The sequence below is a fragment of the Flavitalea plasmicola genome (assembly GCF_030546645.1).
In the GTDB taxonomy this organism is placed as follows: domain Bacteria; phylum Bacteroidota; class Bacteroidia; order Chitinophagales; family Chitinophagaceae; genus Puia.
In genome coordinates, this window is sequence record NZ_JAUOTO010000005.1 from 749,112 (window position 1) to 864,454 (window position 115,343).

Here is a 115,343-nt window from a genome sequence, read left to right on the forward strand (position 1 = left end):
CGTTATCCGCCATAGCGCGGGAACAGAATTGAATTGCCTGGTATTCGCGCCGGATGGGGAGGTAGTCTTCTCGGACACCCAGCTGAAATATACGCCCTATGTGAAGTCGGAAGAGATCAGGACGCCCCTATAACCGCAACGAAGTGGGCGTGTTCAGCCCCCGCTTGTAAGCCTCCCAGTCGAAGCCGATCAAAAAGTCAGAGGCGGCCTGCGCTCCGTAAATGAATAGCTCCAGTTTCTCTTCGTCCGACAGGAAATAGCCGGTGGAGCCGATCTTCTTTATCCCGATGTTACAGATGGCTTTTTCCATCGCCTTTCCCCGGGTGACCTGGTCCCTGTCGAGATTGTATTTGGTCGTGTCCAATAAACGCATGATATAGGTCCCCCAGCTAAGTCGCCGGATAGGTGTCGCGCCGATCTTTTCCGGAAAACGTTTTGTATCCACCCCGAAGGTCGGCATGGGAGCGTTCTCGCCGCTGCCCTGGAATAAGGTGATCGGAAAGAGGGAGAAGACCCCGCCATCCGCAAAGGCGGCGCCGCCGGGAGGGTCATATTCGCCCAAAAGATCGATCCAGGCCTGTTTGATCTCCGGCGCCTTGACGGGAATGTTATCAAGGGTATAGGCATCGAAAACGAACGGCGCGCTGACGGCTGCCCGCACGAAAATGGCCGGGTCCAGCTGCGCCAATTGTTCCTTAGTCCAGAAGAGAGAAGACATCTGCGGGAACAGGATGCGGTTTTGACTGATGATGTCGGCGCAAAGAAAGGTGACATTACCCTTCAGCAAAAGGGTGTTATAGTTAGTACCCTGCCTGGCTTCCAGGGCCGGAGCTGTTTCGGTCCTCTGGATCATTTCCTCCACGGACCGGATCCCCGCGTCGCTGAATAATTTTTTTATCCAGGCGAAGAGCGTACGACCCGGGTTTAACCCGGCGCCAAAGCGGGCAAGACGGGCGAAATGAACAGCGATATATAAAATCAGGAAGCCGACTATCAGGTTGACTGCCACAAAAGCCGCCATCAGATAGGGGCTGCTCCTGACCTTGTGTCCCTGCGAAGCAACCGTCAGGATATCGAGCACATAGACGCCAATCAATAAAGCGAAAATGACCGTGATCCATTGTAAGAACCTTGCGGCATGACCGGGGCTCGTACCCAGGCTTTTCATGATCCGGGCGATGAAAGGCGGGCCGTCCATCAGCGCCCGAAGATCCAGGCGGCACAGGTGCTCCAGGGTCTTTGTCGTTTTCTCTTCGTTCTTCGGCCCGCCGATGCCGAACAAGGCGGTGATGATGGCTGCGGTATTGCTTCCCGCCAGCTTTAAGAACCGGATGCCCATCTGCTCCAGAATATAGGTATACCCCAGCACGGCAAAAAGCTGGACGCCATAACTCCGCTGTACCAGGTTGACATATTGATGCCCTTCCCCGTCCAGCACATCGGAGACGATCAACCGGCGCTTATTTTCTCCCGCAAATGTCTTTTCCAGCTTTTCCAGGCAGTACTTCACTTCGGCCATGCTGATATAGTCGTCCGGCGTGAGGACATTTCTTTTTCCACGGAAATCCACGGGGGAAGACAGTTTTTCCAGGACCAGCTCCCGGCCGTCCCTGGGCAGCGCTTCGGCAAAAAGAAGAAAATCGAACAGGGAAACATCCAGGCTCCCGGGTAAAGAGATATCCTTCAGGTATACCTTATATAAGCGCCGGGCATATCTTTCCAATTCGGCGGTGGTCTTGATATGCTCTTTTAGAAAGGCATAGTTATGAATGAACTCGTCCTGGGTCATGTACATCTTCGGCAGGTTATTGTCATCGAGATAATCTTTCAGGATGGTACTTAGGGCCTGCCGGTATATAGATGTGGGATGGAGAGGCGTGTACAGGTTGGCGTTGGGGAACCGGCGGACATACCATTCCCGCACCGGCAGGATATAGGGCTTGGGAAAAAGCCCGAACACTTCAGAGAGGGCCATCGGATCCGCGTCGGGCATGAGCATGACCTGGTTTTGGATGGCCTCCAGTAACATCGACGCATACGTTGAATAATGTTCTCTTAGCCTGGCGGTGGTCCTTGTTACAGTGAGGTACTGATCGATCAACAGCCGCAGATTTTCTTTTGAGAACGGCCAATGCATGAAGCCCTGCTTCCTGATCGTCAGATTCACCCGCGCTTTGAGATACCCCTGGTAAAACTCGTGTCTATAGCTGACGAGTGCATCGAAGCGACCGGTGATGGGCGCCTCACCGTCCACAGGCGCGCCGGGTATCGATACGTTGGGCTGCTGTTCGAATCGCAGCAGCCGGGTCCTGGCCAGCTCTTCGTAATACAGGAACTCCGGGTTGCCGCTGCGGTCCTTCCTTGTCGCAAGTTTTTCCCGCAGAGCGATCAACTGCTGTTCGTCGCCAAAATCGAGGGCCTTCTTTATCTGTGCCAGCCAGTATTCCTCCCAAAGCGACAGGCTTGCCTGATCCAGTCCTTCTTTGCTCGTCCCGACACCCATCAGTGCGGAAAGCCTCACCCTTGCTTCGGCCGGTAGTTCGGATAGCGCCGTCTCCAGGTAGGGTTTCATCTCCGGCCGGTAAATTTGGTCGAGGTCATCCATCTTGTCACCCCGTTTGAGGCGATGAAAGAGATATTCCGCCTGGTCCGGAGGGCTTTTCCGGGGGCGGTAGTAATCGACGGCGGCATCATGCACCGCCAGGGCTTTGTATTTGGGATCCTTCAGGATCAGGTCGTATAAAGACACCCGCAGGTCCTTCCGGAACTCCACTTCCTCTCCCGTGAATTTGAGCAGGAAGGTCTCCTTCTTAAGAGCTTCGAACAGGGACTGCGCTTTCTGTTCATCGATATCCGATAACCCACAGACATTTGCCAGCACATGCCGGATGAGGTCGGGGGTTATCTTACGCAGCAGCATGCCGGGTACGGCGATGCCGGCCAATGCCTTGTTGTGAACATGGTCCAGGTTCCTCGCCACGAGCTGTTGCTGTATGAGCTCTTTGTCTATTGCGCCAAACAACCCGGCCTTGCTTACTTCTTCCACCGAACGTTTGTCCGGCGGAAGCTCACCCACGATCAAATTGGCTGCCAGCTGTAATGTCAGCGGGTTGCCCCCGAACTTTTCGAAGATGTCGCGACTTAATGCTTCATCCCTGATGCCCAGCGAATGTAGAAACGTCCGGGCCGATGCGTCATCGAAGTTTTCCAGTGGCAGGTCCACTCCCCTGGCTTTTTCTTCCATTATTTCTGCCCGGCCGATGAAGATGACCTTCAGGGTGGGCACTATCCTGCGGATGCCTTTCAGCGTGCGGAAAAGATTCTCTATCTGCGCCGGCGCCGCCCGGTATTGCAGTTCTTCGAAGGAATCGAATACGATCAGGACAGGGGAGCGGAAGTTGTGAAGGGCGACCTGCTCCTCTTCATGGAGCGCTTCCATGTAGAAGCTCTGGCGGTCGGATTCCCGGCTGCTGCTGCCAGTATAGGCAGTGGGCTCATATTCGCTGTGGATACGCTCGATCAATTGGTTATAGCGCTCCGCGTATTTTTCGTTCTGCAAGCACAGCTGTGACAAAGCCTCCTTCATAAGGGAGGTAATATCCGACAGGGAAAAACCGGGGTCGTCGAAATCGATGCGAACGAACAGCAGCGTATCAGCGTGCGCACCTTCCAGGTCGTCGAGGATGAATTTAGATACCAGTGTCGACTTGCCGATGCCGCCCACCCCCGTGATAAACATAAAATCACTGCTATCCTGCTGTTGTCCGACGGCCGGACGCACGAATGCGGCGATCCGGGCAAGTTGTGTCTCGCGGCCGCTGAAATTGGCCGTCAGCCTCCGCAGCGGCGCCTTCTGCGCCTCTTTACGTATGGCCGCCAGCAGCGAAGCCTGGGAGGGCAGGGCGATGTCGGGATGTTTGATCCATCGCAACATCGTGTAGGCCTGCACGTATTCCTCCGGCGACAAGGCAGCCAGGTCGGGGATCTCGCCGCTGATCAGCCGGTTCAGCAGCCGTTGCCGCCAGTCAGCTTTGTCGAATGCCATGCCCGCGATCATTTCCTTAATCTCCGGCGGCGACATGCGGCTCAATAGCTGGGTACGGACAGGCTCGTTGAGGGCATAGGCGTCCCGCATGGGAATAAAGCTGCAATATTCTTTCAGGGTCTCTTCGTTGTTGGCGCTGAGGCTGTAATTGAACAGCCGGCTCAGCTCTCTCGTGAGGGTGCCAAAATCGAATTCAAGGTGCAGGGTGGCCAGCTTGAACGCAGCCTCACCGGAGGGGTCTACATGGCTCTCCTCGACCTTCTTCTTCATCCTTTCGATGAATTGAAGATCGATGGATTGATCCCCGGCGGATGATTGGCCTTCGTTCATGGTGTTAATTCTTTTTTTACTTCCCTGTACCATATTTTCAGCTCGCGGCTGACAACGGGGACATTCGACCCATGGGTCGTGTCATAATGCTCGGGCTTTATGCATGCCAGGCCTGACTGAATAAAGGTCGGCTTGTTCAGATGGGGAGGTACCTTCAGCTTGTGGTACAGCCTGTCCAGGTACTGCTCTATCTCCACCTCAGTAAAGGATTTAAATGGTATTATCTCCGTCTGGAGAACGTCATCTTCCTCCCACTCCTTCTCCCATTTGTCATAAGGGGTGAAGATGAGGTAGATCCTGGAATAGCGAAGGATGATCTTTGCGAATCTTTTTACAAAACCCTTAACGTCCGGGTCATTGGGATAGTCGAATTGATCGATGAAGAACAGCAGGGTATCCCCCTTGCTTTCCAATTCATCGAAATAATATTCCAACGCGGGGATAAAATGACTGTATTTAAAGTCCTTGATCCCTGGCCAGGGCAGTCCCAGCCGCCGGGATATGACCTCGGCCAGGTGCGCAACGGTGAGCGTCTCCGTCGGATACAATTCTCCGATGAGCATCAGGTTCAGATAGATGGACTTGAAACACCGGAGCTTTTCGCTGATCTCCGTCAGGTAATTATCCACATAGCTTAGGCCCGACTTGGGTTCCCCTGTTACATTCATCAGGTTGGGAATTTTCTTGTTGACCATGCGGGCCATTCCCTCAGAAAAAGGTTCCCTGCAGATGAACAGCAGGGACTGGTTCTTCAGGATCTCCCTGAAGAAGAGCTGTATGTTTAATTTTATTTCACCATTGTCCTCGAAAAAGAGGGATTGATAAGCTGTATGGGCGCTGGTGATATCATCGTCATCCTTTCTTTCCTCCAGGAGCGCCTTCATGAGCCCGGGAAGCTTACCCCGCTGCCAGACGGCGTCGATGTATTTCCCCAGCCCCACCGGGTAGGCATCATTCATCGAGCGTATTTCCGAATACTTCACCCCAATGTCATGGCCTTTCGTCATATCCTCGAATGCCGATTCCGGATCGAAAGAGGCTAAGATGGCGTTTACCAGCAGTGTTCGGAAGTCCGGGGGTATGTTCATATCGATCAGGTTCCAGTTAATGAATATCCTTTTTTGGCCAGGTCTTCTACGATGCGGCCGGCGACGACGCCCTGGTTGTATTTCGCGTAATAGTTAGGGTCACCGGTGTTGTGCAACGCGATCCAGTTGAACCCTTCATCGAAACAGGGTGAGCCCGAAGATCCTTCCATCGTATTCACCGAGTAACGCAGCCGCCGTTTATGGGCATCGGAACCGATGATGCGGTTGAACCCTATGGCTACTTTCATCGGCTGTTTGTCCGGGTGCTGTATCACGATGATATTGCCTTTATCCAATGCGGGATCGGCTGCGATCCGGGTGATCCATCCCCGGGCGGCGGCTTTTTCGGAAGTGGAGTTGGCGCCGTTGATCCCATAACGGAGTGAACCCACTTTTTCGGCAAGTCTTACAAGAGCATAGTCGAGACAGCCGGACGGCCATTCGACATCCAGCTGTTGGCTGCCCCACTTATCCAGCTCGGAAGGAGGGCTGCTGGCCAGGATAGGAGCGTGTTCGGCCAGGCCATGATCCACGCCTGGATTGATCGTTTTGCCGGCATCGTCCACTTCATAATCGAACTTACAAACGACCTGGCCGGCGAGGGTCTCGTCTAATATGGCGGCTTCCAGCACATGATAATTGGTCAACAGCAGGTCCTCACCCACCAAAAAACCCGTCCCATAGTTGGATACCCCCTTCGCATCGGTGGCTTTTATGCGGCAGACACACCTGCCTGCATCGGCCAGGTTCTTCAGGAATACGCGGATGTCCACCATCGGCTCCTCATTGACTAGTTTTTCCAGCATGCTCCGGGAAAGCGGATTGGCCGGCGCCCCGGCATAAAAACCGGCGCCCAGCCCCCATTCGAAGGACATTTGACTGAAGCTGTCCTCATCCGACCGCTCGGCGGTGAGGGCCGATAACAGCCGGGGTATCCAGCTGCGTTGGTTGAACCAGTCGATCATGCCGCTGACCTGATTTTCGAAGTTCCCCTGTTGCGGGGCGACAACGGCCATTTTTATATCCAATCTTTCCAGCAGGGAGGTAGCGAGATCGGGAGGTGAGAAGCTGTCCAGGATCGCTTCTTTCAACTTTTTATGTTGTGCGCCCTTGATTTTCATTTGAAATGGAATGGAACGCTAAATTTACAATCTGTTATGCCAAGTACGTACCCGTGAAAACACCCATTTTTGCTTATGTCAACGACATGGGCGTTTTCACTCTTTCTTTTGGCTGCCGGGTAACGTAGCTTTGGGTATAACCCCTTTTTATGAAAAAGCATTACTCCCCAGGCATTTTGCCGGCAATGGCATTCATCCTGCTTCTATTGCCCGGCTGTAAAAAGTCCACCGATTACCTGAAAGACAATCCTGCCGCTGAATTTTGCCCCTGCCGGATCCGGCAGATCAACCTGGTGCAATCCGACGACCAGCAGAAGGATACGTTGCGCTTCTCCTATAATGCTTCGGGGGATCCTGTGTCCATCGTCGGCTTGCATGGATCCACCGGTCATCCGAACTGGCTGCTGAGGTACGACCCGCATGGCCGCCTCACCGATCTCATTGGAGCGTATCGCATCGATGATCTGGGAAGCGTCGAACGGTGGAACAGGTATTTTTATGATGCGCAGGGCAGGATCGTTAAAGATTCCCTTTATGACTTTCCGGGCGTCGTCGATGGCCGGCCTGTGATCGATCCCAAATATTTCACCGGAGTAGACATCATCCTGTACGAATACGATGACAAAGGCAGGGTAAGCAAGGAAACCTTTATTGCCGGCAATTTCACCCTGGTGACGAGCTATGCGTATGATGCACATGGCAATCGGATGGAGCCCACCCTCACACAGACATCCGGAACGCATACCAGCGCTGCAGTAAGGACGTATGACAACAAGATCAATTACCATCGCACCAGCAAGGTCTGGATGTTCATCGATAAAGATTACAGCGTCGACAATCCCCTCGTCGCCGACTATACATACAATGCCTTTGGTCTTCCTGTCAGCATAGTGCCCTTTGCCGGCACGACACAAAATTTCTTCACGGTGGCGCATACGACCTATCAATTCGACAGCGCTACGATCGGGTATGATTGCCAGGGAGGGTTATAGCGCCGGTCGCTATCTTGGCTTTCTTTTCCCCGCCCAGACGAACAACGAGGAGAAGAGGACAAAGGCCAGGAGCATGAAGATGCAGTTGATCACCACCTGTCCATACAGGTATTGAAGGACATCCAGGAAAGGGTAAGGATACCAGCTGCCAAAATGCCCCCGGATCAGTATGAGCAGCGCGTATACGGCAGGATAGATCAGCCAGAAAGGGATATTACCATATTTCAGCCGACGCGTCTCCACCCATTTCCACCAGTAGAACAGGATCATCACCGGCACGATCGTGTGCAATATATCGTCGACCACGGCCTGCAGGCCTTTGGGGCTCCATAGTTGCCGGAGCACCAGCGTATAGGTGAGGCCCACGATGGTGATGTACAATGTAATGGCGGTCTCGACGGAAGGCCTGAAAAAGAAGCCGGTGCGTTTGGCCGGCGGCGTGAAGCAATGAACGCCGGCATAGACGCCAACGATGATATTGGTGAGTATAGTGAAGTAGCTGAAATAACGGGTGAGCGCCTCGGCCAGGGGGGTACGGGCTGCCTGCAGCAGCAGTACCAGCTGCGCGATGAGGGCAAACAGTTCCATGAGCACGATGATCAGCAGATATAGTTTGTTTGTTTTCATTCCCGTCTGTTGGAAAGATACGAAGAATAGAGTTAAGTGTAAACACTTGCTTGGGGTGCCGGGAAGAAGGACTTCTGAGTACAATCAAAGACGGGTATGACGGCGATCAGGCTTTTTGGCTATCCCGTGTTTTACCTTCGAAGACAAACCTTCGTGTGAGAAAGACCATCGCCTTTATTGCCTGCTGCATTATTTGCCTGGGTGTATCCGGGCAGACCATTGGAATTGGTTTTTACGAACCTTATGGCTACCATACCACGCCGATCGTCGATAGTCTGCTGAAGGTGGACGTCTCAGTTAGCAGCACGCTTCCCCTGGCCAGCGTTACGGCGAAGGTGGCCGACAGGGAGATGGTATTGACGAGTCCATATCCCCCGCGTGCGCACTATGTTGGGAGGATCTCTTTACTTGGCCTGCCGCAGCTGACACTATTGTATGTGTATGTCACTGCTGTCGATACCGCAGGCAATCGGGCAGTGGACAGTCAGGTATTTATCTACGACCATTCCCCCCTCCTTACTATTGAATCGCCGCTAAGCTGGAGTGTAGCAAGGCCCTTCCTGCCCATTAAGGCGCGGTGTACGGCCACCATGGGATCATGCAGTTTGAGTATACGATGGAACAATGGGAACAATCAATTCCTTGCCGTTGACAGTGTAGATACGCTGATCGATCTTTCTGCCTATCAGGGAAGCCTGGGTACTTTGAAGATCGTTGCCACCGATAATTTATTTCAGGCATATGCTGTTCCAGCACAAATTTATGTGGAGAGCAGTCCTTACCTTAAAGAGGTGTTTGCTGCCGGCGACCAGATCCGGGATTTCAACTATCACCAACTGTTGGTCACGAATATCGTTGATATTCGAACGGGGGATACGACGCACGTCCCCTACCAGGGAGTATTGGGGACCGGCTATTACGGCAATCGCCTGACGCCTTACGGAGCTTTGTTCAGCCAGCAAGACAGCTTGGCAAGATTTTCTTTGTACGATTGGAATGGAGGGAACTTGTATTCCCTGGGCCCCCTGAATAGCAGCATATCCCTTCAGACGGCGGGGGATTTTGCCCTTTGGTCGGATGACGACAGTCTTCATCTCCGGGATCTCCGGATCCTCCGGGACACGGTCGTCTCCAATACGGCAGGCAATGACGATAATGATGTGGCTGCCAATGGGGTGGTAGTCTATTGGGATAGGAGTTATAATATCCACCGGTATGCAGGAGGGACCTCTACCGTATTGACGAATACGGATGATGGCAAATGGAATACAGCGCCGGTGACCGACGGATACAACACGCTCTACAGGAAGACCGATCCCTGTTGCACTAATCAGCATTGTTCCATTCATCTCAACAACGGACAGTCGGATACGACGCTCAGTGACATGGGCACCCGGGAAGCGAGGCCCGGAGATGATTACCAGGCGAACAACAAGTATACGGCATACACCCGGCCTGATAGCGCGGGTATTTTGCAGGTATGGCTACGGGATACCCTGGGCTTCTGCGAACAGATGACATTTGCATCCAGTGACCGGTATATAGACCGGTTGGGGGCCAACGGGGATATGATCGTTGCCAGTCAGCGAGCTCATGTCACGCTCCCAGGGAGGCGTTTTTTTGTCAATAAGGACACCCGCCAGGTGACGGATCTCTGTTCCACGCTGGGCGTTACGTATTACAGGGATGCCGATTGGTACCTTGTACTGGGGCGCATGTTATACAGGTTGAATGTCGGCGCCATCCCCCATCCCCCTGCATCCCCTGTCCTGGCGGACATGGCCGACAGTTTTTGCAGCACGGCGGGTATCCAAAGGGTCAGGCTCCTCAACCTGCCGGATACGACGGGTGGCACTGTAAGCGCTGCCGCGTTGGATGATGCGGCCCTGGTGATCGGAGCCGACAGCACGCTGTCCTTTGATGTCGGTAGTCTGGCTCCCGGAGCACATGTGTTGTCAGTGACGTATGCAAATGCCCTCGGCAGCCGCAGTTGGTCAGATACTTTCACCGTCATTACCGCCGACACGCCGGAGGTAAGGCTGTCTTCCAATATTTCATTAGTGGTCAACCTGGTCGACCCCGTGATCCTTACCGCTGTTGACGCAGGCGGGGGAGGAGCTGCACCGCTGTATACTTTCAGCAGCGACAGGGAATTCAGCCATTTGCTACAGGCCGAAGGTGCGAGCTCCGTCCTCACGTTGGATCCTTCCACGCTGGCGGTGGGGGTGAATTGGATCTATGTCCGGATGCGGACCAGTGACAGCTGCTATACGCGGCTGACGGATGTGGATAGTGTGAAGGTGGAACGCAGTCCTGTCACCGGGATCATCGACCCTGAATTCCCCGACGTACCCATCAGCTTTTCTCCCAATCCTTTCGGAAGTTCCTTCCTGGTGAGCGGACTTCATCCGGGTAAATCGTATTGGCTGGTGATTCGGAATGCATTGGGGCAGAAGGTCTTTCAGCAGGAGCTGCAGGATGCGCCCGTCACTACGGTGCGACCGGCGTTATTGGGCAGAGGCGGCTATTGGATCAGCTTGTATGATCGTAAGAAGGAAAGGATCATCGGGACGAAGATGATGGTGAGGAAGTGATTTAGTACCTTTACACTATGACCGCGCCGCGCACCATTGCCCATTTCGACCTGGACTCATTCTTTGTCAGTGTCGAGCGCCTGCTGGATCCTTCACTCAACGGCATACCCCTGTTGGTAGGGGGCCACAGTGAGCGGGGCGTCGTGGCTGCCTGCAGCTATGAAGCGCGGAAGTTCGGGATCCATTCGGCCATGCCGATGAAGCGGGCCCTGCAGCTCTGCCCCCATGCGACGGTGGTGGGGAATGCACGGGGAGAATATTCGAAATATTCCCGGATGGTGACGGATATCATCGCGGCAAAGGCCCCCCTCTTCGAGAAAGCGAGCATCGACGAATTTTACCTGGACCTGACGGGCATGCACCGTTTCTTCGACCCCTATCAATGGACCATCCAGCTGCGGGAAGAGATCATGAGCGCCACGGGGCTGCCCATCTCCTTTGCGGTAGCAGCCAATAAGATGGTGTCCAAGATCGCCACCAACGAAGCCAAGCCCAACGGCTATCTCCACATCCCCGCCGGCGCCGAAAGAGAATATCTTGCGCCCCTGGCCGTCAATAAGATCCCCGGCGTGGGCGAACATACTTACCAGACGATGCTGCAAATGGGGATCCGGACGATCCGGGACCTGAGCGAGCGACCGGCAGCAGCGCTGGAACGTGCATTCGGTAAATACGGTCTGGAGCTGTACAACAAGTCGCGGGGCATCCATGAAGGGGAGGTAGTACCTTATTACGAGGCCAAGTCGATCTCCACGGAAAACACCTTCGAAGAGAACAAGACGGACATGGACTTCCTGATGGCGGAGCTGGTGCGGATGACGGAAAGGGTGGCGTATGAGCTGCGGCAGGACAATAAGACGGCGGGCTGTGTTGCCGTCAAGATCCGGTATCCCGACTTTGAGACCACGTCGCGGCAAATGGCCATCCCTTATACTTTTTATGACGACGAGCTGATAGCGAAGGCTAAAGAGCTGTTTCATAAGTTGTACCGGGCGGGACAGCCGATCAGGTTGCTGGGGGTACGGCTGAGCGAGCTGACAGGCGAGGCGGTGCAGACGAATCTTTTCCAGGATACGGAGAAGAAGAACCAGCTGTACAGGGCGATCGACGATGTGAAAAATAAATATGGAAAGTATTCCATCGTAAAGGCGGGCGGGCTCGAGGCGGACAGCACGCCGGAAGCGACGTTGGGAGGGATTGAGGGGAAGGCGAGGAAAGATGGTAACCGAGGAAAAAGTGACTAAACGTCACTTTGACGAAGGTTACGAACGAGGAACGAGGTTCCGAGGTTCCGGAAAGGCAGGCCCGAAAATGGTACGGCGCAATCCGCTCACCCCAACGAATAATGAAAGACCACAAAAAGATCCATCAACTCTTCAGGGTCGGTGTCGATCTGGTTGTAGGTCTGTGGAACAGACACATCCGTCGTGTGACGGAACTTCATGGTGATCTTTTGCAGGCAGTCCAGGTCTTCGATATTCGCGCCAGGGGTTGCCGACGACAGCGTACATCGCTGCATATTAGCAAAGGCGGGGTTTTCAGGCATCGTAACTTCCGCCGAGGTCAGAGCGCTGGCGTCTTTGGCAATGCCGGTGAACACCACTTTATAATCTCCCGTTCTATTGGCTTTCATAATGATCTCGATGGTACTCATCATGATCTCGCGATCCCTGGACAGGAAGGAGAAATTGTCCTTGCGCAGGGTCACCGCCAGCACCTGGTCTGCGCCGGCAACGGCAGGGAATAAGAATTTATGCCATTCAGTTGGGAAATCATGTTTCATGCTGAACATCCGTACCAGGGGCTGTTGGGTCAGGGCAGCAGCATTGGAGAGGAAGTCCTTCAGATAAGTGACCACGCTGTCCCTGAACAGACCCGCATCTTCCCGCGCCGTATAATTGATATGCAGGATGACATCCGAAATGGTGGCGTAATCGAATTGGCGGAGGGCCGGGTCTTCGGTCAGGCCAATGACCCAGTCGCTGACGGCGCCGGCGCCTTCAAAGGGCAGGTACCGCTCGTCCCGGAAATTCAGCTCAAACATACCCGTATCCCTTTGCCCCGTGCTGGCGGCGATGGACTTCACGGGCACATTGCTTTCTCTGAAACGCACGTCATCCGTGGGTACGCCTTCGTCATTGTTGTGTTCATAGGTCCCGCTGTCATTCATGCTGGTATTGACCCGCACCGAATTCCTTAGCAGGCGGAGTGTGCAGCTGACCGTGGTATACGGGCCGGCGATACAGGGAATGGAGAGCGATACGGATTTGATCCGGCGGAAATAATGTCCCTGGTAGTCCAGGTCGAAGAGCTCTTCCGGCAGGGTGACAAAACATTTGCCTGTCGCCCGCAATTGCTCCAGCGCCAGGGGGTTCAGCAAAGCCAGGGAAATGTTCTTGTTCAATTCAAGCTCCCTTTGATTGTTCCCGATATAGGAGACCTCCATCTGCCGGATGGCCTGCTGCAGCCGTTCGCCCGAACAGAGACCCTGCATGCTGTTGTCCCAGTACCCGTATTGGATGAAGGAAGTGATGTCGACGCCCAATTCGTACTGGTAGCATTTTTCGACTTTCTTCGCCATGTCATAAGCCATATTGAAGCTTTGTTTATAGACGGAGAACAATTGTTCTTTCATCCACTGGTACAATTCCTGCCCCGTGAATTTTGTATGCAGGAAGTCTTCCACCGCTTGCGCGTTCTCTATCTGGCGCTGGTGATTGGACAATTCTTTTTGTGCTATCTGGATCCTGATATCGGCGGAAGTGATCTGCCGGTCCAGCTGTTTAATCTCTTTTGCTGCCAGGTTGGCTTGCAAGACCCAGTCCTGCTCTCTGCGGACATAGCCTGCTATCCTTGCTGCCTGCGTCGATTCTGCAGCGATGAACTGACCGATGGTCCGGAGTCCCGATGCCACGGCCGCAGAAGCGTTGCCCAGGTTGATGCCGCCCCAGGCCACGCCTGCGCCCACGCCCAGGGGCTTGCCGTCCACCTCGCCCTGGACGATCATATTGAGGATGCCTGCCAATGTATCCGCGGCGCCCGCGGCTGTCATCCAGTTCCTGGCCTCGGTGGCCTTGTCGAATTCCTCTTTTTCCTTCGATATGATCTTCAGCCCGCTGTTGTCACTATCGACCAGCGATTCATCCACACCCGTCGCCAGGAGCTTCAGGTCCGTGTCAGGCGGCAATTGCGTGTCTCCATTTACGTCCGCATCGATGGTGGGGGGTGCGGGGAGGGTGACGCCCTCGTCGGAGAACAGCGCCTTGAAATGCGCCAGGCGGAAAGCAGCAGTATCCCTTGACCGGAGCAACCCTTCTCTGTCGGATCTCGCCTGGAGGATCTGCCGTTCCTTAATGCCTGTCATCAGCTGCAGCATCGACGTCTCCTGGGTCGCATGGAGCCTGGCCAGTTCTTCGCCGTCCTTTTTTTCCAGCGCCGTCAGCAGTGCATTGCCCAGGGACCGCACTTCGGAGCAGAACTCGTTGGCCCGTTGCAGCAGGTGATTGAAGCGGTAGATCGGTGGCGGACTGCTGAGGTCCGACAGGATGCTGCCCAGGCTGATGCCCTGTGCGGCCGCATTGATCAGCATGCCCGGATCGATGGGGGGAGCAAAGAGCGCCAGCTGTCGCTGTACGCCATCAATATCCATACAATGACGGATCTTGTACAGGCGGTCTGCCACGGTGTCCCAATGTTCCATCAGCTTGTCGTTGGAAGGTATGCAGAAATACAGGGAGGGACCGATACCCAGCAGGCTGGGGCTGGTGCTGCCACTGCCGGAAGGGACGGAGCTGCTGTAGGGGAAAATATTCTCCAGCTCCACCAGGGCATTGCCGAGGTCATCCCATTTGTTCTTGAGGGAATCATAGGTCTCCGCCTTGATATTGCCCCGCTTGGGCACGAACTCGGGACGGGGCCCCAGGATATGGCTGGCCATCACATAGAGCTGCAGCGCTTCATTCACGGACTCGCGGGTGAACTGCCGGAACAGCGAGTCCCCCCATTCGCGGAGCGTCTCCACGTATTTGATCACCACATTCTTCATAAAGGCGATGGGCCTGTTGCGCGCCACTACGAAAGGCTTGAAGGGATTCTGACGCCATTCGGCCACGATGGAGTTCTCCGCCGCAGGATTGGTATTGGGTCCCAGTCCGATGGTCTTAAACCAGTCTTCCAGGCTCTGGGAAGGGGTGGTTTTAAAGGGCAGCACTTTCCAGTACCGCGAGGTCTCAGACTGGCCGGGGGCCGGTAACTCATCAGTTGTAGGGTCAAAAATGTATTGGAACCATTTCAAAGCTTCTTCGTATTTGCCGTTGCGGCTCAGGCGGGTGGCGATGTACAACGGGGCGTGAAAGAATAATTCCCAGTTGTACATGTTGTTGGCGCCGAAAAGGTCGAAACAAATGTTCTCCTTGTAATAGGTATAAGGGGCGCCGGCTACATAATCATTGGAAAGGGGCGCTTGTTTTACCAGGCCCTGGGAGAAGTTGGGGTTATAGTTGCCCGTGAAGACCGTACCGTAGTCGTTGAAGAAAGGTTGCCCGAGAATATTGAGGAAGGTATCCGTATTCATCAGCCCGTCGATGCCGAAGTTGTTCAGGTTGGTGACATACTGGCTGGAGAAGGGATGGTAGAAAGTGTGAAACTCCAGTCCCTTGGTCAGTCGCAGGTACCAGTATTCATAGCTATTCACGTTGTAGGCAAAGGAAGGGGCCGTCTCCACACCCTGGTATAGCTGCATCTGCGTATGAACGCTGGGTGCGGGCAGCTGTTGGGCCGGCATGTTGGGCAGCATCTTCCCGTAGGTTTTGATGCCTGAGCCCTGCAGATCATGAGCGAAAGTATTCCTGTCCCGGAGTCCCTGTTCGACGGGCCGCCTGTCGTCGGGCCCGATGGGAGGAATATTTTGGGGCTGGTAGAGTTTATCCGCCAGCTTGCCTACCATGATGGGCCTGTATTGCTGCGGGTACTTCAGGTATTCCCAGATCGTTACATCGAAGGTCCGGACGAAATAGGTACGGTTGTAGGCGGAAAAGAAGAAGGGGTAGGTGAAGCGGCTTTCGAAGTCGAAGACCTCGGTAGAGAGGAGGAGCTTGTGAAAGGTGACATTCTGCAGGTAGATGTTGTCCTTAAATTTCAACACATCGTAGTTTTCATATGACATGAAGAAATTGGCATAGTTCCCCAGTTTCGGAGTGCCGGAGCCGTTGTAGGACCAGGCATACATCTGAGCCTGGATATCCGTGAGCCCGAAGTTACCGAACTGACGATTGCGGTCCTGCAGCCAGATGATCAGTGCGTCGCCTCCTACGATATCCATCAGGACGGAGATCTGGGACAGTTGTCCGGGGTAAGAAACAGGGGAGGTAATAAATTCCTTTGTCAGCTGCTTGGTCGACCATTTGCCGTCAACATACTCCGACCAGGCCAGCCGGCATTCATAATATTCAATGGGCTTGATATTGCCTGGAGAACTGTCCCCGATCTCTTTGAAGCTGGAATTATTGCCATCGGAATTCTTCGCGGTATTTTCCACCTGCCGGCGGAGGAACTCCGGCCAGAAGATAAAGAGGCGGTTCTTCCAGATAATGGGAGCCAGCTGCACGCCGCTGTTGTCCCCTTCTTCCGTCACTTTGATGTCCACCTGTACTTTTTCCCAGGCGCTCCATTTAAAGAACTGGTCACACGTGCGGTAAAAGAACTGGTAGGGAGCGCTGTGCGTGCGGCCGAAGACGTGCAGGTAGCGCATGGGACCAAAGAAATAATTCTCCTGGTGCAGGCCGCAGACGTCGAGGTTCGCCACTGTATTCAGCTTGTTGAGATAGTTGCGGAACGCGGTCTCCACATTGGGAAGGGTGATGTCATTTTGCGTCAGCTCCGACTCCAGCTCCTTGAAAAAGACACTGCGGTCGTCCCTCCATTCCGGCTCCAGCCAGTTCTCGGGGTAGAGGAATATCTTTTTATTGGCCTCCCATACACGGTAGTTCTGCATCCAGTCCCACCGTTGCCTGTCGAGGGCCCCCGGTGAGACGCCTTTTTCAAAAAATCCTATTTTTTTACTTTCAAGGTTCAGCAGGCAGCGGTTTACGAACATCTGTATCGCGGCATTTGCCTGAACGATGCGGGAGGTGTCCATGCAGGAACCCATTTGTACATCGATGAGGAAATATTCAAAGAGACCATCCGCATCGGTGGCGCCCCATGCCTTTAGCTCCGGCCGGGTGAGGAGATACCCGATGAGCGCCTGTTGTTGGTGACTGCGGATCTTGTCACTGAGGTTGCCTGCCAGCTGCAGCCAATCTTCTTCCTCATATTTTGCCTTGACCGTGCTTTTCACCAGGTCGGCTGTTGCATTGAGTTTATCAAAGAGCGTTTCCGGGGCTGCCCAGAGCGCCAGGGTCTGTGGTGACAGGCCTGTTTTCAGAACGAAGCTCACCGCCTTATACAGCCGGGTGAGGGCAATCTCGTTCTTGAAATCATTCACCGGGACGGCGAAATAGGTATTCACCAGGTAGGTGAGGGTGCTCAGGTCCCAGGCCGTCGCCAGGTAAAGCTGGTTGATCAGGTCCGGGATCACGGGAACAGGGTTGGCGATATTGGCTGCTGCAAAAACGTCTGTCAGCAATGCCTGGCCCTGGGGGACTGTCTTGCGGAGCGAGACATAGGCGGCGATGCGTTGCCAGTGCGCCGCTGTCAGCGCCTTGAAGTCGATGTTGCCAAAATCGGCCGGATGGCCTGCCAGGTAAATAACCTCCGTGTCCGTCAGGGTGAAGCCCGTAATGAAGATCGCAGCCCTGTGATATAACAGCATGCTTTTGGTTATATTTTGCATGGGTGTCACCGGGAAGGCGGCGGCGGAGGGGACGGGGGTGACAGCCGTCGTGGCCGTTTTCCATGACAGGGTGATGCCTGCAGTGCCGGTGGAATCAACGTATTCCAACACCAGCATGTGCAGCTGGGCGGCGTTCAACTGCGCAATGACCTCCCAGGAAGTGCGAGGGTCCAGAGCGAGTTTCTGCAGGATCAGGGCATCGTCCAGGTAGAGGGAAAACGATTCATCCGCCTCTTTGACGTCTACCACGAGGGTGTATTCGCCGGTGGATGGCGGCGACACGAAACCCTGCCAGCGAACGCTGAAATTATTGGCAGGCAGCAGCGGATCGGGTGCGATGCCCCAGTCGAAGGCTATTCTTTTATCGGTGCGCGTCAGGGCCGCGGGACCCGTAAAAGTAGTATTGAAAAAATAATCTGCGGAGAAACCTTCCTCATCAATGGCGTCCATGAGTGCCGGCAGGTCGCTGCGAAGGAGGGCGCCCGTGGCTTCGTGGCTGAGACCGATGAGGGAAGCTATATGTTCCGTCGTTACGTCCTCGTGCAATTTTTTCTTGAGAAGAGGGAGATAGTTGGAATAGACGAACAGCATTTTCTCCTCCGGCGTCTTTTTCAGCAGCTGTGCCGGGTGATCCAGGAGGGTTATCAGGTCGATGTCCGGCGTAATGGCATTGGCCGCGGCGAATACGCCGGAAAAATTTGTTTTGATAAATGACTCCGGCATGGCATAAAGGGCTTCGATGGCCGAGACGTAATTCGCATTCAGGGGAAGCAATGCTTTTAAGAGCGCCTTTTCCGTGTCCGACATGACGCCCGAGGCCACCAGTCTGCCGCTGGCCTTGATATAAGTGTATTTTGCCGACAGGGGATCGGGAATGGCCAGGACCAGGTTCGCGTCCGTGATCACGGCATACACGGGGCTGCCGGGCTGGGCGACGATGATGGCGATCATTTGGCTTACGACATCCGCGGTAAACGAAAGCGAGAGCAAAGCCCTCAGCATATCCGCCGTGAGGGGGGCGGGCGGCGTGGCGGGATAAGTTTGTTCGATGATGGAAAATGCGTTCCGTATATCCCGGGCCGTCTGGCGCGCTTTGTCGGGGGAGAGGCCCAGCGTGGATTCCGGGGGCAGTCCGCCCGTGAAGATATATTGCAGGTTGATCGCTTTGAAGCCGGCTGCTTTGATGGAGGCCGCCAGCTGCTGGAAAGCATAGGTCCGGGATGGTTCGATCTTGGTGAAAGAAGGGTTCACGGGTGGAATGGCAGGGGCAGGGATGGAAAGTTCGCTGAACGGATTGATATCGAACAGCTGCATGAGCAGGCAGCAGTCGGGCACTTTTTGTTTCAGCGCCTTGCTTAATAACGTATATCGATAGATGACGCTCAGGTTGTAGATATTGAGCTTGTCCGTCGCCAGGGCGATGGGGCGGATGAACCCATTGTCGTTGATCCTGGCAACTTCCAGGATGGCATCCAGGTCGTCCTCCGACATCCGGAATGCGGCCAGCATGGCCGGGATATGGTCTTTCAATACTTTGGCAGGATCCGTGAGATAGTTGCCGAAAGCGTCGGGGTGAAAGGCGGAATCGATCCTTTGGACGGCCCGGTTCAGGAACAGGGATTTATAAAGGGAGCTATCGCCGTAGGTGTCGATGCTACCCCAAAGCGTAGCCAGCTTGTTCAGGGGTAGTTTCAGTTCCCTGTTGAGCAAGACAACATAGGACAGGTGGGTGATGCCGGCGTCCGTGATATCTGACTGGCCTAATGCGTCGAGCATCAGGTCCACTTCATGGATCTGCCATCCCAGCCGGCGCCAGAGGCGGATAAAACGATGCATCTTCGACCAGGTGGTATTCGGGACGCCGGAGGCCGGATTGGCTGAATATACGTTGATGATGGTCTTCAGGTAGGTGGTATTCAGGTCGCAGGCCGAGTCGGATTGATAGAGCGTAAGCACCGCGTTGAAATCATCGAAATGCGCTTGTACCCAGACGGAGAAGTCGGCCGGGGGGATGCCTGCGGCAGCCAGGAGGGGGGCGATGTCGGGGTCTGCGGCCGGGTCTGCGCCTCCCTTGATATTCTGCAATTTGACGTAGATGGCCGATGCGTCGATGGTGGCGTTCTGCACCAGCTGTTCCAGGAAGGTGAGGATGCCTTGGAAGGGGTTGACGAATTTCGTCTTTATCAGCTCTACCAGGTCCGTGTATTTTATGCCTGTCCTGCGGAGGAACTCATGAATGCCATCTGGGACGCCAATGCCCGCCAGGCTTTCCATATTAGCAATGACCACGGGGTCCAGCTCGGGATTGGCGGCGGCCGAAGCGGGGAACCCATAGTATTGCTGCAGTTGCCGGGTAGGTTTTATGACAGCGGGGTTCATGTCGTCCAGGTCGGGTCCGCCATTGAAGTCTTTCAGGGTCAGGACCCGGTATTCTTCTTCCGAGAGCCGCAGGGCTTCCGCCTCGATGGCGCGTACGGCTGCCGGGGAGAAATCCAGCTGCAGCGCCCTCATGATGGCGAAGCGTTCCGTCTGCAGGTGATCGCTGTACGTGCGGATGACGTCCAGGGGCTGGTGATAGGGGAGGGAGAAGGGGTATACGGACTGTTTGAGCAGGCGATAAGCTTCCGGCTCGAAGTTCTGGGGGTTGGCCCGCAATTCCGCGGCGGTGGTGTCTCCTGTGTCGTAAGCGGCGCCTTTGTCCAGCACGCCATGATAGGTGTAGTATTCCAGGATCTCGTTGACCAGGTCGATATAAGGTATGATGGTATTGGTATTCTCGCAGGTCAGGGGCAGGTGGAGGAGATCGGGCCGGCGAAGGGTGAACATGTCCAGGGGGGATTTGCCGTCGATGTTGACGTGGCCCCGCCAGAGATAACGGAGCAGGTCAACCATGTAGGCGGCGGCGCTGTACATGCTGCGGCATTCCCCGCATTCGCACATGTCGGGCGACCCGAAGATCTCCGAATAGTTGGGGTTATGTCTTTTCGATACCTGGTCCTGGAGGACCTTGAGGGCGGAGCTGCGGTCTTCCGCTGAGAAAGCCAGGGCTGGTGCGGCCAGGTGAGACAGGTCATACATTTTCATGGCCCGTTCCGCTGCCAGGGTGCTGACATGCTGGGCCCGCTGGTAGACCGCCTCCGCCAGCTGGATGCTTCCCAACGCTTCACCGTGTAGCTGAAGGAAGCTGCTTTTTGGAATAGAGGCGATGGTGTAGGCGGAATCCAGGTTCTTGTCCAGCAGCACACCCATTGCCGCGGGCGTTGGGCTCACCTGGAAGACGCGTTGCAGGCGATTCAGCTCCTGCTTGACCACCGTGTATTTTTCTTTTGCCAGTTCCTGCAGTTCGTCCACATATTCATGAACGGGAGAGATGCCGATGTCAAAACCCGGGTTCTGATCCAGGAAGGCCTGTACAATAGGCGCCAGCAGGGGGTCTTTCAGGGACAGCTGGCCTTTGCTGACCATGTGCGCGACCGTACGGCTGGGATAGGCGGTGGCGACGATGGATTGCAGGTGGGAGGCATAGGCGGCGGCAGGGTCTGCCGGCGGCGTGTTGGAAGACCCCGGGTCCGGGTGGGTAATGAAGTCCGGTACGCCTGTTCTTTCCACGAGGGCTTTCCAGTCCTCCGGCGTTAGCGCTACCAGGGCGTCGACGGAACCGACCTGGCGGTCTGCCTGCAAAGCCTGCATCATCGGCTGGAAGCTACCTGTGATGGCGGTCACCTGCTGGGAGAAGAGTAAATTCTTTATGAGGGCGGGGTTATCCCTGAAGGCCGGGGTATTGGGGAGCGACTCGCTCCAGAATTTCGCATAGTCTATGACGGTAGCCTCTGCCGGATCTTTCCTGGCCTGGTTGTTAAAGTCGCGGTATGCGGCGAGGAAGTCCGTCTGCTGGGACGTCTCCGGCAGGGCCAGGGACAGCATTTCCTGCAGGCTGGCGTCCGTGTCCTTCTCTTTGTGTGTGAGAGAATAAGACAGGGCCGCCGCGTGGATCTCCTGCAGGAACGCGGACAGTTGTTGCCCGTCGGGCTCGTGGATGATGTTCCCGGAGACGGATCGTTTAATGGCGTCGGCCAACTCCGTGTCCGTCTTTGTGAAGAGCACCAGCCAGTTCAGCCGGATGCCTTGCCTTGCCAGGCCGTACAAAAGTTCCGGTGACAGACCATCGTTGGCAATGCCCTGGTGGGAGGCGGGGTCCCCGGCGGCAGTGAGCGCTGCAGCGTCTGCCACCAGCTGGATGTGGCCGGCGTCGGCGTCCAGTTCACTGGCTGCAAAGCGTACCTGGTCTGCGGACTTCGACAGTTCCAGCAGCTGTACCTGGCTTTCTTCCAGGAAGGGAAGGAGCAGGTCCGTGAGCCGGCCGTATTCAGTGCCTTCCTCTTCTGCGACAAGGTAGACGTCCAGCCGCTGCACTTCACCCTGGGCCGAGTAGTCTTCGGAATTCACGAGACGGGAGCGCCCCGTGATCACACCGTCGCCATTGACGGCGAAGACGATGACATCCGCCTTTTTTCTTTCCGCCGCCGCGAACTGGAAGCTGTAGAATTCTATATAATAGTAGCCATCGGCTGTGGATTGGGTTTCTCCCAGGAATTCGAAGCCGCCGTTGGCCGCCACGTCTTTCATGGTGCTGACCGTCCTGTAGATGCCGGCTCCCCTGAGGTCGACGTCCAGGGCCATCAGCAGCTGCCCTCTCAACGGCCGGTCCTGAAGGTCGTACACCGTCCCGCGCACAACGAAGAGGTCGGACCTGTCCATTTGACCATTCTCCGCCATATCCCTTTTGAGCGCCTGGTAAGTGGCGGCGTCTACCAGGTAGTTGTCGACAGCTTTGCGACCCTTTGCCGCCTGCCATGCGCGGACGCTCCGGAGCGTGCTTTCCCCGGCCGTGTTCGTCTTTTCTTCCTCTTCCGCCACCGGGAAGCCCAGTTTCGCCAGGATCTTGTGGAGGAGGTTGATGCGAAGGGAGGTTTCGTGGAGAGTGATGGGGCGAAAGGAGGAAGTCATTTTATAAGGTTTTTTAGATGTAATAAAATTCAGCAACGTTACATGGCCATGGTACCGAGGGCCTTCCAAAATTGTTCATTGGTCTTTTCCGAGAGGTCATGTGACTTTTTTACGCCTTCTACTGACAACGGAGGCGGCGTAACGTCCTTATTCTCGTCACTTCTGTTTTGTAATAAGGATGTGACGCCCAGGTCATACCAAAATCCTCCTCCCAGGGCGCTGTAGGGATGGTTAGTTGCCTGGCCTATGCCTGCAATACCCGTCTTCATTTCAAACCACTTTTGCGCACTGTAAGCATCATGGGGGAGGATGGCGAGGTAAGGCTCCAGGAAAAAATTGGGGACTGGGATTGCCTTTTCCCTTTCTGTGATGTAGGTGGTGCCCCATAAATAATATTGCGCATCCCGGAGGATCAGACTTTCCGAGGTCTTGTCAGAAGATTGACGCAATGTGGTGACGGATAAGCGGGCGTGTGCCCATCTCTCGTCCAGGGTATTTCCCGCGGCGCCCTTGAGGGCCCAATTAACGACTTTTACGACATCCCTGATATGCTGGTCATCCATCGGATTGTTGACGGACGTGTCCAGCTTGTCTGCAGGGATCGTTTCATTCTTCACCATATCCAGGATGGCTTTAACTTCCGGCAGATCGGAAACAACATCCTTGCGATGGGGTTGCAGGTACGACTGGAGCGTGGGGTCTACAAGGGGAGGTGGGGTGGCCTGTACGGGCACCTGCGCAGGAGGTGCATTTTGGACAGGAGGGGGCGTAGCGTTTGTCACCGGTGGTGGTGTTTTTTTCGGAGACGATTTATGCGTGTGGGGCGGCATTTTCGGCGGCGGCGGCACCATCGGCTGTGAGATCGACGCAGGGGCGGCGGTAGGTGTGGATTGCCGTCCGTCAGTATCGACCAACCTGACCGGGTTGTTCTTTGCATACCTGTATACATTGATCCCGTCGCCGATGGCAATGGGGTCAGCGCTCAGCCATCGTCCCAGCCAGGGCAGATAATACCGGGCGGCATGATAGGAAAGGCCCGATTCCTCATCCCGCTCCATGCCCGTATACCGGTAGCGTCTGGCTGCCGTCCTGATAGCCGCGCTGTAAGCCTGGTAGGCCGTCGTGCCGAAGGGATGATATTCTTCATAGCTCAGCACGTTCGCCTGTGGCGTATCGTCCAGCTCCAGGGCGGCCGAGCCGATGTGGTTGTGTAATTGATAACGGCCCAGCCTTGTTCCCGCAAGGTCCGCCGGGTCGGGCGCGGGTCTGGTATTGAGTTTCACCGTGTCGACCATGACGAAGCGGTTGCCCTGGTCCAGCAGACTGAGGGTGTCACGGACAAAGTCTGCGACGCCGGCATTGTAGGTACGGTAAGTTTCATACCCCTCTATGTAGATACGCTGTTCCTTCAATCCGGGCGCGCCGCCTGCGGGAGCGGCATTTTCCGTGATCTTCCGGAGTCGCCGGCCGCCGGCATCGTATTGGTAATAAGTAGTGACGGGTATATTGTCGTCCGTGCAGTGCTGGCGGGAGGTGAGCACCAGTTCCTCCTTGAAATTCCAGCCGAGGGATTCCAGGTGAGGCAGTTCCAGCAGGAACCCATGCCGGGGATGGTGTTTGTATTTCGTATAGTCCTGAGGGCCGGGATTGTCGCGGATATGGGTGGCCGCCAGCCGGTTGCTTGTCTTTTCGTAATCATATTTCCGGGTCCAGCCGCCTCCCGGGGCCACGTGTTTCATCTCCGTGATATTGCCGACAGGGTCGTATTGGTAGGTCTGCGTGTAATTCCGCATGGCCAGGGGGTCATGTGGATTCATTTGACGGAGGAAGGGTTTGTCGTTCCAGTTGTCACAGTCGCCGTAGGCCAGCGCTACGTCATTTTCCCGGCCCGTGGCTTCCCTCAGGCGATATAAGGCGTCATAAGTGTATGCAGAAACGCCGGTCACCATGACGTTGTCAAAGAACCTGACAGGTATGGCGCGGTCCTCGATGTGGGTAATATTGCCGATGGCGTCGAAAGTGTAGCGCCAATCCTGCAGCGTATCCGCATTCAGCCGTTTCGTTTCCATCCGGATGAGCCGGAAGGAAGACTTGTCGTAAGTGAATTTCGAAGAGACGTCATTGCCATAGATGATCTTTGTGCGCTGCCCTTTCTCGTTGTATTGAATATCCTGGATATAGGTCCTGACGGCGGCCGGTGCGATATGGGCTACCTTCTCTCCATTCAGCCGGCCTCCCTGGTCGTAGGAGGGAGTGATGACACTGCCGTCGGGCGCTGTCTGGCTGACGATGCGTCCCAGCGCATCCATGATATTGGTGAAAGTGAACGTTGGGGTTTCCAGGTCCGGCACCAGGCGGGCATCCGTCCAGTTGGCCGTCTCCTTATATTTTGAAAACAGCTGCCTGCTGATGGTTTTGGGGAAGCCATTAAAGTCGAATGCGGGCGTCTCTTTCAGGCCGCCTGTATCGAAGTGACGAATGGTTTTTCCCAGCAGATTGTCAGCCTGCAGTGCGGCTTCGTTTGTCCTTCCGGGTAATAGAAGGTCTTCGCCGTAGAATATCCGGTCGAAGATATTGTCCAGGGGTGCGGGGCCGTCGCCTCCCTTTATAATTCCATGGGTGGGGCGATGAAGGATGTCGTAGGCGAACTGAAATTCATGACCGCGTTCGTCCCAGGTGCGAAGCGGATTGCCCACGATATTGATGAGCAGCCATCTTTGCCCTGCGTCCATGCTTTGCCGTTGTACGAGGTTGCCCAGCATATCGTATTTGTAGGTCATGACCGTATTGCCTTTGTTGCCATTTTCCGGCAACTGGCGGGCATCGATGGCTTGCCGCAGATTGCTTTCCACGTCCAGGGTCACACTGGTGGGATAGAATTCATCGGCGGCGGTGACCAGGTCCCTGTTGTGATCGATGGAAAGGATGGGCCGGCCCAGGGTGTCCAGGTGTATGACGTTGGGGGTGCCTCCATGGAGGGCTGATTTGTCGGCGGCGGCCTGTTCTTTGACGGGATCTTTGCCTTCAGCGATGAGCTCCGCATCCATCAGCCGGCCGTGCCGGCGGAGATACCAGGAGCAGTCGGGGTCAAGGGTAGTGTCGTTGGCATCATAGGTGATATGCCGCCATGCGTCGAATGCGAGCCTCGTGATCGTGCCATCCGGCATTTCGGTCCTTACGAGGCGGTCCAGCGCATCATAGAACATGAAGGCTGTGACACCCATCTGAACCAATGCCTTGTTATCTTCATACCGGAAGGTGACAGAGAAATATGGTTCGTACTGTTTTACCGGGTTGCCTTTGTTGTTCAGGATGGTTCGGCCGTTGCCGATCCAGCGAAGCTGGGGAGAAGTGTCTGTTTCGGCAATGGACCAGGTGTTGTCCGGGTTGAGGTGGGCAGCCTTAGCCATGCCGGGACGCGCCTGCATTTTTTTCATGATCAGCTGGCCCATGCCGCCGGAATATTCGAAACTCAGCTGGACGGGGGAGTGGTGGTCCTGCGAAAAGTGCTGTTCGCGGGCGATGGAGGCTACGACAACGGGCCGGCCGGAATTTTTGTAAGCATCCAGGTCATAGACGAAGCGGACGGTGGCGTGCTGCAGGAGCTGTTGCGCCCGGGTGGTCAGCTGGACCGAATCAGCGATGCCTGCGGGCGTGTCGGGGACGTTGAAAAATCCGGATATTAAAGCCGTCTCGGCGGCGTCGGTGAAATCGTTCAGGCCCGTGAGGTCGTCAGCCTCAGCGCCTTTTCCAAACAGTGCGAGGGCTTTGACCATTCCCAGCTCATCGGTGAGGACCTCGGAGAGATTGTTGTTGATGTCCCGCATACGTTGAGGGGCAAGGGTGCGGAAGTTGAAGCGGTCTGTGGCGGCGCTGTTGCCTACATGGTCTTTGACCTCTTTGATAAAAAGAAAATAATTGCCCAGGTATTGTACACTCGTCCTTGCCTGGTAGGGATCGATGAAGGCGATGGGCGAGAAAAACCGGCTTTGAGCGTCAGCCGCCGTCTCGGCTCCTTCAATAAACTGCATCCTGCCCGAGCGCACCCACCAGTTGCCGTCTCCCTCGCTGTTGGTATATTTCCCTTCGATCATCAAGGCATCCGTGATCTTCGACCCAGCCACGTTGATGGGACCGAAGATGTCGGTCAGCAGCTCCGGGGTATAGGCCAGCTGGTAGCTTTCGAAAGGCAGCGCCAGGGATTCCAGGTGATGCAGCAACAGCGGCCCGCCGAGATCGTTGCGATAATAGGTGATGCGGGTATGTTCAATCAGGCGGGCTAAAGGGCGGTAGGACGCAGGCGGCACTGCCGCATTAGGCTCCCGGTCCAGCTCATGGTAGGCAGCTATATCGCATTTGGTCAAAATATCTGTAAGATCGGCCACCGTATAGATGTTTCCCGGAGGGAGGTTTTGCAGAACCCCCTTTATCTGGAAGGTCCTGGTCTCGGAGGCCAGGCGGAGGCGATAGGTATCCGTCGTGATCAGGTCGTTGGTGTACTGTTGATCGGTGAAAAGGGTGATCACCGCTGCCTGTGCTGCAGCAGTGGCAGGAGGAAGCCCCGGGAAGGGAGTCAGGCGGGGATAAACGATGGCCGCAGACTGAAGCACATTGCCATATGCGTCGGTTGCAATGGTGAGCTCATGGCTGATGCGGGGATCGTCCGTATTCCGCTCATAGGTATACCTGATCGATTCGCTGTCTTTTCGGGCGAAGACAGCGTACTTGTTCTTTCCTTTGGGCTGCAATAATTCGATATTGCAATTGCGTGTATCGACCGAGTAGGGGGTGAGCTGTCTTTGCAGCTGGGCCATGCTGGCGCCGCCAGGGGGGGCGTCCAGGCCGAAGATCTCATTGCGCAGAGGAGTGGATTTACAGGCGCGCAATGCCTGGCGCCATTCTTCCACGGAGATAGCGGCAATATCGAGACCGGTGAGGCCGGCGCCGGCGGTGATCCGGGCGTCGGGTAAGGTATGTTCATGATTGACTACGACAAAGCCCTGGCGGATCATTTCCTCATACCAGTATTCTTTCGCGAACTGGCCCAGGATATTTTCACGCTGGAGGAAGGCGCCCGTATGGAACCATGTTTTGGAGAGCACAGGCGCCTGTTGCAGATCGTCGTCCCCGGAGCGTTCCGCGTCCGTCTGTTCCACCATCCCGAAGCCCCGGAATTCTTTTTCGGTATGGTCATAATATCCGTGATGATATTGATAGGATCTTACGAATGTCCAGCCCGAGATCCTGTCCACCGTGTCGATCCTGGAAATGCATTGAACGGGGAAATGGAGTTTGGTGATCCAGGGGCGTCCGGCAAGCTTGTCTGCAATATAGAATTTGGTGGAAGGCGTATAAGTAAAGGATACTTCTTTTCCCAGGTTGTTCTTATAAGCGGTCATCAGATGCGGCTTCCTGCCGTTCATAAGGTCGACATAACGGATGGAATGCCCGTTGCCGGCCGGCAGGGCGTCTGACCACACGATGCAGGGGACGCCATTACCCAGCAGGTCTGTGACGGAGATCTTCGCTTCGCGATGGATGGGGGGGAAGGCATCTATTTCAAAAGGAAGCGGGTTGAAATCATTGCCGCTGCGGTTCAGCCAGCAGGTGAAAACGTTCTTTCCCAAATAGATGATGTCCGTTGTGCCGGAGCCGTCCAGGTCGGCAAGTCTCAGGAAGGCGGGATTGAAGCTGTCAGGATGATCGAAAAGGGGGGCATTGTCCATGGCTATTTTAGCGCCGAATTTTCCAAAACCCAGGTTGGGCCAATAGCATATTTCCCCGTTGCGGATCCGGACGATGTCGGTCAGGCCGTCGCCGGACATATCGGCCAGGAAAATGGTCTGCAGCGGCTCGGCGAAGACCAGGCAGGGGCCTTTTTCTTCGTCGAAATAACGGGGGGCGGTATCAGCCGGGGCAAAGCCTTTTCTCCCGAGCGACCTGTACCAGGTGAATGCAGCATCTTCCGTCAGCAGCAGGTCCGGCCGGCCGTCGCCGTCCAGGTCCAGCAGGCGTGCATGGGTGTTTGAGATGTCGATGGTAGGGCATTCCTGGAAATTTTGAAGGCCCTGCCATTCGTTATTGTCATCCAGTTCGAAATATCCTTTTGGCGCCGTGGCCCAGTTCACCAACTGCCGGCCGCCGTCGCCGTCCAGGTCCGTGAGCGTCAGGTGGCTGCCCAACCCTGAGAAAGAGGGTTTGGGGCTCACGAGGGTAGCTTCGGTGAAATGTCCGTCCCCCAGATTATATTTATAGTACCAGCCACCGGCCTGCTCGGTGAGGACACCTGACAAGCCTTCATTGAACAGATCGGTGAACAAGTAATCCGGCTCGTCCAGGCCGGCGGGGGCATGGACCTGGTCATCCGTGGAAATGGCTGCGACATTTTTATTCCAGTCGATCTGCTGGTAGGTAAATTCGGTGGAAGGCATGCTCCGCGTGGTGTAGGCGCCGTTTGCCATTTTGATATAGCCAGTGCTGGTCACCGACCGTAGGAAGCTGAGATCTCCCAGAGGGCTGTCATAGGTGAGATCCACGGACTTGACGAGGGCCGATCCGCCGGGCAATTCATCGAAGAAGTGAAAGAAGAGGACCTTTTGACATCTGCGGGTGGTCCGGATCTCGAAAGTGGACTTGTATTCGGAAAATGCGTCTGGCCGAAAGTCCCAGTCCTTCATGGGGAGGTAAGGGGGGTTGGGATCGTATTCGCCATAGTCGAGGATGGTTTGAAACAGGTAATCGGCGGCGGGGGGAAAAGGGGCGCCGAACTTTTTATAGGGGGTCCGGTTGCCATAGAGAACTTTAGCCAGGTAGCGGTTGGTATATGTGATATGGCCGTTGGCAAAACGGTGCCTGTTATGACTCAGGGAATGGTCGAATCCACTGGCGTCTTCGGGTTTGTAAATATAATGGCAGCAATTTCCTTTGTCATCGAACTGGAATTCCGGTAGCCATTCGAAGATCCTTGTTCCTGTGCTGTCCGCCGGATCTGAAAGGACGGCCTGGGAGGTCCAGCCGAAAAGAGTGGTGACGTTGTCTTTCGTCATCATCCGCCAGCGGATGATACCTGTGGCATGCTCTGTCCACCGTTCGATGCGGGCATATAACATGTCGATCCGGGGCCGGTGATAGCGGATGGTATGCGCACCGTCGGAAGAGGGCGCTTCGCGGGTGATATAGTCGCCTTTCGGGTCCAGTTTGAAGGATTGGGTGCCGTCGGGGTGGGTGATCTTTTCATATTCCGGGACAAGGTCTTCCGCCTGTGACAGGAGGAAGCTGTCTGAGTCGATGGCATCGATGTAATGAGGGAGACCGTCGTCGGTGCGCCTTTTGATGGTGGGAAGGTCCAGGTCCCACCCCATTCCAAAGACACCGTTGCCTGCGCCTGAATTGTAAGAAAGCGCCATTTGGGGCGAGATGCCCCTGGCCTGGGAAAAGGGAAGGGGTATGGATAGTGAGGCGGTGCCGTTGACCGCGTTGACATTGAACTTTTCGTCGATGCCTTTGATGGCGCCGCCACCCTTTGGCAGGGAAATGGAGGGTATCTCGATGGCATTGGACCGGGATTTACCGCGGTCAGTGCGCAGAAACCCGCTATCGCTGGCGGATAATGGGCCCGGTTTGCCGGGGTTGGGCGATGAAACGCCGGATGCCTCAACGGGAGAGGTGGAAGCCCTTTTATCTGCTTGCATAGTAAAGGTTAAGCGTGACTATAGATAGGGCAAAGAGATAGAGATCAAAGGGTGGAGAAGGCAAACAAGGTATTACTTAAAAAGATCATTTAAATACCTCAAAGTGGGTAATTTTAAAGTTATCTTTGGTTTCGCGGTGGCTTTCAATAAGATAGGAAGGTCAAAACGGGCGTTTTAAATAATTTAACCCTTTAAGTCTACTGTATTGATAGGGAATTAATATCTTCGTGATCCGGTAGGAGCGGCCAATGAATCGTCGCAGAGTCCAGCCGGTTTTTGTTTAACTTCAAAATATCGTTTTATGAGTTTACGTTTAGGGGACAAAGCCCCCAACTTCAAAGCCAAGACATCTGTTGGCGAGATCGATTTCTACGAATATCTGGGTGATTCCTGGGGAATCCTCTTTTCTCACCCTGCTGACTATACGCCTGTCTGTACCACTGAGCTGGGAAGAACGGCAGCTCTGAAGGACGAATTCGCCAAGCGCAATGTAAAAGTGCTGGCATTAAGCGTAGACAGCGTGGCCAACCACCAGGGATGGATCCCCGACATCAACGAGACCCAGAAGGTAACGGTGGATTTCCCCATCATCGCCGATGAAGACCGTAAGGTCAGCACCTTGTATGAGTTCATTCACCCGAATGCTTCTGCAACCGCTACCGTACGCAGCCTGGTCGTTATCGGACCGGACAAGCTGGTGAAGCTGATCATCACTTACCCTGCTTCCACGGGCCGCAACTTCAACGAAGTACTGCGTGTTATCGACAGCCTGCAGCTGACGGCGAACCACAGCGTGGCAACCCCTGCTGACTGGAAAGAAGGTGAAGACGTGATCGTTGTTCCCTCCATCAGCACCGAAGATGCACAGAAAAAGTTCCCCAAGGGTGTTAAGGTGATCAAGCCTTACCTGAGGTACACGCCGCAGCCGAATAAATAAGGCACGGGTTTAAATAGTTGTGAATGGTTTTTTATAGGGCAGGCCAGCTTACGCTGGCCTGCTTTTTTTGTGGGGTTAGTAGTTGATGGGGCCTTTGGGGGCGGAGCAGGCGTAATCAATTTCGATCTGGGTCCCCGTATTTTCCAGGGCGAAATTCGAAATGAAAAAGGGCAACAGGTTCGGGATGGTCAATGGCAATCCGAAATCGTTGTAGACAGGCGTAAAGCTGTGGTCTGCCGGCAGGACATTGTTCCGGCTGTAATCATTGTACACGAATTGCCAGATCTTGTTGGTTCGATAGGGATTGATCTTGTTGTCGTAGGTGAGGTCGGTTCGTGACAGGGGCTTATTACCATTGGCATCGTATACGATCGTGGACGACAGCACGGGCGGCGTCTGAGGATCCGGGGACACGGACCAGATCTTCGTGATCCTGCCGAAAGCGTCCATCGTGTAGCCGAAAATAAGGTATCCAAACGCACTTTCCTTCGCGATGGGGGGCGGTCCGTCGACCGTTCCCGTGTAGTTGATCACGGTATCCGTCACAAAATTGTTGCTGGGATAACTGTATTTATGCCAGACCAGGACGCCTGTGGCTTGTGTGAAAGTTAAAATATAGTCGGACAGCCTGCCGCGAATATCATACCGAAAATACTGATCGACATTCGTGGCATTGGGAACAGAATTGGTGGCCAGCAGGGAGACCGGATCGCCATGTGCATTATAGATGACGTTGAATGTATCGCGTTCATGTCCCGCGCCCAGCGCCCTTAATTGCGTGATGGGGCAAAGGGATTCATGGCCATCGGCATGATCGTGTATGTAGTCGAATACTTTCCGGCAGGAGGATTGCGTGTACAGCATGATGAACACGATCAACGTGGAAAAAGTGATCTTTTTCATAACAAAGTTTTTAGATTGGAGAATTGGTGGAGGGTGCGTGGGCAGGGAAGAAGGATGGTCTTAGATAGATGTAAGGTACGTTATGGGAAGGGAGTTTCAATGGGGTGGAGAAAATACCGTGTTTTCACTATATCCGCCAACCCGCTCCGCTTCCAACAAGGCGGTGCAGTCAAGAATATGATAACTGGCTAACAATTCCACCGTTGCCTACCGGAACCGCAACACATAGTCTTATTCTTCCGTGAGCTCAGGCGAATAGTTTTCTTGCGAAGAAGATTGTGGCTGCCAATAAAAAAAAGATCCACCAGTATTTATCCAGGAAATGGAAGCCGTTTGTTAGCGCGAGGTCTAAAGAGTGTCGGGGTTTGGTGACTGGTAAAGACAGTGGTTTCCTGCCCGGGGAATAAAAGCAATCGCAAAACCTGGTATAATCGGAGCTTTGTATTATATCGACCTTCATCCTATTGAAATAGGCGGCTCTTTCCTTGAGATAAGTGGCATAAGACGGGCCTTCGAGCAGGAGCAGGAGCAGGAGACCTGATGCCATCACACCGATGATGAGGGCAACTACGAACAGTGTGATGCGTTTAGGATCGGGTTCGGTCACCGGGTCGGGAAATAACAGGAGGAACGTTGCGATGAGCAGCAGGCACAGCGGTGTCATCCAGGACAAGTTGATAAGTCTGCGTCTGAAATAAATGGTGAACCGTTGCGCCTCGCTTGCCAACGGAGTATCGGGATCCTTCTGTAACTCCCTCTTGTAATGATAGAAAGCCGCTTCGGAGATCTTTTCAGGTGCTGTAAAATGGGTCCTTCTGTATCTGATGACTGCCATACAGCCAATCTAACACATCGGATGGCTTCTGCTCCCGCGATTTATCGGGCGGCGGAAACTATTGAGCAGATGGTCATCAATACAACGACGCTGATCTGCTTGTCGGAGGGGCTTTTCGTGCTTTTGGCCGGGAATCTGATGAATGCGGAGAACAACGGAACTTCTACCCTGGACATTCAACTGCACGACACGTATTTCGTGATCGCGCACATCCATCTAATATTCTTCTTCACCTTCCTCTTCCTTGCCTTTGCCGCGGTCTATTTTGTCTTTCCCAGGATAACCGGAAGGGCGATGAATGCGCCGATGGGATATATTCACTTCGCCACGCTGGTAATGATCTTGTTCGTTTGCGGGCAGGTGGTTTTTGTGGCCAATTTGGGTTGGTCGTTGGTGAAAGGCCAGAAATAATATGAGCGCCCGGTGCCGTTGACCAGGAGAGCCGCCGTGAAACTTTGTCCATGCGGGCAATGTTTGCTATATTCATTATACAATCGAAGACTGTATATGAGAAAACAACTGTATCTGTTCCTGGCCACGCTTTGCGTAGCCTCCTCGCTTTTAGCACAAAAGACCATTATTTATTGCGGCAGGCTCATCGATCCCGCCGCCCTCCAGGTGAAGACGGAGATGTCCATTATCATCACGGGCAATACCATCTCCGATCTGCAAAAGGGCTATGTGACGGCCGCGGCGGGCGACAAGATCATCGACCTGAAAAGCAGGACGGTCATGCCTGGCCTGATCGATGCGCACGTCCACCTGGAGCATGAGACGAGCCCGAATGCGCAGCTGAAGGAATTTACTTTGAACGATGCCGACGTGGCGTTTCAATCCACGGTGTATGCGAAGACCACTTTGATGGCCGGCTTTACCACCGTCCGGGACGTGGGCGGCAGCGGCGTCAATGTTGCGCTGCGCAATGCGATCCGCAAGGGCACCGTGGTGGGCCCCCGCGTGTATACCGCAGACAAGATCATTTCCTCCACGGGCGGGCATGGCGATCCCACCCACGGATGGCGCAAGGGATTGATGGCCGACGAGGAGACCACCATCACGGTGGCCGATGGAAAGGATGCCTGTATCAAGGCCGTGCGGCAATTATATAAAGAAGGGGCGGACCTGGTGAAGATCACGGCCAGCGGCGGCGTGCTGAGCCTGGAGAAAGATGGGACGGGCCCCCAATTCTCCGAAGATGAGATCAGGGCCATCGTGGAGACGGCAAAGGACTATGGGATGCGGGTGGCGGCCCACGCGCATGGCGCGGAGGCAATGAAAAGGGCCATCCGTGCGGGCGTGACTTCCATCGAGCATGGGACCATCATGGATGACGAGGCGATCAGCCTGTTCAAGCAGCACGGGACCTGGTATGTGCCGACCATCATTGCGGGCAAGTCCGTGTCGGATTCGGCCAGGAAGCACCCCGAGTATTATCCACCCGTCATTGCAGGCAAGGCAATGGCCATCGGGCCCATGATCCAGAATACGTTTGGCAAGGCGTATAAGGCGGGCGTGAAGATCGCTTTCGGTACGGATGCCGGAGTGTATGCGCATGGTAAGAACTGGATGGAATTCATCTATATGACGGAGGCGGGCATGCCTGTCCTGGAGGCGATCAAATGTGCGACGGTGAATGCGGCCGAGCTGATCGGGGTGGGCGATAAAGTGGGAACGATCGAGAAAGGCAAGCTGGCGGACATCGTGGCGGTGGAAGGTGATCCTACGCAGGATGTGCATGCCATGGGGAGCGTGAAGTTTGTCATGAAGGATGGGGTGGTGTATAAGAATGAATAATGTAATCCATGAGTCGCCATAGATCATCGACCGCTGCATTTGCCGGTAGTCCCGCGCCCATATGTTGTGAAGGTCCTCCGGCGGAACAAAATCCAGCGTCTGGGTGCCATGACCGGTGTAATCCAGTCCGCGGATGGCCGTGTATTTCGCCCGATGACTAACGATGAGCATGTACAGTTCTTTATCTTGTAGCGCTTCTACGCCAAAAGCAGTATCCATCAGCTTTCCACGTCGTACAGATGCCGGGACATCCGCTCGTGTTTTCGTTTTTCCGGCGCTTTGGAAAATTCCTCGTGGAGGAGGAACACTTTTTCCAGAAAGGTCCCCTTGGGACGCACGGTCAGTATCGAAAAAGGAGGATCTCCGAATGGCGTCCCCGGGAACGTTTGTCCGATGATGCTTTGTACCTTTCTCATCTCGGCCGGTTCCAGCAGGGACCGGGCGCCGATCTCTATAATGACCTTATCTTTCAGGTAGCCATCCGATGTGAGCACCGACGGATAATACAGCTCCAGGACCTGCGGGTCCCGTCGGCTTCGCCGCCTGGCTGTATATCCAACCGGTACCATTCCTGGCTGACGCCCAAGGCTTGCAGGGTGTCGTCCAGCGCATCGCGAAACGTGGTGGCCATGAATGCCGCTGTCTTTTCACGCAGCTTTTTGATTTGGGTATTGCTCAGCGAGGTTCCGCCTTTGAAAACAAGTTGGTCTTTGTAGGTTGTCTGAAAGCAGGCCTGTAGGGTAAGGGTCACCCACCAATCCTTTTCGATCGCGTTGGGTGGCAGACCGGTTCTGGTGGCTGCTTCCTCCAATATCTGCCGTTTCGTGTCCGGCTGCAGGTTCAACCATTCAATCATGGAACTTGATTTTTTTCACGATGGCATATAGTATCTGTTTGATCCAAACGGGGGCTAACTTGATATCCTTCTGGAGCTGGTCCGGAGCCACTGTGCGCAGCACCCTGGTCAATTGTTGGATGATATCTTCCGACACGCCTTCTTTGCCCAGTTCCTGTATCGCCTGGATGGTCAGGAACACAAGGTCATTTTCCACCATCATCACCTTTTGGGTTGTCGGTTTGAAGACGATGGCAGCCTTCCCCACCTTTAGGATACGATGTTGTCCGTTGGTCATAAATACGATCCGGGTGGGCACTTGCGTCGATAATCCCAGTTTATTCAGGGCATAGGCGCAGCTGCGATAAGGGAAAGACCACGGCCATTTACTTTTTGTATTGAAATTACGGAAAAAGGGTCCCCGGCGGCAAAGCGAAGAGGATACACTATAAGTATATGATAACCAGTCTTATAATTGTTTTCCCCATCTCGTAACCCCTTTTTCCCGATCCGGCACCCCAGGGTAGTCTGGTTGTAGTTGCTTTGCAAAAATTAATCTATTGTTTGGCACTACATTCCTGACTGCGATGAATAAAATTTGGATAGTCATTATTACGATATTGATATGCCAGGGCGCCATCGCCCAGAGCACCGGCACTGGCACGATAAAAGGAAGGATTACCACTACGGAAGGCGAGGCCGTCCCCATGGCCACCGTCACTTTGAAGGATCTGCAGCGGGCCGTCACGGCGGATGAGGAGGGCGTTTTCACATTCAGAAATATCAGAGAGGGTAACTATACGCTGACCGTTTCGTTCACGGGCCTGGCGGGGATAGAGCAACAGGTGGTGGTGACAGCGGGCAAAACGGTGGAGCTGGAACTTTCCATGGCCGTATCGTCCGCCCAACTGGAGCAGGTGATCGTCAACAATAAGAGAACCATCAACGAGACCCCGGTGACCGTGGGCAAGGCGCCCATCTCCCCCATGGACCTGCCGCAAAGCGTCACCATCGTGGGACAATCCCAGATCAGGGACCAGCAGGCATTGCGATTGAGCGACGTCGTGCGCAACATCAACGGCGTGTACCTGGCCACTACCCGGGGCAACACCCAGGAAGCCTTTTCCGCCAGGGGATACAGTTTCTCCAGCAACAATATGTTCAAGAACGGCACCCGGGTCAACTCCGGCGCCATACCTGAAGTCAGCTCGCTGGAAAGAGTGGAGGTATTGAAAGGCAGCGCTGCCATCCTTTATGGCAACGTGGCGCCGGGCGGCATCCTGAACATGGTGACCAAGCAGCCTAAGTTCAGGACGGGCGGAGAAATATCCATGCGCGCAGGCAGCTATGACCTGTACAAGCCTGCCGTAGATATATACGGACCCATCAGCTCCCATCTTGCCTACCGGATCAACGGGACTTATGAATATGCCAATAGCTTCCGCGACGTGGTGAATTCCAAACGTTATTACTTCAATCCTTCTTTGCTCTTCAAGCCGGGCAAGCGCACGGAGATCCTCGTCCAGGGAGATTACCTGCACCATGATTTCACGCCCGACTTCGGCATCGGATCCGTCGACAATACGAAGGTCGCCGACCTGCCTCGCCATACTTTTTTAGGTACGTCCTGGCAATATGCCAAAACGCAGCAGGCAACGGCGGGCGTGTCGGTGAAGCACCGCGTCAACGAAGTGTGGTCGCTGAACGGGGCTGTATCCTGGCAGCAATACAAAAGGGATTATTATTCCACGGAAAGGATACAGGCTTCGGCCAACGGGGATTGGATACGACCGCTGAACAAGACCAAAACGCAGGAAGACTATTACATTGCGCAATTCGACGTGACGGGCAAGTTCAAAACCGGCAGCATCGGCCATATCCTGCTGACAGGCGTGGATGCCGACAGGTATAATACCCTCAGCTATACGTACAACCAGCCTACGACCTACGATACGATCAATATTTACCAACCTTCTAAATACCAGCAGCGGACGGACATCCCCGCCGCGACAGCCATCCGGCGTCTGCGTACGCCCATCAATCGTTTCGGCGCTTATGTGCAGGACCTGGTCAGCATCACGGAAAAGCTGAACGTGCTGGCGGGCGTGCGCTGGTCCATCCAGGAAGGGCTGCCCCCGGACACGCTGAGCCTGACGAACAATGCCAGGACGAAAGGCGTGCATAAGACGGACAGGGCTTTCTCTCCCCGGCTCGGTGTCGTGTACAAGCTGAAGCCCACCACTTCCCTCTTCGTCAGCTATTCCAACTCCTTCGCTGTCAACAGCGGTACGGATGTATATGGGAATGCCGTGGCTCCCTCCATCATCGACCAGTATGAACTGGGCGTGAAGAACGATCTGCTGAAAGGCCTCCTGTCCGTGAACGTAACGGCCTATCGTATCGTGAATAACAACCTGGCCCAGACCGCACCGTTCAAGGCGGACGGCACCACACCCAACAACGATGCGAATATCAAGATACTCACCGGGCAGACCACCAGCGATGGCGTCGAGCTGGACATTGCGGGACATCCTGTCACCGGGTTGGATATCATTGCCGGCTACAGCTACAACTACGCCCGCTATACCCGGACGGGCAGCGCCAAAGGCAGCTATACCGAGGGCGAAAGGCTGGTGAACAACCCGGCCCATACCGCCAATACCAGCGTATTCTATACGTTCACCCAATCCAGGCTGAAAGGGTTTAAAGTAGGCGCCTCGGCTGCTTATATTGGTGATCGTTTCGGCGGATGGAACAACCAGAAGGGGCAGACGCAGAATTATTCGAGGATGATACCGGTGAAGGGTTTTACCACCGTGGATATCAGCGCGGGCTATACTTACAGGAGCGTTTCGCTGCTGGCCAAGCTGTCCAATATCACGAACACGTATAATTATTACGTGCACGAGAACTATAGCATCAATCCCATTCCTCCCAGGCAATTCGTGATGACGGCTTCGTATGTGTTTTAGTTTAGTGCCATCATTGCATCCGCCGCAACAGGCCCCCATGCAATAGTCCGCCCGCATCACGAAAGTCTACGGCCTGGACGGCCCCTTTGCCCGACCAGCGATAAATGCGGCCAGTCAGGTTGCCCGTGAGGGTGAGCATACCAGTACCCTGGTGCTCGAAATAAATGTCGGCCCACATTTTTTGATTTGACGGCTGCGATGGCGACCATGCAGCGCGTTTGTTTCCACAGCAAGACATACAACTTAGGTTTTATTGGTGAGTTTTTCCAGCAGACAGATGCCGCCGGAGATGGACAACCATAGCAGGACCCCTTCTTTCCAGCTGTGGGCTATGCATGCGGCGAAAGGCACGGCTACCCAGAGACTGAGGCAATAAGGGCAGTCGAGCAGGCTTCCGAAGAAGCCTGCTCCCGCCGTCTTACGCAGCAGGAAGATACTGTCGAAGGGCCCATCTTCCTTTGCAAGAAGATGCGTGATACGCCAGGCTGCCAGCACTTCCATGAAGAAGAGAAAAGGATCCATAGGTTAATATCAAGGTTCCAGTGCGAAGGCAGCCACATCGGACTTGTCTTTGCTTATGAGGCGATAAGTGCCGTCAGTCGCCATGGCCGCCACATCAAGGGTCTCCGCAAATGCGCCCTTGCCTGTGCCGTTGTTGTAACAGGATTCCAGCAATTGTAAAGGCGTGAAAGATTTGTCATACACGCCCCCGCTGCCCAGCACATAGCCATCTGCGCTGTCGATGACCATGCCATCGGCGCCCGCCATGGCAACATAGCCACAGGTGCCTCTTTCCACCTTGAATTGGAATACGGCAAAATTATTCGGATGGGCGGCCTGGAAGGTGATATCGAGTGGCTGCTCGATGCCGCCTTGCTTATAGGACACGAATCCGCAGCAATCCGTGGAAGCGGGCACATGGTTGACCTTTACGGTATAAATATCGGCGACGCACGCGGAGTTGTCGATACGCATCAGAATATTGAAGCCGCTGGTCACGGCGGAGGATGGGCTGGCAAGCTCCAGCAGGGCATCCGGCGCATTCACGCTGAAGCCGGCATTGTTGTAGTCCGGTACCTTGAAAGTGTGTTTGGGAATATTCGTCAGCAAGGCGCCCGCCTTGTCGAACAGCTCCATTTTAAATTCATAGAGCCCGTCTCCCCTGAGAAGTCCCGCATCCACCAAGGCGTCGGAATTAAAGGTGATGCTGTAGTTGCGATAGCTCGGCTCCGTCCATTGGGGGTTGGCTTCCGGCACGCTGAACGGCGCCATGTCGGGACGCTCCGTGGGGATGATGTACAGGTTGTCGTTGGCGCCGACAGTGAAGGGCCCCAGCTTTACGGAGTTGGATCCGAACTGTGTGTCCCCGTTGGAGTCGACATAAGTGAACTCGTATCCCTTCGAGGTGAGGTCGCCCACGGGGATCAAAGGCTTATAGTCGTCGGCGACGTCCACCAGCTCGGGGCTTTTCACTTTCTTATAGCTCCAGCGGTAATAATAAACGCCATTGTTGGGAAGGTCGTTGCCGAATCCAACGATGAAGGTAGGGCTCCCTCCGAAGGGGCGTTTGAAATCTCCTACCGCGATGGGCAAAAAGGACGGGTCGTAGATGGCGCCGGCATCCGTCAGCCCGATGCGATTGTAGCTCACCGATTGATCGGGCGGCGCCTGCGGGTAGCTGGCCTGGTTGATATGAGAGACGCTGGTGCTGCCTACCGTTCTTATCCAAACCTCATCTCCCGGGATGGGGCAGTCGCAGCAGCATGCACCCGGTACCCGCGGATCGGTGATATGGATATTGATAGGGGTGCCGCAGGCATAATCCCAGAATGTGTGACAAGGGATGGGCGGCTCGTAAACGGTGGTCCACACGCCATTGATCAGGTATTCCACCCAGATATAAATGTCGGGTTTATCGCCTGTGCACCAGTAGGACACCTGCTTGTCGAACCTGCCGGCGGCATCCGTGTATACGACGGCCAGCTCCCTGCGGTGATAGAACCAGGGCCACCACCAGGGCCACAGGCAAAACCAGGGATGGAAAATCGCGTAATTGGCGGCGATGGTCTCCCGGATACGGTTGAGATTGCCCGAGGCCAGGCTCTGCCGGATCTCCAGGCTTAGCTCCGGCAAAGCTGCTGCGGCTTCCATCTGCCGCTCTTCCACGGAGAAAGTGCGGAACAGGGACTTTTCTGAGGTACGAGCTGAGAGCGGTGAGTTTTGAGCTGCGAGCGGTGAGCTGCGAGCCGTGAGCGGTGAGGTTTGAGCTTGGACAAAGGGTGGAGGGTCGGGTAGGGGAATGGGGAATTTGATGATCTCCTGTGGGTTGAGCACCACTTCAGGCACTCTTGCGATGATGTAATCCGGGATCTTATAGATCCAGTACCAGATGGCGTCGATGTCGCAGATGTGCACGCGGGCTTTGCAGACAGGGCGGTCTTCCCAGAGGCCGTCGACGGAGAACCATTTGGATATTTTTCCCGTCACCCGGCAGGAGCAGAAGGGCCAGAACTGCGAGATGAGAGAGGGGATGGGCAGCATCGTGACGCCGCCTTCCGCACCAGCCTGCAGCACGGGTTCGTAGGGCTTATACTGTTCCAGCGCTTCGAGGCTTCTCACCTTTTCAATGCGCTTATCCGTGCCCGGGGCAATGAAGACCCTGTATTCGCCAAAGCCGGAGGATCGTATGTCCCGTGAGGCGGGCGCGGCCTTATCGTCCAGGGTGAATTCCAGGATATTTTTACGGACGGGCTGCCATTGCAGGAATCGTCCATCGCAGTAAAACAGGAAGCCGACAAGGGATATCTCTTCCGCGGGGACTTGCTCGAAACTTACGTTCAAAGAGATCTTTTTAGCATCTTTTGCCATGATCGTTTTTTTTGTGTGTACAATATGATTCCGTTGTCCCTGCAGGGGATGTTAGCAGACGCGGGTGGAACAGGAGAAATTCAGGTAGTGGAGAAAAGGAGAAGAAGATCTAATCGAGGGCAAGGTACGACGTCGCAGGAGGTTTGTCAATACTACTTTATGGTAAAAATATAAATACCTTCACCTGGTGAGGTGAAGAAATGAAGGCGGGCGCCGGCCAGCACCTGGGACTTGCGGCCATTACGAATCAATTGTACTTTTTTTCCCGGCCAGGGGTTCTCCATATTACAGGGGCGACCTTTTTCGCTGACAAGTCTGACGAATGCCACGCGCCCGTCCTTTATCCGGCTGCTGACGAGAAAGGCGCCATAGGCGCGCAGGTGATCGAAGGATGCATCCCTGGAACGATCCCAACAGGGAAAGACCCGCAGGACACGTTCGTAGCTTTGCAGGAGCATCTCGTTGATCGTAAGCGGAACAGCCGCCAGTGTCTCGGTCCCTCCCCCTGTTTGCGTGATCCACCCGTTGGGAAGGGCACTGGCGCTAATACGGTCTTTCAGCTGTTGCAGGATCACTGCCGGGTCATAGCCCACGCGGACGGCGCCGGGAAAGCAGGTCTCGATGCCATTGCCCAGGGTATTGCCCCACTCGCCGGGACCTTTCATTTTATCTTTCCAGTGGGCCACATCGTTTAATAACAAGTGGTTGAAAGCTGAGTCGGTAACAGGACCTGTGACGCCGCCGGGCATGAGCAGCCCATGTATGGAGACCCTGTTCAGTCCTGCGGGAGGCATTGCTGCATTCTGTGGGCCGCTCTCCATATTTTTCAGGCTGAGCCTGCCGTCTTTTTCTCCTGTGGGGAATTTGCTCAGATGGGAAAGGATATACTGCCATTGCTGCCGCCGGCTTTTGTCTTTTTGCAGAAAAGTACTGACGTCGATGATGCCGCGAAGGAGCATGGTCACCAGACCCAGCGAAAGGGTGGAATTCACATCTCCCAACCTGTCTTTCCATTGCCCGTTGGTCCGCAGGTTGGGCATGATCTCATAAAAGTGATCCATGCGGATGACATAACGGCCATCCTCCCATGACAGATAATGTTCCCAGAAATCGGCGCATGCCAGGAGATAGGGATAAATGCGTTCCCCATAAGCGCGGTCATAGGTGCTGTAAAAGCGCATCAGCATATTGGACGCGCCAAAGACGGCATTGATCTTCTGGCCGAGAAATTTGTAACCCTGGTCGATGGTGTTGTCACGGGTGCCATAACGCTCCAGCATTTCTTCCGGCGTCAGGGGCCAGCGGGTGGTGACCAGGCCTTTGGGACCGATGCCCACGGGATAGTAGATGCCGGGCATGTTCAACAGTTCTTTCGCCAGGCGCCGGCCTTCGGGCATGTAGTCCAGCAGCGGTTGGTCATAACTGTCAGCCAGGTCTGTGTGATTGGAGGAAAAGGCGGCCCAGAAGGGCGCCTGATAATTATAGTTGAGATGATAGTCTCCTCCCCAGGCCGTAGAGTCCTGCGTGATGAAGGGCCCCCAGATGCCGGGCGGGAATTTCCCCTTTCTGGCCGAACAGGCAAAGAGGTATTGAGAGACCTCATAGTATTGCTGGAGGAAAGGGTCGTTTAGCTGAACATGGGATCGCGCCCAGAACTGCCGCCACCACTGTTGATGTTCGTGCCGCATGGAGTTTGTCAGTGCGGGTGTCAGCCAGCGACTGTCATCGATGGCGGCTGCTTTCCAATCGCTGCGATCGAAATTCGTATAGAGGGTAAGCGCGATGGTGACAGGGTGACCGGGAAGAAGATCGACGGTGCTGTCTGTTGCACCAGGCTGGCCGATGACCTTCATGGCAATGGCGATATGACAGGGCCATTTCAGCAGTGGAGTATTTTCAAAAGAGCGGGTGACCCAGTAAATGCCATTAGAGATGCCTGAAGTATTGACGGAAGTATTGCCCGATGTGGCCCACAGTCGTAGTTTAGCCTTTACAGGAAGATTGGAAGCGCACTCAATGAATACGGTGTTATGGGTAGCAGTTACCCATGTACGAAGGCCGACACGCAGGCTGTCCTTGTCGAATTCGCTGTTGATGGCTGCCTCCTGTAACATTTCCCGGGCGTGGTAAGCGGCCGACCGGAGCGAGGGGAGCAGCAGCGAAAGTCCTCCCGGGAGCGCAATGCCTCCACCAGGATATACAGGATAAGCCCTCCAGAAATCGTTTTTTCCCAGGTAGAAGGTGAGTGAATCCGGAGCGCCTCCCAGGGTAACGCCGATGTCACCATTGCCTGCCAGTGGTGCGTCGGGTGTTTTCGGCGTGGGGACATGCTTGGGAGGGGTATCGAAGAGCAGCTCATTCGGGGAAAGGACTGCATGTTTGCTATGGGTGGTCTGGGCGTTCATTCGTTGGCCGGTCAGCAGGATCTGCCCGCAGAGCAGGAGGAAAGGCGGGGCGGCTTTCAGCAGGTGACGCAGGCAGGCAAGTCTTATTTGCATAGGCTAAGCTATTCAATAATGGGAGGGAGGGGTGGCTTCTCTTGGCAAAATAGTCAACTATTTTGGCTTTGCGGAAAACCACATAGGGGAAATTACACGGCTATGGCGGATATCGACACGGCTATCGACAAAATCGACACGTCCGTGAACTGTGACAGGGTGACCCCTTGTGCCGTATATCTTCTTTTCCTTCCTTTGTTGTCACTCTTCCTAAACTGACTTCTATGAAAGGATCTCAGGGCGCAGTCCTGCTGTTGCTCTATTGCCTGCCTTTTTTCTGCCATGCCCAGGATGACCCCGATGGCAAGGATGGTTTACTTCATTTCCCTTCGCGCCTATTCAACCGCATACAAAGTAAGACGGCTAAGCTGGAGGATCAGCTGACCCATCAGACGGAGAAATATCTGCGACGCATGCAGCGGCGGGAGCAGCGACTGTACAAGAAATTATACAAAGCGGATTCCGGGGCGGCAAAGTCACTTTTCAATGGCTCGGCGGAACAATATGCAGCCTTGGGCCAAAAGCTGGCCAGCGATACAGGTGCTTCGGGACTGCATCTCAGCGGGGAATACCAGGCTTATACGGACTCGCTGCAGGGGATGTTGAAGTTTATGAAGGATCCCCGGGCGGCTGGTGCATTGACTCAATTGAATTCGCTGGAGGCGAAAATGCAGGACGCGGACCAGATCAAGGAATATGTCCGGCAAAGGAAACAGCAGATAGCGCAATATATACAGCAACATAGCAACCTGGCGGGACTGCAGGGGAAGGAATACCAGGGTCTGAACCAGGACGTCTACTATTATTCCCAGCAGGTGCGTCAGTACAAGGAGATGCTGAACGACCCGGACAAGCTGGAGAAGCAGGCATTGAGCTTGTTGAACAAGCTACCCGCTTTCCAGGCATTCATGAAACAAAACTCGCAATTGGCGGGGCTGTTCAATCTGCCGGGGAACTATGGCGATCCAGCGTCCCTATCGGGGTTGCAGACCCGTGACCAGGTGGCGGCGTTGATCCAACAGCAGGTGTCGGCGGGCGGAGCCGGAGGTGCTGCGGCCTTACAGGCCAATCTGCAATCGGCGCAGTCCCAATTGGATGGGTACAAGGACAAGCTGAACAAGCTGGGCGGCGGCAGCGGGGACATCGATATGCCTGATTTCAAGCCCAACGATCAAAAGACAAAGACATTCTGGCGGCGATTGGAGTACGGGACAAATTTCCAGACGACAAGGAATAATTACTATTTCCCTACGGTGTCGGATCTGGGGTTGTCGGTGGGGTATAAGTTGAGTGAGCGGAGTATGGTGGGTGTCGGCGCCAGTTACAAGCTGGGTTGGGGAAATGGGATACAGCATATCGCTTTTTCCAGCCAGGGGGCGGGATTGCGGTCGTTCGTGGATGTGAGGCTGAAAGGGAGTTTTTCAATGACGGGTGGATTCGAGTACAATTATACGACGCCGTTCTCTTCGTATCAGCAGCTGCGCGCGTGGGATAACTGGACAAAGAGTGGATTGATAGGGGCAAGCAAAACAGTGTCGATGAAGAGCCGGGTGTTCAAGAAGACAAACGTGCAGCTGTTGTGGGATTTTCTCAGTTACCAGCAGAGGCCAAGGACGCAACCCGTGATCTTTAGAATAGGTTATAATTTTTAATTCGCAATAACAAAAAATGAGAAAGCTACTTCTGGCGACCTTACTATTTCCCGTTGCCATAGCCACTGCCCAAACGGCCGCGTATCAGAGCAACAAGATCGTGCAGGCATCACCTACTTCCGCCTCGTTAGGCCGTTTTGGGAATGTAGAAGTCAGCCCTTACAATGGCTCGCCCAATATATCGGTGCCTTTGTATAGTGTAAAGACCACGGGCCATTCGCTGCACCTTTCCCTCCGTTATGACGCCAGCGGCACAAAGGCGTTGCAGGATGCATCCTGGGTAGGTCTGGGCTGGACCCTGCAGGCTGGGGGCGCTATCACCCGTATTGTGCGATGCCAGGACGACTTTATAGAGCATGGTTATTTCTTTGCGGCCAACCTGCCGCCCAACAATCCGGACAATTCCTGGCAGGCAACTTCCAACTGGCAGAATGATATCAACTATTTCAATAGTGCCTACAATGGCCAGATGGACCTCGAGCCGGACGTATTCAGTTATAATTTCAACGGGTATTCCGGTCGCCTGGTGCTGGGCAAGAATGCGAACGGCGCGCCTGTATTTATGGACGATCGGAACAACCTGAAGGTGGAGTACTTATATGCCACCGGGAACTGGCGTATCACCACGCCGGAAGGGTACCGGTATTATTTTGCCACGAGTGAGCGGACACAAGGATACAATTATTCCTCTCCCATTGAGCTGACCAACATGACAGGCGTCAGCGGCCTGAATTTCGATGTGAATACAACACCCACCACGGCATGGTACCTGGACAGCATCGTTGCCCCATCATTGGAAAAGGTCACTTTCACCTATGCCAAGGGTAAGAGCCTGGGCCTGATCAATAAGTCTGAACAGGTGACCCAGATGATTGCATGGTCCTTGTCCTGTCCGCAACCGCCCTCCGGCTTTAACTCGCAGGAGCATCTGTATATGGCGGACCGGCAGGCTATACAGGATGTTTATCTCAAGAAGATAAGCTTTATCAACGGGTCTGTAGAATTCAATGCTTCTCCCAGAAATGATATCGAATACATCAATAGTGTGGATACATTATGGACGCCATCCAAGCTGGATAATATTGTCATCAAGAACGTCGCCGGGACAGAGATTAAGCGTTTTTCTTTCTTTTATACTTATTTCAACCAGGCGAATATCAGCGGAAGGCTGAAGCTGGATTCCATAAAGGAGTCAGGCGGTAGCCTGTCGAAGCCTCCGTATGCATTTACCTATATCAACCCTGGCAGCCTCCCCGACAAATATACCAGGTCCATAGATCATTGGGGTTACTACAACGGCGCGGTTAATCCGACCTTGTTGCCCACTACTACCATTCCGCTGGCCAATCAATCATTTACGGGGGCCAACAGGGATCCGGATACCCTGCAAAACTATCCTATGAATGGCATGCTGTCCAATATTAAATATCCCACGGGTGGAAGCACCAGTTTTGGATATGAGCTGAATGATTATGGCAATCTCCATGGGGCACAGCAATTCAGGACCCTGAATAAGTTTGCGATGGTACGCGCCAACCCGGATATCAATCCCACGGGGGATGTCACGAGCGCGGATTTCTATATTCATGGGTCACTGCCCGATACAACGCTTAAAGTGGCTGTCGTCATCCAATGCAGCTACCAGAAAGTAAATCCCAATGTGTCGGACCTGCCCAGCCTGGGATATACGAATATGTGGAAAGTCGCTGACGACGGAAGTGTGACGAGTATCGCTGATTGCAGCATGGCCAATTATGATCAGCCCAATCCCAGCCCGACTTTTACCAATATGAACCTTTGGCCGGGGCATTACAGGATCTACCTGCAGTCGATCTCCGGATGGTCCACCTTCATGTCCGTGTCCTGGCAGGAGTCCGACTCCGTGCCCCTGCTGCGTAGAAAAGGTGGCGGTGTCCGCATACAGTCTGTTACTGACCAGGACGACCAGGGTAATACAATTGTCAAAGCCTATAAGTATATGGGCAATGACGGCCGGAGTTCCGGAGTACTAATGTCCCCTAACGAATATGCCTATATTTTCACCACTTACAGCGACGGATATATCAACGGGTCCAATCTGCTCCCCAATTGCTTTGCATACGTACAGTTCTATGGCCTGGCTTCTTCTTCTGTCTACCCCAGCGGGCTTTCCAGCAGGACGGGTATTGTCGGGTACAGTAAAGTGACCGAATTGCAGGGGCCCAATGGAGAGAACGGACGGACGGAGTATTATTATCACAACGTAGAACCGCAGGCGTCCATCCACGGGTTTATCCCCACGGTGCCAGATCCCATGAATGGCAAACTGGATTCCAGCATTGTGTATAATGCGCAAGGGCAGGTGGTGAGCCGATCCGACAATACCTGGCAGGTGAAGGAAGATCTCGTGCTAAAAGGCGTTAAGCTTTTCGTAGGCAAAAGTGACCCTGCATTTGCAGGGATCTACAACATCTACTATTATGACAACAGGTCAAGCTGGGTAGTGCCGGGCACGGAAAAGCAGACCTTGTATGATGGAGCCGGCAAGATCACCACGGCGAAGACATTTTATTACGACAATAACGTGCACCGGGAGCCGACACGCATCGATGTAAGCATGAGTGACGGCAGCCTGACTACGACAAAATACAAGCGGCCCGGAGACTATACGATCACGGGGATTGCCAGTACCAGCATCGCCCAGGGCATACAGAACCTTCAGAACAACTATATCATTACTCCCGTGATCGAGCAATATTCGCAGCGAAGCAATACCGATGGCAGCAATCTTCGGACGGTGGCGGCCAGTTTTACTTCTTACAAGCCCGCCATACCCTATCCGGATGTCATTTACAGGAACGAGATGGCACAGCCGCTGACAGATTTCGCTCCGTCGGTCATCACGGGCTCTGCGGCCACCCTGGATGGCCGGTATAAGCCCTACCTGGTACTTGACTGTTTTGACCCGCAGGGAAATATCATTCAAAAACATGACCCGGCCGGCAATAACTACACTTATATATGGGACTACCAGAAAGTATATCCCATTGCAGAGATCCTCAACGCAGATTCGCTCTCCGCAGCCTATACCAGCTTTGAGGCGGATGGCTTAGGTGGGTGGACGCTGACGGGTGGAAGTACAATCAGTAATAGCAGCGTGATAACCGGATCGCATATATGTTCAGGCGGTGTTACAAAAACGGTGCCTGCGGGAAATTACGTAGTAGGGCTGTGGGCAACGGGCAGTCCGACAGTCAATGGTCAGACTGCTACGGCCTTATTGACGAGCAAAAAAGACGCCAGCTGGCACTATTACGAATGGAAGCTGACGAACGTAACATCGGTGCAGGTGACAGGATCGAATATGGACGAGGTCAGGCTTTACCCTGCTGCTGCGCAGATGTCCACCTACACCTACGATCCGCTGATAGGAATGACGACAAAATGCGATGTGGCGGGCCGGATAACTTACTACGAATATGACGGACTGGGCCGTCTGAAAGTGATCCGGGACCAGGATGGGAATATCGTGAAAACCATACAATACCATTACAAGGGGCAACCGCTAAACTGATAAATCATTTTGAAAATGATAAAGAAATTATTTTATGTCGGAAGGCTGATCTGCATGCTGTTGCTGCTGATCTCTCAAACGGGAAATGCCGAACCAGGGGCCCTACGGGCTGTCTTTGATCCGGGCGTGATCACAGACAGCGTGCAATCCATTGGCTATAATACCACCCCGGCGTTGCTGACGGCAACCGCGTCCACCGGCGGTTCATTGGTATGCTCAACCTACAACTACCAGTGGATGATCTCCACCGACGGGATCAACTTTACCAATATTTCGGGCGCTACAGGGCAAAATTATCAGCCGGGAGCACTCATCGCTACCACCTGGTACAAGAGAATGGTTACGCATTGCACCTCTGTCGGCTATACGAATATCGCTAAGATCACTGTAGCACTCCCTCCTCCCATCGTGCCAGGAACGGTCAGTCCGCACGTGCTCAATGTAAATTATGGCGGACGTTTTGCGGGGCCTTTTACGCTGAGCGGCGTGTCCGGGGGGACAGGGAGCTATACCTATCAATGGCAGGTGTCTACGAATGGCAGCAGCTTTACCAATATCAGCGGGATCACCACCCCTGTCTACAACCTCACGCCAGCCGGGCTATATAATCAGAATACCTATTACCGGGTAGCCGTGGCCAGCGGCACGGCTACTGCATACAGCGATACGGCCACGGTGATGGTCTACCCGCAATTGGTCGTGGGCAACCTGGCGCCCGGATCGCAGGCCATCAATTATGGCGCCAATGCGGCGACGCTGTCATCATCGGGGATCACGGGAGGCACCGGAACGTATACGTATCAATGGCAAAGCTCTCCCAACAACAGTACCTGGAGCGACGTCGCCGGCGCCACGACAGCCACGTATACTCCCCAGGGACTAACCAGCACAACTTACTATTCATTAAAGGTCTATAGTAATGGCGCCTTTTCAGGGAGCAATATTGCTAACGTTACGGTGTATCCGCAATTGCAGGGTGGAACGGTCAGCCCTGCAACGCAGACGGCCGGGAGCAATTCAACACCCGCTCAGTTGACGGTGGGAGGTATATCGGGGGGGAATGGCACGTACACTTATCAGTGGCAGACGTCTGCGGACAATGCCGGCTGGACGAATATCAGCGGGGCCAACGCTCCTGCATACCAGCCTGCGGGCCTTACCAGCACCGCCTGGTTCAGGGTCGTAGTGACGAGCAATGGCGTATCCGCCAACAGCAGCGCCGCAAAAGTGAATGTCTATGCCGGATTGACGCCAGGCTTAGTCTCGCCGTCCAATATCACTGTCGCTTATGGTACCAATATAGGACTGCTGACCGTGACCCCGGCGACGGGCGGTAATTGTGGAGGCAGCTATAGCTATCTATGGCAGCGGGGCAATGGAACGGGGTGGACCAACCAGGATGGTAACACCGGCCTGACATTTAACCCGGGCACTTTCACAAGTTCCTTTTACTATCGCGTGCGGGTGATCTGCGGTACGGATACGGTCTATACGCAGGCCACGCTGATCACGGTGGGTAATGTAGGCTCGGACTATAATTTTGTCCGCGAACGTGAGATCGTTAAAGCGGGCGTTACGGATACGGTGACGGCGGCGGGCCTGACAGATCCTGCGGAGGTGCAGCAGGTGACCCATTATTTCGATGGCTTGGGCCGGCCAATCCAGGTGGTGGCCAGGCAGGCCAGTCCGCAAATGCATGACATCGTGGTCATGCAGGGCTATGACGCGTACGACCGGCCCGTGAATAAATATCTTCCATATACTTCACCCTCCGGCGATGGCAATTACAAGACGAATGTCATCGGAGAGCAAGCCACTTTCAATGCCGCACAATATCCCACAGATCAGTTCTTTTACGGACAGACGGTCTATGAGGCTTCGCCTTTGAACCGGCCGCTGGCTGGTTATGCGCCCGGCAACAGCTGGGTGGGTGGTGGTAAGGGAAGAGTAAGCCAATATCATGTGAATTCCGCTTATGACAGCGTGCGACTCTGGACGATCAATGCGGCGGCGGGCAGCCTGCCGGTGACGGCGGGCGTTTATGCCCCGGGCATGCTGTTCAAGAATATCACCCAGGATGAGGCAGGCCACCAGGTAATCCAGTATACGGATATGGAAGGCACCCTGGTCCTGAAGAAGCAGCAGCTGTGGGATGCACCTGCCAATGGGCATTCGGGCTGGCTGAATACTTATTATGTGTATGATGATCTTGGCAACCTGCGATTTGTGACGCAGCCAAAGGCCGTAGAATGGTTGATCGCCAATGGATGGAACTTTGCAGCTGCGGGCGGTGCGCAGGTGGCGGCGGAGCTTTGTTTCCGTTATGAATATGACAGCCGTCACCGGACCATTATCAAAAAAATACCCGGGGCAGGCGAAACATGGATGGTTTATGACATGCGGGACAGGCTGGTGATGACACAGGACTCTGTACTCCGCAGCCAGCATAAATGGATGTTCAACCGATGGGACGTGCTCAACAGGGAAGACTCCACGGGATTGATCACGGACCCGGCGCATTACAATGATCTGGGGTATCACCTGGGGTTGGCCGCTGTCAGCAATAATTATCCTGTGGTGGCAGCCTACACCAATGAGGTGCTGACGATGACCTATTATGACGATTATAGCTGGTCGGCCAGTTCGGCTTACAGCACGGCGCCGCATTCCAGGCTTATTTCTACCTACAATACGGCGCCGGATTATGCGGTGGCGCTTGCCCCCTATCCGGTGACCCGGGGTATGGAGACGGGGACAAAAGTCAAGGTCCTGGGCTCAGCGAGCACCTATCTGTATGATCTGCGGTATTATGATGATCATGGACGGAATATCCAGACGCAAAGCAGTAATTACAGCGGAGGGATCGATACACTGACAGTACAGTATGGTTTCAGCGGGCAAACCTTGCGGACCCTGCTAAACCATCAAAAGGCGGGTAATATGGCCCAGCACCATGATGTGCTGTCGAAAACGAGCTATGATGCGGCCCAACGGCCGAAAGCCATCTGGAAGAATGTGGACGGCGCTTCGTCAGACCTGCTGATCGATTCGCTGCGTTACGACGAGTCGGGGCAGCTGCGGGCTAAATATTTCGGGAGTGGCATTGACAGCATGGTGTATGATTTCAACATACGCGGATGGCTGACGGGCATCAACCGGCAATTCGTAGGCGGCGGAACGAGCCATTATTTTGGGATCGAGCTGGCTTACGACAACACCGCTTCAGTGACAGGCGCAAGTTATGCTGCCATGTACAACGGCAATATCGCAGGGATGACCTGGAAGACGCGGGGCGATAGCACCAAGCGGAAGTATGACTTTACTTATGACAATATGAACCGGCTGATGACAGCCAACTTCCTGCAGAACATGGGTACGGGTTGGAGCAATGCCCTCGTCAACTATACGGTCGACAATCTTTCCTATGATGCCAACGGCAATATACTTTCCATGAATCAGCAGGGATTCAAATGGAATGGCTCTGCCCTGATAGACCAGCTGAGCTATAACTATCTGCCCAATTCCAATAAGCTGATAAAAGTGTCGGACGCGGCCAATGATTCCTTGTCACAGCTGGGAGATTTCCACTATAAAGGAATAAAGCAGGATACCGACTATCGTTATGATGGCAATGGCTCGTTGCTGTCTGACAATAACAAAGGAGTCGATAACATCGTTTATAATTACGTTGGTCAGCCACAGCAGGTGCATGTCATCGGCAAGGGGAATATTGTATATACCTATGATGCGGCGGGCAACAGGCTGACGAAAGTGACGATGGATAGCCTGTCCCGGCATGCTACGACTACTTTGTACCTGGGCGGATTTGTATATCAGCACACGGATACGATCACTAATCCGCAGGGAGGGACGGATACCTTGCAATTTCTCGCCCATGATGAAGGAAGGATGCGATGGGCGCAGCATCAGCTGCAGACCGGGGCGATCTATTATGGCTGGGAGAATGATTTCTTTGAAAGAGATCACCTGGGCAATACGCGGATGGTGCTGACCTCTCAGAAGGATACGGCACAATATGCCGCTACGATGGAAGGCGCTTACCGGGCCAAAGAGAACGCCCTCTTCTATAATATTCCGCAGACAGTGTATTCGCGCACATTGGCCGGCTATCCCGTGGACCTCTCCATGACGAATCCCAATGATTCGGTGGTCATGCTGAACGGGATGCCGGGACGGATCCAGGGACCGGCGATCATCCTGAAGGTGATGGCGGGCGACACCATAGATGTAGGCGCCAAATCCTATTATACGACCCTGTCGGGTTCAGGCACCTCCTCCTCGATCACCGATGTGCTGACCTCACTGGCCAATGGCATCGTCGGTGTGACGGGTGGCGGAAAAGGTACAGTGGGACAGCTTAACACGACCACAAGCCCTTTGTATGGCGCGTTGAACAATTTCATAGGGGGTAAGGAAACCACCGTTCCGAATAAGCCGAGAGCTTATTTGAACTATATGCTGCTGGACGATCAGTACCAGTATGATCAGGCAAAGAGCGGGGCCATTCCTGTGAGCAATTATGCGGCAGGGACATTGGGTACGCCCGCGCAGTCGAACATCGTGGCGGGCAAGAACGGCTTCGTCTATGTATGGGTGAGCAATGAGACGCAGGGCTGGCCGGTGTATTTTGACAATGTGAGTGTGCGGGTACGGTCGGGCCCCATCCTGGAAGAGACGCATTATTATCCTTTTGGATTGACGATGGCGGGGATCTCCGACAAGGCGCTGAAGAAATATCCGGAGAACAAGCATCGCTTCAATGGCAGCGACGAGCTGCAGAACAAAGAGTTCAGCGATGGCAGCGGGCTGGAAGTATACGATGCGGTGTTCAGGATGTATGATCCGCAGATCGGGCGGTTCTGGCAGATCGATCCTTTATCTGAAATGAGCGAGGGCTGGAGCACTTATTCTTTCGTACAGGACAACCCGGTCTCGTTCAACGATGCGCTGGGATTGACAGACAGCGTACCCGGTGTGAAGCCGATGGCGGCCGTGATCGTCACCCCGAGAAGAGGTCCGCATATACAAGACACCCGGCCGAAGAATAAGCCTAATGTAAGAGCCCCCAAGCCCGATGGCAACAGGCCGAACAGGGTAGATAAGTCTACGCCCAAAAATGAACCCAATCCCGGAGGCAAGAGCAATCCGGGTCCAAAGCCGGAACCGGAAGTAAAGCCACTGGAGAAAAGCCCGGGCATGAGAGGAGGACCGATCGTACGAACTGTTGCCAGGGCGTCCGTGATCACGGCTGTGCTGGTAGCGATACCCCTTAGAGGAGGCGGGGAGTTCCCGAATGGCAATGAAGGGGCCGTGATCAACCATGAGGTTTCCGACCTGCCTGAAACACCTACCAGCTTTAAGAACAAGGTGTTCACCCACAAAGTGTACGAGTTGGGAGGTTGGGACCTGTTGACCATGAAATGGACAACCCTGAAATATGGCGTTGCCAGCATGGATTACGATACGTATGATGGGGAAGGCAACAGGAGGCCCGATTCTCAATTGGGAGGGGAAGTAGGAGAAGTTTTACGGAATCAATATCCTAATTTAGTGATCCGGCAGATCACATTGGCCTATTTCACCAGCAAAGAGCATGCGCATATATTTGAGTATAATATGGTGAAGAGGTTTATAGATAAAAATTGGAGGCCATATCATCAGCCACCACCTGAACAGGGGCTGCCTGAAAGCAGGGGGCCGTATAGATAATTTTTAAAACTATTATGTATACACATTTTCTGATAGGCGCAGGTACGCATGAGATGGAAGGGATTCCGGGTATGATCGCGGCAAGATATAATATCCAGCAGAAGATCAATACGTTGCACTATTGCAACTACAATAGGATCGAAGTCATATTGACCAGCAATAAGCAGGAGGACCCTTCCCGGATGGGCGTTTTCCGGGATGATGGGAAAAGGGCGCACCTTCAATATTATGCCGATGAAAAGGCTTTTCGCCGACCGGATGGTTCCACCGATCTTCCGCAGCTGTATAAGGCCTTACTGGCAGGACTGGAGATCTTATGGGAAAAGAAAGGCTGGAACACGGAGGATCTCCGGGAAATTTACCGAAAGATCGAAGAGGAAGGATTCTTCGTATCAGTAGCCGCTGGAAAAGCGCTGACTTCGCCGGATAAGCAATGTAAGGCGGAATTCTATTGTGTGTTGTACCCGGGATATGCGGACTATTACCTGTGGTTTTACAATAAGAAGAAGAAATGGGAAAGGAAGATCATGTTCTTAAAGGGGCATGAAGAGCCTGCTCTCTTTTTTAATTTTTTTCAGAACAGGGATTGGCGGGATAATGAATATTTTTTGATCTCCGACTGGAATAAAGAGGTCTTCTTTGTCTTTAATGTGAACACAGATGCCTTTACGGTGGAGTACAAGCCGGTGCATTCACTGGAGATGGCCCAGAATAAGTTGAAGTCTTTCGAGGCCGGGCTGACACAGGAGGAGAGGACGAAATTGTTTGGACTGCCGTATTGAGGTGGTCATCACCCCTTCCACTTCTTCAACTGCTGCATCAACGCCCGCATGTCCTTGGGCAGGGGCGCCTCCAGCGTATGGAACTCTCCCTGCTGATCCTGGAAATGCAATAATTGCGAATGCAGGGCCAGGCGATGGAGGATGGGGTGTTCGTGCTCTTCTGTCTTCGACAGCTTGTAGCCGCGTTTGAAAGAGGAGATGAAGACGGGGCGACCGTCACCATAAGTTTCATCGCAGACGATGGGATGGCCCAGAGCCTGCATGTGGACGCGGATCTGGTGGGTGCGGCCGGTGTGGATGCGGAACTGGACGAGAGAATAAAGGCCCAGGTCTTCCAGCACCTCGTAGTCCGTGAGAGAGGCCTTGCCTTTTTTGTTGACGACCATCGTACTGGGTTTCACCGGGTGCTCCATGATGGGCAGGTCGATACTGCCTTTGGGCTCGGCGAGGGTGCCCTGAACGAGGCCAACGTAGATCTTCTCTACGGACCTTTCTTCGAATACTTTGGATAAGTACTGATGGGTGACTTCGTCTTTTGCAAAGACGATGACGCCGCTGGTGTCGCGGTCCAGGCGATGGACGGTCCAGATGGCGCCGTATTTTTCTTTCAACCAGGATTTTAAGGACGGGTCCTTGCCTTCGCGGTCGGGAATGCTCAGCAGACCGGCGGGCTTGTTGATGGCGACGAAATAGTCGTTCTCGAAGATGACTTCGGGCTTGTTGTGCATAGGAGTGGATTAACGGGGTTTACGGGGGGCGGATGGTTTTTGGGAACGGGAAGTGAATTTGGACTTCATGTACGAGCCGGAGGATTTGCGGCCGCGTGGACTGGCTGCGGCGCCGGGCTTTGCTTTGCGGACGGCATCCGACTTCGGCTTGCGGTCAAAGGGAGCATCAGATTTGGCCTTACGATCAAAGGGGGCTTTGGCTTTTCTGTCAAAAGGAGCATCAGATTTGGCTTTGCGGTCAAAAGGAGCTTTGGACTTTCTGTCAAAAGGAGCATCAGATTTAGCCTTGCGGTCAAAGGGAGCTTTGGACCTTTCGGGGCTGGGCTTGCGATCCCGGGAGAAAGGTGCATCTGACTTCGGCTTGCGGGTGAAAGGCGCCTCATTGCCGGCGTCCGGAACAAACTTTTTCTTGTAGGAAGCGCCTTCAGCGGAGGCGCCATACGGTTTTTTCGGTCCGCGACTTTTGGAGGCCGATGCCGCAGCGCCGCCCCTGGGTTTTTCGTAACCGGTGCCGGTGTGGGTGTGGGCAGCCTTAGATTTATTAGGTTCAGGAGTAAATGATTTCGTTTCATCATCCGCATCTTCCGGCCGGCTGTTGGATGGCGCTCCACTCTTGGAAGTAGACAGGGATCCCCTGAACGAGGAATTCAAATATTTTAATATACGAATCTCTTTTTCAGTGAGCAGGCGCCAATGTCCGCGCTGTACGTTCTTCTTGGTAAGCCCTGCATACATCACGCGGTCCAGCCCTCTCACATCATAGCCCAGGTGTTCGAATATGCGGCGTACGATACGATTGCGGCCGCTGTGGATCTCGAGACCCACCTGCGTCTTGTCTTTTGGATCGGCATAGGCGAGGACGTCCACATGGGCGAGACCATCTTCCAGCTGTACGCCCGTAACGATCTGATCGAAGTCTGCCTTGGTCAGCGGCTTGTCCAGCGAGACGTGATAGATCTTTTTGATCTCATGTTTCGGATGGGCCAGCTTTTGGGACAGGTCGCCGTCGTTGGTCAGCAACAGCACGCCGGAGGTATTCCGGTCCAGCCGGCCGACGGGGAACACGCGTTCCGTGGTCGCCTGACGGATCAGGTCGAGGACAGTCTTGCGGCCCTGCGGGTCATCGGTGGTGGTGATATAATCCTTGGGCTTGTTGAGCAGTATATAAACGAAGTTGCGGGATATGGTGACTTTTTTGCCATTGACCTTTACGAAGTCATCCGGAGAGACTTTCGTGCCGGGCTCAGTCACCAGCTTGCCATTGACCTCCACTTTTCCCAGCCGGATCAGTTCGGCGGCATCACGACGGGAGCAGATGCCTCCATGGGCGATGTATTTGTTCAGGGGCAATGCATGGGGATCCTGGGGGGCGGCGCCTTTGGGAGTTTGGACGGCGGGCGCTTTGGCTCCTGGTCCTGCAAGTGATTGGCTGGTGGGCTTCGATGGTGCGCCCGGGCCGGTGGCTTTCAGCACACTGGTGGGCGGCTTTCTCTTGCCTGGGAGCTTTTTTGCCAGCTCTGCGTTGGCAATCTGCTCTTCGCGGGCCCTGCGCTTCTCTTCAAAATGTCTTTCGATGGCCTCTTTGCGCTCCTTCTTGGCGGCTTTCTTTTCCTGGCGGAAGGCTTCTTTGATGGCAGCGTTGTTCTTCTTTGTGTAGAACTTGCTGAAATTATCCGTTTTGCGCTTCATGTGCGATGGGGGATTTGCTGTTTTACAACAGTAAGTGATAAACGGCGAAGATACTAAATAAAAGGCAAATAGTCAATTTAAGTAATACGGGCGCGGGTTTGAGCGAATAAGTACCCGATAAACCCTGATCCCTGCAATAAAAATATTAGTCTACTTAATATATAGGGTTATATATTTGCAGTCGGAAAACAAATTGAGTCACTAAATGAACTGTTATGAAGCAACTGCTAACCGGGACCATGCCGGAGAAGCATGGATTATGGATCGCCGGACTAATGCTTATCTTTTTTTCTTTCTCCTCTCCCGTACAAGGGCAATCTAACAAAGTAAATGGCGTCGTGATCAGTAAGGCCGATAGCCTGCCGTTGCAAGGCGTCACCGTTGCAGTGAAAGGGACCAAACGAGCCACCGTAACCAACATCGAAGGGAAATTCGAGATAACGGCTTCACCTGGAGAGGTCATTCAATTCAGCTTCATCGGGTATACGCCCCTGGAATTGCCAGCCGGCGCAGAAGGACCGCTGCAAGTGTCGCTGGAACAGGCGAAGGGCGCCTTGAATGAAGTAGTGGTGACGGCGCTGGGGATCAGCCGGCAAAAAAAGTCATTAGGATATGCCGTGCAGGAGCTGAAGTCGAAGGACATTTCCGAGACGTCCGAACCGAACCTGGTCAATACATTGGAAGGCAAGGTGGCCGGGGTTCGCGTGACGAACAGCCAGGGCGATATGGGGTCATCGCGCATCGTCATCAGGGGCGAGACTTCCATCTCGGGCTATAACCAACCCTTATTCGTCATCAACGGTTTCCCTGTCGACAATTCGCAACTGGGCGCGGGCGGATCGAGGGATTTTGCGAATTCCATCTCGGACGTCAATCCCAGCGATATCGAGTCCATCAGTTTTTTGAAAGGACCGAATGCCGCGGCGCTGTATGGTTCCCGCGCCGCACATGGCGTGGTGCTGATCAAGACAAAGAGTGGCCGGAAGAAAAAAGGCCTGGGGATCACCGTGAATTCCAACACGACTTTCAGCAACCTGCTGACCTTGCCGAAATACCAGAATGTTTTTGGGCAGGGCGCCAATGGCGAGTTCAGCTATAAGGATGGCGCCGGCGGCGGCGTCAATGACAACGTGGATGAGAGCTGGGGACCGAAGATGAACGGACAGATGATCCCGCAGTTCTTTGACGGTACGCCACAGCCTTTTGTGCCGCATCCCGACAATGTGAAGAGCTATTTCAAGACGGGGGTCAGCTATAACAATGGGGTGGCCTTCGGCGATGCGGGAGAGAAATATGACTATCGCTTCTCCGCGAATACGCAGAAGATGTACGGCGTCATTCCCAACAGCGACCTGGGAAGGAATAATTTTTCGCTGAATACGACCTTGAAGCTGGATCCAAAGCTGACCTTCACGGCCAATGTCAATTATGTGCAGACCAGCGCAGGGAATGTGCCCGGGTCCGGCGGCAAACGCGCCACCAGCACCATGCTGCAATTCATCTGGATGGGAAGGCAGGTGGATATGAACAAGCTGCGGGACCATTACTATAGTACGGGCAGCCCATTGAACTGGAATAATTCTTATTACAGCAATCCTTTCTTTGTTGCTGAGCAGAACACGGTGGGTCAACGCCGGGACAGGATCATCGGCAATGTCGGTCTGAGCTATAAGATCACCAGCGAGCTGACGGCCAACCTGAAGGCGGCTACCGATTATTACACGGACCGCCGCAAGCTGCGGATCGCGTATGGCACCAGCGGCACGCCGTTCGGGTCTTACGAAGAGGACGCCTATACCGTGAGAGAGGCCAATACGGAATTCACATTGAACTACAACAAGAAGCTCAGCAGCGACTTCGCGCTGGAAGTGCTGGGCGGTACGAATATACGCACTGCCTCTGTAGAGCAGAATGACCAGAAGGCGCCCAAGCTGGCGGTGGCAGGACTATATACCCTCACCAATTCCCGGGACCCCCTGGTGTCGCTGAATAATTTTTCCAAGCTGAAGACCTATAGCATCTTCGGATCGGCGCAGCTGAGCTTCCGCAATTATGCATTCCTGAATTTCACCAGCCGCAACGATTGGGCTTCCACCTTACCTATTCAGAACCTGTCCTATTTTTATCCGTCGGTGAGCGCCAGCCTGGTGCTGTCGGATGCATTCGATATCAAGAGCGATGTGCTCAGCTATGCGAAGATCCGTGGCGGCTGGTCGAAAGTCGGGGCGGAGGCGGGAGCTTATCAGCTGAACAATACCTTTCCCTTTATCACACCTACTTTCGGCACCTATCCTCAGCTGACGGCAGGCGCAGTGGATCTCAACTCCACGCTGAAGCCCGAGATGACGACGGCTTCAGAAATAGGTGCGGAAGCGGGCTTCTTCAACAACCGCGTACGGCTGGACCTCAGCCTGTACCACAGCAGCAGCTACAACCAGATCCTGAATGTGGATGTCAGCACCACCACGGGCTACAAACAAAAGCTCATCAATGGCGGTCGCCTGAACAACAAAGGCATCGAAGTACAATTGGGCGTCACACCCGTGAAGACGGCGCATTTCACCTGGGACATCAATGCGAACTATGCGTCCAACCGCAGCAAGCTGATCTCCCTGGACGAGCAGGGAAAGCTGCAGACCTATTCCCTGGGCAATGACGGCACGATCCAGGTGGTGGCGCCAGTAGGAGGCGCTTATGGCAGCCTGTATGGTACGGCGTTCCTGCGGAATGCACAGGGCCAGATCATCGTGAATGACGACGGGTCGCCCGCCGCCAATCCCACCAACAAGATCCTGGGTAAGTATACACCGGACTGGCTGGGCGGCGTCACCAATACTTTTACCTATGATCATCTTTCGCTGAGCGTGCTCATTGACGGCAGCTTTGGCGGATCGCAATATTCTTCCACCAATGCGACCGGATCTTATACGGGCGTGCTGGCTTCGACCCTGCCGGGCAGGGATGCCGCACATGGCGGACTGTCCTACTATTATCCCGGGAATGACAATTCGGTCGCGCCCGTGGCAGGGACGGCAGGTCCCGCGGGTGAGAAGGTGTATGATGACGGCATCATCTTCAAAGGCGTGACCCAGGATGGGAAAGCGAATAAGTCTATTACGCCGGCTTCGCAGTATTATAAGAACCTCAACAATTTCGACGAGGCGTGGATCTACAGCTCTTCCTTTATCAAGCTGCGGGAAGTCAGGCTGGGCTACGACTTACCGGCCAGGTGGCTGCAGCCGATCGGGTTTGCCGGAGCCACGGTGACATTGGTGGGACGCAACCTTTGGATCATCCATAAGAAAGTACCCAATGTGGATCCCGAGACGGCGTTCAATACGGGGAATGCACAGGGCCTGGAGGACCTTAGCCTTCCTGGTACCCGGAGCTATGGAATCAATGTGAACTTTAAATTTTAATCCAAGATGAGAAAGATATATATAATCGTTGCGTTGGCCATTGGGTTCGCCTCCTGCAAGAAAGAGCTGGCAAAGGTCAACAAGAACCCTAACGGGACCGAGAACCCGCAGCCTGATTATCTGCTGACGGCCGCTGAAAAACTGACGGCGGACACCTACTGGGGCGTGGACAATAATATGAATGCTTCCCTCCTGTTCATCCAGCATTGGGCGAAGATCCAGTATACAGACCCCGATCGCTATATTTTGAACAACGGCAGCTTTGTCACCTTGTGGAATACTTTGTACGGGCAGAGCATTACGGACCTCAACCAGGTGCTCTCCATTGCCGCCAACCAGCAGAACAACAACTACAAGGGCGTGGCGCTCACGCTGCGCGCCTGGGCTTTCCAGCTGCTGACGGACGCTTATGGGGATATCCCTTACAGGCAGGCGGGCAATATCGACAGTTTTGTAACCCCCGCCTACGATACGCAGGAGGATGTATATAAGGGACTGCTGGCCGACCTGAAAACGGCGCAGGCAGCGCTGGATCCTTCGGGGCCCGCCATCCAGGGCGATCCTATCTACAGCGGGAAGATCGAACGCTGGAAGAAATTTGCCAACTCCCTGCGCCTCCGTATCGCGTTGCGTATTGCGGATCGTGATCCCGATGTGGCACAGCAGGTCTTTACGGACATACAGGCAGAGGGCGGCACGTATATCGCCAGCAATGACGAGATCGCACAGCTGGTGTACCTGAGCTCTCCCAACCAGAACCCTGTGAGCAATATTTTCGACACGCGCCAGGATTACCGCATCAGCAAAACCATCGTGGACAGGCTGGCGGCATTGAATGATCCCCGCCTTCCCGTATATGCCACCGTCACGGACGATGCGCCGCATGGGTATGTAGGGGTACCCAATGGACTGCTGACGGCCGATGCCAATAGCCTGGGCCTTAGCAAGACGTCGAAGCCCGGCGCTTATTTCCGCGCGCCATCCGCGCCTGCCGTCATCGTCAGCTATGCCGAAGTGCTGTTCGATCTTTCGGAAGCCGTCTCCCGTGGATTTATCACGGGTGATGCGGCGGACCTTTATAAGCAGGCGGTGCTGGCCAGTCTGGCGCAATACGGGATAACGGATGCCACCGTGACGGCCAACTATCTCGCGCAGGGTTCCGTGCAGTATGATGCGGGCAATTACAAGAAGTCCGTTGGCGAGCAGAAGTGGATCGCGTTGTTCGGGCAGGGATTGGAGGCTTTTGCAGAGTGGAGAAGGCTGGATTACCCGCAGCTGGCGCCGGCCGTGGCAGGGACGCTGGGAGGGAAGATGCCTTTGCGGTTCATCTATCCGGGTTCCGAACAGTCACTGAATGGAGCGAACTACACGAAGGCGGTGGAGCACCAGGGGGCTGACCTGCTGACGACGAAATTGTGGTTCGATAAGAACTAGTCAAGTACATAGATTATACAAAAGAGCGGCCGACCGGCCGCTCTCTCCCAGATTGACGAAGTTAATCTGGACATAAATGGGAAAGAGGGTGTCTCGATTTTTTACCTTTGAGACACCCTCTTTTCGTACCTTTAGGTTGCATGGCGGAGGAAGGCATCCAAATAAAAGAATGGCAGCAACGGATTGCATTGTACGAGGACATGAAGGCCTATGGTCAGCTGTACGACCATTTATTCGACGGGCTCCACCGCTTCTCCTATGCCTTTGTCAAATCCAGCGAAGTAGCCGAAGAGATCGTATCGGATGTATTCATCAAGCTGTGGCAGATACGCAATCGCCTCCATGAGATAGCCAACCTGAAAGTATACCTGTATGCCATTGCCCGCAACCTTTGCCTGAACTATATCAACCGCGACTATAAGAGCCCGGCCATCAGCCTGGACGAGGTCGAACCCGAGACGATGATCGAGGTGGGAGATCCCGAAGAGATCTGCATTTCGGCCGACACGCTGGAGGCTATCCGCGCGGTGATCCGGCAGTTGCCCCCGCAATGCCGCGTCATTTTCCAGTTGGTGAAGGAGGAAGGGATGAAATACAAAGAGGTGGCGGATGTGCTGCATATCTCTCCCCTGACCGCCCGCAACCAGGTGGCTATCGCCACGAAAAAAATAATAGAATTGTTGCCGGCCTATCTCAATGTCCGGTGAGCGACCGGATCAGGGCCGTCTCCTTTGGATCATAGGGTCTGCCATCGGGTCGGAAGATCTCATGGAACCATAATTTCGGCTCGGCCCCATCGGGCATGGGCGTATCCCAGGCATATTTTGTATTCGTCTTCCCTGCCACGAGGCCCCAGTTGATGGCGGCTATATGTTCCCGTTGTAACATGGGCATCGTATTGGCAAAGGTGCTGTTGCGGGGACGGGCCATGTATTCCGTGCAGATCAGGGGGCGGCCATAGGGTTTCAGGGTATCGATGGTGCGTTGGTGTTCTTTCGGCGGCTGGTAATCATGATAGGTGATCACGTCCGAGCTGGCAAGCTGGTAAGTATTCAGCTCATGCAGGTCCTTGCTCCATACCCCAGCCGACAGGGGCTGGTCGGGACCCGCCTCCCGGGCCCATTGGAAGACTTTTTCCAGCAGGGGCAGGCTCTTATTGCCGTAGCCGGAGTTGCCGGGCTCATTGTAGAGATCCCACAGGAGAATGCGCTTGTCGTGCCGGAAAGTATTTAGTATGTCTTTGACGTAGGTTTCCAGGGTATCTGCGAGTTTTGGCTCGTCATACAGCAACTGGCCCGGGTCGCGGATCCAGCCGGAGTTGTGGATGCCGGGTTTGGGAGCGGGTTGGGCGCCGGCCTGATAGGTAGGGTTCCAGCAGTCATCGAAGAAAACGAAGATGGTGACGATATGATGACGGGCAGCGATCCGCAGGTATTGGCCGATGCGGGCTTTGAAGCCTTGGGGGTCCTCCTGCCAGGCAACATGATGGAGGAATACGCGCATGCAGTTGAGCCCGATGGAGGCTGCCCAGCCTAGTTCCTTATTGATGGTGACCGTGTCGAAAGTAGGCGCCTGCCACATCTCCAGCTGGTTGATGGCCGTACTGGGAATGAAGTCGCAGCCGCGGAGCCAGGGTTTTGCGGCATACCAGGTATTGGCTTTGGCAGGCGACCAGGTGGGACGTTGGGCTTGAGTCGTGGTGGCCGCCACCAGTAGCGTAAAAAGAATGAGGTTTGTTATTTTCATGCGTTTTATTATTCGCCGGAAGGCTTGGTGATGGGTGTATTGATCTTTGCGGGCGTCCCAAAATTGGGCGTGCCGTCTGTATTCCACGTGAAGGGCTGCATCCGGGGACTGCGTGCATCGCCACAGCCTTGACCTGCCTGCGCGTTGGCGTGGTAGAGGATCCATTGCTGTTTGCCGTCGCGGGACGTGAAGAAGCCGTTGTGGCCTGGCGCATAGGCGCCGTTGCTCACCTGGGAGCTGAATACGGGATTGGGAGATTTTGTCCAGTCGGCGGGGTTCAGCGGATCACCACCGGTCTTCAGCGTCAGCAGGCCCAGGCAGTAATTGTCCGTCCAGCAGCCACTGGCCGAATAGGTGAGGAACAGCTGGCCGCTGGGGTTGATGAGGGCTTCCGGCCCTTCATTCACCGCGGGTGGGGCGCCGGCTTTTTCCCAGCTGAGTGTGGGCGAGGAGATGAGGACGCGCTTACCCGTGATGGTGACAGGATCCGACAATTTTGCGATATAAAGATCCTGTTCCGTGTTGGCGCCGGCCTGCCATCCGGACCAGACGAGATACAGCTGACCGTTGTATTCGAAGGCGGAGGCGTCGATGGCCCATCGGTCGTCGGTGGTGTCGGCTACCTTGCCTTTAAAGGTCCAGGCGCCTTGTGTCGGGACGGCCGCGTCATTTTCCAGTACATAGATCCGGTGGTTGTCATTGTTGCCGTCATCCGCCGCGAAATACAGGTACCATTTATTCTGAAAGCGGTGCAGCTCCGGCGCCCAGAGCTCTTTGGAATAAGCGCCGGAAACGGGCGGTGTCCAAACAGTGGTGATGGTGGCTTTGGACAGGGCGGACATTTTAGACGTGGAATAGATCGCCAGGCGATTGCCCAGCGTATGCATGTAATAATACATCGTGTCCTGCTGGATCACCCAGGGGTCGGGACCGCTGGACAGGAGCGGGTTGGTGAATGTAGTGTCAGGGTTGGTGGGCGGCGGGTTGTTGGTCGTTGAGCTGCCGCTCTTGCCACACGCTGTAATGGTTAGTGTGATGCTGATGATCAGGAGGCGGAATAAGATAGTCATATGATGGGGTGTGATTAGGAGCGTGCGCTTTGGGGCGCACGCTCGCTTGATGGATCAGTAACCAGGATTTTGTTTAAGGTTCGGGTTGATATCGAGGTCATATTGCGGGATGGGCATAAACTCATCCCGATTCTTTTTGAAATTTGCGAAGCCGGCGTCGCGGGAGGAAAGGCCCGTGCCCAGGTCGCCCCAGCGGGCGAGGTCTTCGAAGCGATGGCCTTCGCCAGAGAGCTCCGTGATGCGTTCGTGCTTCAGCTGCAGAAGGAAATCGGATTGGCTGAGACCGGGTTTGGCGACCGTGAGCGTTGCCAGCCCTGCCCTTGCCCGCACAGCGTCGACATATTTATATGCGGCGCCCGTTTGGCCTTGTGCATTGAGGGCTTCGGCATACAGCAGCAGGACGTCGGCGTAGCGGATATAACGGTAGTTATTACCCGAATGGAAGACCTCGCCGGTCATGGTGGCGTCGTCCAGCTGTTTGCGAAAACAGACTTCGGTGATATTGCCGTGCTGGATGCTGGGGTCTGTCTGCAGGCCCAGCGAATTCCAGGTCCTCCCGAAAGCAAGGCTGAAATCGGGACCTTTTTCGTCCGTGCTGTCATACAGGTAGGTGGCCGCCAGCCGGGGATCGCGTTTGTTGTCAGTGGTCTTTTCCTGCAGGAACTCCCAGACCGTCCAACGGCGGGCTTGCCCGTCCGTGAAACCCACCGGCGAAGGAGCGAAGAAAGGAGGAATGGAAGTGCCATAGTTCAGGTTGTCCGATCCTGTGGCGGCATCGTCATCATGGTTGTCGTTTGGATTAGCCGCGTTCTGCCATTCAAAAACGGATTCCGCGTTGTTTTCCGCCGTTTCGATGAAGTTGTTGCGATAGTCGGGAACGAGGCTGTACAGGTTCTTGCCATCCCCTTCCACCAGCCATTGGAATGCCGCCTGGGCCTGAGCGTATTTCTTTTGCTGCATATAAGCCTTACCCAGCAGGGCATAGGCCGCGCCTTTTGTTACGCGACCGGCATTGCCAGCATCATAGGAGACGGGCAGGTTGGCGGCGGCATCGGCAAGATCCGCTTCGGCCCTTTCGAAGACGCTGTCCTGCGAAGACGTGGGCGGAAAGTCCTGCGGCGTGGGGGAGTGCAGCATGATGGGCACATTGCCGTAGATGGTAGCTAAGTTGTAATAGAAGAACCCCCGGAAGAATTTGGCTTCACCCAACAGCTGCTGTTTGAGGGCCGCGTCCATCGCGACACCGGGAACATTGTCCAGCACCTGGTTGGCCCGGTTGATGCCTACATAGTCGTCCTGGTACACGCTGGTGACCAGATAGTCGTTGAAGTCAGTAATATTGAAAGCGTCGTAAATATTGATGATGGCCGGATTGGGGCTGGTGCTGTATCCTTCGTCGCTGCGGATCATGGTCATGAAATACAGCCAGCGGGAGAGCCCTTCGCGGTGAAGGGTGCTGTAGATGGAATTGACACCCTGCTGGGCATCGGCGGCGTTCTTCCAGAAATTCTGTTTGGTGACGTGGTTGGGATCGACGATGTCCAGGTCTTTTTTACAACCGGCCGCCAGGAAGCAGAGGAGTGATGTGAGATATATTAATTTTTTCATGGTAATTTTTTTGGGCATTGTTTAAAAATCGAATTGTACGCCGGCGGAAAGCACGCGGTTGGGCGGCCAGTTGCCGTTGTCAAATCCTCTTTGCAGAATGCCATTGCCCTGAACGTCGGGGTCCATGCCTTTATAGCCAGTAAGCGTCAGCAGGTTCTGACCGCTGATGTATACCCTTGCGTTGGAGATGCCCGTGTTGCCCAGTGTTTTTTTCGGGAAGGAATAGCCCAGCTCGATATTACGGATGCGGACATAGCTGCCATTCTCCAGCCAGCGGCTGGTCTGCGCCATATTATTGATGGCGACGGTGGGATCGCTGGCTACGTCCACTGCCAGGCGGGGATCCTTGCCATTCACGTTGGTCGTGGACCAGGGATCGACGTCTTTCCTGAAGTTGGTGAGCTGGTAGCCGTCCAGCACGCGGCGGATGTCGTCATAGATCTTATAACCGAAGACGCCCACCACCTGGATGCCCAGCGTGAAGTGGTGGTAGCTGGCGTTGAACTGTACGCCTGTCTGCAACGTGGGCCAGGGGCTGCCGATGTATTGCCTGTCCTTGTTGTCGATGGACCCGTCCCCATTGGCGTCCGCATATTTTACGTCGCCGGGTTTGGCATTGGGTTGGATCACCTGCCCTGCTTTGTTCTTATAGTTGTTGACCTCGTCCTGGCTGTGGAAGATGCCCAGGTCGCGGATCATGTACCACTGACCGATGGAACGGCCCACCTGGGCGCGGATGAAGTTGGTGGGTTCCAGGTAGTCGACCTTATTGCCGGCGGCGTCCGTACCCTGGTTGCCAACGGAGAGCACTTTGTTGCTGATGGTGGTCAGGTTGCCGGAGATCTGCCATTTGAAGGGGTGTTCATTACTGCGCCAGGTGGCGGAAAGCTCGATGCCCTGGTTGCGGATGCTGGCGGCGTTGACGATGGTGCCTGCGTTAACGCCCAGGTAAAGGGGCGCCGGAATACTGACGATGATATCCTTTGATTGTGAATTGTACAAGTCCACAGACAGGGAAAGGCGGTTGTTCAGCATATTGGCGTCGAAGCCCACATTCTTTTCAATGCGTGTCTCCCAATGGATGTCGGGATTGGAGAGGATCGATTGATATTGGCCTACGAAGGGCGACTGGGCCGTGCCATAGATGGCGCGGGGGCTGTTGTTCAGCACGGCAAGGTAAGGCCAGGAAGTGTAGGCGTCCAGGCTGCTGCTGATGCCCAGCTTGCCATAGGAGCCCCGCAGCTTCAGGTCGTCGATCCACGAGACATTGAAAAAGCTTTCCTTGCTGATGCGCCAGGCGGCTGCCGCCGAGGGGAAGAAGCCGGTCCTGTCATTGGGCCCAAAACGGGAGTCCTGGTCCACGCGGCCCGTGAGGGTTAGCAGATATTTATCGTTATAGGCATAGTTGATGCGGCCCAGGTAGCCGTGCTGCCGCCAGAATACGGAGGTGCCGCTGGCCGCGGTGGGAGTGCCATTGGCGGAAGAGATGGTGCCCAGGTACTGGCCATTGGCCAGCTGGAGATTGCTTCTGCCGGCGGTGGTGTATTCCCTTTGCTGCTGTGTGCGCGAGAAGCCCGCTACGGCGCTGATGGCGTGGGCGCCGAAGGTCTTGTTAAAGTTGAGGGTATGTTCCAGCAGGAAATTCGTGAAGGTCTCACGGTCTTCGCTCACGCTGGTATTGGGCGGCTGGTTATTATACCGCCAGATGCCCGTGTCCCGGAGCTCTTTTGTATAGTCGAAGCTCACTTCCGCGCCCATATTGAAGCGATAGGACAGCCAGTCTGTGAATTTCAGCTCCGCATAGGCATTGCCGATGACCTTTGCGAAATTGTTATGGGTTTTGTCGAGGGCGGCATTGGCGACATAGTTGCTGGCATAGGAGGGCAGGTCGTTGGTGCCCATGCCCCAGCCACCGGGGTTGGAAGGGATGCCTTTATACTGATCGCCCCGGATGCCGATGATGGGCAGCATGCTGGGGGACTCATAGAAAGCGTTGACGCCGCCGCCGGGATAATGACCCCAGCTGTTGCTGAGCACCATGTTCTCCCCGAAGGTGAAGCGGCCTTTGCGCGCCTCGGTATTGATGCGGAGGCTGGCGCGCTGGAAGTCATTGCCGATGAGGATGCCTTCGTTCTTATAATAGCTGCCGGAAAGCAGATAGGAGCTGGTAGCCGAGCCGCCGGAGATGCCCAGGTTATAGTCCTGCCAGCTGCCTGTGCGGGTGACGGCGTCCTGCCAGTCCGTGTTGATGGTGTTGTTGGCTACCTGGGCGGCAACGCCGGAGGGGAGGTTGATACCGGAATTGGCATATTCTGTTTTTACTGTTTGCAGGTACTGAGGGGCGCCCATCACGTCCCATTTTTTCGGCAGGTTCTGCATACCATATTTAGCGGAGGCGGTGAATTTCGCGGGCCCTTCCTTTCCTTTTTTGGTCGTAATGATGATGACCCCGTTGCCTGCACGGGAGCCGTAGATGGCGGCGGCGCTCGCGTCCTTCAGGATCTGCACGCTGGCCACGTCGTCGGGGTTGACGGTGGTATTGGCATCTGCCAGCATGCCGTCGATGACATAGAGGGGGTCGCTGCTGGTGAAGCTGCCTACGCCCCGGATCTCGACTTTGGAATTGGCGCCGGGGGAGCCGCTGTTGCGGACCGTGACGCCGGGGACCAGCCCCTGGATGGATTCGCCGACAGAACCTGCCGATACCTGTCGGGCGTCGGACATGTTGACCACGCCGGTGGCGCCTGTGAGGTCCTTTCTCTTCACCGTTTGGTAGCCGATGACGACGGCTTCGTTGAGATTGAAGATCTCTTCCTTGAGGCGGATGGTCCAGTCGGTGCGACCCCTGACCGGGATCTCCTGGGACTGATAGCCAATGTACGTGAATACGAGGGTAGCTTCCGCGCCGGTGACCTGGAGCGAGAAGGTGCCGTCATCCCGTGTGGCCGTGCCGTTGTTGGTGCCTTTTTCCAGGATAGTGACCCCGGACACGGGCTCGCCTTTGGCGTTGAGCACTTTACCGGTGATAGGCTGCGAGGCGGGCGGTTCGTCGTTTTTCGGGCTGGCGTCCGGCGTGATGACGACCAGGTTCTCGCTGAGCTGGCGATAGCGTAAAGGCGTGCTGGCCAGCAGGATATGCAGAACCTCGTCCAGGCTGGCATTCTGCACCTTGATGGTGATGCGCTGGTCTTTGGGGAGGATGTCCTCTTTGTATACAAAATGGAAGAAGCCCTGGTTTTCGATGGCTTTCAATGCTTTTTTGAGCCCCACATTCTCCAGCCGGAGGTCAATGCCTTTCTGACCGTAGGTTTTGGCAAGGGCCTGGGTGGAGAAAGCGAAAAGGAGGAGAATGGCAATTTTCGTCATCAGCAGGTATTTGATGAATGAGCTGTGCGCGCAGGAATGTGCGCAACATCTACAATTTTTCATACTTTAGTGTTGATAGTAAATGATGGGATGGATGACCCGGCGAGGGCTATCTGTTTCTGTTGTTTATCCGGCGGGGAATGGTTGCAACATTCTCCGCTTTTTTTATGGGTTGTGCTTAGGTGATGGTGGGCATATGGGCAATTTTGGGTTTATCAATCGTTGTTTTGGTATGGTTGCGGGCGATGGGCTGGGTCAGCCTATGGCCCGATGATGACTTCGTTCTTCCGGATCGTATATTTAAAGTTACCGGCGATGCTCAGGGCTTCCATCACCTGCCGCAGATTCTCCTTTTCGAAATAGGCATTCAGGCGGAGGCTTTTCAGCTTCTCATCAGGGATGGTGACCGTGATGCCAAACCAGCGCTGCATCTGGAGCGCCACGTCCTCCAGGCTGGAGTTGTCGAAAGCCAGGCAGTTCTTTGTCCATAGGATCTCCGTGATACTGCTGTCCTTTTTCTGAAAATGTACTTTGCCCACGGTGATCAGCGGCGCATCGGGGTTTCCGGCCGCTATGGGCTGGCTGGTGCTGAGATTGACCTGGTCATTGTGGACCGTCAGCTTTTCATTGGGTTTTAGAATAATTCGTTTGTCGGGTGTGTTATGCAGCGTCACTTCGACGGCGCCCTGCAGGAGGTCTGTCTCGGTGGTTCTTTCATTATCATACGAGCGGACATTGAAGGCGGTGCCCAGTACTTTTATATCGATCGTTTTCGTGTGAATGAGGAAGGGACGATGCGGATCTTTTGCCACGTCGAAGTAAGCTTCTCCGGAGAGCTGGATGTCGCGGGTGTCGCCCGTGAAATCTTCGTTATAGGTGAGGCGGCTGTCTGCATTCAGGACGACGGAAGTGCCATCCGGCAGCGTGAGCCTGGAACGTGCGCCGGGGTTGGTGGTGACGGTTTTGGTGATGGGTGGGTTTTTCGGGGTGTTGATGACTGGGCGGATAAGGAGGATGGCCCCGGCCAGGGATGCGGCGACGGCGGAGGCGATGAATAGTTTGCGGAGGCGGGGCTTGCGGGTGGTTTTGGTTAGTGTGGTTTGTATGGTTTGTGTGGTGCTGGTAGTTTGTCCAGTGCTGGAGGTTTGTGCGGCGCTGGTGGTTTCTGCGGTTTGCCCGGCCTGTGTGGTATTGGTCGGCAAGGCATTGGCATCGATGTGGGCGGTAAGCCTTTGAAGATGCCGTTGATACGCATCTTCTTTTTTGGTCAGACCTTGTTGTTTTGAAAGCCAGATGCGGCGCAGGGCAGTCCATTTCGACTCCCATTCCGGATGGTTTCGGAGCAGCGCCTCCAGCTCTTCCCGTTCGGAAGGGGAGGCTTCTCCGGAGAGGTAGAGGCTGGCCAAAATAGTGAACCTTTCTTCCTGCATACGCTAAGTTGTACAGGAAAAGACACCGTTTTGGAAGAGGGGGAACCAAGGGAAAGGAAATATTTTTTTGACGAGAGGGTGGGATGGGGTAAGTTGCGGGTTTTGATATGGACCAGGAACTGTTGGATAATATTAAGGATTTGCTGTCGGACGTCCCGTCCGGCCGGGTGCTTTCGCCTTCCGAGGCGGAGGGGTTGTTGGCGCGGCTGGCATCGGCGTACGAGCTGGAGGTGCAGGAGCTTTTTCCCTGGAAGCTGGCCGGCGCACGTGCAGTATATGCCTATGATCTGCCTTCCAGCTGGGAGCTGCTGTTTCCCCCTTTGCTGGATCTGTTCCAGGAGGAAGTGTACCTGGCGGTGACGAATGAAGAGGGGTACCCCTGGGCTGTGGTGGCGATGCCATTGGCGTATGTGGTGGAGTTGGTGCTGGAGCTGCCTTATTTCGAGTATTTTATTTTTGATGAGGGGATGGACCGGGTGGTGTATGATACGCATCAGGAGATGCTGGCAGTGTTTGGGAAGTAAAGCTTCGGGAAGGGTTTAAATATCCGGCGCTATCTCGTCAGGAAAAAGAAAAGAAGACGACCTGTTGATAAGGCTGTTTTTCCCTATTACAAAACAATAGGTGGCTGCGGGGATATTGTAAAATGTCAACTCCTGCATTTGCACCCGTTCAAATTTATCGATGCTGGTGACCAACGCATTGTCCAAGCCGTTTTGTCTGCAATATCTTATTAAGGATTTGAGCTTTCCTGGTGACTTTACGTATTGATTACTCCATTTCACTTCCAATGCCCAATACGGCTTTTGCTCGGGACTTACCACGACAATGTCTACTTCGCCGCCTGTCCATGCTGCAAAATGCAATGGAATGTTGCCTTCATGAAGCCATTGGGCCACAATGGCTGTTTCCGCCATTTGTCCAAAATGATCATCTGTTGGTCCAATGGGAGCGAAAAGGGCACATCGCATGCTTGGATTGGTGAGATAGATCTTAAATCTGCTGGCACGTTGAAACTTTTTGGTATTTATTCCTACGGGATATAATATTTTTATCAAAAAGGCTGCTTCCAGGTATTCTATGTATTTGCGGATGGTGAGCTTGTCCACGCCTGATTCCTGCGATAATCCTTCCAGGTTAAATTCGTTACCGCTGTTGTAAGCGATGACATTAAAGAGGGAGTTCAATTCCTGGACATCTCTTATACCGTACAGACTGGGGAGATCTCTTAATAAAACTTTATCAATGATATCACTTCGTACGAACTTTCCCGGGTCTTGCTGAATCTTCTCGTTTAAAACAACTTCAGGATAACCCCCGAAATTGATATATTGAAGGAAATGTTCGTTTAGGGTTTGCCAGTCGCTTGTCGACGGGAATACCGGGGCGTCACTTTCTTCTGCAGCAGGGAATGTGATCAAATAGGATAGGTCCTTAAGATGTAAATACTCCTGAAAAGTGAGGGGAGGAAGCATGAACTCTGTGAACCGACCGGCGCCAGATTCATTGCTTTTGAGTTTTAAGGCGGCAGCTGCGGAGCCTGACACGATAAATCGATTGGAAGATGGGTATACATCCACCATCGACTTTAAATGTATTTCCCAGTTCTTCAGGTATTGTATCTCATCGAAGATGATATAAAAATCGTTGTTGCTTCTGTCATTTAATGCCTTCTGGCATAGACCGAATAATTCTTCTAAAGCAATGTTATTATATATAGGAGCATCAATGCTTAAGAAACAGATCTTTTTTGCGGGTGTTCCTTCATTGATCAGGCGCTGTACCAATTGAAGCAACATGACCGTTTTTCCTACCCTTCGTGTCCCCATCAAAACGGTGGCTCTTTTGATCTGCCGTTGCGTATTTAGCCGATAAAAAAGCTCAAAATAAAGTCTGGGCTTATATCCTTGAAAGTCCGAAGGAATAAGGCCCGTATCCCACCATGGGTTTTCCAGGCGGATACGCTTAATGATCAGATCTTCAGCAAATGAGCGAAGTTTTGCCATATAAGACTAAATAAATAAACTTATTTATGAGTAAAAATAATAAATAAGCATATATTTTTATTCTTATTTTGACTTTTCTTTGTAAGAAATTGATTATAAGATAAGTAAAGCCTTTAAATAATGCGATTTGCCCTGCGAAAAACAAAAAGGCCAGCTTTTCGGCCGGCCTCGGGATACTATTTTTTATCTATAAAATGATCAGATCGCAGTGACATTTTCCCCTTCAGGACCATCCCCTTCCGCTGCATGACGCCCTCTGTCCCATCCCTGCCGTCCACCAGGACCTTCATGACCTTCGCGGCCTTCGTGTCCAAATCCATGCCTGTGCTGCATCATCTGCTCGAACTGGGTGTATTGCCCGGGGGTAAGCACTGACTTGAAGACATCCCTGCGCTTAGCCATCAATCCCTTCAGCTGCTCCATTTTTTCCTGCGGCAGCAGGTTGTCATTTTCATGAATGGATCTCAACTGCGTGCGGAGTCCTTCCTGGCCTGTCTTGATCTTCGAGACCTGGTCGTCACTGAGCTGGAGCCGGATCTTCAGTCTTTCCATGCGGGCGGCCTCTGCAACCTGCCTGTTCTCTTCGGCCATTTTTTTCCGGCGGGCTATCTGGTCTTTTTGTTGTGGCGTCAGCAGGGCTGCTGTTTTGGCGCGCTTGTCCTTTTGCAATGCGAGGAGGCCGGCCTTGTATTCCCGAAGGGTGATATTGTCTTTTTTGAAGAGGTCGGCCGACTTGTCATGGTATTCTTTATCAATGGCCATCAGCTGACGGCGTTGCCCGGGCGTATAGTGGATACCGTTGCCGTGACGACCGCGCCTGAAGCTGCCATGTTCCTGTCCGCCGAATGCCTGGCGTTCGCCGCCCTGGCCGGGGCCCCGGTGATGTATGCGATGCTGGGCAGAGTCGTTATTGCCGCTGGATTGGGCCTGGGCCATCCCGCAGGTGAGCAGGATCCCCGCTGCGAGCAGGGATGTTGTAATGAGATGTTGGGATTTTGTATGCATATTATTTATTTTATAGGATAAGACACCCGGGGTATCTGAACGTTTAAGTGTCCTGAGTCGTAAATACCGTGAAAATGGGAAGGTTCACCGAAAAAGAGAGGTGTGGTAAGCGGGTGAAATGTAGCGCTATGTAGGGCGAGACGTGTGCAACTGTGAACAGCGATAGTATCAATTCCGGACAGATGAAGCACGGAGGTTGTAAAATATGTCATTGACAGTCAATTGCATGAGAATCTGGCAAATAGATTGATCGAATGTTGGACACACCACATAAAAGTACCGCATGCTGATAAACTATTTAAAAACGACGATCCGGGCTATCCGGAAGAGCCCCATTTATGGTTTATTGAATATCGCAGGTCTTGCCCTGGGCATCGCCTGCGCGGCCATGATCTTTTTATGGGTCGAAGATGAGCTGGCGTTCGACCACGCGGTGGCGAAACGGAACGAGCTGTACTCGATCCGGATGAACATCGATTATTCGGGCAGGGTCGAGAGCTTTACTTCGGTGCCTGGTCCTATGTCCAATGCCATCCGGGGGACCATACCGGGGATCGTCAATACGACCCGTCTTGGCATCGGCCGCGAGCTTTTTGGCCTGAAGGATAAAACCACGTATGAGCACGGCTTTTATGTCGACACGAGCTATTTCTCCATGACGCAGCCGACCTTTGTCAAAGGGAGCGCCGCTGGTTTTAACAATCCGCACAGCCTGGTGCTTTCGGAAACAATGGCCAGGAAGTTCTTTGGCGAGGCGGATCCGGTGGGGAAGACCCTGCGGGTCAGTAACCAGGAGGATTATACGGTACTAGGAGTGGTTAAAGATCCTTTGCAGAATGTTTCCCTTCAGTTTAGCTTTCTGGCGCCTGTAGCCAATTTTTTTGAGAAGAATGAATGGCTGAATTTCTGGGGTACCTGGGGTATTACCACCCTGGTGGAACTACAGCCCGGCACAGACGTAAACAAAGTCAATCAACAACTGACGGCCGTACTCCGGTCGAAGAACAAAGTGTATACAAATGGCGGCTGCCTCCTCTGGAGCATGAACGACTGGCATCTGTACGACAATTATACCAATGGCCAACCTGACGGAGGCGGGATCCGGTTTGTCAAACTCTTCTCTGCGATCGCGTGGATCATCCTGTTCATCGCGTGTATCAACTTTATGAACCTGGCAACGGCCAGGGCGGGGCAGCGTGTGAAGGAGATCGGGGTAAGGAAAACCCTCGGCGCGCTGAAAAATGGATTGATCGGCCAGTTCATACTGGAAGCGTTGCTCATGTCGTTTGTTGCCGTGTTGCTGGCCATTCTGCTGGTGTACCTTTTCCTGCCGGGTTTTAATGTGCTGTTCGATAAACAGCTGCGCTTCGATGTCTTCAAGCCCGCCCATCTTTACGGCCTGCTGGCCCTCGGTGTCTTTTGCGGCCTGATCGCGGGCGCCTACCCGGCTTTTTATCTTTCTTCCTTTCAGCCCGTGGCGGTCCTGAAAGGGCAGCGGATAAGTCCGGGCACAGGGGCGAGCTTTATCCGGAAGGGACTGGTGGTGGTCCAGTTTACCATCTCGGTCGCCCTGATCGTTTGTACGGTGATCATTTATCAGCAGGTGCAGCATATCAAGGACCGTGACCTGGGCTATAATAAGCAGCGGCTGCTATATATGGAAGTTCAGGGAAACATGGCAGAGCATTTTAACGCTATCAAGTCACAGCTCCTGCAGACGGGCGCCGTGGAGAACGCGGCGCTTAGCGGCAGCCCTGCACTAGCGATGTGGGGCACGGTCCCTTCCAGCCGGCTTACCTGGGAAGGCAGCGATCCGGACAATAAAATTAAGATCCATTGGGAAAGCGCTTCCCCTGAATATATTTCCACGATGGGGCTACAGTTGAAGGAAGGAAGGAATTTCAATACCGACGTATCATCAGACAGCGGGAATGTCATCATTAATGAAAGCCTGGCAAAGCTGATGGGAAAAGCCGGCCGGTTGGGGGGCATCCTTACCTATAGTGGGACGAATGTTTACCACGTGGTCGGGATCGTAAGAGATTACTTATTCAATAACATGTATGAGCAGGTCAACCCCCTGGTGTTAGCCTGCGATCCCGAGAAAAAAGGGGCCTATGGTTTTCTTGCTATCCGGCTGAGGTCCGGTGGTGATCTTTCTTCCCGTCTTGCGAAGGTGGAAGCTGTCATGAAAGCGAATAACCCGGGCTTTCCTTTCGACTATCAATTTGCCGATGAGCAGTTCGACCGGCTGTTCCGGGGCGAAAGCCGGCTCGGAGAGCTGGCGGGAGTATTCGCCGGGCTGGCGATCCTTATTTCCTGTATTGGGTTGTTTGGCCTGGCGGCCTATACGGCCGAGCGAAGGACGAAGGAATTGGGGATACGTAAGGTGTTGGGCGCTTCTGTTGCCAACCTGACTTCCCTGCTGTCAAAGGAATTCCTGCAACTAGTGGTCCTATCCTGTCTGATCGCCTTTCCCCTGGCCTGGTGGATGATGAATGTCTGGCTGGCCAACTATGCCTATCGCACGGAGATCCATTGGTGGGTATTTGGTATAGCGGGCGTCGTAGCATTGACGATCGCCATGTTGACGGTGACCTCCCAGGCGGTGAGGGCGGCCCTTTCGGATCCGGTGGAGACGCTGCGGTCTGAATGAGGTTAGTGATCCTTACCTGAATGAGGTCAATGATCCTTGCCTGAATGAGGTCAGTGATCCTTATTGGCCAGCTGGCCACAGGCGGCGTCGATGTCCTTGCCGCGGCTTTTGCGCAGCCGAGCATTCACCTTATTTTTCTCCAGGTAGGCCATAAAGCGGGCGACCGTGTCATCGTCGGGTTTGGCGAAGAGGGCGGCCTCGATGGGATTGTATTCAATGATGTTGACGAGGTCGGCGGGCACCTGGCGGTAGATCTTCACCAGCTCATCGGCATCCTTCAGGCTGTCATTGAAGTCCTTAAAGAGGATGTATTCGAAAGTGATCTCATTGCCCGTCTGTTTGTAGAAATAGTTCAGCGCATCGATGAGTGCCTTGATATTATTGGTCTCGTTGATAGGCATGATCTCGTTGCGCTTGACGTCATTGGCGGCGTGAAGGGAAACGGCCAGCTTGAATTTGACCTTGTCGTCTCCCAGTTGGTGGATCATTTTGGCGACGCCTGCCGTGGAGACGGTGATACGGCGGGGGCTCATGCCCAGACCATCGGGGGCCGTGATACGTTCGATCGCCTTTAATACATTGCGGTAGTTGAGCAGGGGTTCGCCCATGCCCATGAATACGATGTTGGACAGCTTCTTCTCATACACGCGTTCCGACTGCTGGTTGATCAGCACTACTTCGTCATAGATCTCATCATAGTCGAGGTTGCGTTTGCGCTGCATATAGCCCGTGGCGCAGAATTTACAGCTGAGCGAGCAGCCAATCTGCGAAGAAACGCAGGCCGTCTTACGTTCGTCGGTGGGGATGAGGACGCCTTCGACCAGGTGACCGTCCACCGTCCGGAAGCGGCTTTTGATGGTGCCGTCCGCCGAATATTGGGTGGCGTCGACACCCAGGGCGGGATAGCTGAAATTATCTTCCAGCAGCTGGCGGAGCTCCTTGCTGAGATTGGTCATGGCCGCAAAACCGGCGGCATGCTTTAGCCAGATCCACTCATAGACCTGCCGGGCCCTGAATTTTTTCTCTCCAAGACTTTCAAAATATTGCTCTAACTCACTGAGGCTCAGGTGTCGTATGTTCTTTTTGCCCGTATTCATCCGGCCGCAAAGGTACGACGAAGCGGGGAAATCGACATGTTAAAAATAAGAGGGCTTAAACGACCTTTCGCAGCCATATACTGCCTGGCCTGTCTTTGAAGAACAGGGGGATCTTGTCAGCATAGGTCGCCTTCATTTTTTGCTGCATATAATCCGAGAAGAACACGATCTCGAATGCATTATTGAAGAGGAGGAAATTATGGACGACATAGATCTCGTTCCAGTTGAGGCGGTGCTCGAACACCCAGTCCTGCGGGTATTCAAAAGGATAGAAGATATCGTGAATATGGATCAGGACCCCTTTGTTCAGTCGTGGCAGAACCTCCGTCATCAAATAATTTACATCGCTGCCTGTCTTGGAAACATGTGAATTATCAATGAGCAGGATATCGTTCTCTTTTAATGTGCTGAAGATCTGGGGATCCACATCCTGGACAAGATTGACCTTTACGTCCGTATTCTGATAATCCTCTTTTCGCAGGAGGCTGTTGAGGGTCATGTCCGGGTTGGGCTCGATGAAAGTAAAATGAATGCTGTTGTTCAGCAATGTATCATTGGTATCCAGCATCAGCGAAGAAGAAAATCCGGAGCCTACTTCAATAACCCTTTTAGGCCTGAAGTGCATTAATATCGAGAACAATACGAGGCCATCCGCGTGGGCATAGGTCTTGTTGTCGAAATAATATCTGTGCGAGGTCTGGTTGGGCTGGGACTTGAAAGGGATCAGTGCCGCGGCATCGCTCAGCGGCTGGATGAAGGTTTCCTGTTCGGCGTCATTGAGGTTGATACCGGGCAGTTCTTTTTTGCTATTCCAGATCTGGGCTTTCCTGGATGCTATTTCGTCGAGGTTGATCACCGGTGAATAGTAGTGTCCGGGCCTATGAAGGGAGTATCTCCTATAATAATAGGCGTAGCGGATATACGGTATTTTTGACAGGATCTTTCCCAGGAGACCTTCTTTCATAAAAGATAAAATAGGAGGCGAAAATAGGTAATTTGAATCATCTAATGAGCATTACCGTACCCTTTTTGAAGATTTCGCCTGTGCATGGAGTCCACGCCCTGACGAACCAGACAAAGATATCGGCCTTTTGGGGGACCCCGTTGAAATAGCCATCCCAGCCTTTGGATGGATCGGTGGTAGTGAAGACCCTTGCGCCCCACCTGTCATATACCGAGAACTCGTACAATTTCAGCGTGCTCCTGGTGTCGATCCTGAACAGATCGTTGTGACCATCTCCATTAGGGCTGAATGCATTCGGTAAATAAAACGAAGGGTCGCCTGTTTTGGAGAAAACGACAGTGATCGAATCAAGGGCAGCGCATCCAAGGGAATTGAACGCCTTGACCGTGTAGGTGGTCGTTTCGATGGGGATGGCGATAGGGCTGGAAGTATTAGGATTATCCAGGCTGGCAGCGGGTGTCCATTGATAAGTGCTGCCGCCTGTGGCTGCAAGATGTGTAGTGCCGCTGAGGCAATCCACGTCATTCGACTTGGAAAGCCTGATCGTGGGAAGCGGGTCTATGAATAGATTGACGAAGCGATCGGTCGACCAGTTACAAACGGTATCCGAGATCTTCACCGAATATAGAACAGACGCGCCGGGGGTAGCAATTGGATTGCTGATGGTGGGATCACTAAGCCCTGCAGCCGGTGTCCATACATACGTATCTCCGCCTTTGGAGCGCAGCTGAACAGGAGATGGTATGCAATAGGAAGTATCATCCGGGCTGGCCACCGCGCTGTCCTGCGAGTGAAAAGATATCTGAATGGTGTCCTTACGTATCTCGTTACAGTAGTCGGTCGCCTGGACGAAATAAACACCGGAGCGGGAGGTGGAGTAAGTTTGTAACTGGCTATTGTCCTGCCAGCGGTAATCTTTAAATATCGTTCCTGCATCCAACACGACATTAGCAGGATGGCATAGGATGGTATCGTTACCGAGGTGGATGGAATCCGGGGACGGCGCGACAAATACTTCAACGGAATCCGACAAGAGGGAGCAGACCGCGTTCTTCGTGGCTTTTATTTTAAAGTGACCGCCTGCCTGGAAGTTAACCCTTGCAAATGTATCGTTCACCATTCTCACATTCGTACCTGGCGGAAATGCCCAGTTGATGGTCCCGTTGCAGAGATTAGCCAGCGAGATCTTATAGTCGGATGTATCCCTGGTGCTGCAGATCGTGTCCTTTCCGCTGAGGAGGATCTGTTTGCAGACGGGGGCAAAACAAAGCGAATCTATGAGAAAGTTAAAGCCGGTGGTATTTACTACAATAGGCGGGGAGACAAAATTATAAGCGTTGACATTGGTCCATGTAAAGGGCGCCTGCGAAGAGGACATCGCCTGGGTGGAAGCGGTTACGGGCTGGTTGTTACAATATTCAAACTCACCGTCGGCGTTTAATTTTATGACCAGGGCATGATTGTTTTCGCTGCCCACGAGCCAGATGGTGGAATCGGCTGCTTCGATGGCCGAGTATAGGAGAAAAGGGTTGGTTGAATTGAACCTATGGGTAGCCAAAAGATTGTTGTTCTTATCAAAACGATACAGGTATCCCTCATTGCCCCCGGCGGAGGAGCCAGATACAATATAACCACTGTCATGCGTCAGCCACAGGCCGTTGAAATAAAAATTATTATAGGGCGTAATGTTTATTTTAAATGCGCCGGCAATATTGAAGAAGGTATCCACCATGAGAAAGCCTTCCTGCATCAGTCCATAGGAGGAGAAGTCGATGATGTGCATGCCTATGCGATACTGGTCGAGGGTGGGTTGTATCTTAGGAGCGAAAAACCCTCTTCCGTCGACATTGTAAGCGGCGGAGCTATAAATGGCGCCCGTCGGCAGGGAAAATTTAACAATGATACCCGAGTATTGCCCTGGATTTTGTGAGTCTCCGCAAACGACGACCGTATCTCCCTTCTGGAAGAGGGAGAATGCGTCTTCATTGATGGAAAAATCCAGCCGTTGGCTCCATTGGATATTTCCGGTGGTTCCCAGTTTTGTGACCATCCAATCAGAAGTGCCCAGTCCTGAATAATTCGATCCGCAGACAACAAATCCATTGTCACTGGTGCTCATGATGTCCAGTCCCAGGCTGTAGCCGCTGCTCTCCCCCAATTTCACCGACCATTGCAGGACGCCCGACGGATCGATGTTCATCGCGATCGTTTCTCCCGCGGGGTTGCCATAGGATCTTGTGCTGCCTGTGATCAGGATATTGCCATTGCCGGCCAGCCTGATCTTCCTGATCTCCTCATCTCCCCCTCCGCCGTAGGTTTTATTCCAGAGGATCGTGCCGTCATTTTTCATCCTTGTCAAAAAGATATCCCAACCCCCGGCTCCCACGCTGTAGATCTGTCCGGCCAGTATCTTATCTCCTCCGGGCAATTGGACAATATCATAAATGAATTCGCTACCCGGGCCTTTGAGGGAAAACTTAAAGGTTTTTTGACATTGAGCCTGAACTTTTGCAGCAGCGGCAGTGATGAGTAAGAATATGCAGAATAGGAGACGGTAGTTGGACCTGGTCATTTGTTGACTTGAACGGTTAAAACGGGTTATCCGGCGTGAATATACAAGTGATATTCAGCTTATTAAAGAAAATTAGCATGAATATTTAATCTTGATTGATTTTCAGTAAATTATATTGTAAGAAAAAACGCCGTCCGTGTGAGCTGTCCACAAAAGATAAAAAAAAGGCCGCCAGGGTGAGCGGCGGCCTGCGACAGCGTTGTTTGTACATGGGTTCGTCGGAAGCACTAAAGGACAGGTCTGAAAGGATAGGTCGGCAATGGTAATGGTAAACAGGAAAAATTTATGGATTTACTAATCTGCTCTTTGTATCCCGGTACTGTTTCATCACTAACCGAAGCATCGTCTCCTCGTCCAGTTCACAGAACTTGGCGATGAGAAACAGATCCTTCAGGATAAACTCTTCGACATTCGTCATCAGCTCATTAAAACGATCGACCTTCTTCCCAAGATCATTTGCGACCCTGGTCTTGGGAATGAATTTGAAAATGTCGCTGAACACTTCAATCTTTCCGGCTTCCACCATCGGCTTGACAAGTGAATAACGGTGATCGCGATGGGTCATAAAAAAGAAAAAGTTTATATATTTTTTTGTTATTTCAAAGGAATGGATTTATTCGCTGATTTTGCCGCTTACTGAAATATACTCTTTTAAAAAAGCCCTATTATTCAGCAGGTCGCTCCTGATTATTCGGTTGTTCATTGCTGTTATCATCCCTGCCGGCTAACTTTATTGCCTTATATTATACCTGATGACACAGCTGAAAAATCTTCTCCATTCTGCGGGTTGATCCGTTGTCCGGGGTTATCCACATCCACATATTCTTTTTTACTTATCCGATGTGGTTCATTCGCCTGAAATGTAAGAGCAGTGTACGTTCTGTCGTTACAAAGATACTAATATATTTAGTAACATAGTGCTAATATTTTTGGGATTCTCCCTAGCTTTGTAACACAAGAACTTACGATGTACCTCTGCAAGACCTATTTCAGTTTTAAGTACGGCACCTTCTCGACAGCGGAGGTGGTGAAGGCGGCAGTGGAAGCCGGCCTGTCTTCGCTGGCTTTGACCAATATCAACTCCACCTGCGATGCCTGGGACTTCGTGCAGTTCTGCCAGGAGCAGGGGATCCGGCCCATCGTCGGTGTGGAGATCCGCAATGGACCCCGGCTGTTGTATAGCTTGCTGGCGGCAAACAATAAGGGATTCAGATGGATCAACGAATTCCTCTCGGAACATCTGACGCGGAAGAAACCATTTCCGGAAAACGCAGGTCCGATGGTCGATGGGTTTGTCATCTATCCGCTGGGCGGCAAAGCCCCGGAAGATCTGCTGGACAATGAGCGTATCGGCGTTCTGCCCTGCGAGGTGAATAAATTATTTCAGCTGCCCGTTGCCGTCTGTCCGGATAAGTGGATCATCCGGCAACCCGTGACGTTTCAGAACCGGGTCTATTATAATCTTCACCGGCTGTTGAGGGCAGTGGACCTGAATACCCTGCTGACAAAAGTCAAGCCGGAGGACCTGGCCGGCGAGGGGGAATATTTTCTTCCGCAGATGGAAGTGCTGGCCGCCTTCCGGCAGTATCCATTTATCATCACGAATACGTGCAGGCTATTCGACGCCTGCTCCATCGCGATGGAATTTGGCGGTGACAAGAATAAAAAGATCTACAGCGCCAGCCGGGAGGATGACCGGGTCCTGCTGGAAAAATTGGCCAGGGACGGTTGTTTATTTCGCTATGGCGTCAGCAGCCAGGCCCGTGAAAGGCTTAATAAAGAGCTGCGGATCATCGATCAGATGGGCTTTACCGCTTATTTCCTCATCACCTGGGACATGATCCGCTATGCACAGAGCAGGGGGTTCTATCATGTGGGCAGAGGCAGCGGCGCCAATTCCATCGTGGCCTATTGCCTGCAGATCACCGACGTGGACCCCATTGAGCTGGAACTGTATTTTGAACGATTCCTCAATCCGCACCGGACCAGTCCGCCGGACTTCGATATCGACTTCTCCTATCGCGAGCGGGATGAGATGATCGACTATATGATGAAGCGTTATGGAAAGCGTCATGTGGCCTTGCTGGGCATGTATTCCACTTTTCAGCACAACGCGATCATACGCGAGCTGGGAAAGGTGATGGGCCTACCCAAAGAGGAGATCGATCAGCTGTCGGCACGCGGATACGCCGGCGACAAGATCCACCGGGTGATCCTTCAGTATGGTAAATTGTTGCTGAACTTCCCTGCCACACTCAGCATCCACCCCGGCGGGATCCTCATCTCGGAAGAGCCGATATCCTGCTACGGGACCGTTCATATGCCGCCCAAGGGATTCTCCACGACCATGATGGATATGTTCGTCGCCGAGAACATCGGCCTGCACAAGCTGGATGTGCTGAGCCAGCGCGGCCTGGGGCATATCAAGGAATGTATGGAGCTGGTGAAGGCCAACAGAGGCGTCGATATCGATATACGCGCCATTGGAAAGTTCAAGCAGGACCCGGCGGTGAAGGAGCAACTGCGGAAAGGCCATACCATCGGCTGCTTCTATATAGAATCCCCGGCCATGCGTATGCTGATAAAAAAGCTGCGTTGTGACAACTATGAGACGCTGGTGGCCGCCAGCTCTATCATCCGGCCGGGCGTGGGGCGCAGTGGCATGATGGGACAATACATCCACCGCTATAACAACCCCGGGTCTTTCGAATATGCACATCCCAAGCTGAAAGAAGTGCTGGGATCCACCTATGGCGTCATGATCTACCAGGAACAGGTGATCCAGGTGGCGCACGAATGGGCAGGGCTGGACATGGCGGATGCAGACCTGCTGCGAAGGGCCATGAGCGGCAAATACAGGGGGAAAGGCAACCTTCCGATGCTGAAGGAAAAGTTCTACGCCAACTGCCTGGGGTTCGCCTATCCGCAGGAAGTGGTGGACGATGTCTGGCGGCAGATTGAAAGCTTTGCCGACTATAGTTTCTGTAAGGCGCACTCCGCCAGCTATGCCGTGGAGAGTTACCAGAGCCTGTTCTTAAAAACGTATTACCCCATGGAATTTGCAGTGGCAGTGATCAATAATTTCGGAGGCTTCTACAGCCGCGAGCTTTATTTCTATGAGCTGATGAAAGCAGGCGCCCGGGTGCACCGGCCCTGTGTCAATCAGAGCGATCACTATACCAATATCCATGGGTCGGACGCCTTCGTTGGATTGATCCATGTGAAGGGACTGGAGCAGGCGGCCATAGAAAAGATCCTGGGGGAGCGTGTGCGGGGCGGACTGTATACTTCCCTGGACGACTTCATCTCCCGGAGCGAGGTCCTGCCAGAACAACTGGAGCTGCTGATCCGGGTGAATGCCCTGCGTTTTACGGGAAAGAGCAAAAAAGAATTGCTGTGGGAAGGGGATTACCTGCAACGAAAAACCAGGATGCACAGCGCCGCATGCCAGCCTTTGTTCATGACGGCTCCCCTGACTTTCTCGTTGCCTGTATTACCCGGCTACCCCCTGGAAGATTGCTATGATGACATAGAGCTGCTGGGATTCCCCGTCTGTGATCCCTTTATCCTCGCAGCCGATGATCCGGCCCGCTACCTGGCGGCGAAAGACCTGCCGGCGCATGTGGGCAAGCAGGTGACAGTAATGGGTTATCATATCACCCATAAGCCCGTGCAGACCGTGAAAGGAGAGATGATGAGCTTTGGAACATTTTTAGATAGGCATAAGGATTGGATCGATACGGTGCATTTTCCGCCCGTGCATGCCGCGTATCCACCCCGTTCCGGCTTTTACAGGATCACCGGCAAGGTGACGGTGGAGTACGGCGTGTATAGCATCGAGGTGGAAAGGATGGAAAAGGTGGGGATCCGGAAAAGGAGTGAAAATTTGTAAATTGAGGGATGTATAACCCATTCCCGCTGTTGACCAGGGGGCTGCTGACGGATCAGATCGCCAAAGGCAAACGCTGGTTTGTCAGGCAATCCTTTGCCCGGGGCATGGAGGCGCGGCTGAAGGCGGCTTTCCTGATAAGAGGCTATGACGCGGAAGAGAAAGAGCTGGCTGAAAAGCATTTGGCCACGCTAAGTCATGACGGGAATGCTTTTCTCTATGATGGGGAAGTTGCTGCACATGTAGAGAAATTAGGCGTGGCGGCGGGACAGCCTTTTGGATATAAGATCTTTTATGCGGCTAAGAAAGGAGTGGATTGGCGGCCGCCTGCGGTTTACCAGCAGAAGATCCGGCGGTACATCGGGCGGTATCATCCGGGCTGGAGGGCTTCTAAAGAAGGGGATAAGATACAGGTAGGCTTGTACGAGGAATTCGGGGAACTTTTTATTAAATTTAGTCATGGGGGGGAAGAGGAGGTGGTGGGTTTGGAGATGATTGAAGGGTTTTAGGTTTTTTGGTTTTTTGAGGTGTTTTAGGTTTTTTGTGGTGCCGGCAGCTATGTGCCTTTCAGCGCTGTACTTTGGGTACCACTGGGCCTCGGTTCTTTATTGTGCGGAAAGTACTATCGGGCTATCGTACCTGAATCCGCTAGCCCAAAGATAAGGCGCTTCCAGGCCATAGCTGACCGGCGAGATTGTGCCCGCTGATTTGGCGGGGAGTGGCGCGATGGCGAGGTGAGACCATTTAATAATTTTAAAGTAGAATTATGTGTTTAGATATAGCCTTTTATTCCGCCTTGCAGCTGATAGACGATTATTTCCCTGACCTGGTCCATGACGGCGAGATCCGATTTGACCTGGACATGGGCATGCATTTCCTGGCGCTGGGGCATAACCGGTACCCCGTCGTTACTTTCGAGGACAACCGCTACCACCGGAAGAATTTTGAATGGGGCATCATCGCCGAGTATATGGACACGCCGGAAAAGGTGAAGGCCATGCGCAAATCCATGGTGAATGCCAGGAGCGAGAAGATCCTCGAGGACAAACGCTCTTTCTGGAACAGGATCCGGAAGAAGCGTTGCCTGATACCAGTGACGGGGATCTATGAACACCGGGAGATCAAGGGCTGGAAGAACAAGGTGCCTTATCATATAACACTAAAGGACCGGAGCATGTTCTGCCTGCCGGGCCTGTACCATTACAATACTAAAATACCATCCGACACCGAGACCGGGGAAGTGCGGGGCATGTTCACCCTCCTCACGCGGGCGGGCAATGAAGTGATGCGCCAGATCCATAATGGCGGGGCCAATGCTTTCCGGATGCCCCTGTTCCTGCCGAAGGAGATGGAAATGGCATGGCTCCGGCCGGACCTGACGGATGAAGAGATGCAGCAGATCCTGGATTATGAGATGCCTTCGGACCAGATCGTTCCCGTGCCGGTGTATAGCATACGCGGAAGGACGCCGCGGCCGGATGGGAAACCGAAGAATGCACCTTATAGTTATACGGACCTGCCGGCGTTGGGGAATGACCAGGGGCTGGTGCAGCAGGGGTTGTTTTAAGTGTGAATGGCAGCGCTAAAATAAATAAAACCCCCGGCACGTAGACGTGCCGGGGGCCATCATCCAGGTTGTTTAAAACGTCCTTCTTCTATTATCGCTTGATCAATTTCAAATTTCTTACAACATCCTCCTGCCTGACGGTGACAAAGTACATGCCTATGGGAAGGCTGCTGCCCAGCAACACAGTGCCATTGGCGGCTACATTCAGCCGGCGTTCAACCACCCTGCCTGCTACGTCCGTCACGACGATCGTAAGCGCCTTGTCGCTGCTGCTCCGCGTCACCAGTGTGAAATGATCGGAGGAAGGATTGGGCGTGGCCGTTACTTCGAGTTTGCCGGTGCTGGCCTTGTTATCGATCACGTTGGCCTTTTCCATCGCAACGACAAAGTTCTGCGCCGTCTGACCCGGTGACGGATGGCTGTAAGGGGATATCCTGGTAGAAGGGATCGGTCCTTCACCCACGCCATTGGGCATTACCCAGCCTACGGAAAGATAGTTGGCGCCTGCGCCTTGTTTGTGGAGGGTTTCGATATAGTAGCGTGCGCCCTGCACGAGCCGGATGGGGGCGGACTTTTGCGTGGGCGTGCTGGTCCAGTTGCGGAAGCCGGTGGGGGCCGCATTGTACGCTATCAGTACCTTGTGCGCCGTATCGTCGTCGGTGCTGAGATAGAGACCCGCCTGATCATCGGAGGCAATGTAAAAAGTGTAGTTGCCCGTCAGCGGCGCGCAGATGAAGCCGCTCACCCGGCCGCCGTAGTTGTCCCCGACATTGGCATATTCAAAAGTGCTGAGCTGTGCCGTGATGGAAGGATGATACGGATAAGCAGGGTTGCCGGTGAGATCCGCCACCTGGGTGCCGGGAATATTGGTATAACCTTCGCCCGTCAGCAGGCCCGTGGGCTTGCAGCCCGTAATGGTGACATGCACTGCGCCGGAGATGGCGGAGTCGCCGTTGCTGTCGAATGCTTTTGCCGTCAGCACATAGCTGCCGGGCGCCGCGTCGGAGTTGACGATGCTATAGGGAGCCGTGCTATCCGTGAGGAATTTCACGCCATGATCATAAAACTCCACCCTCGTAATGACGCCGTTCGTGGCGGACGCATCGGCGCTCAACGTGATGGGGCTGCCGGCGGCGAAGACGCTGGTGTCGGCAGGGCTGGTGATCGTGACGGTGGGATGGATGGGACCCAGCTGTAATCCTACCAGCACGGGATCGTGATCGGATGAGCGGAAAGCATCGGGCGCGTAGAGATAGGGTTGGTTGAATTCCTGGTTGTAGTCCTTTGCCACCGGCTCTTCCGCGTTGATGTTCCATTTACCCGCACCCGTCACCTGGGGAGCCAGGGAAGGCGTGGCGAAAGCATAATCCAATGCGCCGGACTGGCCGTCGAAGACATAGGAGAAAAGCCCGAAAGTGAGGTCCACTAATCCGCCTGCGCGGAGGATGTCGATGGGGTCTTCCTCTTCATAGGCATTGTAGTCGCCAACGCTGACAATGTCAGGGTCGCCCGACCGGCTCTTCACCGTATCGAGGAAGCTCAGCAGGGCAATGGCTTGTTGCTTACGGGTGGCATTGAAGCAGCTCTGTCCATCCAGCTGATCTGTATTAGCGCCCGAGGCGCCGCTGCAGCCTTTGGATTTGAAGTGGTTGATGACCAGGGAAAATTTCTCGCCTGTGCCGATGGCATTGAAAGTTTGTGCGAGGGGCGGCCTGTTATGGATGGGGTTGACATCTGCGAATGAAAGACCAACGGGAGTCACTTTACCCGGCTTGTAGATCATGGCCACTTTTATTTCGTCCGTGCCGGTGGTGCCATTGGCGCCGCCGGTGGGCGAGGGAACGATGGCATACGTGCCGGGCGCCGTGGCGGCATTCAGGCCGCTCACCAGGTCTGCGATCGCTGAAGTGGGACCGTCGCCATCGTTCTCGATCTCCGTCAATCCCAGCACGTCCGCATCCAATGCAACGATGGCGGCAATGATCTTGGCGCGCTGTCTGTTGAATTCCGCAAGGGTAGTGGCGCCCCTGGAAGTGGGAAATCCACCTCCCTGGCCGTCCCCGTTGAAATAGTTCAGTACGTTGAAGCTGCCTATTTTGATGCTGCCGGTTCCCACAGAAGGTACTGCCGGGCGGCGTGCGTAATGGAAGACCGGAGCGATCGAAGGTTGAAGACGATAGACGCTGAAATCAAAATCCAGCGCGCCCGTGAGGGCTGTCAATGTGCTGCCGATCCTGATCGTGTTGCCCGCGGAATCCAGGTAAGGGACGACGGGCGGATTTTGTACGTTGCTGCCATCATCCAGTAAGATCTGGCTCCGGAGGTTGAGGTCCGTCAGTGCGTTGACGGCAGCGAGATTGCTCGTCCCTGTGCTGGAAGTACCGGAGGCAGGATTGTCATTGGGATCGACGATATTGGTGGGCGTTATGAGCCGGCCGTTGGCGGATAGAAGGACTTCTCCATACCTGCCGGTGGTGAAGGTTTCCGAGACCGTCAATGTCTGCGGGAAACGCACCAGCATGCCTTCATAGCGCTCCAGGTCCGCCACCGCATTCACGGGCAGCGAAATGTCCACGGGAGGCATCAGGGGGTAGTTGGAGCTCAACACCGTGAGCGACGTAACGCTGCTGATCTCCGTTTTGTTAAAGGCTTCCGCCACCGTACCCGTGAGACGGACATGGTCGCCTACTTTCACAGGAAAGGAAGTATTAGAGATAAAGATCCCGTCAGAAGTGAGGATGTTGCCATCTCCGGAGGAGTCCTGGATAAAGAAGCCGCCCAGTTGCCCCGTCCCCTGGAAGTCCGCCGTAACGATGCCTTCCGTAGTAACGACGGCGCCAGTCAGGGGGCTGGCGTCCCCCGTGCCTTGAATGTCAAAGATGCGGGTGATCGCGCCAGTGCCGGTGGTGGCGCCTTGTACCGCGAGGCTGGTGGAAGCAGTGCCGCTGACGTGGGTGATATTGCCCGATTGGGTACCCGCTGCCGTGGGATTGAAGGTCACGTAGATGGCGACATTCCCTGCATTGACTTGTGCGACAGGGATGGTGAGCGCGTTCGTGTAAGGGCCGCCCGGGGTCAGCGATAATCCAAAGTTGGACAGGGAAGGGATGGTGACCGTGACATCCTCCGTCAGGCTGCTGCCATGAATGGTATAGGACTGTTCTGCAGCCGGCGTACCCACCGTCGTGGTGAAGCTCAGCGGAGAACCATTTACTATGATGGAAGGCCCTGCAGTGGCGCAAGCGGAAGTATGGACTCCCAGGCCGCTGAAATCATCCGTTGCAAATCCGTCCCACTGGGCTGCCGGGTCGAAAACGTCCGAAGGATTGGTGTCTCCTGCGCAGACGGAAGCTTTACGCCTTAATGTATTGTCGGCGGTGGATACGAGGCCCGAGCCCCATTCCGTGCCCGGATCGACACCCACCTGCCCGATGGCGTCAACGATCGTGCCGCTGGCGCCGCCTTTGCGCAGCACGATGGCATCGTCCCCATTGTAAAAGCTGGCGGAGCTGGTCTGGTTCACAAAAGAGGAAGAAGCAAAGCTTGCCGAAGCCTGAGCAAGGACAAACACGCCGTTGGGGGCCACCGTACCTGTCAGCGAAATGGTGGTGCTGGCTGTGGTGGAACCATTGAAGTACATCTGTATCACGTAGTTCCCGGCGGTGAGGTCGATCGTCCCTCCCGTACCGTTGTAAAATTCGAGGGCTTTGTTATTGCTGCTGCCTTCCACGTACTCTGAAATGAAGAGGTCCGTGGGAGCTTGTGAAAAGGATCGGGTGATGGCAGCGAGAAAGAAGAAGAGAAACAGGGGCGTAAATTTCATTCTCATGATAGGTCTGTTAGTTAGACCTAAAACTAACCGGGCGATGTAATGGAATAGTTACCCGAAGATTATTTAAATGTGACTAATGGGGGTAGGAGATTGGCCACCGGGAGCATCCGTACCCCCTTGAAAAATAAAAATAATGTCGTAACTTCATTACTCACCAAATGAAAAGGAGGTATTCATGCAATCTACAGATAAATCATGGACACCCCGGGCTAATCTCTATTAGTTGGGATCGCTCCAAAAAATAATCTGCTGGCAATAGCGCCAGAGGAAGGCTGTCTCACTGAGGCGGCCTTCTTTTTTTTAGTGCTATTCCGACCGCAAGCTCTTCACGGGATTCGCCGTGGCCGCCCGCATCGCCTGGTGGCTCACCGTCAGCAAAGCGATCAGCAGCGCCGAGGCACCTGCCAGCGCGAAGATCCACCAGGAGAGGGTTACCCTATAGGCAAAATCATGCAGCCAGGCATTCATGGCATACCAGGCCAGGGGACCGGCGATGAGGAATGCGATGGTCACCAGCTGCAGGAAATCCCCGGCAAACAGGGAGATGATCTGTCCCAGCGAAGCGCCCAGCACTTTCCGGATGCCGATCTCCTTGACGCGCTGCTCCGCGGCAAACATCACCAGTCCCAGCAGGCCGAGACAGGAGATGACGATGGCCAGGAAGGCGAAGAGAATGGACAGCCGTGAAACGATCTGCTCGCTGGCATACATTTTTTTATATTCTTCATCCACAAACTGGTAGGCAAATGCATAGCCCGGGTTGATCTCCTTGTAGACTTTTTCCAGGCTGGCCAGGGCCACCGGTGTTTGACCGGGATAGGCGCGGGCCATGATGACGCCGAAGTATTCAAATTCTTTTACGTCCAGTATGACGGGCATGATGGGTTCATGGAGGCTACCGGTGTGATAGTCTTTCAGCACACCGATGATATGGCCTTTCTTTTTCCAGGCGGAGACCCATTTGCCGATGGGATCCTTCATGCCCATCCGCCGGACGGCCTCTTCGTTGACCATGAAGGCGTCGGAAGAGTCGGTGGCATTGAGGCGGGAGAAGGGGCGGCCTTGCACTGTCGTCAGGTGCATCATTTTGACGAAGTCAAATCCCACGCTGGCAGGCTTGAAGCCCACCTGATCGTGGGGACCCTTGCCTTCCCAGTTGATGGCATCCGCTGTCAGGAAGTCCATGGAGTGGGGCGTTTCCGTGCTGCGGTCGATGACCTGGATGCCCGGCATGGTCGAGGCGCGCTGCTTGAAGAGCTGGTACTTGTCTATATTCGAAAGGGCGCCTTCGATCCGGATATAAATGAGGTTGTCACGATCATAGCCCAGGTTGGTATTTTGAACATAGCGGGTCTGCCGCACGATGACGATGGTAGCGATGAGGAAGACGATGCTGAGGACGAACTGGAAGATGGTGAGACCTTTGCGGAACCAGATAGCGCTTTGTGTAAACCGGAAGATGCCTTTCAACGTGCGGATGGGTTGCAGGGAGGAAAGGTAGAGGGCCGGGTAGGAGCCGGCGATGAGGCCCGTCGTCAGGGTGATGCCCAGCAAGGTGGTCCAGAAGGTAAGCTGGGAGAGGGGAAGGGTGATGTGTTTACCGGTGAATTGATTAAAGGCGGGCAGCAGCAGGAACAGTAATAAAAGGGATGTCAGCATGGCCAGCAGGGCGAAGAGCATGGATTCCCCGAAGAACTGACCCAGGAGATGGGCGCGGGTGGAGCCCACCACTTTGCGCAGGCCTACTTCCTTTGCCCGGCGAACGCTGCGGGCCGTCGCCAGGTTCATAAAATTAATACAGGCGATGAGCAGGATGAAGATGGCCACGCTGCTGAATATGCGCACGTATTGGATACGGCCGGCGGACGGCTTGCCATTGACAAAGACGCTGTGAAGATACTGGTCGGCTACTGGCTGCAAACCTACACGGATCGTGGTGCCTTTGTCCAGGGGACCCAGCCGGGTCTGTAAATGGCGATTGATATTCAACTCCGCCTTTGCAAGGTCTGCGCCCGGCTTCAGCTGTACATAGGTGTGAAATTCGTTGGAAGGAAATTCTATGTGCAGCTGTCTTTGCGCATCCCAGTTGATGAGATAATCGAATTTCATCTGGCTGTTGGAAGGCAGGTCTTCGAAGACGGCGGCGATGTTGAAATTTATTTTGTTCTCGAATCTGACCATCCTCCCCATGGCTTCGTGGGGACTGCCAAAGAAGAGACCGGCCATTTTGCGGGAGATGGCGATGCTATAGATGTCTTTCAGCGCGGAAGAGGGACTGCCTTCAATCAGGGGGAAGCTGAACATGTGGAAGAAATCGGCTCCTGCGCGGGAGCCTTCCAGCTTCATGATCTTGTCACCCACCTGGAAGGTTTCGGCATGGCCCCAGGGCAGGATATAGCCCGCATTGTAAAAGGCGGCGTATTGAACTTCCGGGACATTGCCTTTCACATCGTCCAGCAGGAGATGGGTCACGCTGTCATAACGGAGAGGCGTAGTATAAGTGCCGTAGACATTGCCGCTGGCGGTAGCTGTCTGATAAACGGCGAACAGCTCTTTCCCGTTGCGATGGAAATTGTCCACGCTCTTTTCATCCTGCACCCAGAGGAGGATGAAGAGACAGCAGGTGAGGCCCATGGCGATGCCGAGGACATTGATGGCGGCGTATCCTTTATGACGGATGATATTGCGCCAGGCGATCGTCAGATAGCTTTTAAGCATAGGAAGTTTATTAAGATCTATTCAGTTCTTAAGCTTTTCGAGGGGTTCATCGTCGCGGCGCGCAGGGACTGGAAGCTCACGGTCAGCAGGGTGACCAGGAGGATACCGATGCCGGAGGCAGCGAAGATCCACCAGGAGATCTTCGTGTGGTATACATAGCCTTCCAGCCATTTGTTCATGGCGTACCAGGCCACGGGCATCGCGATGCAGAAGGAAAGGACCACCAGTTTTAAGAAGTCCTTCGAAAGCAGGCCCCAGAGCCGGAAGACGCCGGCCCCCAGGACCTTTCGTACCCCGATCTCCTTGGTGCGTTGTTCCGCCACAAAAGAGGCCAGGCCGAACAGCCCGATGCAGGAGATGAAGATGGCCAGGGAGGTAAAGACGGATGCCAGGTTGCCGATGCGTCGCTCGCTCTCGAACTTGGCAGCGTATTCGTCATCGCTGAAATTATAGACGAAGGGATTGCCCGGGTTATATTTCTTGAAAACGGATTCCATGCCGGCGAGGGCCTGGCTGGTGGAAAGACCCGGCGCCAGGCGGGCTATGAGAATGTCCCGATACATATCGCCCAGGAAGATGGCAGGCTCCACCTTCTCGAACGGAGAGTTGGTGACCATATCGTTGACGACACCGATGACCGTATAGTTCTTCCCCCAGAATTTCACTCTTTCGCCGATGGGGTTGGGGATGCCCATGACCTTGGCGGCCGTATCGTTGAGGATCAGAGCGTTGGAATCCGTAGGGAAATCGCGGCTAAAGTCGCGGCCTTGCAGGACATGCCAGCCGATGGTCTTACCGAAATCCCGGGTCACGTTGACATTGCGGAAGAAGATGGCGTCCTGGTCAGGTGTTTTACCCCGCCAGTAGAGGCTGTTGTTATTGTTGAAATTCGTAGGCTTCATGGAGCTGGCCGCGACATTTACAACTACTCCTTTCTGTAAGAGATCCTCGCGGATGGCGTCATAGTGATCGTAGAGACTGGGAGTATTCATATACACCGTCACCAGTCCTTCCCGGGTATATCCTACGGGTCGATCTTGTGCAAAACTGATCTGCCGGAAGACGATGATGGTTCCGATGATGAGGGTGAGGGATACGGAGAACTGGAGCACCACCAGGACTTTGCGCGGCAGGGAGGCATAGCGACCGGCACGGAAGGTCCCTTTAAGCACCTGCACGGGGTCAAAGCGGGAAAGGTAGAAGGCAGGGTAGCTGCCGGCAATGATGCCGGTGAAAAGGATAAAGGCGGCGGCCGCCAGCCAGAAGGGCAGGCTGTTCCAGGGAAAGGTCATTTCTTTTGCGGCCACAACATTAAAGAAAGGCAGGGAAAGGCTGGCCAGGAGGATGGAGAGGAGGAAGGCCAGAAAGGTGATGAGGATCGATTCGCTGAGGAACTGGGCGATGAGCTGTCTTTTCAGCGAGCCCATTGTTTTGCGGATCCCTACTTCTTTCGCTCTTTTTTCGCTGCGGGCCGTGGAGAGGTTCATGAAGTTGATGCAGGCCAGCAGCAGCACGAAGGAGCCGATGATGCCGAAGAGCCAGACGAACTGGATGCGGCCGCCATCGGGTCGGCCCTGCCTGTTGAACTCATTGTAAAGATGCGCTTTGTCCAGTGGATAGAGCATGGCTTCTTCTTTCCATTCCTTGACATGAGAAGTGGGTAAACTTTTGATCCGGGCGGTAGCCTGCCCGGCCGTGACGCCATCGGCCAGCTCGACATAGAGGCTGCCGTTGTGGTCGGCCCAGTTGGTATTGGTGACGCGGTAGTTATTTTCCTTATTATACCAGGGCATTACCAGCTTGACGCCGGCAAAGGAGGTATTATGCGGCAGGTCCTGATAGACACCGCCTACCCTGAACTGGAGCCTGTTGTTGATCTGAATGTTCTTGTTGATAGGATCGTCATTGCCAAACAGTGCCGTGGCCAGGGACTGGGAGATCAGCGCTGTAGAAGGGTCGTCAGCCGCGGCGATGGAGCCTTTCACCATTTGAAAGGTGAACATTTCAGGCAGCTCTTTCTGGGCCCAGATGCCTTGGATGTTCAATTTCTTGTCACCGTAGCCGACGAGCCGATCGCCTGACCAGCACATGAGCGCTGTCCTTGTGAAGAGGTCTTTATAGGTGTTCAATGCATATCCCAGGGGCATGGTGACTGTTTCTCCGACGTAGGTCTCTCCCCGGGCCGATTGGACAGCCATGCCCTGGGCGATGCGGCTGTGGCGGGTGTGGTAGTGGTCGAAAGACAGCTCATCTGCGATCCAGAGACCGATGACGAGGGCGATGGCCAGGCCTGTGGCGAGGCCTGCGATATTGATGATGGAGGAGGTCCTGTTCTTCAGGAGATTGCGCCAGGCGATGCGGAAATAGTTTTTGAGCATGGTGATGGCTGGTTATGGAATCTCCGCGGCGAAAAAGATGCCGGAATGGTAAGCGATTGATAATTATTTGGTTAGGGGTGAGGTTGCGCTGAGCACTGTACGTTTTCGATACTATTGGCGTCCGTCTGTGTGAAGGTGGGCGGTTTTTGGGGGGTTAAAAAGGGCATAAAATAAAGAAGCATCAAGCCTTTTTCGGTATTTCAACTTTCGTTGTTGTACTTACTGACCCGATGCTCCTGTGAGTTGTTTCCATCTTTTTATAGATTTCCACTTCTCAAATTGATCTGCTTCTTTCGGTTGATTGATTTCTGCTTCTCAATTTCTATATCTAAGATACATCACTGAAGATACCTTTTCCAAATTTTTCTTGTCTTCGTTATACACCCGTTATGCACTTAGTTATGCACATAATCCTTTGCTGGCAAGGGTTTTCAGTGATTTATTGAAATGTTCGAATGAGAGAATGCTTTAGGGAGCAACGCCCAAAAGACCGGCGCTGACCGGGAGGTCGCGGCGCTCGTCCAGGGTGGAAGGGTTGACAGGGTAGGCAAGGTCTTTGCGTTGCAGGTAGGCGGGGTCGTTAGCTGCTTCGGAAAGCGTATTCACCCATTGGAGTAGTCGCTTTCCTTTTGCTGGTATATGTTTTGAATAAGCTATTGTAAAACATGCTATGAAAAGACTATATCAATTCGGGGCCGGGCTGGGTATCCTGGTAGCTTTGGCCTGCAACTCCTCACCCGACAGCGTGAAGGAGGCCCGGAAGGCGAACGATTCCATTACGGATACCCTGTCGAAGAAGCAATCTGTCACGGACTCCTCTATGGCCGTGCCTTCCAAACAGGACGCCGACTTTATGGTGAAGGCGGCCAGTGGAGGGATGCTGGAAGTCGAGCTGGGGAAACTGGCGCAGTCCAATGGCGGTAGACAAGGCGTGAAGGATTTCGGCGCGATGATGGTGCAGGATCATGGGAAAGGTGGGGAGACATTGAAGTCGCTGGCTGCCGGCAAGCGGATCGTTCTGCCGGATTCCGTTTCCAACGATCAGAAGAAGGAACGGGAAGACCTGATGAAAAAGCAGGGGAGCGAATTCGACCGGAGCTATATCACGTTGATGGTGAAAGATCATAAGGAGGATATCGACGAGTTTGAAAAGGCGGCTAAAAATGCAAACGATCCGGACATCAGGGCTTTTGCACAAAATGCGCTGCCGATGCTGCATCATCACCTGGATTCCGCACAGCGCCTGGATAAGAAGATCGGCAGAAAGCTTTCAGGACCGAAGACTGCGCCGCCATATCAGTGATGGATCAGCGAAAATATGAGGGGTCTTCCGGCTGGAAGACCCTTTTACATTGGTGTAGTGTTGGTTTATTGCCCGTGATAATCCCCCAGCTCATTGGGATAGTACGTGCCATTTTCAAGAGTGTACGAGCACGTATCATACGACGTCGTGCAATAGTAACCGGGTGAGACAGGTGCGAATCCTCCGCCAGAGCGATGATACAGCGATTGCTTGTGTAGAGGCTTTTTGGGGCTGGTTGCAAATGCGGCGATGGTGGCAACGATGACGGCTGTCGACAAAGTGAAGGCCTTTACTTTTTTCATGATAACAAGATTTGGTTTGAAATAAAAAGTTACGAAGACCGGCGGGAATGGCCTCGGTATAAGCGTTTACCCTAGGGTGAGGGCCTGGGAGGAGGTAAGTAATAATTAATTACGGAGCAGGAAAAGCGGTGGTGGGGGACGGATTTTTCTTCTGGGTTGGTTTGGATGCTGTCCTGCTGAAGAGCCCGGGAAGAAGGAAGGCTGCCTTGACCATGGTCTTCATCATGAACCAGGTGGCTTTGGCGGTGAATTTCAGTACCTTTTTCATGGGAGGGATCAGATGGTCATATTGGTGGAGGTCGGTCTTTTGCGTTTTTTGTTCGTGGTCCAGCTGGTGGGGATCGAAATAACCCTGTCCGCTGTTGTGGTGGATATACCTGGATCTGGAGTCGTTGGACGTTGCTGTCTGTGGGATCATAATGGTAGTGCTTTGGTTAGGTGAATGTGAAAATAATGCCAGGGTGAAAGGATTGATTTTTAATCACTTGAAAAGCGGAAGGCCCCGGGTAAGTGGAAGGAATTACCCAGGTGGGGAACGAGGTGGTATAGGCGTGGAGAGCGTTAGGCCGTCAGAACAGGCCGTTGGTGTGTTGAGACTGGGGGAATCTCTTGAAAATCTTAACTTGCGACCCTTATGAATAAAGCCTATGTCATCGATGCCATCCGGACGCCTGTAGGGAAGTACGGGGGCGGTCTCAGCTCTATCCGGCCGGACGACCTGCTGGCCCATGTAGTTCGTCAATTGCTGGTGCGTAATCCGGGGATCGACCCTGCCGCGATCGAAGACCTCATCGCCGGGGACGCCAACCAGGCGGGGGAGGACAATCGCAATGTGGCCCGTATGGCGGCCCTGCTGGCGGGCCTTCCCGTGACGGTCGCCGGGAATACCGTGAACCGGCTGTGCGCTTCGGGACTGCAGGCCATCATGGATGCTGCCCGGGCGATCATGTGTGACGAAGGGGAGCTGTATATCGCCGGGGGGGTGGAAAGTATGACCCGGGCGCCGTTTGTGATGGGTAAATCGACCCATGCTTTCAATCGCAATGCAGAGATCTTCGACTCGACCATCGGATGGCGATTTGTGAATAAGAAGCTGACCGATCAATATTACCCTTACTCGATGGGCGAGACGGCGGAGAATATCGCCAGGCAGTGGAAGATCGGAAGGGAGGAGCAGGATGCTTTCGGGCTGGCGTCCCAGGAGAAATATTTTACGGCCCTGGCGGCCGGCTTGTGGAAGGAGGAGATTGCCCCGGTGGAGGTTTTGGGCGGCAAGGAAGAGAAGATCTTTTTTGAAAGGGACGAACAGCCAAGGATTACGTCGATGGAGAAGATGGCAGCCCTCCGGCCCGCTTTTGCGAAGGATGGGTCGGTGACGGCTGGTAATTCCTCGGGCATCAATGACGGGGCGGCGGCCATGCTGCTGGCCAGCGAGGCAGCTGTTCGCAAATACCATTTAAAACCCATTGCCCGGATCGTCAGCATGGCGGTGGCGGGTGTGGACCCCTCCATCATGGGGATCGGTCCTGTGCCGGCTACGCAGAAAGCGTTGCAGCGTGCGGGGCTTTCCGTAAAGGACCTGGACCTGATAGAGCTGAATGAAGCTTTTGCCGTACAGGCCCTGGCTTGCATCCGCGACCTGGGGCTGGATACGTCCAGGATCAATGTCAATGGGGGCAGTATTGCCATTGGTCACCCGCTGGGTTGCAGCGGTGTACGCATTTCCACCACCTTGCTGCACGAAATGCGGCGGCGGGATGTCCGCTATGCGCTGGCCACCATGTGCGTAGGCGTGGGCCAGGGGGCGGCGGTGGTGTATGAGAAAATATAGGCCCGGGTTTAGGCGTTATAGATGGGCATAAAGCTGTCTATGGAATTCCGAGCCCCGACTGTATACTATAAAAAGAACCCAAAGGCCAGGATCTCCGGCGTGGGGGCGGTCCTGCTGGTAGCGGCTGTTTTCCTCACATTGATGGACGGCTACGAGAAATTTGCGCTCTGGACCTTTGGAGCCTCCATTCTTATCTTCTTCATCGGCGTTGTTGTAACAAAAGGCGATCTGACGAATGTCGGGGTTGCCAATGCCATTCAGCTGGCGGTGAGCACTGAAGGCATTCGGATAGGGAATGCCTATTACCCAATGGGTCAGATCAACAATATTGAGTTTGATATTGAAGGATATGCCGGCATGCATGCTCCGAGCATTGCAATAGTCGGCGCGGAGTCGGATGGAATGGGTAATCATTTGCGGTTTGAGCATACAGGCCAGCCCGTCGAGTGCAGGTTTTATCTCGGTGGACTGCAGCATGCGCAGCAACTGGGAATGTTATTCCGGACCTTTTACGAACAGCATGTTCCCTTTGTCGAAAGGAGGGGCCTTTACCGGACCTTTCTGCTGGAGCGGATGTCGGAAAAGGAATTGAAGGAAAACCTTTTAAAATTTTAGGATAACTATGGAATTCCGTACCAAGATGGTGATCATGGTCACCAAGAAAAAAGCGACCCTGGCTTATGTCGGATTGGGGATCGCCGTCATTTCTCTCTTTCTCCTGCTGATACCTTCCATGCGTGTATTCGTCACGCCAGCCTTTGTCATCGGGGTGGTGACGGTGCTGATCGGGGCCTATATCGCAAAGGGAGATATAGCGGCCTTCGGGCTTTCCGACGGGGACCTGGTGCTGACCGAGCAGGCGATCCGGCTGGGAGAGGAGTATTATTCTCTCCGGGAGGTGAAGCAACTGGATTTCGACATAAACGGGTATGCGGGAATGAAAGACCCCGCCTCGGCCTATGAATTGGATGGCATGAGCAACCGGGTGTCCTTCAAGTGCAAGGGGCAAACGATCGAGCGCATGTTCTATCTCAACAGCAAGGAGCATGTAAGACAGCTGGGGGAGGTCTTCAAACTGCTGTATGAAAAGCATATACCTTTTGTGGAAAGGACGGGACGCACGAGGACGTACCTGTTCCGGGACCTGGACGCGGCAGGCCTGGCGGACTTCAAGAAGAAGTACGGGTATATGTAAGGGTTACCCTTCTAATGCAGCAGTTTAAAGATGCTGCGCAGGCTGTTCTCCGACGCGTCAGCCATTTTCAACTCAATATAAGTTTCCGACTTTGTGCCGTCCACCAGGCGGCCACCGGCGATGGTCAGCCGATCCAGTGCATTCATGAAGTGCAGCATTTGCTGTGTCTTGGACGAGGGCTGGGCGCTCATTCCCTGTAAGTAAGCCGCTACGGCCTTGATGTCCACCACAACGCTGACGGGTGCGCCGGCAACGTGATCCGACACCAGCTCCGTACTTCTCCGGGTGGTGTTGCTGAAATAGCTGTCCGTCCGTTGTTTGTTGCTGCTGACCACCAGGATATTATCCTTTAAGGTATAGGCGGTCTTCATCTTGCCGAACATGCCTTTGCCGCCGGATGCGGAGTCTTTTGACAGGGGCAGCTTGCTGGTCAGTTTCATGAAAGTACCCAGGTCATTGATGGTCGTAACAAAATAGACGAAGGGTTCTTTGTATTGCGTTGTATCGCCTGCCGGTGCGGAAGGCGCCACGGCTGCCAACAGGAAATCCCCTTTGAATGCTTTTGGTATGTCGGTGACAGCGAAGCCCAGGCTGGACAGTGCAGAGTCCGCCTTGTCACGGAGCTTATACTGCTCGAGCAGGTCTGTCAGGGCGGACAGATCCAAGTGAAGGTTGATCATTCCCAGCAGGTCCTTACCGGGCAGGCGGGCTATCAGGTCGGTATTGAGGGGGCGGCTGTTGAATTTTTTGAGGAGGGCCACGGAGTCCTTCTCCATGGTGATGAGGGTGCGCATGACGATCTTGCCGGCGTCAAAGCGGATGGCCGTGAGTAAATGGCGCTGCGAGGTCTTCGATCTGCCGGTCAGCGCATCGGACATGCCCTGGTTCTTCTTGCCCATCGTCTTTAGCATCGTAGCGAGTCCGGAGCCCTGGGGCGCCCAAATGTGGAAGTCGGCGTCGTCGGAGAAGCCGGCCAGGAAATCAGGATCGGTGGTGTAGATGGAGCTGGGAAAACCCTGGAGGGCGGCGACGCTTCTTCTGGCGGCAAACAGCGCGGAGTTGAAGGAAGGCGCAACGGTCACCGCTTTTTTGTCGCCGGGGGCCGTTTTCGCGGCATCTGCTGCGGGCTTGTCAAGCGTCACGATCGTAAAGACGGCCAGCTTATTGTCGTAGGCGACGGACATTTTATCCTTGCCGACCGCGCGGCCCTGGGGAAGGCGGAAGGTGCGGATGTCGGTTCCTTTGCGGACGAGCGCACCGAATTTTCCGGAATCGGCGAGATGCAGGATGACGGTGATAAAGCTGGCGCTGTCGGCTTTGGCGACTTTGCCGCTGTGTGCGACGAAGATGTCCTGGTTGATGTCAATGCCAGCCTCTGCCGGGGCTTTCAGCAAGCCCATCATTTCCTGGTCGCTGCCGGACTTGGAAGGGGGGATATTCGAGATGATCTCGTTCCAGCTGAGCTTGGATGTGAGGACGGGCAGGTTGATATGGTAGATCTCTTTGGCATTCGGTGGGAGATGCCGGAAGAGGGGGTTAATGGTCTGGGCGGAGGCGGAAGTTGCGATGAAAAACAAAAGGATTGCTAACGGGCGATAAGGGGATAGAGATCTTTTCATAGATAGATGAACTTTGGTTGTAAAAGTTGAGGGTAAAGATAAAAATCTTAATGGTCTGTGAAAGTTTTTTGGGACAACTATCCGGAAATTCCGGATAGTTGGTCCTTTATAGGTGAGCAGTTCGAAATTTTCGAATAGTTGGACTGGGTGGGCGGTATCCCGGATTAGAAGCCGAACTGCAACAGCTCTTCAAAGCTGTAGGTCGTCTGCTGGCCATTGCTGAGGTCTTTTAGTTTGCATTGGCGGCTGGCCAGCTCTTCGCTGCCGAGGATGGCGACATACCGGATGCCTTTCTTTTCGGCGTATTTGAATTGTTTGTCGAATTTGGCATGTTCGTGATAGAGTTCAGCGGGGATGCCTTTTGCCCGGATCTGCTGAAGCAGGCCGAAGGCGGTGCGGGATTCGGCGTCGCCCAGGTTGAAGAAGAGCAGTTTTGTGCCTGCGTGCACGTCGTTGGGGAAAAGCTGCAGCTCTTCCATCACGTCATAGATGCGGTCCACTCCGAAAGAAATGCCTACGCCCGGGATATTGGGTACGCCGAAGAGGCCGGTGAGGTCGTCATAGCGGCCGCCGCCGCCGATGCTGCCCATTTTGGCGGTGGTAGCTTTTACCTCGAAAATGGTGCCTGTGTAGTAGTTCAGGCCCCGGGCGAGGGTGAGATCGATGTTTAGAGCTGCGAGCGGCGAGCTTTGAGCTTCGAGCTGGGAGTTTTGAGCTGTGAGCTCTGAGCTGTGAGCTTCGAGGGGGTATTTTAAGAGATATTCGAGTTCGGCGATGCCTTTCAGGCCCGTTTCGTTGTTGGCGAAGAGGGTTTTCAGGGTTTCGAGCTTGGTTTGGTTATCGCCGGCGATGTTCAGGTATTGTTCGATGGCTGCGATCTGGTCGTTGAGAAGGCCCCGTTGGGCCAGCTCTTCCTTCACCTTTTCCAGTCCGATCTTGTCGAGCTTGTCGATGGCGACGGTGATGTCCGTCATTTTTTCGGGTCCGCCGCAGACTTCGGCCAGGGCGGCCAGGATCTTGCGGTTGTTGATCCTGATCTCGACGGGGATGCCCAGCAGCTGGAAGGATTGGCGGTAGATGGCCGCCAGCTCGACCTCGTTGAGGAGGGACTGGCTGCCTACCACGTCGGCGTCGCACTGGTAGAATTCGCGGTAGCGGCCTTTCTGGGGTTTGTCGGCGCGCCAGACGGGCTGCATCTGGAAGCGTTTGAAAGGAAAGGTCAGCTGTCCGTGGTTCATGGCGACCCATCGGGCGAAAGGGATGGTGAGGTCATAGCGGAGGGCCCGCTCGGTGAGGTCTTTATCATTTTTGCCGTCGAGGACTTTCTCGAAGGCTTTGCGGGCCTTTTCTATGTTCTTGGGGTCGCCCAGGCCATTGTTGAGGATCTTGAAGATGAGCTTGTCGCCTTCGTCGCCATATTTACCCATGAGGGTTTCCAACTGTTCCATGGCGGGGGTCTCCAGGGGCTGGAAGCCATAGCGCTCGAAAACGGTGCGGATGGTATTGAAGATGTAGCTTCTTTTGCGGACGGTGGCGGGCCCGAAGTCACGGGTGCCCTGGGGCAGGGATGGTTTTAAGCTGCTCATAATTTGGGGGATTGGGAGGATCCGGGTCCTGTGGTGGATGAGGTAGTTCCCGATCCGGTGGAGGATGGGGTAGATCCCGATACGATGGATGGAGTACCGGATGAAGCGTTCTGTCCGTATTTTTCGATGATCTTGTCCGCGGCGGCGTCGATCATTTTATAGACTTCGTGATAGCCGGGCTCCGAGCCGTAGTAGGGATCGGGGACGTCCTCATTTTTGCCGGGGTGAAGCTCGTTCAATAAGAGTTCCACCTTAGATGGGTCGAAGGAACGGCCGGCGATGCGCCTCATTTCATGGACCACGTCTTCGGCCATGGCATATATTTTGTCAAAACGTTGAAAATCATTGGCGTTGAATTTTCGGGCCCTTTGCTGACTGATGTCGATGCCTTTGGCCCGCGCCACTTTTTGAGAAAGAGGGTGCGGGGCTTCACCAATGTGATAGCCATTGGTGCCGGCGCTGTCCACTTTCCAGGTAAGGCCGGCGGCCCGGGCTTTTTCCTGGAGAATGCCTTCCGCCAGCGGGCTGCGGCAGATGTTGCCGAGACATACCATTAAAAAGGAGCTGGCCGGTGTGTTTAAAAGGGAGCTGGCCGGTGTGTTCATGTAAGAATGGGCTTGTTCAAAAAAAGGCCAAAGGTAAGTTAAAAACCGTGTACAATGAAGGGGAAAGGTGCTGCAGGTTTGTGGAATAGAAGAAGGTAAGAATCTAATATAAGCGGGACAAAACCAGTGAATGAAAGTAGATATTAATAAGAAATTAATAAGTATTACACCTTATATAGTGGTCGCTTTTTAAGCTTAATTCATTAATTTGCCCGACCTGCCGGCCCCAAGGTCTGCATTATTCATTAAAACGATTGGTTAAAAATGGCAAACGAGGGTTCTGACGGTGAAAGGCGGCGTTACGAGCTGCGGAGGTCCATCCAGGATTATGGCATAGGTGGGATCTGGTTTGGCTTTGGGATCTTTCTGCTGATAGCGCCAAAGATCGGTTTTACTTTGGCTGTCGACCCTTTTTTCCGCTATGCTTTTTCAGGCATCTGGTTGCTCTACGGGGGATGGCGGATCTATCGTGGGTATAAAAAAAATTATTACCGTTGATGCAACTATCGCTCAGGCATATATTCATTAGTAGCAGTAAAGGCGCAATAACAGGATTAGGGCTTATTCTCCTGCTGGGGGGGTGTGGCGACAATGGGAACAAAACTCCCCAGGAAACGCCCAGGTCCGGCAAGCTCACTATCAGCATTGACGAGTCTTTCAAGCCTGTGATCGACTCCCAGATCAAGGTGTTCAACTCCTCCAATCCCGACATAAAGATCGAAGCTAAGTATGAGCCAGAGGCACAGTGTCTGCGGGACCTGACCACCACCGGTACGCGGATGATCATCGTTACCCGGGGGCTCAGCACGGATGAGGAAAAATTCTACCAGGATTCTTTTCATCTCAAGCCCACCTGGATGCCTTTGGCCTATGATGCCATTGCTATTATCGTCAACAATAGCTCGAAGGATTCCGTCTTCGAGATCAAGGACCTCCAGAATATGCTGGATGGGAGCGATACGGTACATCTGCCGGTGATGGATGGCAAGTCAGCAACCAGCACGGTGCGGTATGCCATGGACTCTCTTCTGAAAGGCAGACCGTTGAGCAAGCGGGTGACGGCTGCACGGTCCAGCGAGGAAGTGATCAATTATGTATCGGAGAATCCGCATGCGGTGGGCTTTGTCGGCGTGAACTGGATCGGGGAGGGGGCAGCCAACGACAACCTGTTTATCAAAAAAGTGAAGGTGGCCTCTATCCGGTGTACCAGCTGCCTCGGGCCGACTTATGTTAAGCCTTACCAGGCGAATATTGCCCTTCGGCGCTACCCCTTGGTGCGAAGTTTGTATTACATATTAAAGGAAAATTTTTCCGGGGTGGGGAATAATTTTGCCAATTTCCTACAATATGAAAGGGGCCAGTTGATCTTCAGCAAGGCTTATTTGTGGCCTGCCAAGATGACTTTCTCCGTCCGGGACACTCAGATCAGTAATTAGCAACTAAACAATATATTTATATTTACACACATAAACAGCTAAAGTACATGAAGAATAAGTTCCGATCCATCTTTCTGGTAGTGGCTCTGGCCGGCTTCTGCGGTGGGGCGCTGGCTCAAACGGTAGACCAAGGGAAGAAATTCCTTTATTATCAACGGTATAAGAGTGCAAAAGACGTATTCGATAAGATACTTGCATCCAATCCTAATAATATTGAAGCTATTTACTGGCAGGGACAGACTTTGCTGTCTATGAAGGATTCCGTAGCTGCGGGGGACCTTTACTCTAAGGCATTGCAATCCAATGGCAATGCGCCTTTGCTCCTGGCCGGGATGGGCGAGGTTGAATTGCGTCAGGGTAAGACCACGGATGCCCGCCAGCGGTTTGAGACGGCGATCAGCCTGACCAAGGCCAAGGACATCGACGTGCTGAATGCGGTGGCCAATGCCAATGTCGATACGAGGGCGGGTGATGCCACCTATGCCATCGAAAAGCTGAACATGGCTATCCAGGTGAAGAAGTTCAACAGTGCGGAGACTTATATTCTCTTGGGAGATGCTTACCGCAAGCTGATCGATGGTGGCAACGCTGTTCAAAGCTACCAGAAGGCGCTGACCATCGACCCCAAATATGCCGAAGCCAAATACAAGATCGGCAAGATCTATCTGACGCAGAATAATAAGGAATATTTCCTTCCTGCTTTTGAAGAGGCTGTGCAGCTGGACCCGGCTTATGCGCCGGCTTATTTTGAGATCTTCTATTATTATTACTACCATTGGGATGCTGCCAAAGCAACCGATGCGCTGGATAAGTACATCGCGAACTCCGATCCTGGTCCCGAGGTGGAATACCTGAGGACGGACTTCCTGGTTGCCAGCGGCAAATTCCCGGAAGCCAAGGCGAAGGCGCAGGGGCTGATCACTTCCCTTGGTGACAAGGTTGAACCCCGTATGTACAAGCTCATCGCTTATGTATGTGATACGACGGGTGATGTAGCCTGTGCACAACAAAATATCGCTACTTATTTCCAGAAAGCGGATGCGGCAACGGTCACCGGCGGTGACTTTGCCCTGCAGGCCAGCATCCAGTCGAAGGCGCCGGATTCTGCCGGAAAGGTGGCGGCTATCGAAACCTATAAAAAGGCTATTGCCAAGGATACTTTGCCTGAGAACAAGGCGAAATATCTCGCAAAGGGCCTGGAACTGGCAAAGAAGCTGAACTATAAACAAGGTGTGGCTGACCTGGCTGCCGTACAGTACGCTACCAAGAAAGAGCCCAACCAGACGGATGTCTACAACTGGGGTTTTGCGAACTATTCTGCCGGTAACTATAAAACCGCCGACAGCATTTTTTGCAATATCTATGAGTCGAAATGGCCCAACGAGATCTTCGGTTATCTATGGTGTGCAAAGAGCAAGGTGGCCCAGGATGATTCCCTCAGCAGCCAGGGTATTGCAGTCCAGGCATATGATAAGCTGGCTGCTATGGCGCGCAGCCTCGATTCCACGGCCAAGGCAGCGGGGAGCGCGGATTCCACGAAATATAAAGGACAGGCTGTGAACTCCTACCTGTACCTTGCAGGTTGGTATAACGACGTTAAAAAGGACAAGAATACGGCGATCGCTTACCTGCAGAAGGTGTTGGAAGTCGATCCAACCAATGCGACAGCACCCCGGATCATTCAGATGCTCAGCAAGCCGCCTGCCCGTCAGCAGTCTGCCGGCGGCACCAAGCCCAAAACAGGGGCGAAGTAGCGGGCCTTAATAACAACTGGAAGAAAATTGGCCGGAGGGGTAAGAGCGGTTAAGAATGGGTGGAAAGAGCACGGAAAAAGGTCAAAAGAAGCTGCATACAACGTAAAAAGGATGCCATTATTGGGCTTCCTTCCCCTGAAATTTTTTAAATTTCAGGACATACAGAAAAAAAGTGGTCGCTCCGATTTTTTGCCATTCGGGACGGCCACTTTTTTATATTTTAATTCTCAATAAGTTGGAAATTCGGCCTGCTGGCTTAAATTTGCCTTTGGAGAATCACAGTAATCCTTTAAAAATGGACATCTTTCTTTTACAAGCCAATACCCTTACGAGCGAATCTAATCTAAATAATTCCTTTAGTTATTTTCCAATTGGTGTCCAATTTATCTTCGCGATTGGTTTTGTACTGATGGTGCTGGGCGTCACCCATTTATTGGGTCCCAAGCGTAAGACTGCCGAAAAACTTCAGAATTTCGAGAGTGGTATCGAGGCTGTGGGCAATGCCCGGCAGCCGATGGCCGTTAAATATTTTTTAGTAGCTATCTTATTCGTACTGTTTGATGTGGAAGTGATCTTTTTCTACCCTTATGCGGTCAATTTCAGGCAGCTGGGGTGGGGTGGGTTCACGGAGGTCTTATTGTTTGTCGTCTTTTTCCTGGCAGGGTTTTTTTATGTGATCAAGAAGGGAGCGCTGACCTGGGAAGATTAAGCGTACGAATTATGATTTAGTTAAAATATTAAGATTATGGCACGTCCGGTAAGGTTCAATGTACATCCCATCAAGGCTGACATCAATGAGAATGTCAGTATCGTCGATATGCCCCAGGGATATTCCGGCGAGGGCTTTTTCACGACCAAGCTCAGTAGCGTGGTAGGTCTGGCCCGGAAGAATTCCCTCTGGCCCATGCCTTTCGCCACCTCCTGCTGCGGCATCGAATTCATGGCTACCATGGCTTCCCACTACGATCTGGCCCGCTTTGGTGCGGAGAGGCTGGGTTTTTCGCCCCGTCAGTGTGACCTGTTGATGGTGATGGGAACGATCGCCAAGAAAATGGGTCCTATCGTGAAGCAGGTGTACCTGCAGATGGCGGAGCCCCGTTGGGTCATGGCGGTAGGCGCCTGTGCTTCCAGTGGCGGGATCTTCGATACCTATTCCGTATTGCAGGGGATCGACCAGGTGGTGCCGGTGGACGTTTATGTACCGGGGTGCCCACCCCGGCCGGAAGCTATCCTGGATGGATTTATGCGTATCCAGGACCTGGTGGGGGCAGAGAGTGTCCGCCGGCGGAACAGCGACGAGTATAAAAATCTTTTACAGAGTTACGGAATTCAATAGCGACATGGCATTAACCAACGAGACAATCAAAGAGCGGTTGAAGGCGAAATTCGGGGACGAGTTATCGAATTTCGAGGAGCCTTATGGTCTTCTCACCTTCGAAGCTCCGAAAGACCTCAATTTAAAAATAATGCAATTCCTTTTCGACGACGAGGAGTTGCGTTTTCAGTTTTTGACGGACCTGACTGCGGTGCATTATCCGGGGCAGGCCGGCCGGGAGCTGGCGGTGGTCTATCACCTGCATAACCTGACGGATAATATCCGTTTGCGAATGAAGGTATTTGCGCCGATCGCGCAGCCGGATGTATTTACGGCCACGCAGCTTTATTCTTCCGCGAACTGGATGGAGCGGGAGACTTTTGACTTTTATGGGGTCAATTTTGTCGGTCACCCGAACCTCAAGCGCATCCTCAACGTGGATGAGATGACGTATTTCCCTATGCGGAAGGAGTTTCCGCTGGAAGATCAGACGAGGATCGATAAGGATGATGCGATGTTTGGGCGGGGTCCGGGAGGGATCGTTTCGCCTGTGGATGCGAAGGTGCGTACGTCTGTCGCCGGGCAGGCAGGGCCTTTGAATACGGCTGATCCCGGAGGGGCGACGAGCGACCAGCGTTGAGTGGAAAGCTGCAAGCTGCAAGCTACAAGCTGCAAGTGGGAGGGAATAGGTGTGAGAGGGATTGTTTAGGTGTGATAAATGGGTCTAGGCCCTGAAAATATACAATATGAGTGTCGATCAACATATAAAGTTACCGGAAGGGAGCATCGAGAAAACGACCACTACGCTGAACCTGGGGCCTACGCACCCTGCTACGCATGGGGTTTTCCAGAATATCCTGGAGCTGGACGGGGAGCGGATCGTCTCTGCGGAACAGACGGTGGGCTATATTCACCGGGCTTTTGAGAAGCTGGCGGAGCGCCGGCCATTGTACCAGATCACGACGCTGACGGACCGGCTGAACTACTGTAGCAGTCCTATCAATAATATGGGATGGCATATCACCTGCGAGAAGCTGCTGGGAGTGAAGACGCCCAAGCGGGTGGATTATCTCCGTGTCATCATCATGGAGCTGTCCCGGATCTCCGATCACTTGATCTGTAATTCGGTGGTGGGAGTGGATTCCGGCGCTTTCACGGGATTCCTGTATGTGATGCAATACCGCGAGCTGATCTATGAGATCTATGAGGAAGTGTGCGGATCGCGTCTGACGACGAATATGGGCCGGATCGGGGGGTTTGAACGCAACTTTACCAATGCGGCTTTCGAGAAGTTAGAGAAATTCCTTGCTGAATATCCTGGTGTGCTGCGGGAGTTCGAGAATATGTTCACCCGGAACCGCATCTTTATGGAGCGGACGATCGGGGCGGGACCTATCAGCGCAGAAAGGGCTTTGAATTATGGGTTTACCGGTCCGAATCTTCGGGCTGCGGGAGTAGACTATGACGTGCGGGTGCATACTCCTTATTCCAGCTATGAGGATTTCCAGTTCGATATACCTGTGGGCAACACGGGTGATTGTTATGACCGGTTCCTGGTGCGTAACGGCGAGATGTGGCAGTCATTGAAGATCATCGAAGATGCGTACCGTAAGGTGAAGGAGTTCAAGGGTACGGACGCGGATGTATATCATGCGGATGCACCGGCTTATTACCTGCCTGAAAAGAAAGATGTTTATACGAAGATGGAGGCGCTGATCTGGCATTTCAAGATCGTGATGGGGGAGACGGAGATCCCTCCGGGTGAGGTGTACCAGTCAGTGGAAGGAGGGAATGGAGAAGTAGGCTATTACCTTATCAGTGATGGGGGGCGTACGCCGTACAGGTTGCATTTCCGCCGGCCTTGTTTTATTTATTATCAGGCTTATTCGGAGTTGACGAAGGGGAGTATGTTGAGTGATGCGATCATTACGATGTCAAGCCTCAACCTCATTGCCGGAGAAATGGATGCCTAGGACGGCGCACAGCGCCGATGATAGAAGAGATACCCTTGAACGGAGCGTCGCAACGGATGGTGAGGAGAGAAAAAATGCTGATAACAAGAAGATTACTTTTAGGTTTATGATAAAATTTTCAGACGAGAAGTTAAAGAAGGTGGACGAGATCGTCGCCAGATACCCCCAGGGAAAGCAGAAGAGCGCCTTGTTGCCTGTGCTGCACCTGGCGCAGGAAGAGTTTGGGGGATGGCTCAGCGCTGAAACGATGGACTATGTCGCCTCGCTGCTGAAGCTGGAGCCGATCGAAGTGTATGAGGTGGCGACCTTCTATTCCATGTATAACCTGAAGCCGGTGGGCAGATATATGTTCGAAGTTTGCCAGACGGGACCTTGCATGTTGCGGGGGAGTGACCAGATCATCGATTATATCAAGCAGAAATTAAATATAGGTGTGGGTGAGACGACGGCGGATGGGCTTTTTACGCTGAAGACGGTGGAATGCCTGGGGGCGTGTGGATATGCGCCGATGATGCAGCTGGGCAAGCATTTCCGGGAGCATCTGACGCCGGAAAAAGTGGATGCCATTATCGATGAGTGCCGGAAGAATGCGGCAGCGAATAATTGAGGCGGCGGAGCTGAATAAGGATGTAAACCTGTCAATATGAATAAGCGCCGAAATTACAGGATACTATGGTGGACCCTGATATTGGGATCACTGGTCCTGGACCTGATCAGGGGCAGGATGGAGCCGGGTGCGGCCAGGGAGATCGTGAGATATATTGGAGTTGTAATGCTCGCCGTGGCTGTAGTACAATTGGTGGTTGTTCGGGCGAAGCCGAAAGTTTTGAAGGACGGAGAGCAGCAGTAAATAAACAAGAGTTGAGTTAAACGCTATATAGCATGGGTAGAAAATTATTATTGGAAAAGGCACATGTCGAAGGCATTCGCGGATACGATGTATACCGTCGTGAAGGCGGCTACCGCAGTGTCGAGAAGGCTTTGAAAACAATGACGCCGGACCAGGTGACGGAAGAGGTGAAGAAGAGCGGCTTGCGGGGTCGTGGCGGTGCGGGTTTCCCTACGGGTATGAAGTGGAGCTTTCTGGCCAAGCCGGAAGGCGTGCCCCGTTACCTGGTGTGCAATGCGGATGAGTCGGAGCCGGGGACCTTTAAGGACCGGTATCTGATGGAGTTCCTGCCGCACCTGCTGATCGAGGGGTTGATCGTCAGTTCCTATGCACTGGGGAGCAAGAGCACCTATATCTATATCCGTGGTGAATATGCGTGGATCCCGGATATCCTGGAGCAGGCTATTGAAGAGGCGCGGGCTAATAACTTTTTAGGTAAGAATATACTGGGCACGGGCTTCGACTGTGAGATCTATGTGCATCGCGGTGCGGGCGCTTATATCTGCGGTGAAGAGACGGCGCTGATCGAATCGCTGGAAGGCAAGCGGGGTAATCCCCGGATCAAGCCTCCTTTCCCTGCTGTAAAGGGGGTATGGGATTGCCCGACGGTGGTGAACAATGTGGAGACGCTGGCGGCTGTCGTTCCCATCATCAATGAAGGGGGCGAAGCTTATTCTAAAATAGGTGTGGGCAAGTCGACGGGTACGAAGCTGTTGTCTGCCTGCGGCAATATCAATAAGCCGGGGGTGTATGAGATCGATATGACCATCTCCGTGGAAGAATTCATCTTCTCTGACGAATATTGCGGTGGCATTCCCAACGGTAAGCGGCTGAAGGCCTGTATACCGGGCGGTTCTTCCGTGCCTATCCTGCCAGCGAACCTGCTGTTGAAGACGGCGAAAGGTGAGACGCGGATGATGAACTACGAGAGCCTGGCGGATGGCGGCTTCCCGAAAGGGTCGATGATGGGCAGCGGAGGTTTTATCGTGCTGGACGAGGATCAGTGCGTGGTGCGCAATACGCTGACGCTGGCGAGGTTCTATCGTCACGAGAGCTGCGGGCAGTGTTCGCCTTGCCGTGAGGGTACGGGTTGGATGGAGAAGATCTTAAAGAACATTGAGTACGGCAAAGGTAAATCAAGCGATATCGATCTGCTCTGGGATATCCAGCGTAAGATCGAGGGGAATACGATCTGTCCTTTGGGGGATGCGGCGGCGTGGCCGGTGGCGGCGGCGATCCGGCATTTCCGGGATGAATTTGAGTGGCATGTGAAGAACCCGGTGGAGTCGCAGCATAGGAATTTCGGACTGGCGCACTACGCGGATCCTCTTGAAGTCGTGCCTGCCTGACGGCAGGCCGGGAACGGACTATTTATTAAATAAAAGATTATGGCTGACGAAAAGAAGCTATTTAAGGTTACGATCGACAATATCACCATCGAGGTGGAGCCGGGGACTTCTATCCTGCAGGCGGCCCGGAGGATCGGCGGCGATGTGGCGCCTCCTGCTATGTGCTATTACACCAAGTTAAAGGGTAGCGGCGGTAAGTGCCGTACCTGCCTGGTGGAAGTGGCGGCGGGGTCTACGGCTGATCCGCGCCCGATGCCGAAGCTGGTGGCCAGCTGCCGGACGAATGTCATGGACGGCATGGTGGTGAAAAATATCACCAGCGAGAAGGTGATCGATGCGCGGAATGGGGTGGTGGAGATGTTGCTGATCAATCATCCGCTGGACTGTCCCATCTGTGATCAGGCGGGGGAGTGCCATCTGCAGGACCTGAGCTATGAGCATGGGAAGGAGGGCACCCGTTATGAGTTCGAGCGCAGGACTTTTAAGAAGCATGATCTCGGTCCGTATATCCAACTGCACATGACACGTTGTATCCTTTGTTACCGCTGTGTCTTCACGGCGGATCAGTTGACGGAGAAAAGGGTGCATGGGGTACTGGACAGGGGAGACCATTCGGAGATCGCTACCTATATCGAGAAGTCATTGGAGAATGATTTTATCGGCAATATCATCGACGTGTGCCCTGTAGGCGCCCTGACGGATAAGACGTTCAGGTTCAAGAACCGCGTTTGGTTCCTTAAGCCCGTGGATGCACATCGCAACTGCAATCACCCGAAATGTAACGGGAAGGCAACTTTATGGTACCGGGGGGATGAGGTGTTCCGTGTGACGGCCCGTAAGGACCAATGGGGTGAAGTGGAGGATTGGATCTGCAACGAGTGCCGGTTTGAGAAAAAGAAGACGTCGGATTGGGAGATCGAAGGACCTACAAAGGTGAACAGGCATTCTGTCATTTCGCAGGGGCATTATGTAGGGACGGTGCGGCCGCAGGAAGTGGTGTATGATGTGATGGGAGGAAGGGCGCCGAAGCTGCTGATGGATATTCATAATGTCAGTGAGGTGAACCGGCCGGAGATCGATCTGTCCAAGCTGGAAAGGCCGGCGCATTCGACGGATTTTAGTCCGCATGAAGAAAGATAAGAGAGGTAATTTTTAATAATTAGCAGGCATGTATTCAACGTTACTAAGTATCAATTTCGATTGGCTTTTATTGATCGAGAAGGCTGTGCTGATCGCCATTATCATCAGCGTTTCGCTGCTGGTGGCCATGTATGAGACCTGGGGCGAGCGGAAGGTGGCGGCCTTTATGCAGGACCGTCGCGGACC

73 protein-coding genes (2 of these 73 cut by a window edge) are annotated in these 115,343 nt (G+C 53.8%); 36 read left to right on the forward strand and 37 right to left on the reverse strand.

All coding sequences use genetic code 11. The features are described 5' to 3' along the window. Window positions 1-133: the 3' end of a hypothetical protein gene (locus tag Q4E93_RS21330; RefSeq protein ID WP_303588699.1), read on the forward strand. Its footprint begins 1,205 nt before the window's first position; only the last 133 of its 1,338 coding nucleotides appear in the window; its start codon lies beyond the left edge, outside the window; it ends in the stop codon at window positions 131-133. On the opposite strand, the gene Q4E93_RS21335 is transcribed toward Q4E93_RS21330, so the two are convergent. Genes Q4E93_RS21335 through Q4E93_RS21345 form a run of 3 tightly spaced genes read right to left on the reverse strand, consistent with a single transcriptional unit; the run spans window position 128 to window position 6,584 of the window. Next, a complete protein-coding gene (locus tag Q4E93_RS21335; RefSeq protein WP_303588701.1) occupies window positions 128-4,375 on the reverse strand; it encodes an AAA family ATPase in 4,248 nt (1,415 codons plus the stop codon). The genes Q4E93_RS21330 and Q4E93_RS21335 overlap by 6 nt on opposite strands. Next, window positions 4,372-5,463: a hypothetical protein gene (locus Q4E93_RS21340; RefSeq protein WP_303588703.1), complete on the reverse strand. Its 1,092-nt coding sequence runs from the start codon at window positions 5,461-5,463 to the stop codon at window positions 4,372-4,374. The genes Q4E93_RS21335 and Q4E93_RS21340 overlap by 4 nt, the downstream gene beginning before the upstream one ends. Window positions 5,464-5,468: 5 nt before the next feature. Continuing rightward, complete coding sequence (locus Q4E93_RS21345) at window positions 5,469-6,584, reverse strand: trypsin-like peptidase domain-containing protein (RefSeq protein ID WP_303588705.1); 1,116 nt, start codon at window positions 6,582-6,584, stop codon at window positions 5,469-5,471. 149 nt (window positions 6,585-6,733) lie between these two features. Here Q4E93_RS21345 and Q4E93_RS21350 point away from each other — a divergent pair, with 149 nt between their 5' ends. Then, a complete protein-coding gene (locus Q4E93_RS21350; RefSeq protein WP_303588706.1) occupies window positions 6,734-7,576 on the forward strand; it encodes a hypothetical protein in 843 nt (280 codons plus the stop codon). Between the two features lie 9 nt (window positions 7,577-7,585). Here the strand turns inward: Q4E93_RS21350 and Q4E93_RS21355 are convergent, their stop codons facing one another. Further along, window positions 7,586-8,203, reverse strand: a complete 618-nt coding sequence (locus Q4E93_RS21355) for a Pr6Pr family membrane protein (protein WP_303588708.1) — start codon at window positions 8,201-8,203, stop codon at window positions 7,586-7,588. Between the two features lie 155 nt (window positions 8,204-8,358). On the opposite strand from Q4E93_RS21355, the gene Q4E93_RS21360 reads away from it, so the two are divergent. After that, window positions 8,359-10,797 (forward strand): hypothetical protein, encoded by a 2,439-nt coding sequence (locus Q4E93_RS21360; RefSeq protein WP_303588710.1) that lies wholly within the window; start codon window positions 8,359-8,361, stop codon window positions 10,795-10,797. A gap of 17 nt (window positions 10,798-10,814) precedes the next feature. Further along, window positions 10,815-12,041, forward strand: coding sequence for a DNA polymerase IV (dinB, locus tag Q4E93_RS21365; protein ID WP_303588712.1), 1,227 nt, complete (start codon window positions 10,815-10,817; stop codon window positions 12,039-12,041). Window positions 12,042-12,127: 86 nt separating this feature from the next. On the opposite strand, the gene Q4E93_RS21370 is transcribed toward dinB, so the two are convergent. After that, the gene (locus Q4E93_RS21370) at window positions 12,128-22,636 is read right to left on the reverse strand and encodes a Tc toxin subunit A-related protein (protein WP_303588714.1); all 10,509 of its coding nucleotides are present in this window, start codon (window positions 22,634-22,636) and stop codon (window positions 12,128-12,130) included. A 38-nt stretch (window positions 22,637-22,674) separates the two neighbouring features. Continuing rightward, window positions 22,675-30,327 (reverse strand): SpvB/TcaC N-terminal domain-containing protein, encoded by a 7,653-nt coding sequence (locus tag Q4E93_RS21375; protein WP_303588716.1) that lies wholly within the window; start codon window positions 30,325-30,327, stop codon window positions 22,675-22,677. Window positions 30,328-30,628: 301 nt separating this feature from the next. Between Q4E93_RS21375 and Q4E93_RS21380 the strand changes: the two genes are divergently transcribed. Next, complete coding sequence (locus Q4E93_RS21380; RefSeq protein WP_303588718.1) at window positions 30,629-31,264, forward strand: peroxiredoxin; 636 nt, start codon at window positions 30,629-30,631, stop codon at window positions 31,262-31,264. Window positions 31,265-31,339: 75 nt separating this feature from the next. Here the strand turns inward: Q4E93_RS21380 and Q4E93_RS21385 are convergent, their stop codons facing one another. Together Q4E93_RS21385 and Q4E93_RS21390 are read right to left on the reverse strand one after the other, a co-directional pair. Next, entirely contained in the window at window positions 31,340-32,167 is an 828-nt protein-coding gene (locus tag Q4E93_RS21385; protein WP_303588720.1) for a hypothetical protein, read from the reverse strand. Between the two features lie 247 nt (window positions 32,168-32,414). Continuing rightward, the gene (locus tag Q4E93_RS21390) at window positions 32,415-33,002 is read right to left on the reverse strand and encodes a hypothetical protein (RefSeq protein WP_303588721.1); all 588 of its coding nucleotides are present in this window, start codon (window positions 33,000-33,002) and stop codon (window positions 32,415-32,417) included. 69 nt (window positions 33,003-33,071) lie between these two features. Between Q4E93_RS21390 and Q4E93_RS21395 the strand changes: the two genes are divergently transcribed. Then, window positions 33,072-33,413, forward strand: coding sequence for a cbb3-type cytochrome c oxidase subunit I (locus tag Q4E93_RS21395; protein WP_303588723.1), 342 nt, complete (start codon window positions 33,072-33,074; stop codon window positions 33,411-33,413). A 96-nt stretch (window positions 33,414-33,509) separates the two neighbouring features. Continuing rightward, a complete protein-coding gene (locus Q4E93_RS21400) occupies window positions 33,510-34,796 on the forward strand; it encodes a metal-dependent hydrolase family protein (RefSeq protein ID WP_303588725.1) in 1,287 nt (428 codons plus the stop codon). 218 nt (window positions 34,797-35,014) lie between these two features. Here the strand turns inward: Q4E93_RS21400 and Q4E93_RS21405 are convergent, their stop codons facing one another. From Q4E93_RS21405 to Q4E93_RS21415, 3 genes are read right to left on the reverse strand one after another with little or no spacing between them, the layout of a single operon-like run. Beyond that, on the reverse strand, window positions 35,015-35,290 hold the full coding sequence (locus Q4E93_RS21405) for a nucleotidyl transferase AbiEii/AbiGii toxin family protein (protein WP_303588727.1): 276 nt from the start codon (window positions 35,288-35,290) through the stop codon (window positions 35,015-35,017). After that, complete coding sequence (locus Q4E93_RS21410) at window positions 35,266-35,652, reverse strand: hypothetical protein (RefSeq protein WP_303588729.1); 387 nt, start codon at window positions 35,650-35,652, stop codon at window positions 35,266-35,268. Before Q4E93_RS21410 ends, Q4E93_RS21405 begins: the two co-directional genes overlap by 25 nt. Then, window positions 35,645-35,977 carry a DUF6088 family protein gene (locus tag Q4E93_RS21415; RefSeq protein WP_303588861.1) on the reverse strand — a complete coding sequence of 111 codons (333 nt, stop codon included), beginning with the start codon at window positions 35,975-35,977 and terminating at the stop codon, window positions 35,645-35,647. The genes Q4E93_RS21410 and Q4E93_RS21415 overlap by 8 nt, the downstream gene beginning before the upstream one ends. Before the next feature lie 241 nt (window positions 35,978-36,218). On the opposite strand from Q4E93_RS21415, the gene Q4E93_RS21420 reads away from it, so the two are divergent. Continuing rightward, window positions 36,219-38,603 carry a TonB-dependent receptor gene (locus Q4E93_RS21420; protein WP_303588731.1) on the forward strand — a complete coding sequence of 795 codons (2,385 nt, stop codon included), beginning with the start codon at window positions 36,219-36,221 and terminating at the stop codon, window positions 38,601-38,603. 10 nt (window positions 38,604-38,613) lie between these two features. On the opposite strand, the gene Q4E93_RS21425 is transcribed toward Q4E93_RS21420, so the two are convergent. The 4 genes from Q4E93_RS21425 to Q4E93_RS21440 all read right to left on the reverse strand — a co-directional run bounded on the left by Q4E93_RS21425 (window position 38,614) and on the right by Q4E93_RS21440 (window position 43,969). Further along, on the reverse strand, window positions 38,614-38,841 hold the full coding sequence (locus tag Q4E93_RS21425; protein ID WP_303588733.1) for a hypothetical protein: 228 nt from the start codon (window positions 38,839-38,841) through the stop codon (window positions 38,614-38,616). Window positions 38,842-38,846: 5 nt separating this feature from the next. Beyond that, window positions 38,847-39,125, reverse strand: coding sequence for a DUF1360 domain-containing protein (locus Q4E93_RS21430; RefSeq protein WP_303588735.1), 279 nt, complete (start codon window positions 39,123-39,125; stop codon window positions 38,847-38,849). A gap of 9 nt (window positions 39,126-39,134) precedes the next feature. Next, window positions 39,135-41,471 (reverse strand): hypothetical protein, encoded by a 2,337-nt coding sequence (locus Q4E93_RS21435; RefSeq protein ID WP_303588737.1) that lies wholly within the window; start codon window positions 41,469-41,471, stop codon window positions 39,135-39,137. 152 nt (window positions 41,472-41,623) lie between these two features. Next, window positions 41,624-43,969, reverse strand: a complete 2,346-nt coding sequence (locus Q4E93_RS21440; protein WP_303588739.1) for a glycosyl hydrolase family 95 catalytic domain-containing protein — start codon at window positions 43,967-43,969, stop codon at window positions 41,624-41,626. Between the two features lie 224 nt (window positions 43,970-44,193). Here Q4E93_RS21440 and Q4E93_RS21445 point away from each other — a divergent pair, with 224 nt between their 5' ends. The 4 genes from Q4E93_RS21445 to Q4E93_RS21460 are packed head-to-tail and all read left to right on the forward strand — an operon-like array spanning window position 44,194 to window position 55,686. Then, entirely contained in the window at window positions 44,194-45,621 is a 1,428-nt protein-coding gene (locus Q4E93_RS21445) for a hypothetical protein (protein WP_303588741.1), read from the forward strand. A gap of 16 nt (window positions 45,622-45,637) precedes the next feature. Further along, on the forward strand, window positions 45,638-49,174 hold the full coding sequence (locus Q4E93_RS21450; RefSeq protein WP_303588743.1) for an RHS repeat domain-containing protein: 3,537 nt from the start codon (window positions 45,638-45,640) through the stop codon (window positions 49,172-49,174). A gap of 15 nt (window positions 49,175-49,189) precedes the next feature. Then, the gene (locus Q4E93_RS21455; protein ID WP_303588745.1) at window positions 49,190-54,904 is read left to right on the forward strand and encodes a DUF8696 domain-containing protein; all 5,715 of its coding nucleotides are present in this window, start codon (window positions 49,190-49,192) and stop codon (window positions 54,902-54,904) included. 14 nt (window positions 54,905-54,918) lie between these two features. Next, window positions 54,919-55,686, forward strand: coding sequence for a hypothetical protein (locus Q4E93_RS21460; protein ID WP_303588746.1), 768 nt, complete (start codon window positions 54,919-54,921; stop codon window positions 55,684-55,686). Between the two features lie 8 nt (window positions 55,687-55,694). On the opposite strand, the gene Q4E93_RS21465 is transcribed toward Q4E93_RS21460, so the two are convergent. Further along, the gene (locus Q4E93_RS21465) at window positions 55,695-56,414 is read right to left on the reverse strand and encodes an RluA family pseudouridine synthase (protein WP_303588748.1); all 720 of its coding nucleotides are present in this window, start codon (window positions 56,412-56,414) and stop codon (window positions 55,695-55,697) included. Between the two features lie 9 nt (window positions 56,415-56,423). Further along, window positions 56,424-58,103, reverse strand: coding sequence for a pseudouridine synthase (locus Q4E93_RS21470; RefSeq protein WP_303588750.1), 1,680 nt, complete (start codon window positions 58,101-58,103; stop codon window positions 56,424-56,426). A 215-nt stretch (window positions 58,104-58,318) separates the two neighbouring features. Between Q4E93_RS21470 and Q4E93_RS21475 the strand changes: the two genes are divergently transcribed. The 3 genes from Q4E93_RS21475 (at window position 58,319) to Q4E93_RS21485 (ending at window position 63,663) form a co-directional block, all read left to right on the forward strand. Continuing rightward, window positions 58,319-61,522 (forward strand): SusC/RagA family TonB-linked outer membrane protein, encoded by a 3,204-nt coding sequence (locus tag Q4E93_RS21475; RefSeq protein ID WP_303588752.1) that lies wholly within the window; start codon window positions 58,319-58,321, stop codon window positions 61,520-61,522. A 6-nt stretch (window positions 61,523-61,528) separates the two neighbouring features. Beyond that, window positions 61,529-62,956: a SusD/RagB family nutrient-binding outer membrane lipoprotein gene (locus tag Q4E93_RS21480; RefSeq protein WP_303588754.1), complete on the forward strand. Its 1,428-nt coding sequence runs from the start codon at window positions 61,529-61,531 to the stop codon at window positions 62,954-62,956. 140 nt (window positions 62,957-63,096) lie between these two features. Next, window positions 63,097-63,663, forward strand: a complete 567-nt coding sequence (locus Q4E93_RS21485; protein WP_303588755.1) for an RNA polymerase sigma-70 factor — start codon at window positions 63,097-63,099, stop codon at window positions 63,661-63,663. Here Q4E93_RS21485 and Q4E93_RS21490 read toward each other — a convergent pair. The 5 genes from Q4E93_RS21490 to Q4E93_RS21510 all read right to left on the reverse strand — a co-directional run bounded on the left by Q4E93_RS21490 (window position 63,650) and on the right by Q4E93_RS21510 (window position 72,176). Continuing rightward, a complete protein-coding gene (locus tag Q4E93_RS21490; RefSeq protein ID WP_303588756.1) occupies window positions 63,650-64,702 on the reverse strand; it encodes a cellulase family glycosylhydrolase in 1,053 nt (350 codons plus the stop codon). The genes Q4E93_RS21485 and Q4E93_RS21490 overlap by 14 nt on opposite strands. 8 nt (window positions 64,703-64,710) lie before the next feature. Then, complete coding sequence (locus Q4E93_RS21495) at window positions 64,711-65,772, reverse strand: glycoside hydrolase family 43 protein (protein WP_303588758.1); 1,062 nt, start codon at window positions 65,770-65,772, stop codon at window positions 64,711-64,713. 54 nt (window positions 65,773-65,826) lie between these two features. Further along, entirely contained in the window at window positions 65,827-67,380 is a 1,554-nt protein-coding gene (locus Q4E93_RS21500) for a RagB/SusD family nutrient uptake outer membrane protein (protein ID WP_303588760.1), read from the reverse strand. Between the two features lie 21 nt (window positions 67,381-67,401). Continuing rightward, on the reverse strand, window positions 67,402-70,809 hold the full coding sequence (locus Q4E93_RS21505; RefSeq protein WP_303588762.1) for a TonB-dependent receptor: 3,408 nt from the start codon (window positions 70,807-70,809) through the stop codon (window positions 67,402-67,404). Between the two features lie 197 nt (window positions 70,810-71,006). After that, complete coding sequence (locus tag Q4E93_RS21510) at window positions 71,007-72,176, reverse strand: FecR domain-containing protein (protein ID WP_303588763.1); 1,170 nt, start codon at window positions 72,174-72,176, stop codon at window positions 71,007-71,009. A 107-nt stretch (window positions 72,177-72,283) separates the two neighbouring features. On the opposite strand from Q4E93_RS21510, the gene Q4E93_RS21515 reads away from it, so the two are divergent. After that, window positions 72,284-72,700: a hypothetical protein gene (locus Q4E93_RS21515; RefSeq protein ID WP_303588764.1), complete on the forward strand. Its 417-nt coding sequence runs from the start codon at window positions 72,284-72,286 to the stop codon at window positions 72,698-72,700. A gap of 15 nt (window positions 72,701-72,715) precedes the next feature. Here the strand turns inward: Q4E93_RS21515 and Q4E93_RS21520 are convergent, their stop codons facing one another. Both Q4E93_RS21520 and Q4E93_RS21525 read right to left on the reverse strand, forming a co-directional pair. After that, window positions 72,716-74,182 (reverse strand): ATP-binding protein, encoded by a 1,467-nt coding sequence (locus Q4E93_RS21520; protein ID WP_303588766.1) that lies wholly within the window; start codon window positions 74,180-74,182, stop codon window positions 72,716-72,718. Window positions 74,183-74,380: 198 nt separating this feature from the next. After that, window positions 74,381-75,187: a hypothetical protein gene (locus tag Q4E93_RS21525; protein ID WP_303588768.1), complete on the reverse strand. Its 807-nt coding sequence runs from the start codon at window positions 75,185-75,187 to the stop codon at window positions 74,381-74,383. 283 nt (window positions 75,188-75,470) lie between these two features. On the opposite strand from Q4E93_RS21525, the gene Q4E93_RS21530 reads away from it, so the two are divergent. Continuing rightward, entirely contained in the window at window positions 75,471-77,843 is a 2,373-nt protein-coding gene (locus Q4E93_RS21530; protein ID WP_303588769.1) for an ABC transporter permease, read from the forward strand. 50 nt (window positions 77,844-77,893) lie between these two features. Here the strand turns inward: Q4E93_RS21530 and rlmN are convergent, their stop codons facing one another. The 4 genes from rlmN to Q4E93_RS21550 all read right to left on the reverse strand — a co-directional run bounded on the left by rlmN (window position 77,894) and on the right by Q4E93_RS21550 (window position 83,041). Next, entirely contained in the window at window positions 77,894-78,940 is a 1,047-nt protein-coding gene (gene rlmN, locus Q4E93_RS21535; RefSeq protein WP_303588771.1) for a dual-specificity RNA methyltransferase RlmN, read from the reverse strand. Window positions 78,941-78,995: 55 nt separating this feature from the next. After that, window positions 78,996-79,904 carry a class I SAM-dependent methyltransferase gene (locus tag Q4E93_RS21540; protein WP_303588773.1) on the reverse strand — a complete coding sequence of 303 codons (909 nt, stop codon included), beginning with the start codon at window positions 79,902-79,904 and terminating at the stop codon, window positions 78,996-78,998. 37 nt (window positions 79,905-79,941) lie between these two features. Beyond that, entirely contained in the window at window positions 79,942-82,476 is a 2,535-nt protein-coding gene (locus tag Q4E93_RS21545) for a T9SS type B sorting domain-containing protein (RefSeq protein WP_303588774.1), read from the reverse strand. A gap of 283 nt (window positions 82,477-82,759) precedes the next feature. Then, window positions 82,760-83,041, reverse strand: a complete 282-nt coding sequence (locus Q4E93_RS21550; protein WP_303588776.1) for a hypothetical protein — start codon at window positions 83,039-83,041, stop codon at window positions 82,760-82,762. Between the two features lie 402 nt (window positions 83,042-83,443). On the opposite strand from Q4E93_RS21550, the gene Q4E93_RS21555 reads away from it, so the two are divergent. The 3 genes from Q4E93_RS21555 (at window position 83,444) to Q4E93_RS21565 (ending at window position 87,932) form a co-directional block, all read left to right on the forward strand. After that, complete coding sequence (locus tag Q4E93_RS21555) at window positions 83,444-86,368, forward strand: DNA polymerase III subunit alpha (RefSeq protein WP_303588779.1); 2,925 nt, start codon at window positions 83,444-83,446, stop codon at window positions 86,366-86,368. A gap of 8 nt (window positions 86,369-86,376) precedes the next feature. Then, window positions 86,377-86,874 carry a hypothetical protein gene (locus Q4E93_RS21560; RefSeq protein ID WP_303588781.1) on the forward strand — a complete coding sequence of 166 codons (498 nt, stop codon included), beginning with the start codon at window positions 86,377-86,379 and terminating at the stop codon, window positions 86,872-86,874. A 257-nt stretch (window positions 86,875-87,131) separates the two neighbouring features. Then, complete coding sequence (locus tag Q4E93_RS21565; protein ID WP_303588783.1) at window positions 87,132-87,932, forward strand: SOS response-associated peptidase; 801 nt, start codon at window positions 87,132-87,134, stop codon at window positions 87,930-87,932. A 91-nt stretch (window positions 87,933-88,023) separates the two neighbouring features. Here the strand turns inward: Q4E93_RS21565 and Q4E93_RS21570 are convergent, their stop codons facing one another. The 4 genes from Q4E93_RS21570 to Q4E93_RS21585 all read right to left on the reverse strand — a co-directional run bounded on the left by Q4E93_RS21570 (window position 88,024) and on the right by Q4E93_RS21585 (window position 97,466). After that, window positions 88,024-91,761: an ExeM/NucH family extracellular endonuclease gene (locus tag Q4E93_RS21570; RefSeq protein ID WP_303588784.1), complete on the reverse strand. Its 3,738-nt coding sequence runs from the start codon at window positions 91,759-91,761 to the stop codon at window positions 88,024-88,026. A gap of 309 nt (window positions 91,762-92,070) precedes the next feature. Next, window positions 92,071-94,482 (reverse strand): ABC transporter permease, encoded by a 2,412-nt coding sequence (locus tag Q4E93_RS21575; RefSeq protein WP_303588786.1) that lies wholly within the window; start codon window positions 94,480-94,482, stop codon window positions 92,071-92,073. A gap of 17 nt (window positions 94,483-94,499) precedes the next feature. Beyond that, complete coding sequence (locus tag Q4E93_RS21580) at window positions 94,500-96,860, reverse strand: ABC transporter permease (RefSeq protein ID WP_303588788.1); 2,361 nt, start codon at window positions 96,858-96,860, stop codon at window positions 94,500-94,502. A gap of 468 nt (window positions 96,861-97,328) precedes the next feature. After that, the gene (locus tag Q4E93_RS21585; RefSeq protein WP_303588790.1) at window positions 97,329-97,466 is read right to left on the reverse strand and encodes a hypothetical protein; all 138 of its coding nucleotides are present in this window, start codon (window positions 97,464-97,466) and stop codon (window positions 97,329-97,331) included. Between the two features lie 64 nt (window positions 97,467-97,530). Between Q4E93_RS21585 and Q4E93_RS21590 the strand changes: the two genes are divergently transcribed. Next, a complete protein-coding gene (locus Q4E93_RS21590; protein WP_303588792.1) occupies window positions 97,531-98,163 on the forward strand; it encodes a DUF4142 domain-containing protein in 633 nt (210 codons plus the stop codon). Window positions 98,164-98,228: 65 nt separating this feature from the next. On the opposite strand, the gene Q4E93_RS21595 is transcribed toward Q4E93_RS21590, so the two are convergent. Together Q4E93_RS21595 and Q4E93_RS21600 are read right to left on the reverse strand one after the other, a co-directional pair. Continuing rightward, complete coding sequence (locus Q4E93_RS21595; RefSeq protein ID WP_303588793.1) at window positions 98,229-98,465, reverse strand: hypothetical protein; 237 nt, start codon at window positions 98,463-98,465, stop codon at window positions 98,229-98,231. Between the two features lie 109 nt (window positions 98,466-98,574). Next, a complete protein-coding gene (locus Q4E93_RS21600; protein WP_303588794.1) occupies window positions 98,575-98,883 on the reverse strand; it encodes a hypothetical protein in 309 nt (102 codons plus the stop codon). A gap of 216 nt (window positions 98,884-99,099) precedes the next feature. On the opposite strand from Q4E93_RS21600, the gene Q4E93_RS21605 reads away from it, so the two are divergent. The 3 genes from Q4E93_RS21605 to Q4E93_RS21615 are packed head-to-tail and all read left to right on the forward strand — an operon-like array spanning window position 99,100 to window position 101,491. Continuing rightward, window positions 99,100-100,296, forward strand: a complete 1,197-nt coding sequence (locus Q4E93_RS21605) for an acetyl-CoA C-acyltransferase (protein ID WP_303588796.1) — start codon at window positions 99,100-99,102, stop codon at window positions 100,294-100,296. 39 nt (window positions 100,297-100,335) lie between these two features. Then, window positions 100,336-100,911: a hypothetical protein gene (locus Q4E93_RS21610; protein WP_303588798.1), complete on the forward strand. Its 576-nt coding sequence runs from the start codon at window positions 100,336-100,338 to the stop codon at window positions 100,909-100,911. Between the two features lie 7 nt (window positions 100,912-100,918). Further along, complete coding sequence (locus Q4E93_RS21615) at window positions 100,919-101,491, forward strand: hypothetical protein (protein WP_303588799.1); 573 nt, start codon at window positions 100,919-100,921, stop codon at window positions 101,489-101,491. A gap of 11 nt (window positions 101,492-101,502) precedes the next feature. Here Q4E93_RS21615 and Q4E93_RS21620 read toward each other — a convergent pair whose 3' ends face one another. The 3 genes from Q4E93_RS21620 to Q4E93_RS21630 all read right to left on the reverse strand — a co-directional run bounded on the left by Q4E93_RS21620 (window position 101,503) and on the right by Q4E93_RS21630 (window position 105,301). After that, window positions 101,503-103,110 carry a DUF4836 family protein gene (locus tag Q4E93_RS21620; protein WP_303588800.1) on the reverse strand — a complete coding sequence of 536 codons (1,608 nt, stop codon included), beginning with the start codon at window positions 103,108-103,110 and terminating at the stop codon, window positions 101,503-101,505. A gap of 164 nt (window positions 103,111-103,274) precedes the next feature. Beyond that, entirely contained in the window at window positions 103,275-104,696 is a 1,422-nt protein-coding gene (gene hisS / locus Q4E93_RS21625) for a histidine--tRNA ligase (protein WP_303588801.1), read from the reverse strand. Further along, window positions 104,693-105,301, reverse strand: a complete 609-nt coding sequence (locus Q4E93_RS21630) for a low molecular weight protein-tyrosine-phosphatase (RefSeq protein WP_303588803.1) — start codon at window positions 105,299-105,301, stop codon at window positions 104,693-104,695. Before Q4E93_RS21630 ends, hisS begins: the two co-directional genes overlap by 4 nt. 264 nt (window positions 105,302-105,565) lie before the next feature. Between Q4E93_RS21630 and Q4E93_RS21635 the strand changes: the two genes are divergently transcribed. From Q4E93_RS21635 to nuoH, 12 genes are all read left to right on the forward strand, one after another. Further along, window positions 105,566-105,799, forward strand: a complete 234-nt coding sequence (locus Q4E93_RS21635) for a hypothetical protein (RefSeq protein ID WP_303588805.1) — start codon at window positions 105,566-105,568, stop codon at window positions 105,797-105,799. Continuing rightward, window positions 105,799-106,737 carry a PstS family phosphate ABC transporter substrate-binding protein gene (locus tag Q4E93_RS21640; protein ID WP_303588807.1) on the forward strand — a complete coding sequence of 313 codons (939 nt, stop codon included), beginning with the start codon at window positions 105,799-105,801 and terminating at the stop codon, window positions 106,735-106,737. The genes Q4E93_RS21635 and Q4E93_RS21640 overlap by 1 nt, the downstream gene beginning before the upstream one ends. A 47-nt stretch (window positions 106,738-106,784) precedes the next feature. Then, complete coding sequence (locus Q4E93_RS21645; protein ID WP_303588809.1) at window positions 106,785-108,491, forward strand: tetratricopeptide repeat protein; 1,707 nt, start codon at window positions 106,785-106,787, stop codon at window positions 108,489-108,491. Window positions 108,492-108,786: 295 nt separating this feature from the next. After that, a complete protein-coding gene (locus Q4E93_RS21650) occupies window positions 108,787-109,200 on the forward strand; it encodes an NADH-quinone oxidoreductase subunit A (protein WP_303588811.1) in 414 nt (137 codons plus the stop codon). 36 nt (window positions 109,201-109,236) lie between these two features. Continuing rightward, on the forward strand, window positions 109,237-109,827 hold the full coding sequence (locus Q4E93_RS21655; RefSeq protein WP_303588813.1) for an NADH-quinone oxidoreductase subunit B: 591 nt from the start codon (window positions 109,237-109,239) through the stop codon (window positions 109,825-109,827). Window positions 109,828-109,831: 4 nt separating this feature from the next. After that, a complete protein-coding gene (locus Q4E93_RS21660; RefSeq protein WP_303588815.1) occupies window positions 109,832-110,446 on the forward strand; it encodes an NADH-quinone oxidoreductase subunit C in 615 nt (204 codons plus the stop codon). 106 nt (window positions 110,447-110,552) lie between these two features. Then, complete coding sequence (locus tag Q4E93_RS21665) at window positions 110,553-111,779, forward strand: NADH-quinone oxidoreductase subunit D (RefSeq protein WP_303588816.1); 1,227 nt, start codon at window positions 110,553-110,555, stop codon at window positions 111,777-111,779. Between the two features lie 106 nt (window positions 111,780-111,885). Next, window positions 111,886-112,386, forward strand: a complete 501-nt coding sequence (locus Q4E93_RS21670; RefSeq protein ID WP_303588818.1) for an NADH-quinone oxidoreductase subunit NuoE family protein — start codon at window positions 111,886-111,888, stop codon at window positions 112,384-112,386. 36 nt (window positions 112,387-112,422) lie between these two features. Continuing rightward, the gene (locus tag Q4E93_RS21675) at window positions 112,423-112,629 is read left to right on the forward strand and encodes a hypothetical protein (RefSeq protein WP_303588820.1); all 207 of its coding nucleotides are present in this window, start codon (window positions 112,423-112,425) and stop codon (window positions 112,627-112,629) included. A 32-nt stretch (window positions 112,630-112,661) separates the two neighbouring features. Continuing rightward, a complete protein-coding gene (gene nuoF / locus Q4E93_RS21680; RefSeq protein ID WP_303588821.1) occupies window positions 112,662-114,017 on the forward strand; it encodes an NADH-quinone oxidoreductase subunit NuoF in 1,356 nt (451 codons plus the stop codon). Window positions 114,018-114,056: 39 nt separating this feature from the next. After that, window positions 114,057-115,157, forward strand: a complete 1,101-nt coding sequence (locus Q4E93_RS21685) for an NADH-quinone oxidoreductase subunit G (RefSeq protein ID WP_303588823.1) — start codon at window positions 114,057-114,059, stop codon at window positions 115,155-115,157. 28 nt (window positions 115,158-115,185) lie between these two features. Then, on the forward strand, window positions 115,186-115,343 hold the beginning of the coding sequence (gene nuoH / locus Q4E93_RS21690) for an NADH-quinone oxidoreductase subunit NuoH (RefSeq protein WP_303588825.1). Its footprint extends 922 nt past the window's final position; only the first 158 of its 1,080 coding nucleotides appear in the window; its start codon is at window positions 115,186-115,188; its stop codon lies off the right edge, out of view.

What these genes read in the sequence shown, in the direction of transcription:
- Q4E93_RS21335 (WP_303588701.1), bottom strand. Translation starts at nt 4,375, where the DNA reads ATGAACGAAGGCCAATCATCCGCCGGGGATCAATCCATCGATCTTCAA.
- Q4E93_RS21340 (WP_303588703.1), bottom strand. Translation starts at nt 5,463, where the DNA reads ATGAACATACCCCCGGACTTCCGAACACTGCTGGTAAACGCCATCTTA.
- Q4E93_RS21345 (WP_303588705.1), bottom strand. Translation starts at nt 6,584, where the DNA reads ATGAAAATCAAGGGCGCACAACATAAAAAGTTGAAAGAAGCGATCCTG.
- Q4E93_RS21350 (WP_303588706.1), top strand. Translation starts at nt 6,734, where the DNA reads ATGAAAAAGCATTACTCCCCAGGCATTTTGCCGGCAATGGCATTCATC.
- Q4E93_RS21355 (WP_303588708.1), bottom strand. Translation starts at nt 8,203, where the DNA reads ATGAAAACAAACAAACTATATCTGCTGATCATCGTGCTCATGGAACTG.
- dinB (WP_303588712.1), top strand. Translation starts at nt 10,815, where the DNA reads ATGACCGCGCCGCGCACCATTGCCCATTTCGACCTGGACTCATTCTTT.
- Q4E93_RS21370 (WP_303588714.1), bottom strand. Translation starts at nt 22,636, where the DNA reads ATGACTTCCTCCTTTCGCCCCATCACTCTCCACGAAACCTCCCTTCGC.
- Q4E93_RS21375 (WP_303588716.1), bottom strand. Translation starts at nt 30,327, where the DNA reads ATGCAAGCAGATAAAAGGGCTTCCACCTCTCCCGTTGAGGCATCCGGC.
- Q4E93_RS21380 (WP_303588718.1), top strand. Translation starts at nt 30,629, where the DNA reads ATGAGTTTACGTTTAGGGGACAAAGCCCCCAACTTCAAAGCCAAGACA.
- Q4E93_RS21385 (WP_303588720.1), bottom strand. Translation starts at nt 32,167, where the DNA reads ATGAAAAAGATCACTTTTTCCACGTTGATCGTGTTCATCATGCTGTAC.
- Q4E93_RS21390 (WP_303588721.1), bottom strand. Translation starts at nt 33,002, where the DNA reads ATGGCAGTCATCAGATACAGAAGGACCCATTTTACAGCACCTGAAAAG.
- Q4E93_RS21395 (WP_303588723.1), top strand. Translation starts at nt 33,072, where the DNA reads ATGGTCATCAATACAACGACGCTGATCTGCTTGTCGGAGGGGCTTTTC.
- Q4E93_RS21400 (WP_303588725.1), top strand. Translation starts at nt 33,510, where the DNA reads ATGAGAAAACAACTGTATCTGTTCCTGGCCACGCTTTGCGTAGCCTCC.
- Q4E93_RS21410 (WP_303588729.1), bottom strand. Translation starts at nt 35,652, where the DNA reads ATGATTGAATGGTTGAACCTGCAGCCGGACACGAAACGGCAGATATTG.
- Q4E93_RS21420 (WP_303588731.1), top strand. Translation starts at nt 36,219, where the DNA reads ATGAATAAAATTTGGATAGTCATTATTACGATATTGATATGCCAGGGC.
- Q4E93_RS21425 (WP_303588733.1), bottom strand. Translation starts at nt 38,841, where the DNA reads ATGTCTTGCTGTGGAAACAAACGCGCTGCATGGTCGCCATCGCAGCCG.
- Q4E93_RS21430 (WP_303588735.1), bottom strand. Translation starts at nt 39,125, where the DNA reads ATGGATCCTTTTCTCTTCTTCATGGAAGTGCTGGCAGCCTGGCGTATC.
- Q4E93_RS21435 (WP_303588737.1), bottom strand. Translation starts at nt 41,471, where the DNA reads ATGGCAAAAGATGCTAAAAAGATCTCTTTGAACGTAAGTTTCGAGCAA.
- Q4E93_RS21440 (WP_303588739.1), bottom strand. Translation starts at nt 43,969, where the DNA reads ATGCAAATAAGACTTGCCTGCCTGCGTCACCTGCTGAAAGCCGCCCCG.
- Q4E93_RS21445 (WP_303588741.1), top strand. Translation starts at nt 44,194, where the DNA reads ATGAAAGGATCTCAGGGCGCAGTCCTGCTGTTGCTCTATTGCCTGCCT.
- Q4E93_RS21450 (WP_303588743.1), top strand. Translation starts at nt 45,638, where the DNA reads ATGAGAAAGCTACTTCTGGCGACCTTACTATTTCCCGTTGCCATAGCC.
- Q4E93_RS21455 (WP_303588745.1), top strand. Translation starts at nt 49,190, where the DNA reads ATGATAAAGAAATTATTTTATGTCGGAAGGCTGATCTGCATGCTGTTG.
- Q4E93_RS21460 (WP_303588746.1), top strand. Translation starts at nt 54,919, where the DNA reads ATGTATACACATTTTCTGATAGGCGCAGGTACGCATGAGATGGAAGGG.
- Q4E93_RS21465 (WP_303588748.1), bottom strand. Translation starts at nt 56,414, where the DNA reads ATGCACAACAAGCCCGAAGTCATCTTCGAGAACGACTATTTCGTCGCC.
- Q4E93_RS21470 (WP_303588750.1), bottom strand. Translation starts at nt 58,103, where the DNA reads ATGAAGCGCAAAACGGATAATTTCAGCAAGTTCTACACAAAGAAGAAC.
- Q4E93_RS21475 (WP_303588752.1), top strand. Translation starts at nt 58,319, where the DNA reads ATGAAGCAACTGCTAACCGGGACCATGCCGGAGAAGCATGGATTATGG.
- Q4E93_RS21480 (WP_303588754.1), top strand. Translation starts at nt 61,529, where the DNA reads ATGAGAAAGATATATATAATCGTTGCGTTGGCCATTGGGTTCGCCTCC.
- Q4E93_RS21485 (WP_303588755.1), top strand. Translation starts at nt 63,097, where the DNA reads ATGGCGGAGGAAGGCATCCAAATAAAAGAATGGCAGCAACGGATTGCA.
- Q4E93_RS21490 (WP_303588756.1), bottom strand. Translation starts at nt 64,702, where the DNA reads ATGAAAATAACAAACCTCATTCTTTTTACGCTACTGGTGGCGGCCACC.
- Q4E93_RS21495 (WP_303588758.1), bottom strand. Translation starts at nt 65,772, where the DNA reads ATGACTATCTTATTCCGCCTCCTGATCATCAGCATCACACTAACCATT.
- Q4E93_RS21500 (WP_303588760.1), bottom strand. Translation starts at nt 67,380, where the DNA reads ATGAAAAAATTAATATATCTCACATCACTCCTCTGCTTCCTGGCGGCC.
- Q4E93_RS21505 (WP_303588762.1), bottom strand. Translation starts at nt 70,809, where the DNA reads ATGAAAAATTGTAGATGTTGCGCACATTCCTGCGCGCACAGCTCATTC.
- Q4E93_RS21510 (WP_303588763.1), bottom strand. Translation starts at nt 72,176, where the DNA reads ATGCAGGAAGAAAGGTTCACTATTTTGGCCAGCCTCTACCTCTCCGGA.
- Q4E93_RS21515 (WP_303588764.1), top strand. Translation starts at nt 72,284, where the DNA reads ATGGACCAGGAACTGTTGGATAATATTAAGGATTTGCTGTCGGACGTC.
- Q4E93_RS21520 (WP_303588766.1), bottom strand. Translation starts at nt 74,182, where the DNA reads ATGGCAAAACTTCGCTCATTTGCTGAAGATCTGATCATTAAGCGTATC.
- Q4E93_RS21525 (WP_303588768.1), bottom strand. Translation starts at nt 75,187, where the DNA reads ATGCATACAAAATCCCAACATCTCATTACAACATCCCTGCTCGCAGCG.
- Q4E93_RS21530 (WP_303588769.1), top strand. Translation starts at nt 75,471, where the DNA reads ATGCTGATAAACTATTTAAAAACGACGATCCGGGCTATCCGGAAGAGC.
- rlmN (WP_303588771.1), bottom strand. Translation starts at nt 78,940, where the DNA reads ATGAATACGGGCAAAAAGAACATACGACACCTGAGCCTCAGTGAGTTA.
- Q4E93_RS21540 (WP_303588773.1), bottom strand. Translation starts at nt 79,904, where the DNA reads ATGAAAGAAGGTCTCCTGGGAAAGATCCTGTCAAAAATACCGTATATC.
- Q4E93_RS21545 (WP_303588774.1), bottom strand. Translation starts at nt 82,476, where the DNA reads ATGACCAGGTCCAACTACCGTCTCCTATTCTGCATATTCTTACTCATC.
- Q4E93_RS21550 (WP_303588776.1), bottom strand. Translation starts at nt 83,041, where the DNA reads ATGACCCATCGCGATCACCGTTATTCACTTGTCAAGCCGATGGTGGAA.
- Q4E93_RS21555 (WP_303588779.1), top strand. Translation starts at nt 83,444, where the DNA reads ATGTACCTCTGCAAGACCTATTTCAGTTTTAAGTACGGCACCTTCTCG.
- Q4E93_RS21560 (WP_303588781.1), top strand. Translation starts at nt 86,377, where the DNA reads ATGTATAACCCATTCCCGCTGTTGACCAGGGGGCTGCTGACGGATCAG.
- Q4E93_RS21565 (WP_303588783.1), top strand. Translation starts at nt 87,132, where the DNA reads ATGTGTTTAGATATAGCCTTTTATTCCGCCTTGCAGCTGATAGACGAT.
- Q4E93_RS21570 (WP_303588784.1), bottom strand. Translation starts at nt 91,761, where the DNA reads ATGAGAATGAAATTTACGCCCCTGTTTCTCTTCTTCTTTCTCGCTGCC.
- Q4E93_RS21575 (WP_303588786.1), bottom strand. Translation starts at nt 94,482, where the DNA reads ATGCTTAAAAGCTATCTGACGATCGCCTGGCGCAATATCATCCGTCAT.
- Q4E93_RS21580 (WP_303588788.1), bottom strand. Translation starts at nt 96,860, where the DNA reads ATGCTCAAAAACTATTTCCGCATCGCCTGGCGCAATCTCCTGAAGAAC.
- Q4E93_RS21590 (WP_303588792.1), top strand. Translation starts at nt 97,531, where the DNA reads ATGAAAAGACTATATCAATTCGGGGCCGGGCTGGGTATCCTGGTAGCT.
- Q4E93_RS21595 (WP_303588793.1), bottom strand. Translation starts at nt 98,465, where the DNA reads ATGAAAAAAGTAAAGGCCTTCACTTTGTCGACAGCCGTCATCGTTGCC.
- Q4E93_RS21600 (WP_303588794.1), bottom strand. Translation starts at nt 98,883, where the DNA reads ATGATCCCACAGACAGCAACGTCCAACGACTCCAGATCCAGGTATATC.
- Q4E93_RS21605 (WP_303588796.1), top strand. Translation starts at nt 99,100, where the DNA reads ATGAATAAAGCCTATGTCATCGATGCCATCCGGACGCCTGTAGGGAAG.
- Q4E93_RS21610 (WP_303588798.1), top strand. Translation starts at nt 100,336, where the DNA reads ATGGAATTCCGAGCCCCGACTGTATACTATAAAAAGAACCCAAAGGCC.
- Q4E93_RS21615 (WP_303588799.1), top strand. Translation starts at nt 100,919, where the DNA reads ATGGAATTCCGTACCAAGATGGTGATCATGGTCACCAAGAAAAAAGCG.
- Q4E93_RS21620 (WP_303588800.1), bottom strand. Translation starts at nt 103,110, where the DNA reads ATGAAAAGATCTCTATCCCCTTATCGCCCGTTAGCAATCCTTTTGTTT.
- hisS (WP_303588801.1), bottom strand. Translation starts at nt 104,696, where the DNA reads ATGAGCAGCTTAAAACCATCCCTGCCCCAGGGCACCCGTGACTTCGGG.
- Q4E93_RS21630 (WP_303588803.1), bottom strand. Translation starts at nt 105,301, where the DNA reads ATGAACACACCGGCCAGCTCCCTTTTAAACACACCGGCCAGCTCCTTT.
- Q4E93_RS21635 (WP_303588805.1), top strand. Translation starts at nt 105,566, where the DNA reads ATGGCAAACGAGGGTTCTGACGGTGAAAGGCGGCGTTACGAGCTGCGG.
- Q4E93_RS21640 (WP_303588807.1), top strand. Translation starts at nt 105,799, where the DNA reads ATGCAACTATCGCTCAGGCATATATTCATTAGTAGCAGTAAAGGCGCA.
- Q4E93_RS21645 (WP_303588809.1), top strand. Translation starts at nt 106,785, where the DNA reads ATGAAGAATAAGTTCCGATCCATCTTTCTGGTAGTGGCTCTGGCCGGC.
- Q4E93_RS21650 (WP_303588811.1), top strand. Translation starts at nt 108,787, where the DNA reads ATGGACATCTTTCTTTTACAAGCCAATACCCTTACGAGCGAATCTAAT.
- Q4E93_RS21655 (WP_303588813.1), top strand. Translation starts at nt 109,237, where the DNA reads ATGGCACGTCCGGTAAGGTTCAATGTACATCCCATCAAGGCTGACATC.
- Q4E93_RS21660 (WP_303588815.1), top strand. Translation starts at nt 109,832, where the DNA reads ATGGCATTAACCAACGAGACAATCAAAGAGCGGTTGAAGGCGAAATTC.
- Q4E93_RS21665 (WP_303588816.1), top strand. Translation starts at nt 110,553, where the DNA reads ATGAGTGTCGATCAACATATAAAGTTACCGGAAGGGAGCATCGAGAAA.
- Q4E93_RS21670 (WP_303588818.1), top strand. Translation starts at nt 111,886, where the DNA reads ATGATAAAATTTTCAGACGAGAAGTTAAAGAAGGTGGACGAGATCGTC.
- Q4E93_RS21675 (WP_303588820.1), top strand. Translation starts at nt 112,423, where the DNA reads ATGAATAAGCGCCGAAATTACAGGATACTATGGTGGACCCTGATATTG.
- nuoF (WP_303588821.1), top strand. Translation starts at nt 112,662, where the DNA reads ATGGGTAGAAAATTATTATTGGAAAAGGCACATGTCGAAGGCATTCGC.
- Q4E93_RS21685 (WP_303588823.1), top strand. Translation starts at nt 114,057, where the DNA reads ATGGCTGACGAAAAGAAGCTATTTAAGGTTACGATCGACAATATCACC.